The 115,343-nt window shown below is 69.7% G+C and carries 99 protein-coding genes and 2 tRNA genes (1 of these 101 running past the window's edge); 50 read left to right on the top strand and 51 right to left on the bottom strand.

Translation table 11 applies throughout. The features are described from left to right. The 5 genes from ACFE7H_RS09530 to ACFE7H_RS09510 form a co-directional block, all read right to left on the bottom strand. A protein-coding gene (locus ACFE7H_RS09530; protein WP_375400997.1) for a carboxypeptidase-like regulatory domain-containing protein crosses the window boundary here: on the bottom strand, positions 1-110 show its start. 1,237 nt of this gene lie to the left of the window's left edge; only the first 110 of its 1,347 coding nucleotides appear in the window; the start codon lies at positions 108-110; the stop codon falls past the left edge of the window. Between the two features lie 148 nt (positions 111-258). Next, on the bottom strand, positions 259-705 hold the full coding sequence (locus tag ACFE7H_RS09525; RefSeq protein WP_375400996.1) for a type IV pilin protein: 447 nt from the start codon (positions 703-705) through the stop codon (positions 259-261). Positions 706-879: 174 nt separating this feature from the next. Next, a complete protein-coding gene (locus ACFE7H_RS09520; protein WP_375400995.1) occupies positions 880-2,115 on the bottom strand; it encodes a type II secretion system F family protein in 1,236 nt (411 codons plus the stop codon). Between the two features lie 25 nt (positions 2,116-2,140). After that, positions 2,141-3,346, bottom strand: coding sequence for a type IV pilus twitching motility protein PilT (locus ACFE7H_RS09515; protein WP_375400994.1), 1,206 nt, complete (start codon positions 3,344-3,346; stop codon positions 2,141-2,143). After that, positions 3,343-4,998 (bottom strand): GspE/PulE family protein, encoded by a 1,656-nt coding sequence (locus ACFE7H_RS09510; RefSeq protein WP_375400993.1) that lies wholly within the window; start codon positions 4,996-4,998, stop codon positions 3,343-3,345. Before ACFE7H_RS09510 ends, ACFE7H_RS09515 begins: the two co-directional genes overlap by 4 nt. Positions 4,999-5,337: 339 nt before the next feature. Here ACFE7H_RS09510 and ACFE7H_RS09505 point away from each other — a divergent pair, with 339 nt between their 5' ends. The 5 genes from ACFE7H_RS09505 (at position 5,338) to ACFE7H_RS09485 (ending at position 9,331) form a co-directional block, all read left to right on the top strand. After that, on the top strand, positions 5,338-5,751 hold the full coding sequence (locus ACFE7H_RS09505) for an ATP-binding protein (RefSeq protein ID WP_375400992.1): 414 nt from the start codon (positions 5,338-5,340) through the stop codon (positions 5,749-5,751). Next, positions 5,748-7,295 (top strand): PP2C family protein-serine/threonine phosphatase, encoded by a 1,548-nt coding sequence (locus ACFE7H_RS09500; RefSeq protein WP_375400991.1) that lies wholly within the window; start codon positions 5,748-5,750, stop codon positions 7,293-7,295. The genes ACFE7H_RS09505 and ACFE7H_RS09500 overlap by 4 nt, the downstream gene beginning before the upstream one ends. A 104-nt stretch (positions 7,296-7,399) precedes the next feature. Then, complete coding sequence (locus ACFE7H_RS09495) at positions 7,400-7,735, top strand: STAS domain-containing protein (protein WP_375400990.1); 336 nt, start codon at positions 7,400-7,402, stop codon at positions 7,733-7,735. Then, positions 7,728-8,138 (top strand): ATP-binding protein, encoded by a 411-nt coding sequence (locus ACFE7H_RS09490; RefSeq protein ID WP_375400989.1) that lies wholly within the window; start codon positions 7,728-7,730, stop codon positions 8,136-8,138. The genes ACFE7H_RS09495 and ACFE7H_RS09490 overlap by 8 nt, the downstream gene beginning before the upstream one ends. After that, the gene (locus ACFE7H_RS09485; RefSeq protein ID WP_375400988.1) at positions 8,135-9,331 is read left to right on the top strand and encodes a PP2C family protein-serine/threonine phosphatase; all 1,197 of its coding nucleotides are present in this window, start codon (positions 8,135-8,137) and stop codon (positions 9,329-9,331) included. Before ACFE7H_RS09490 ends, ACFE7H_RS09485 begins: the two co-directional genes overlap by 4 nt. Positions 9,332-9,560: 229 nt before the next feature. Here the strand turns inward: ACFE7H_RS09485 and rpoC are convergent, their stop codons facing one another. Then, positions 9,561-13,469 (bottom strand): DNA-directed RNA polymerase subunit beta', encoded by a 3,909-nt coding sequence (gene rpoC, locus ACFE7H_RS09480; protein WP_375400987.1) that lies wholly within the window; start codon positions 13,467-13,469, stop codon positions 9,561-9,563. A 52-nt stretch (positions 13,470-13,521) separates the two neighbouring features. Next, a complete protein-coding gene (gene rpoB / locus ACFE7H_RS09475) occupies positions 13,522-17,043 on the bottom strand; it encodes a DNA-directed RNA polymerase subunit beta (RefSeq protein ID WP_375400986.1) in 3,522 nt (1,173 codons plus the stop codon). A 394-nt stretch (positions 17,044-17,437) separates the two neighbouring features. On the opposite strand from rpoB, the gene ACFE7H_RS09470 reads away from it, so the two are divergent. Then, a complete protein-coding gene (locus tag ACFE7H_RS09470; protein ID WP_375400985.1) occupies positions 17,438-18,289 on the top strand; it encodes a spermidine synthase in 852 nt (283 codons plus the stop codon). Between the two features lie 339 nt (positions 18,290-18,628). Continuing rightward, positions 18,629-20,053 carry a sugar transferase gene (locus tag ACFE7H_RS09465; protein ID WP_375400984.1) on the top strand — a complete coding sequence of 475 codons (1,425 nt, stop codon included), beginning with the start codon at positions 18,629-18,631 and terminating at the stop codon, positions 20,051-20,053. Positions 20,054-20,063: 10 nt separating this feature from the next. On the opposite strand, the gene ACFE7H_RS09460 is transcribed toward ACFE7H_RS09465, so the two are convergent. After that, a complete protein-coding gene (locus ACFE7H_RS09460; protein ID WP_375400983.1) occupies positions 20,064-21,170 on the bottom strand; it encodes a glycosyltransferase family 4 protein in 1,107 nt (368 codons plus the stop codon). Positions 21,171-21,280: 110 nt separating this feature from the next. On the opposite strand from ACFE7H_RS09460, the gene ACFE7H_RS09455 reads away from it, so the two are divergent. Then, positions 21,281-22,405, top strand: coding sequence for a glycosyltransferase (locus tag ACFE7H_RS09455; protein WP_375400982.1), 1,125 nt, complete (start codon positions 21,281-21,283; stop codon positions 22,403-22,405). A gap of 33 nt (positions 22,406-22,438) precedes the next feature. Here the strand turns inward: ACFE7H_RS09455 and ACFE7H_RS09450 are convergent, their stop codons facing one another. Both ACFE7H_RS09450 and ACFE7H_RS09445 read right to left on the bottom strand, forming a co-directional pair. Then, positions 22,439-23,440 (bottom strand): glycosyltransferase family 4 protein, encoded by a 1,002-nt coding sequence (locus ACFE7H_RS09450; protein WP_375400981.1) that lies wholly within the window; start codon positions 23,438-23,440, stop codon positions 22,439-22,441. A 47-nt stretch (positions 23,441-23,487) separates the two neighbouring features. Beyond that, a complete protein-coding gene (locus ACFE7H_RS09445; RefSeq protein WP_375400980.1) occupies positions 23,488-24,378 on the bottom strand; it encodes a glycosyltransferase family 2 protein in 891 nt (296 codons plus the stop codon). A gap of 369 nt (positions 24,379-24,747) precedes the next feature. Between ACFE7H_RS09445 and ACFE7H_RS09440 the strand changes: the two genes are divergently transcribed. The 3 genes from ACFE7H_RS09440 to ACFE7H_RS09430 all read left to right on the top strand — a co-directional run bounded on the left by ACFE7H_RS09440 (position 24,748) and on the right by ACFE7H_RS09430 (position 26,278). Further along, the gene (locus ACFE7H_RS09440) at positions 24,748-25,596 is read left to right on the top strand and encodes an NAD-dependent epimerase/dehydratase family protein (protein ID WP_375400979.1); all 849 of its coding nucleotides are present in this window, start codon (positions 24,748-24,750) and stop codon (positions 25,594-25,596) included. An 85-nt stretch (positions 25,597-25,681) separates the two neighbouring features. Further along, positions 25,682-26,053, top strand: a complete 372-nt coding sequence (locus tag ACFE7H_RS09435; RefSeq protein WP_375400978.1) for a DUF2510 domain-containing protein — start codon at positions 25,682-25,684, stop codon at positions 26,051-26,053. Positions 26,054-26,207: 154 nt separating this feature from the next. Next, positions 26,208-26,278: transfer RNA gene (locus ACFE7H_RS09430), tRNA-Gly, on the top strand. Between the two features lie 55 nt (positions 26,279-26,333). Here the strand turns inward: ACFE7H_RS09430 and ACFE7H_RS09425 are convergent. The 3 genes from ACFE7H_RS09425 to ACFE7H_RS09415 all read right to left on the bottom strand — a co-directional run bounded on the left by ACFE7H_RS09425 (position 26,334) and on the right by ACFE7H_RS09415 (position 29,210). Beyond that, positions 26,334-27,818, bottom strand: a complete 1,485-nt coding sequence (locus ACFE7H_RS09425) for a NosD domain-containing protein (RefSeq protein WP_375400977.1) — start codon at positions 27,816-27,818, stop codon at positions 26,334-26,336. Between the two features lie 163 nt (positions 27,819-27,981). Then, on the bottom strand, positions 27,982-28,986 hold the full coding sequence (locus ACFE7H_RS09420; protein WP_375400976.1) for a 3-oxoacyl-ACP synthase III family protein: 1,005 nt from the start codon (positions 28,984-28,986) through the stop codon (positions 27,982-27,984). 5 nt (positions 28,987-28,991) lie between these two features. Then, a complete protein-coding gene (locus ACFE7H_RS09415; protein ID WP_375400975.1) occupies positions 28,992-29,210 on the bottom strand; it encodes an acyl carrier protein in 219 nt (72 codons plus the stop codon). Between the two features lie 157 nt (positions 29,211-29,367). Here ACFE7H_RS09415 and ACFE7H_RS09410 point away from each other — a divergent pair, with 157 nt between their 5' ends. After that, positions 29,368-30,549: a hypothetical protein gene (locus ACFE7H_RS09410; RefSeq protein ID WP_375400974.1), complete on the top strand. Its 1,182-nt coding sequence runs from the start codon at positions 29,368-29,370 to the stop codon at positions 30,547-30,549. Positions 30,550-30,586: 37 nt separating this feature from the next. On the opposite strand, the gene ACFE7H_RS09405 is transcribed toward ACFE7H_RS09410, so the two are convergent. The 3 genes from ACFE7H_RS09405 to ACFE7H_RS09395 form a co-directional block, all read right to left on the bottom strand. Continuing rightward, the gene (locus ACFE7H_RS09405; RefSeq protein ID WP_375400973.1) at positions 30,587-32,167 is read right to left on the bottom strand and encodes a flavin-containing monooxygenase; all 1,581 of its coding nucleotides are present in this window, start codon (positions 32,165-32,167) and stop codon (positions 30,587-30,589) included. Further along, positions 32,164-33,381 carry a hypothetical protein gene (locus ACFE7H_RS09400; protein WP_375400972.1) on the bottom strand — a complete coding sequence of 406 codons (1,218 nt, stop codon included), beginning with the start codon at positions 33,379-33,381 and terminating at the stop codon, positions 32,164-32,166. Before ACFE7H_RS09400 ends, ACFE7H_RS09405 begins: the two co-directional genes overlap by 4 nt. Before the next feature lie 106 nt (positions 33,382-33,487). Then, entirely contained in the window at positions 33,488-34,666 is a 1,179-nt protein-coding gene (locus tag ACFE7H_RS09395; RefSeq protein ID WP_375401039.1) for a glycosyltransferase, read from the bottom strand. Positions 34,667-34,997: 331 nt separating this feature from the next. On the opposite strand from ACFE7H_RS09395, the gene ACFE7H_RS09390 reads away from it, so the two are divergent. After that, on the top strand, positions 34,998-36,182 hold the full coding sequence (locus tag ACFE7H_RS09390; protein WP_375400971.1) for a glycosyltransferase family 4 protein: 1,185 nt from the start codon (positions 34,998-35,000) through the stop codon (positions 36,180-36,182). Continuing rightward, on the top strand, positions 36,172-37,146 hold the full coding sequence (locus tag ACFE7H_RS09385) for a glycosyltransferase family 2 protein (RefSeq protein ID WP_375400970.1): 975 nt from the start codon (positions 36,172-36,174) through the stop codon (positions 37,144-37,146). Before ACFE7H_RS09390 ends, ACFE7H_RS09385 begins: the two co-directional genes overlap by 11 nt. On the opposite strand, the gene ACFE7H_RS09380 is transcribed toward ACFE7H_RS09385, so the two are convergent. Continuing rightward, positions 37,116-37,811 (bottom strand): hypothetical protein, encoded by a 696-nt coding sequence (locus ACFE7H_RS09380; protein ID WP_375400969.1) that lies wholly within the window; start codon positions 37,809-37,811, stop codon positions 37,116-37,118. The genes ACFE7H_RS09385 and ACFE7H_RS09380 overlap by 31 nt on opposite strands. Before the next feature lie 246 nt (positions 37,812-38,057). Here ACFE7H_RS09380 and ACFE7H_RS09375 point away from each other — a divergent pair, with 246 nt between their 5' ends. Beyond that, on the top strand, positions 38,058-39,197 hold the full coding sequence (locus ACFE7H_RS09375; RefSeq protein ID WP_375400968.1) for a hypothetical protein: 1,140 nt from the start codon (positions 38,058-38,060) through the stop codon (positions 39,195-39,197). Positions 39,198-39,233: 36 nt separating this feature from the next. Here the strand turns inward: ACFE7H_RS09375 and ACFE7H_RS09370 are convergent, their stop codons facing one another. The 4 genes from ACFE7H_RS09370 to ACFE7H_RS09355 form a co-directional block, all read right to left on the bottom strand. Then, positions 39,234-41,054 carry a polysaccharide biosynthesis tyrosine autokinase gene (locus ACFE7H_RS09370; protein WP_375400967.1) on the bottom strand — a complete coding sequence of 607 codons (1,821 nt, stop codon included), beginning with the start codon at positions 41,052-41,054 and terminating at the stop codon, positions 39,234-39,236. Positions 41,055-41,210: 156 nt separating this feature from the next. Continuing rightward, complete coding sequence (locus ACFE7H_RS09365; protein WP_375400966.1) at positions 41,211-42,179, bottom strand: GDP-L-fucose synthase family protein; 969 nt, start codon at positions 42,177-42,179, stop codon at positions 41,211-41,213. Continuing rightward, on the bottom strand, positions 42,176-43,228 hold the full coding sequence (gene gmd, locus ACFE7H_RS09360; protein WP_375400965.1) for a GDP-mannose 4,6-dehydratase: 1,053 nt from the start codon (positions 43,226-43,228) through the stop codon (positions 42,176-42,178). Before gmd ends, ACFE7H_RS09365 begins: the two co-directional genes overlap by 4 nt. Positions 43,229-43,284: 56 nt before the next feature. After that, a complete protein-coding gene (locus tag ACFE7H_RS09355; RefSeq protein WP_375400964.1) occupies positions 43,285-44,082 on the bottom strand; it encodes a WecB/TagA/CpsF family glycosyltransferase in 798 nt (265 codons plus the stop codon). A 605-nt stretch (positions 44,083-44,687) separates the two neighbouring features. Between ACFE7H_RS09355 and ACFE7H_RS09350 the strand changes: the two genes are divergently transcribed. The 5 genes from ACFE7H_RS09350 to ACFE7H_RS09330 all read left to right on the top strand — a co-directional run bounded on the left by ACFE7H_RS09350 (position 44,688) and on the right by ACFE7H_RS09330 (position 50,392). Next, positions 44,688-45,656: a glycoside hydrolase family 6 protein gene (locus ACFE7H_RS09350; RefSeq protein WP_375400963.1), complete on the top strand. Its 969-nt coding sequence runs from the start codon at positions 44,688-44,690 to the stop codon at positions 45,654-45,656. A 108-nt stretch (positions 45,657-45,764) separates the two neighbouring features. Further along, on the top strand, positions 45,765-47,777 hold the full coding sequence (locus ACFE7H_RS09345; RefSeq protein WP_375400962.1) for a hypothetical protein: 2,013 nt from the start codon (positions 45,765-45,767) through the stop codon (positions 47,775-47,777). A gap of 28 nt (positions 47,778-47,805) precedes the next feature. Further along, on the top strand, positions 47,806-48,417 hold the full coding sequence (locus ACFE7H_RS09340; protein ID WP_375400961.1) for an acyltransferase: 612 nt from the start codon (positions 47,806-47,808) through the stop codon (positions 48,415-48,417). A 68-nt stretch (positions 48,418-48,485) separates the two neighbouring features. Continuing rightward, positions 48,486-49,556: a glycosyltransferase family 4 protein gene (locus ACFE7H_RS09335; RefSeq protein ID WP_375400960.1), complete on the top strand. Its 1,071-nt coding sequence runs from the start codon at positions 48,486-48,488 to the stop codon at positions 49,554-49,556. Further along, positions 49,553-50,392 carry a glycosyltransferase family 2 protein gene (locus ACFE7H_RS09330; protein ID WP_375400959.1) on the top strand — a complete coding sequence of 280 codons (840 nt, stop codon included), beginning with the start codon at positions 49,553-49,555 and terminating at the stop codon, positions 50,390-50,392. Before ACFE7H_RS09335 ends, ACFE7H_RS09330 begins: the two co-directional genes overlap by 4 nt. On the opposite strand, the gene ACFE7H_RS09325 is transcribed toward ACFE7H_RS09330, so the two are convergent. Further along, positions 50,372-51,547 carry a glycosyltransferase gene (locus ACFE7H_RS09325; protein WP_375400958.1) on the bottom strand — a complete coding sequence of 392 codons (1,176 nt, stop codon included), beginning with the start codon at positions 51,545-51,547 and terminating at the stop codon, positions 50,372-50,374. The two genes, ACFE7H_RS09330 and ACFE7H_RS09325, sit on opposite strands and share 21 nt — an antisense overlap. 248 nt (positions 51,548-51,795) lie before the next feature. Between ACFE7H_RS09325 and ACFE7H_RS09320 the strand changes: the two genes are divergently transcribed. Genes ACFE7H_RS09320 through ACFE7H_RS09290 form a run of 7 tightly spaced genes read left to right on the top strand, consistent with a single transcriptional unit; the run spans position 51,796 to position 60,754 of the window. Next, positions 51,796-53,211: a polysaccharide biosynthesis tyrosine autokinase gene (locus tag ACFE7H_RS09320; RefSeq protein ID WP_375400957.1), complete on the top strand. Its 1,416-nt coding sequence runs from the start codon at positions 51,796-51,798 to the stop codon at positions 53,209-53,211. Positions 53,212-53,224: 13 nt separating this feature from the next. Beyond that, entirely contained in the window at positions 53,225-54,595 is a 1,371-nt protein-coding gene (locus ACFE7H_RS09315; RefSeq protein ID WP_375400956.1) for an O-antigen ligase family protein, read from the top strand. Then, a complete protein-coding gene (locus ACFE7H_RS09310) occupies positions 54,592-55,677 on the top strand; it encodes a hypothetical protein (RefSeq protein ID WP_375400955.1) in 1,086 nt (361 codons plus the stop codon). Before ACFE7H_RS09315 ends, ACFE7H_RS09310 begins: the two co-directional genes overlap by 4 nt. A gap of 58 nt (positions 55,678-55,735) precedes the next feature. Next, positions 55,736-56,920, top strand: coding sequence for a glycosyltransferase family 4 protein (locus ACFE7H_RS09305; RefSeq protein WP_375400954.1), 1,185 nt, complete (start codon positions 55,736-55,738; stop codon positions 56,918-56,920). After that, complete coding sequence (locus ACFE7H_RS09300) at positions 56,917-57,705, top strand: aldo/keto reductase (RefSeq protein ID WP_375400953.1); 789 nt, start codon at positions 56,917-56,919, stop codon at positions 57,703-57,705. The genes ACFE7H_RS09305 and ACFE7H_RS09300 overlap by 4 nt, the downstream gene beginning before the upstream one ends. Beyond that, on the top strand, positions 57,702-59,273 hold the full coding sequence (locus ACFE7H_RS09295; RefSeq protein WP_375400952.1) for a GMC oxidoreductase: 1,572 nt from the start codon (positions 57,702-57,704) through the stop codon (positions 59,271-59,273). Before ACFE7H_RS09300 ends, ACFE7H_RS09295 begins: the two co-directional genes overlap by 4 nt. After that, on the top strand, positions 59,270-60,754 hold the full coding sequence (locus ACFE7H_RS09290) for an oligosaccharide flippase family protein (protein ID WP_375400951.1): 1,485 nt from the start codon (positions 59,270-59,272) through the stop codon (positions 60,752-60,754). The genes ACFE7H_RS09295 and ACFE7H_RS09290 overlap by 4 nt, the downstream gene beginning before the upstream one ends. Before the next feature lie 84 nt (positions 60,755-60,838). On the opposite strand, the gene ACFE7H_RS09285 is transcribed toward ACFE7H_RS09290, so the two are convergent. Beyond that, positions 60,839-61,600: a GDSL-type esterase/lipase family protein gene (locus ACFE7H_RS09285; RefSeq protein ID WP_375400950.1), complete on the bottom strand. Its 762-nt coding sequence runs from the start codon at positions 61,598-61,600 to the stop codon at positions 60,839-60,841. Positions 61,601-61,770: 170 nt separating this feature from the next. Between ACFE7H_RS09285 and ACFE7H_RS09280 the strand changes: the two genes are divergently transcribed. Next, entirely contained in the window at positions 61,771-63,153 is a 1,383-nt protein-coding gene (locus ACFE7H_RS09280) for a DUF4832 domain-containing protein (RefSeq protein WP_375400949.1), read from the top strand. A gap of 38 nt (positions 63,154-63,191) precedes the next feature. Here the strand turns inward: ACFE7H_RS09280 and pelF are convergent, their stop codons facing one another. The 3 genes from pelF to ACFE7H_RS09265 are packed head-to-tail and all read right to left on the bottom strand — an operon-like array spanning position 63,192 to position 66,996. Beyond that, complete coding sequence (gene pelF / locus ACFE7H_RS09275) at positions 63,192-64,982, bottom strand: GT4 family glycosyltransferase PelF (RefSeq protein ID WP_375400948.1); 1,791 nt, start codon at positions 64,980-64,982, stop codon at positions 63,192-63,194. Continuing rightward, positions 64,979-65,716 (bottom strand): hypothetical protein, encoded by a 738-nt coding sequence (locus tag ACFE7H_RS09270; protein ID WP_375400947.1) that lies wholly within the window; start codon positions 65,714-65,716, stop codon positions 64,979-64,981. The genes pelF and ACFE7H_RS09270 overlap by 4 nt, the downstream gene beginning before the upstream one ends. Before the next feature lie 5 nt (positions 65,717-65,721). Continuing rightward, entirely contained in the window at positions 65,722-66,996 is a 1,275-nt protein-coding gene (locus tag ACFE7H_RS09265) for a hypothetical protein (RefSeq protein WP_375400946.1), read from the bottom strand. A gap of 374 nt (positions 66,997-67,370) precedes the next feature. Here ACFE7H_RS09265 and ACFE7H_RS09260 point away from each other — a divergent pair, with 374 nt between their 5' ends. Next, complete coding sequence (locus ACFE7H_RS09260) at positions 67,371-67,574, top strand: cold-shock protein (protein WP_375400945.1); 204 nt, start codon at positions 67,371-67,373, stop codon at positions 67,572-67,574. Positions 67,575-67,663: 89 nt separating this feature from the next. Here ACFE7H_RS09260 and ACFE7H_RS09255 read toward each other — a convergent pair whose 3' ends face one another. Then, the gene (locus ACFE7H_RS09255) at positions 67,664-67,834 is read right to left on the bottom strand and encodes a hypothetical protein (protein WP_375400944.1); all 171 of its coding nucleotides are present in this window, start codon (positions 67,832-67,834) and stop codon (positions 67,664-67,666) included. A 266-nt stretch (positions 67,835-68,100) separates the two neighbouring features. Between ACFE7H_RS09255 and ACFE7H_RS09250 the strand changes: the two genes are divergently transcribed. Both ACFE7H_RS09250 and metE read left to right on the top strand, forming a co-directional pair. Continuing rightward, positions 68,101-69,030, top strand: coding sequence for a methylenetetrahydrofolate reductase (locus ACFE7H_RS09250; RefSeq protein WP_375400943.1), 930 nt, complete (start codon positions 68,101-68,103; stop codon positions 69,028-69,030). After that, complete coding sequence (metE, locus tag ACFE7H_RS09245) at positions 69,027-71,354, top strand: 5-methyltetrahydropteroyltriglutamate--homocysteine S-methyltransferase (protein ID WP_375400942.1); 2,328 nt, start codon at positions 69,027-69,029, stop codon at positions 71,352-71,354. The genes ACFE7H_RS09250 and metE overlap by 4 nt, the downstream gene beginning before the upstream one ends. A 16-nt stretch (positions 71,355-71,370) precedes the next feature. Here the strand turns inward: metE and ACFE7H_RS09240 are convergent, their stop codons facing one another. Next, positions 71,371-71,853 carry an Lrp/AsnC family transcriptional regulator gene (locus tag ACFE7H_RS09240; RefSeq protein ID WP_375400941.1) on the bottom strand — a complete coding sequence of 161 codons (483 nt, stop codon included), beginning with the start codon at positions 71,851-71,853 and terminating at the stop codon, positions 71,371-71,373. A gap of 132 nt (positions 71,854-71,985) precedes the next feature. Between ACFE7H_RS09240 and ald the strand changes: the two genes are divergently transcribed. After that, positions 71,986-73,089: an alanine dehydrogenase gene (ald, locus tag ACFE7H_RS09235; RefSeq protein WP_375400940.1), complete on the top strand. Its 1,104-nt coding sequence runs from the start codon at positions 71,986-71,988 to the stop codon at positions 73,087-73,089. A 52-nt stretch (positions 73,090-73,141) separates the two neighbouring features. Beyond that, positions 73,142-73,612 (top strand): SprT-like domain-containing protein, encoded by a 471-nt coding sequence (locus ACFE7H_RS09230; protein WP_375400939.1) that lies wholly within the window; start codon positions 73,142-73,144, stop codon positions 73,610-73,612. Between the two features lie 46 nt (positions 73,613-73,658). Here ACFE7H_RS09230 and ACFE7H_RS09225 read toward each other — a convergent pair whose 3' ends face one another. Next, entirely contained in the window at positions 73,659-73,961 is a 303-nt protein-coding gene (locus tag ACFE7H_RS09225; RefSeq protein WP_375400938.1) for a DUF427 domain-containing protein, read from the bottom strand. Between the two features lie 155 nt (positions 73,962-74,116). On the opposite strand from ACFE7H_RS09225, the gene ACFE7H_RS09220 reads away from it, so the two are divergent. Then, complete coding sequence (locus ACFE7H_RS09220; RefSeq protein WP_375400937.1) at positions 74,117-74,629, top strand: hypothetical protein; 513 nt, start codon at positions 74,117-74,119, stop codon at positions 74,627-74,629. A gap of 129 nt (positions 74,630-74,758) precedes the next feature. Here the strand turns inward: ACFE7H_RS09220 and ACFE7H_RS09215 are convergent, their stop codons facing one another. Together ACFE7H_RS09215 and ACFE7H_RS09210 are read right to left on the bottom strand one after the other, a co-directional pair. Next, positions 74,759-75,187, bottom strand: coding sequence for a hypothetical protein (locus tag ACFE7H_RS09215; protein WP_375400936.1), 429 nt, complete (start codon positions 75,185-75,187; stop codon positions 74,759-74,761). Positions 75,188-75,229: 42 nt separating this feature from the next. Further along, positions 75,230-75,772, bottom strand: coding sequence for an NUDIX hydrolase family protein (locus ACFE7H_RS09210; protein ID WP_375400935.1), 543 nt, complete (start codon positions 75,770-75,772; stop codon positions 75,230-75,232). Between the two features lie 136 nt (positions 75,773-75,908). Between ACFE7H_RS09210 and ACFE7H_RS09205 the strand changes: the two genes are divergently transcribed. From ACFE7H_RS09205 to ACFE7H_RS09180, 6 genes are all read left to right on the top strand, one after another. Continuing rightward, positions 75,909-76,544: an alpha/beta hydrolase gene (locus tag ACFE7H_RS09205; protein WP_375400934.1), complete on the top strand. Its 636-nt coding sequence runs from the start codon at positions 75,909-75,911 to the stop codon at positions 76,542-76,544. Positions 76,545-76,641: 97 nt separating this feature from the next. Beyond that, positions 76,642-81,360: an ATP-dependent helicase gene (locus ACFE7H_RS09200; RefSeq protein ID WP_375400933.1), complete on the top strand. Its 4,719-nt coding sequence runs from the start codon at positions 76,642-76,644 to the stop codon at positions 81,358-81,360. Beyond that, complete coding sequence (locus tag ACFE7H_RS09195; protein ID WP_375400932.1) at positions 81,353-82,147, top strand: DNA-formamidopyrimidine glycosylase family protein; 795 nt, start codon at positions 81,353-81,355, stop codon at positions 82,145-82,147. Before ACFE7H_RS09200 ends, ACFE7H_RS09195 begins: the two co-directional genes overlap by 8 nt. 152 nt (positions 82,148-82,299) lie before the next feature. After that, positions 82,300-82,782 (top strand): aminoacyl-tRNA deacylase, encoded by a 483-nt coding sequence (locus ACFE7H_RS09190; RefSeq protein ID WP_375400931.1) that lies wholly within the window; start codon positions 82,300-82,302, stop codon positions 82,780-82,782. After that, complete coding sequence (locus tag ACFE7H_RS09185) at positions 82,779-83,543, top strand: SGNH/GDSL hydrolase family protein (RefSeq protein WP_375400930.1); 765 nt, start codon at positions 82,779-82,781, stop codon at positions 83,541-83,543. The genes ACFE7H_RS09190 and ACFE7H_RS09185 overlap by 4 nt, the downstream gene beginning before the upstream one ends. 298 nt (positions 83,544-83,841) lie before the next feature. Continuing rightward, positions 83,842-85,287: a DEAD/DEAH box helicase gene (locus ACFE7H_RS09180; protein WP_375400929.1), complete on the top strand. Its 1,446-nt coding sequence runs from the start codon at positions 83,842-83,844 to the stop codon at positions 85,285-85,287. A gap of 162 nt (positions 85,288-85,449) precedes the next feature. On the opposite strand, the gene ACFE7H_RS09175 is transcribed toward ACFE7H_RS09180, so the two are convergent. After that, on the bottom strand, positions 85,450-86,487 hold the full coding sequence (locus ACFE7H_RS09175) for a fatty acid desaturase family protein (RefSeq protein ID WP_375400928.1): 1,038 nt from the start codon (positions 86,485-86,487) through the stop codon (positions 85,450-85,452). A gap of 232 nt (positions 86,488-86,719) precedes the next feature. Between ACFE7H_RS09175 and ACFE7H_RS09170 the strand changes: the two genes are divergently transcribed. After that, entirely contained in the window at positions 86,720-87,883 is a 1,164-nt protein-coding gene (locus tag ACFE7H_RS09170; RefSeq protein WP_375400927.1) for a HoxN/HupN/NixA family nickel/cobalt transporter, read from the top strand. 7 nt (positions 87,884-87,890) lie between these two features. Here ACFE7H_RS09170 and ACFE7H_RS09165 read toward each other — a convergent pair whose 3' ends face one another. Continuing rightward, entirely contained in the window at positions 87,891-88,706 is an 816-nt protein-coding gene (locus tag ACFE7H_RS09165) for an IclR family transcriptional regulator (RefSeq protein ID WP_375400926.1), read from the bottom strand. 36 nt (positions 88,707-88,742) lie between these two features. Then, a complete protein-coding gene (locus ACFE7H_RS09160) occupies positions 88,743-89,360 on the bottom strand; it encodes a cupin domain-containing protein (RefSeq protein ID WP_375400925.1) in 618 nt (205 codons plus the stop codon). Between the two features lie 74 nt (positions 89,361-89,434). Between ACFE7H_RS09160 and ACFE7H_RS09155 the strand changes: the two genes are divergently transcribed. From ACFE7H_RS09155 to ACFE7H_RS09125, 7 genes are all read left to right on the top strand, one after another. Next, positions 89,435-91,075 (top strand): ATP-binding cassette domain-containing protein, encoded by a 1,641-nt coding sequence (locus ACFE7H_RS09155; RefSeq protein ID WP_375400924.1) that lies wholly within the window; start codon positions 89,435-89,437, stop codon positions 91,073-91,075. A 44-nt stretch (positions 91,076-91,119) separates the two neighbouring features. Then, positions 91,120-92,322, top strand: a complete 1,203-nt coding sequence (locus tag ACFE7H_RS09150; RefSeq protein WP_375400923.1) for an ABC transporter substrate-binding protein — start codon at positions 91,120-91,122, stop codon at positions 92,320-92,322. A gap of 18 nt (positions 92,323-92,340) precedes the next feature. Beyond that, on the top strand, positions 92,341-93,246 hold the full coding sequence (locus ACFE7H_RS09145) for a branched-chain amino acid ABC transporter permease (RefSeq protein ID WP_375400922.1): 906 nt from the start codon (positions 92,341-92,343) through the stop codon (positions 93,244-93,246). After that, entirely contained in the window at positions 93,243-94,211 is a 969-nt protein-coding gene (locus ACFE7H_RS09140; protein ID WP_375400921.1) for a branched-chain amino acid ABC transporter permease, read from the top strand. Before ACFE7H_RS09145 ends, ACFE7H_RS09140 begins: the two co-directional genes overlap by 4 nt. Before the next feature lie 125 nt (positions 94,212-94,336). After that, positions 94,337-94,600: a type II toxin-antitoxin system Phd/YefM family antitoxin gene (locus ACFE7H_RS09135; protein WP_375400920.1), complete on the top strand. Its 264-nt coding sequence runs from the start codon at positions 94,337-94,339 to the stop codon at positions 94,598-94,600. Then, on the top strand, positions 94,597-94,995 hold the full coding sequence (locus tag ACFE7H_RS09130) for a type II toxin-antitoxin system VapC family toxin (protein WP_375401038.1): 399 nt from the start codon (positions 94,597-94,599) through the stop codon (positions 94,993-94,995). The genes ACFE7H_RS09135 and ACFE7H_RS09130 overlap by 4 nt, the downstream gene beginning before the upstream one ends. A 484-nt stretch (positions 94,996-95,479) precedes the next feature. Next, positions 95,480-95,689 (top strand): PIN domain-containing protein, encoded by a 210-nt coding sequence (locus tag ACFE7H_RS09125; protein WP_375400919.1) that lies wholly within the window; start codon positions 95,480-95,482, stop codon positions 95,687-95,689. Between the two features lie 17 nt (positions 95,690-95,706). Here the strand turns inward: ACFE7H_RS09125 and ACFE7H_RS09120 are convergent, their stop codons facing one another. Then, on the bottom strand, positions 95,707-96,150 hold the full coding sequence (locus ACFE7H_RS09120) for a hypothetical protein (protein WP_375400918.1): 444 nt from the start codon (positions 96,148-96,150) through the stop codon (positions 95,707-95,709). A 108-nt stretch (positions 96,151-96,258) separates the two neighbouring features. Then, positions 96,259-97,830: a bifunctional 3-(3-hydroxy-phenyl)propionate/3-hydroxycinnamic acid hydroxylase gene (locus ACFE7H_RS09115; RefSeq protein WP_375400917.1), complete on the bottom strand. Its 1,572-nt coding sequence runs from the start codon at positions 97,828-97,830 to the stop codon at positions 96,259-96,261. A gap of 113 nt (positions 97,831-97,943) precedes the next feature. Here ACFE7H_RS09115 and ACFE7H_RS09110 point away from each other — a divergent pair, with 113 nt between their 5' ends. Further along, entirely contained in the window at positions 97,944-98,921 is a 978-nt protein-coding gene (locus ACFE7H_RS09110; RefSeq protein ID WP_375400916.1) for an amidohydrolase family protein, read from the top strand. A gap of 41 nt (positions 98,922-98,962) precedes the next feature. Here ACFE7H_RS09110 and ACFE7H_RS09105 read toward each other — a convergent pair whose 3' ends face one another. From ACFE7H_RS09105 to ACFE7H_RS09055, 11 genes are all read right to left on the bottom strand, one after another. Then, on the bottom strand, positions 98,963-100,021 hold the full coding sequence (locus ACFE7H_RS09105) for a maleylacetate reductase (RefSeq protein WP_375400915.1): 1,059 nt from the start codon (positions 100,019-100,021) through the stop codon (positions 98,963-98,965). Continuing rightward, on the bottom strand, positions 100,018-100,917 hold the full coding sequence (locus ACFE7H_RS09100; RefSeq protein ID WP_375400914.1) for a dioxygenase: 900 nt from the start codon (positions 100,915-100,917) through the stop codon (positions 100,018-100,020). The genes ACFE7H_RS09105 and ACFE7H_RS09100 overlap by 4 nt, the downstream gene beginning before the upstream one ends. Continuing rightward, on the bottom strand, positions 100,914-101,909 hold the full coding sequence (locus tag ACFE7H_RS09095) for a fumarylacetoacetate hydrolase family protein (RefSeq protein ID WP_375400913.1): 996 nt from the start codon (positions 101,907-101,909) through the stop codon (positions 100,914-100,916). Before ACFE7H_RS09095 ends, ACFE7H_RS09100 begins: the two co-directional genes overlap by 4 nt. Beyond that, entirely contained in the window at positions 101,906-102,814 is a 909-nt protein-coding gene (locus ACFE7H_RS09090) for an IclR family transcriptional regulator (protein WP_375400912.1), read from the bottom strand. Before ACFE7H_RS09090 ends, ACFE7H_RS09095 begins: the two co-directional genes overlap by 4 nt. Further along, the gene (locus ACFE7H_RS09085) at positions 102,811-103,869 is read right to left on the bottom strand and encodes an alcohol dehydrogenase catalytic domain-containing protein (protein ID WP_375400911.1); all 1,059 of its coding nucleotides are present in this window, start codon (positions 103,867-103,869) and stop codon (positions 102,811-102,813) included. Before ACFE7H_RS09085 ends, ACFE7H_RS09090 begins: the two co-directional genes overlap by 4 nt. Then, positions 103,869-104,777 carry a VOC family protein gene (locus tag ACFE7H_RS09080; RefSeq protein WP_375400910.1) on the bottom strand — a complete coding sequence of 303 codons (909 nt, stop codon included), beginning with the start codon at positions 104,775-104,777 and terminating at the stop codon, positions 103,869-103,871. Before ACFE7H_RS09080 ends, ACFE7H_RS09085 begins: the two co-directional genes overlap by 1 nt. 148 nt (positions 104,778-104,925) lie before the next feature. After that, a complete protein-coding gene (locus ACFE7H_RS09075) occupies positions 104,926-106,140 on the bottom strand; it encodes an acetyl-CoA C-acetyltransferase (RefSeq protein WP_375400909.1) in 1,215 nt (404 codons plus the stop codon). Beyond that, on the bottom strand, positions 106,137-106,802 hold the full coding sequence (locus ACFE7H_RS09070) for a 3-oxoacid CoA-transferase subunit B (RefSeq protein WP_375400908.1): 666 nt from the start codon (positions 106,800-106,802) through the stop codon (positions 106,137-106,139). Before ACFE7H_RS09070 ends, ACFE7H_RS09075 begins: the two co-directional genes overlap by 4 nt. Continuing rightward, a complete protein-coding gene (locus tag ACFE7H_RS09065; protein ID WP_375401037.1) occupies positions 106,799-107,629 on the bottom strand; it encodes a CoA transferase subunit A in 831 nt (276 codons plus the stop codon). Before ACFE7H_RS09065 ends, ACFE7H_RS09070 begins: the two co-directional genes overlap by 4 nt. Positions 107,630-108,018: 389 nt before the next feature. After that, positions 108,019-108,105, bottom strand: a tRNA-Ser gene (locus ACFE7H_RS09060). 28 nt (positions 108,106-108,133) lie between these two features. Next, positions 108,134-109,069 (bottom strand): alpha/beta fold hydrolase, encoded by a 936-nt coding sequence (locus ACFE7H_RS09055; protein ID WP_375400907.1) that lies wholly within the window; start codon positions 109,067-109,069, stop codon positions 108,134-108,136. Between the two features lie 169 nt (positions 109,070-109,238). On the opposite strand from ACFE7H_RS09055, the gene radA reads away from it, so the two are divergent. After that, the gene (gene radA / locus ACFE7H_RS09050; protein WP_375400906.1) at positions 109,239-110,594 is read left to right on the top strand and encodes a DNA repair protein RadA; all 1,356 of its coding nucleotides are present in this window, start codon (positions 109,239-109,241) and stop codon (positions 110,592-110,594) included. A 22-nt stretch (positions 110,595-110,616) separates the two neighbouring features. On the opposite strand, the gene ACFE7H_RS09045 is transcribed toward radA, so the two are convergent. From ACFE7H_RS09045 to ACFE7H_RS09030, 4 genes are all read right to left on the bottom strand, one after another. Next, entirely contained in the window at positions 110,617-113,100 is a 2,484-nt protein-coding gene (locus tag ACFE7H_RS09045) for a glycoside hydrolase family 65 protein (protein ID WP_375400905.1), read from the bottom strand. Further along, the gene (locus ACFE7H_RS09040; RefSeq protein WP_375401036.1) at positions 113,097-113,825 is read right to left on the bottom strand and encodes an HAD family hydrolase; all 729 of its coding nucleotides are present in this window, start codon (positions 113,823-113,825) and stop codon (positions 113,097-113,099) included. The genes ACFE7H_RS09045 and ACFE7H_RS09040 overlap by 4 nt, the downstream gene beginning before the upstream one ends. A 125-nt stretch (positions 113,826-113,950) precedes the next feature. Next, on the bottom strand, positions 113,951-114,481 hold the full coding sequence (locus ACFE7H_RS09035) for an amino-acid N-acetyltransferase (protein ID WP_375400904.1): 531 nt from the start codon (positions 114,479-114,481) through the stop codon (positions 113,951-113,953). A 121-nt stretch (positions 114,482-114,602) separates the two neighbouring features. Then, on the bottom strand, positions 114,603-115,343 hold a 741-nt coding region (locus ACFE7H_RS09030), incomplete at its 5' end, for an AAA family ATPase (RefSeq protein ID WP_375400903.1).

Here is a 115,343-nt window from a genome sequence, read left to right as displayed (position 1 = left end):
GCACTGACGCCGGCGGCCAGCAGCATGAAGACGACCACCGCGACGACGACCTCGACCAGCGTGACACCGCTGTCCGGGTGCAGGGCACCCGCTTCGCGTCCGTCGGTCATGAGGGGTCTTCCTTCGGAAGAACTCGGGTATTCGAAAAAGGAACCGGCGGGTACCGGAGATGGAGCGGGCTGAGCGGGGTAGCACCGGAATCAACCGGTCCTACCCCGCTCAGCACAGCGGTCGGGACTCGCGCCCGTCAGCTGTTGATCAGACGCAGTTGGCGGGTTTGGGCGAAGTGACCGCCGGCCCGCTCGCCTGCGTGATGTAGAACACGGTGCCACTGCCGCTCGTCGCCTTCAGGCAGAAGTTGCCGATGTCAGTAGTTGCAGTCGTCGTGGTGTTCCCGACAACGGAGCCCACCCAGCCCGCGCTGACCAAGTCGGCGATGGCAGGGGTGGACGACGTCGGCAGCGCCGGGAACGCGTTCTTCTGGCTGTAATACGTCACGACAGCCGTCTTGTCGTTCGTCAGGTCCGACTGCGCGGCGGAGTCCTTAGCACTGTTCTGTACTCCGACGTAGATGGGAATGGAGATGCCGGCCAGCACGCCGATGATGAGCACGACGACCAGGAGCTCGATCAGGGTGAACCCCGCATCGCCCTCCCCGGCAGCGGTACGCCGCTTGGCGAGTGATTCGCGAAGACGAGTGATCATGGAAGTTGTTTCCCCTTTTGATGAAGTGTGCACGGATTAGACCGTCGAATCCCCCGGCGGTCACATGTATTCTCTCGTGCGGATTCCGCCGTGAATATCCCTTTTGTGGGGGACAAATTGTCCCCGTTTCCGCCCCACGAAGGCGACTTCGGCCCGATCGAGGGCGAAGAAGAGCTATTTGAGCAGTGAATAGATATTGAAGATCGGTAGATAAAGCGCGATGATCATGCCGCCGATGACGACGCCGATGACGACGATCAGCAGCGGTTCGATCAGCGAGGTCAGCGCCTCGGTCGTCGCCTGCACCTCGTCGTCGTAGAAGTCGGCGACGCGGTTCAGCATGGGTTCCAAGGCGCCGGAGTCCTCCCCCACAGCAATCATCTGCACGACCATCGGTGGAAAGACCGGCTCCTTGCGCAGCGGCGCCGCGATCGAATTACCGGCGCGCACCGAGTCCTGCACCGACTGCAGCGCGTGCTCGATCACCCAACTGCCCGACGTCTCGCCCACGATGGCGAGCGACCGCAGCACCGGCACGCCCGAGCCCACCATCGAGGCGAAGTTGCGCGCGAACCGAGCGATCGCGATCTTCGCGAGCAGCGGACCGAACACGGGGATCCGAAGCCTGAGCCGGTCGAATCGGCTGCGCACCGCCTCCTTGCGGCGATTGCGCCGCCACCAGAAGGCGGCCAGCACGAACACGACGATGAGCGCGGGCACGACCCACACCATCGCCTGGGACAGCCAAATGAGGATCAGCGTCGGCAGCGGCAGCGTGCCGCCCAGTCCGGCGAACATCTTCTGGAAGATCGGGACGACGAACACCATCATCCCGATGACGGCAACGACCGCGATCACCAGTACGACGACCGGATAGGTCATCGCGGACTTGATCGTCGAGCGCAGCTTCACGTCCTTCTCAAAGGTGAGTGCGACCGAAGCGAGTGCCTTGTCCAGGAAGCCGCCGGTCTCGCCCGCGCGCACCATGTTCACCATGATCGACGGGAACACGTCGGGGTGCCGCGCGAATGCATCCGAGATGGAACTGCCCGACTCCACATCGGTGCGTACCCGCACGAGCGTCGTGGTCAGCGGGGCGCTGTCGGTCTGCTCGGACAGGATGTCCAGGGTCCGCAGCAGGGACAGCCCGGACGACACCAGCGTGGCCATCTGCCGCGACATGATGGTCAGGTCCTTCAGGCCCACCCGCTGGCGCAGGAACCCGAGGGTGATTTCGCGGTTCAGTCCGCTGTTCTCCCGCGCTTCCACCACCTGCAGCGGGGCCAGGCCCATGCCGCGCATGCGGGCGACTGCCGCCGCCTCGGTCACCGCATCGACGCGCCCCTTGGTCACCTTGCCGGTGGTGTCGCGCGCCCGATAGGCGAAGCTGCGCACCGTCGAGGTCGTCATGCGCCGCACCTCATTCGTCGCGGCCTCATGCGGAACCTGACGGACTGCCCGACGGGCTCAGCTCGTCGGCCGAGAACGAGTCGCCCCAGTCCACTCCGCCGCCGTTCAGCAGACGGCCGTGGGCCGGCCCGCGCTCGATCAGGCGCTTGAGCCCGTCGACGTCCTGCGCCTTCTCGAACGCCTCCTGCTGCGTCACCGTGCCCGCGTTCACCAGATCCGCCAGCTGCTGGTCCATCGTGCGCATGCCCAGGGCACCGCCGACCTGGATCATCGATGGAACCTGGTGGGACTTGCCCTCGCGGATCAGGTTCGCGATCGCCGGCGTCATCACGAGCACCTCGGTCGCCACGACCCGGCCGGTGTGGTCGGCGCGCCGCAGCAGGGTCTGGCTGACCACGCCCTTCAGCGTCAGGGCCAGTTGCGCGCGGACCTGGCTCTGCTGGTGCGGCGGATAGACGTCGATGATGCGGTCGATGGTCTGCACCGCATCCTGCGTGTGCAGCGTCGCGAACACCAGGTGACCGGTCTCGGCGGCCGTGAGGGCGACCGAGATCGTCTCCAGGTCACGCAGCTCGCCGATCAAGATCACATCGGGATCCTGCCGTAGCACATGCTTCAGGGCCGCAGCGAAGCTGTGCGTGTCGTGCCCCACCTCGCGCTGGTTCACAAGCGACTTGCGGTTGGTGTGCAGGAACTCGATCGGATCCTCGACCGTCACGATGTGATCCGCGCGGGTCGCGTTGACCAGGTCGATCAGCGCGGCGAGCGTCGTGGACTTGCCGGAGCCGGTCGGGCCCGTCACCAGCACGAGTCCGCGCGGCAGGCCGGCGAACTGCCCCACGGACTCCGGCACCCCGAGACCGGAGAGCTGCTGGATGGTGGTGGGGATCACACGGAATGCGGCGCCCATGGCCCCGCGGTCCCGGTAGTAGTTGACGCGGAACCGGGCATCGGCGGCGAGTTCGTGCGCGAAGTCCAGCTCCAGTTCGGTCTCGAACCGTTGCCGCTGGTCCGCGGTCAGAATGCTGTACAGGGTGGCGGCGACCCGGTCGCGACCCCACGGCTGCGCACCGTCCATGGGACGCAGATACCCGTCGATACGGATCATCGGCGGCGCATCCGACGACACGTGCAGGTCGGAGCCACCGCGACGGACGACCTCCTGCAACGCGGCGGTCAGGTGGGCGTCCCCGAATACCTGCGGCGCGCCGATGGCGTCGACCTGCGTCACGAGGCGACCCGCAGGATCTCGTCGATGCTCGTGAAGCCCAGCTTGGCCTTGACCCAGCCGTCCTGGCGCAGAGTCGACATCCCCTGGGCGACGGCGGCCTTCGCGATCGTGCCGCTGGAGGATCGGTCCACAGCCAGACGCTCGATCTCCTCGCTCACCGTCATGACCTCCTGCAGCGCGATGCGGCCCCGGTAGCCCGTGTTCGAGCAGTGCGAGCAGCCGACCGCGCGGTAGATCTCCGGAGGCCCGTCGGGGCCGACCTCGAAGTGCAGGCGCTCCAGCGTCTGCTCGTCGGGGACATAGGACTCCTGGCACCGGTCGCACAGTCGCCGCGCGAGCCGCTGGGCGACCACCGATTCCAGAGCGGAGCCGACCAGGAAGGGCTCGACGCCCATCTCGGTCAGCCGCGTGATCGCACTCGGCGCATCGTTCGTGTGCAGGGTGGAGAGCACCAGGTGCCCGGTCAGGGACGCCTCGATGGCGATCTTGGCCGTCTCCTGATCGCGGATCTCGCCGACCAGCACCACATCCGGGTCGGCACGCAGGATCGACCGCAGGGCGCTCGCGAAGGTCAGCCCCGCCTTCGGGTTCACCTGCACCTGGTTGACGCCCGGCAGCAGGAACTCCACCGGGTCCTCGACCGTGATCACGTTCACCTCGGGCTTCGCGATCGAGCGGAGCGTGGCGTACAGGGTCGTGGACTTGCCGGAGCCGGTCGGGCCGGTCACGAGGATCATCCCGTGGGGCCGGTTGTACGAGTGTTCGTACCGCGCCCGGTTGGCCGGCATCATGAACAGGTCGTCGATCGTGACCGCGGCCTGGGAGTTGTCCAGGATGCGCATCACGACCTTCTCGCCCCACACCGTGGGCAGGGTCGCCACGCGCAGGTCGATGGTCGCCCCGCCGTGGCGCACCGACATGCGGCCGTCCTGCGGGCGCCGCCGCTCGGCGATGTCGATCTCGCTCATGATCTTGAGCCGCGACACCACGCCGTTCTGGATCGACTTGGCCGCGTGCTGCATGTCGTGCAGCACGCCGTCGATCCGGTACCGCACGCGGATGTCGTGCTCACCGGGTTCGATGTGGATGTCGGAGGCGTGGTCCTGGATCGCCTGGCTGACGATCAGATTCACGAAGCGCACGATCGGGGCGTCGCTGTCGTCGGCCTCCGCCTCGACCTCGATCGGAGCGCTCTCCTCCTCCAGCGCGACGGAGAGATCGTTCAGCTCGCCGTCCGCGCGGTGGTAGCGGTCGATCGCCGCGAGCAGGTCGGAGCGCTCCGCCATCACCGGCATGGCGTCGCGTCCCGAGACGGTGCGCACGTCGTCCAGCGCGAAGACGTCGGCCAGGTTGACCATCGCCAGCAGCAGTCGGCCGTCCTTGAAGCCGATCGGCAGCACCTCGTGCCGGCGGCAGATCGCACCGGGAACGAGCGCCACCGCGTTCCGATCGACCGGGTACTCCGGCAGTTCCACGAACGGCAGTTCCGCCTGTGCCGCGCGCGCCGAGGCGACCTGGGCGGCACTCACCACGCCGCGGTCCAGCAGGGCGCGAACCGCCTGCTCGTCGCTCGCCCATGACCCGACCGGACCGTCGAGCGCGTCCATCGGCAGGGCACCCCGCGATGCCAGAATCTCGGTGATCGTCGTCACGACGCACCCATTTCGTTCAACACCGCGCGACCCCCGTGCGACTGTGCGTATGCAGCGCAGCTGCGCCTGTGGCGACTGATACGCCTGTTACTCCTGATCACTAGGACGTTATGCGGGCGGCGCAGGAGTGGACAGCCCCGCGAACAGGGGCCGCGACACGGGCGACGCGACCCGAACGGGGTGTAGGCGATGCGGCGGCGAGCGACATAACCTCGCGCTACACCAACCGGAGCCGCTGCGGCCGATTCCGGATCCGGGCCGGCCACGGTCCGTGAGGAGTGCAGTCGACCACCGATGGGCAGGTGGCCGCACCGTGTGCCCGCGTCGAAAGGTTTTCCGATGCCGCCGATTCTCGAGCGGACCATGCAGTTCGAGTCGCCAGAAGACGACATCGACACGGTCCTCGACCTGCTCGGCGCGCTCTGGCTGGATGCACCCGACGTGCCGTCCGGCGACCGCATGCGATTCGAGACGGCCCTGATCGAACTGGCGATGAACGTGCTGACGCACGCCGACGACGGATCAGGCGTGCAGTGCGTGCTCGCGATCATCATCACTCCGGATTCGCTCGATGCGGCGCTCACCGACCACGGCCTCGCCGCCGTGCTGGACCTCGGACAGCGGGAGATGCCGGATTCGTTCGAGGAGTCCGGTCGCGGGATCGCGCTGGTCAAGGCGCTCGTCGACGAACTGGACTACGCCCGCACCGGCGACACCAACCGGTGGCACATCAGCAAGCGGCTCTGCGCATGACGCTCGAAGCGACCCCGAAGTCGTCAGCCGGAACGAACGATCTCGAGGCATTCGCCAACGACAGGCTGCCGGCGCCGGACCTCGGAACCCCGCTCGTCGGCGACGTCTGGAACGAGTGGGACGACGAGGAGGGGGAGGCGCAAGACAAGCCGGCACCGAAGGAACGCGGGGTGCCGATCATCTCCGGGCTCATCGGAGACGTGTGGACCGACGAGGAGGAGACGTCGATCAGGGCCGGACGATCGACCGGCCGCAGGTTCGGAGCAGCTGGCGATCGCGGCGCAGACGTACCGCTGCGCACGGTGTTGTGGGAGCGGATGAAGCTTCCATCTCCCGCGCGCAGGCAGGCCGTCGTCGGGAGCCAGTTCATCCTCGCCGTCGTGATCGCGGTCCTGACGCCGTCCATGCGGGCGGACATATCGGGGATCTGGAGCGGCCTCGCCGTCGTGCTGCTGGCCGGCGGCGTGGCGACGCTGTTCGCGTGTGTGCCCCGGTTGCTCCCCTGGCAGCACGCAATCGCCAGCCTGGACTTCATCGCGATCGAGATCCTGCGGACAGCGACGGGTGGGACCGCTTCGATCTTCGGCGTGCTGGCCATCATTCCGGTGGTCTGGACGGCCAGGACCGCCGGACGCATCAAGGTGCTGTATGTCGCTCTCGGCGTCGCCTGGGTCTACCTGCTGCCGCCATTGCTCGCGCCGCCGAAGGACTCCGATCCCACCTGGCTGATCCAAGGGTGCTTCTACGTCATCGTGTACACGATCACCGGTGCGATCGTCAATGAGCTCTCCCGGAACGCCCGACGTCAGTTCGTCGCAATCCGCGCCAGGGAGCGCGCCGTCGAACGGGAGATCGACCGCGGGGCCGAAGTGCAGCAGGCCCTGCTGCCCAAGAACAACTCGCCCCTGGTCGGCTACGACGTGGCGGGTCGGTGCATCCCGGCCAAGGCCGTCGGCGGCGACTTCTACGACTGGTATCCGATCCCCGGGGGCCTCGGCCTGACGCTCGGCGACGTGATGGGCAAGGGCGTGGGTGCCGGCATGATCGCCGCGACGGCCCACGCGGTCGTCCGCAGCGCCCGCCTGGACGACGATCCGGTCGCCGCGCTGCTGCGCACCGACGCCTGCCTCTCCGACGAACTCGTCGATGTGGGGTCCTTCACCACCATGTTCCACGGGCGCCTGCGCGCCGAGGACGGGCGCCTTCGCTACGCCGACGCGGGCCACGGCCTGACGCTGCACGTGCACGGGGACGGGTCGTGGGAGCGGCTCTCGGCGACGGACCTGCCGCTCGGCCTCGGCGTCGACGCCGCCTGGGAGTGCCGCGAGCTCGTTCTCGAGCCGGGCGACATGCTCGTCAGCTTCAGCGACGGCGTCCTGGAACTGTGGGACGGATCGCTCGCCGCCGCCGAGCACGTCGGCGCGCTGGCCACCTCGTCCTCCTCCGCCTCCGAGCTGGTGGAGGCGGTCACCCGGATGGCGATCCAGACCAGCAACCCGGACGACGTGACCGTGCTCGCCGTGCGTCGCGAACGGAGTGCCTGATGAGCGCCACAGACCTTCAGACTCAGCCGGAGGCGGCACATTATCCTGAGCCCGATCCGGACGGCTCGCTGTCAGGACCACCGATCTCAGGAGGAATAGGTCCGATGGAATGCAATGTGAAGCATCTGGGCACCGGAGTCGTCGTCGTCAGCCTCGACGGTCGACTCAACATGGCCAGTGCGGCCACGCTGCGGCAGACCATCGCCTCGCTCGTGCAGGAGGGGGCGAGCCGGTTCGCGGTGGACCTCAGCCGCATCACGTTCATGGACTCCTCGGGTCTCGGCGCGCTGATCAGCGGCCTGAAGACCGCACGTCAGGCCGGCGGTGACCTTCGGATCGCAGCGCCGACGGAGCAGGTGCAGCTGGTGCTGCAGCTGACCAACATGGAGCGGGTGCTGACGCCGTACGACAGCCCCGAGACTGCGTTCACCAGTGCCTGAGGCCGTGCAGCGGGCGCTCACGATCACGACGCCGCCGGATGACGTGGACACGGTCCACGATCTGCTGGAGAACATCTGGGCCGAGGCACCGAACATCTCGATGAAAGACCGCTTCTGCTTCGAGACGGCGCTCATCGAACTGGCTGCCAACGTGATCCAGCATGCCGACGACGGCTCCGGAGTCGTCTGCCGACTGGAGATCGGGGTCTACGCCGATCGCGTCGACGCGGTGCTGCGCGACTCCGGCCGTGCGGTGTCGGTGCCGCTGGAGGGGCGCGAGATGCCGGACGACATGGCCGAGTCCGGCCGTGGCATCCCCCTCATCCAGGCGCTCGTCGACATCGAGTACCTGCACGCGAACGACTTCAACGAATGGCGCATCTCGAGACGGTTGAACGCGTGAGCGGAGTGGTGACCGGCGTCGCCGGGCCCGCGAGCGCCGCGCTGCCCCCGGACCGCCTCGGTTCCCCGAGCCCCATCCAGGAGTTGGCCGCGGGCGAGGCGGGCCGCTTCGTCAGGATCGTCCGGATAACCCGCGACCTGCTCTCTGTCGACGCGGTCGGCATCGAGGTGCTGGACCACCATCACCGCTGGTCCTCCTCCGGCTTCGGCAAGGCCACCTTCGACTCGGCGGCGGTCCACGGCCTGTGTGGGGCGACGATGCAGGTCGGGGACCAGTTCGTGCTGGAGGACGTGGCCGCCGACGGGCGGTTCGGCGACCTGCCCTCCGACATCGGGTTCTTCGCCGCGCATCCCCTGACCAGCATCAGTTCGGGCGCCACAGGCGTGCTGTGGGTCGCAGGCGCCGCGCCCCGCACATTCGACGAGGCCGCCCGCGACCGGTTGCGCGATCTGGCGAAGTGGGTCTCCGAAGAGGCGGTGGACTCGGAGGAGTTGACGCGCAGCCGCCAGGTGCAGCGGGCGCTGCTGCCGAAGTCGTTCGCCACCCTGGACGGGTACGACGTGGCCGGCGGATCCTCCGCCAAGCGCGCGGTCGGCGGCGACTTCTACGACTGGTACCCGGTACGGCACGGCGCGGCGTTCACGATCGGCGACGTCATGGGCAAGGGCATGCCGGCGGCGCTGATCGCCACGACCGTCCGCGCCGTCATGCGCGCGGGATCGCGGTCGGACGGCGTCGCGGCGGCGGCGGAGGCGGCGGAGGAGACGCTGGACGCCGACCTCAGTGGTGCATCGACGTTCGTGACGCTCTTCCACTCCTACCTGGACGAGGAGACCGGGGTGCTGCGCTACATCGACGCGGGCCACGGTCTCTCTCTGGTCGTGCACACCGACGGCTCCAGTGAGCGGCTCTCGTCCAATTCGCTGCCCCTCGGCGCCGGCGCGAACTCCGAATGGCGGGCGCAGACCGTGCGGCTGCATCACGGCAGCACGCTCGTCTCGTTCAGCGACGGCGTGCTCGACCTCTTCGACGGCACCCTGGGCGCGATGGACGAGGTGGAGACGATCGTGCGCGGCGCACCGACCGCCCAGGCCGTCATCGACAGCCTGATGGCCCGCGTCGACAGCACCGTCACGGACGACGTGACGGTGATCGCGGTCCGCCGCACCCCGAGCGGATCCGACTGGGACTGACCCTCCCGGTCGCCTTCCCGTCGCTTCCCCGTCGACCCAAATCCCGCTCTGCCCCGATCCGGGGGCGATCGGCCGTGAATGCGTCGAGGCCCGCCTCCTACTGGAAGCGGGCCTTTCGGCTGGGTCGGCAGGCCGGGCGATTCAGTCGCCCGGCCGGACTGCCAACGACCCGCGCCGCAGCTGGGCCCACCGCCCCTGCCGGGCGGGGGACGGCGGCGCGGAAATCAGCTCAGTTATAGGTGCCCGGGGTGTAGTCGTCGGAGCTGAAGGAGTCGAAGTCCACGAAGGACAGGTCGGCCTCGTTGAACACCGCGTCGTCACCGAACAGACGGTTCGGGTACCGCTCGGCCTTGGCCTCCTCCGTCGGCTCCACGGTCACGTCGCGGTAGCGCGGCAGACCGGTACCGGCCGGAATCAGCTTGCCGATGATCACGTTCTCCTTCAGGCCGAGCAGCGGATCGGACTTGCCGTCCATCGCGGCCTGCGTGAGCACGCGGGTCGTCTCCTGGAACGACGCGGCCGACAGCCACGACTCCGTCGCGAGCGACGCCTTGGTGATACCCATGACCTCCTGGCGGGCCGACGCGGTCTTCAGACCCTCGCCGAGCGCTGCACGGTTGACCTCGTTGTAGCGCGACCGGTCCACGAGCTCGCCCGGCAGCAGGTCGGTGTCGCCGTGCTCCACGACGGTCACCTTGCGCAGCATCTGCCGCACGATGACCTCGATGTGCTTGTCGTGGATGGGCACGCCCTGGCTGCGGTAGACGCCCTGCACGCCGTCGACCAGGTGCTGCTGCACGGCACGCACACCGCGGACGCGCAGCACCTCCTTGGGGTCGATCGAGCCGACGTGCAACTGCTGCCCGAGCTCGACGTGCTCGCCGTCCTCGATCAGCAGCGTGGCGCGCTTCAGCACCGGGTAGGCATGCGGCTCGTCGCCGTTGTCAGGGGTCAGGATCAGCTTGCGCTGACGGTCCGTGTCCTCGATGGTGACGCGACCGGCGGCCTCGGCGATCGGCGACGCGCTCTTGGGGGTACGCGCCTCGAACAGCTCCTGCACGCGGGGCAGACCCTGCGTGATGTCGTCCGCCGATGCCACACCACCGGTGTGGAAGGTGCGCATGGTCAGCTGGGTGCCGGGCTCGCCGATGGACTGCGCGGCGATGATGCCGACCGCCTCGCCGATGTCCACGAGCTTGCCCGTAGCCAGCGACCGGCCGTAGCAGGCTGCGCAGACGCCGACGGCCGATTCGCAGGTCAGCACAGAGCGCACCTTGATGTGCTCGACACCGGCCTCGACCAGCCGCTCGATCAGCACGTCGCCCACATCCGCGCCGCCCTCGGCGAGGATCTCGCCCGCCTCGGTCACCACGTCCGTGGCCAGGGTGCGGCCGTAGACGGAGTTCTCGACGTTGACGTCGCGCACCAGCACGCCTGGGCCCCCGGCCCCTGCCGGGCCGGGGAGGGTGTCCTTCGCCGCGATCGGCAGGTCGAGCCCGCGGTTGGTGCCGCAGTCGTCCTCGCGGATGATGACGTCCTGGCTGACGTCCACCAGGCGCCGGGTGAGGTACCCGGAGTCGGCGGTGCGCAGCGCGGTGTCGGCCAGCCCCTTGCGGGCGCCGTGGGTGGAGATGAAGTACTCCGCCACCGTCAGGCCCTCGCGGTACGAGTGCACGATCGGGCGCGGGATGATCTCGCCCTTGGGGTTGGAGACCAGGCCGCGCATACCGGCGATCTGGCGCACCTGCATCCAGTTGCCGCGGGCACCCGAGGACACCATGCGGTTGATGTTGTTGCTGGCCGGCAGGTTGTCCTCCATGGCCTTGGCGACCTCGGCGGTGGCCCGGTTCCAGATCTCGATCAGCTCCTGGCGCCGTTCGGCGTCGGTGGTCAGACCGGTCTCGTACTGGCTCTGCACCTTGGCGGCCTGCTTCTCGTAGCCCTCCAAGATCTTCGCCTTGCTGGGCGGCGTCAGCACGTCGGACAGCGCGACCGTCACACCGGAGCGGGTGGCCCAGTAGAAGCCGGCGTCCTTGATGCGGTCGAGCGTGGCAGCGACCTCCACCTTGGGGTACCGCTCCGCCAGGTCGTTCACGATCCGCGAGATGCGGGCCTTGTCGGCCAGGTCGTCGACGAACGGGTAGTCCGACGGCAACGTCTCGTTGAACAGGGCGCGGCCCAGAGTCGTCTCGACCAGCAGCGGAGTGCCGGGCTCCCAGCCCTCCGTCGGCATGCCCTCGGCGGGCACGATGTCCGAGAGGCGCAGCTTGATCAGCGCGTTCAGGTCGAGCGTGCCGGAGTCCTTGGCCATGATCGCCTCGGCGACGCCGGACAGCACCCGGCCGGTGCCGACCGCGTCGGGCTTGACCGTGGTCAGGTGGTGCAGGCCGATGATCATGTCCTGGCTGGGCAGAGTCACCGGGCGGCCGTCGGACGGCTTCAGGATGTTGTTCGAAGCGAGCATCAGGATGCGCGCCTCGGCCTGGGCCTCGACGGACAGCGGCAGGTGCACGGCCATCTGGTCGCCGTCGAAGTCGGCGTTGAACGCCGAGCAGACGAGCGGGTGCAGCTGGATGGCCTTGCCCTCCACGAGCTGCGGCTCGAACGCCTGGATGCCCAGGCGGTGCAGCGTGGGCGCGCGGTTCAGCAGCACGGGGCGCTCGCGGATGATCTCCTCCAGCACGTCCCACACCTGCGGACGGCTGCGCTCGACCATGCGCTTGGCGGCCTTGATGTTCTGCGCGTGGCTCAAGTCGATCAGCCGCTTGATGACGAACGGCTTGAAGAGCTCCAGCGCCATCTGCTTCGGCAGACCGCACTGGTGCAGCTTCAGCTGCGGGCCGACGACGATGACCGAGCGGCCCGAGTAGTCGACGCGCTTGCCGAGCAGGTTCTGACGGAACCGGCCCTGCTTGCCCTTCAGCATGTCGGACAGGCTCTTCAGCGCCCGGTTGCCGGTGCCGGTGACCGGGCGGCCGCGGCGGCCGTTGTCGAACAGTGCGTCGACGGCCTCCTGCAGCATCCGCTTCTCGTTGTTGACGATGATCTCCGGCGCACCCAGGTCGAGCAGGCGGCGCAGACGGTTGTTGCGGTTGATCACGCGGCGGTACAGGTCGTTCAGGTCGCTGGTGGCGAACCGGCCGCCGTCCAGCTGCACCATCGGGCGCAGCTCGGGCGGGATGACGGGCACGACGTCGAGCACCATGGCGGCCGGCGAGTTGCCGGTCGACAGGAACGACGAGACGACGCGCAAGCGCTTGATGGCGCGAATCTTCTTCTGACCCTTGCCCTCGGCGATCTGCTGGCGCAACAGCTCGCCCTCCGCCGTGAGGTCGAAGGCTTCGAGGCGCTTCTTGATCGCCTCGGCTCCCATGTAGGCGGTGAAGTAGGTGCCGAAGCGGTCGACCAGCTCGTTGAAGACGGCGTCCTCGGGCTTCAGGTCGCCGACCTTGAGCGAGCGGAAGTCGTCCCAGACCTTCTCGAGCATGCCCACCTGGTCGTCGAAGGAGCGGCGGATCTGCGCCATCTCCTTCTCGCCGACGTCCTTGGTGCGGCGCTTCTGGTCGCTCTTCGCGCCCTCCGCTTCCAGCGCGGCCAGATCGGTCTCGAGGCGCGCGAGGCGCTCGTTGATCCGCGCGTCGCGCTGATCGGTGAGGGTCTTGATCTCGAGGCGCAACTCGTTCTCGAGGTCGGGCAGGTCGTCGTGACGGCCGTCCTCGTCGATCTCGATGATCATGTACGCCGCGAAGTAGATGACCTTCTCGAGGTCCTTCGGCGCCATGTCGAGCAGGTAGCCGAGGCGCGACGGGACGCCCTTGAAGTACCAGATGTGCGTGACCGGAGCGGCGAGCTCGATGTGGCCCATCCGCTCGCGGCGCACCGCGGACTTGGTGACCTCGACGCCGCAGCGCTCGCACACGATGCCCTTGAAGCGGACCCGCTTGTACTTGCCGCAGGAGCACTCCCAGTCGCGGGAGGGCCCGAAGATCTGCTCGCCGAAGAGGCCGTCCTTCTCGGGCTTCAGGGTGCGGTAGTTGATGGTCTCCGGCTTCTTGACCTCGCCGTAGGACCAACGGCGGATGTCGTCGCCGGTGGCGAGGCCGATGCGGAGCTCATCGAAGGTTGTGACGTCGAGCACTGAATCTCTTCCCTATTGATTCGTTATGTATGCGTGTCGAGGAATGCGGGGATCAGATGTCGTCGATGGACGACGACTCGAACCGCGTGGAGATGTTGATACCGAGCTCCTCCGCCGCGCGGAACACCTCTTCGTCGGTGTCGCGCAGGCTGACGGCGGTGCCGTCGGCCGCGAGGACCTCGACGTTCAGGCAGAGCGACTGCATCTCCTTGATGAGCACCTTGAAGGACTCGGGGATGCCGGGCTCCTGGATGTTCTCGCCCTTGACGATCGCCTCGTACACCTTGACGCGGCCGAGGATGTCGTCGGACTTGATGGTGAGCAGCTCCTGCAGCGCATACGCCGCGCCGTACGCCTCGAGCGCCCACACCTCCATCTCGCCGAAGCGCTGCCCGCCGAACTGCGCCTTACCGCCCAGCGGCTGCTGGGTGATCATCGAGTACGGGCCGGTGGAGCGGGCGTGGATCTTGTCGTCCACCAGGTGGTGCAGCTTCAGGATGTACATGTAGCCGACGCTGACCGGGTCGGGGAACGGCTCACCGCTGCGGCCGTCGAACAGTCGCGTCTTGCCGGTGGAGTCGATCAGGCGCTCGCCGTCGCGGTTGAGCGTGGTGGAGTCGAGCAGACCGGCGATCTCCTCCTCGAGCGCCCCGTCGAACACGGGGGTGGCGAGCTTGGAGCCGGCCGGCGCGCTGTGCGCGGCCTTGGGCAGCCGCTTGGCCCACGACGGGTTGCCGGCGACCTGCCAGCCCTGCTTGGCGACCCAGCCCAGGTGCGTCTCGAGCACCTGGCCGAAGTTCATGCGGCCGGGGATGCCGAGCGGGTTCAAGACCACGTCGACGGGGGTGCCGTCCTCGAGGAACGGCATGTCCTCCACCGGCAGGATCTTGGCGATGACGCCCTTGTTGCCGTGGCGGCCCGCCAGCTTGTCGCCCTCGGTGATCTTGCGCTTCTGGGCGATGTAGACGACCACGCGCTGGTTCACTCCGGAGCCCAGCTCGTCCTCGTTCTCGGCGGAGAACTCCTTGACGGCGATGACCGTGCCCTCTTCACCGTGCGGAACCTTCAGCGAGGTGTCGCGCACCTCGCGGCTCTTCTCGTTGAAGATCGCGCGCAGCAGGCGCTCCTCGGCCGACAGCTCGGTCTCGCCCTTGGGCGTGACCTTGCCGACCAGGATGTCGCCGGGGCTGACCTCGGCGCCGATGCGGATGATGCCGCGCTCGTCCAGGTCGGCCAGCAGATCGGGCGCGACGTTCGGCAGGTCGCGGGTGATCTCCTCCTTGCCGAGCTTGGTGTCGCGGGCGTCGACCTCGTACTCCTCGATGTGGATCGAGGAGAGCACGTCGTCCTTCACCAGGTTCTGGCTGAGGATGATCGCGTCCTCGAAGTTGTGACCCTCCCACGGCATGAACGCGACCAGTAGGTTCTTGCCGAGCGCGAGCTCACCGTTCTCGGTGGCGGGACCGTCGGCCAGCACCTGGCCGACCTCGACCCGCTCCCCCGCGTCCACGATCACGCGGTGGTTGTAGGAGGTGCCCTGGTTGGAGCGGTCGAACTTGCGCAGGTAGTAGGACTCGGTGCCGCCGTCGTCGAGCTGCACGGTGACCGCGTCGGCGGAGACCTCCGACACGACTCCGGCCGCGTTGGCCGTGACCACGTCGCCGGCGTCGATGGCCGCGTAACCCTCCATGCCGGTGCCGACCACGGGGCTCTCGCTGCGCAGCAGCGGGACGGCCTGGCGCTGCATGTTCGCACCCATCAGGGCGCGGTTGGCGTCGTCGTGCTCCAGGAAGGGGATCAGCGACGTGGCGACCGACACCATCTGGCGCGGGCTGACGTCCATGTAGTGGACCCGGTCCTTGTCGACCAGCTCGACCTCGCCGCCCTTGGGGCGGACCAGCACCTGCGGCTCCGCGAAGGCGAAGTCGGCCGTGAGCGGTGCGTTGGCCTGAGCGACCAGGTACTCGTCCTCCTCGCTGGCGGTCAGGTAGTGGATGTCGTCGGTGACGACGCCGTCCTGCACCCGGCGGTAGGGGGTCTCGATGAACCCGAAGGAGTTGATGCGGGCGAACGAGGCGAGCGAGCCGATCAGGCCGATGTTCGGGCCCTCCGGGGTCTCGATCGGGCACATGCGGCCGTAGTGGCTGGGGTGCACGTCCCGCACCTCGACGCCGGCGCGCTCGCGGGAGAGACCGCCGGGGCCGAGCGCGGACAGTCGACGCTTGTGGGTCAGGCCCGCGAGCGGGTTGTTCTGATCCATGAACTGAGACAGCTGGCTGGTGCCGAAGAACTCCTTGATCGCGGCGACCACGGGGCGCACGTTGATCAGGGTCTGCGGAGTGATCGCCTCGATGTCCTGCGTGGTCATGCGCTCGCGGACGACGCGCTCCATGCGGGACAGGCCGGTGCGCACCTGGTTCTGGATCAGTTCGCCGACCGCGCGGATGCGACGGTTGCCGAAGTGGTCGATGTCGTCCACGTCGAGGCGGATGTCGACCTCGCGGCCGTCGCGCTGACCGGGCAGCGCCCAGGTGCGCTCGTCGAGCTGCTTCACTGCGGGCGCGCTCTGGTCGTGCAGCGCCACGAGGTACTTGATGGTGGCGATGATGTCGTCGACCGTCAGCACGCTGTCGGACAGCGGGGAGTCGATGCCCAGCTTGCGGTTGATCTTGTAGCGACCCACCTTGGCCAGGTCGTAGCGCTTGCTGTTGAAGTAGAAGTTGTCGAGCAGCGCGCGGGCGGCCTCGGCTGCCACCTGCTCGCCCGGACGCAGCTTGCGGTAGATGTCCTTCAGCGCCTCGTCCTTGGTGAGGATGTTGTCCTTCTCCAGGGTGAGCTCGATCGAGCTGAAGCCCGCGAACTTCTCCAGGATCTCCTCGGAGGTCAGACCCAGGGCCTTCAGGAACACGGTGACGGACTGCTTGCGCTTGCGGTCGATGCGCACGCCGACCTGGTCGCGCTTGTCGATCTCGAACTCCAGCCAGGCGCCGCGGCTGGGGATGATGCGCGCGGAGTAGACGTCTTTGTCGGAGGTCTTCTCGGCGGTGCGATCGAAGTAGACGCCCGGGGAGCGCACCAGCTGGGACACGACGACGCGCTCGGTGCCGTTGATGATGAAGGTGCCCTTGTCGGTCATCAGCGGGAAGTCGCCCATGAAGACGGTCTGGGTCTTGATCTCACCGGTGAGGTGGTTCATGAACTCGGCCTCGACGTAGAGCGGGGCGGAGTAGGTCTTGCTGCGTTCCTTGCACTCCTCGAGGGTGTACTTCTTCTCCTCCAGGAACGGGTTGGTGAAGCTGAGCTGCATCGTCTCGCTCAGGTCCTCGATCGGGGAGATCTCCTCGAAGATCTCGTCGAGGCCGCTGTTGGCGGGCAGGTCGGTGCGGCCGGCGGCGTTGGCGTCGGAGACGCGCTGCCGCCAGGCGTCCGATGCGACCAGCCAGTCGAAGCTCTCCGTCTGCAGCGCCAGCAGGTCGGGGACCGTCAGCGTGTCGGTGATCTTCGCGAAGGACAGCCTCGCGGCGTTCCTTCCGTTCTGCGGGATGAGGGTGGTGGCGTCGGGCGCAGCAGCCAAGAGTGACCTTTCAGAGGACCCGCATCGTCTGCGAGCCGGATTCCTGTGGTGGCGGTTCGATGGGGTGGACGGCGACGAAGATCGGCCGTACGCGCTCGCCGTTGACCCGTGCCGTGCTGTGACGGAGTCGTGTCGATGTGACAGGCTGCCGGCACGCACGGACCGCCGACCGCAATATGAAGGCGAGAGATGGTCAGAGCGCCGTTCCAGCACGGCGCGACCTGCGAGCGCAAGGGTCCAGCATAGGTCTCCCGAGCGCTCATGTCCAGCCGACACTTGCCCCGACTCGCCGGGTGCGCTATAACCCGCGTCCCGCCCGCTGCTCGGCCGCTGCTCGCGCGCTGCTCGCAGGCCGTATCGGCGCTGCGCGCGGCGGCGATCTAGGGTTTCGAGCATGGCGACCGCCGACTCCGTGCTGCTCGGCAGCGGCATGGTCGCGACGATCGAGCGGGATCGCTGGCATCCGGGTCGATACGAGCTGGTGGTCGACGGGACGCCGCAGTCCAGCGTCGACCTGGACGACCCGACGCAGCTCGGCTTCGAGTACATCGAGCGCATCGGCCACGTGATCGACCTGCTGGCCGAGCCGGCGGAGCCGATCACCGCCCTGCACCTGGGCGCCGGCGCGCTGACCCTCCCCCGCTACGTCGCGGTCACCCGGCCGGGTTCCCGCCAGCAGGTGGTGGAGCTGGAGCGGGACCTGGTCGACCTGGTGCGCGAGCGCCTGCCCCTGCCGCAGGGCGCGAACATCCGCATCCGCTACGGCGACGCGCGCGATGTGGTCGGCCGCCTGCCGGAGGGCCTGCACGGCGCCGTCGATCTGGCGGTGGTCGATATCTTCGCCGGCGCCCGCATCCCGCCGCAGGTCACGACCCGCGAGTTCTACGGCCGGGTCGCCTCCCTGCTGTCCCCCGACGGCGTGATGGCGGTGAACGTGGCGGACGGGGCCGGCCTGCAGTTCGCCCGCACGCAGATGGCGACCGTGCACGCGGTCCTGCCGGAATTGGCGGTGCTTGCGGAGGCGCAGGTGCTGAAGGGCCGCCGGTTCGGCAACCTGGTGCTGGTCGCCTCCCGTCGCACCCAACCCCTGGACTGGCTGCCGCGGCTCCTCGCCGCCGGGCCCCATCCAGCCCAGGCCGTATCCGGCGACGACCTGCGGCGTCTGATCGGCGGAGCCGCGGTGGTCACCGACGAGACCGCGACCGGGTCCCCCGAGCCCGACCGCGCGATGTTCCTGGATCGCTGAGCACGACGCCGACCGGCGGGCCACGTGCGATTCCACGCCGACAGCGCACCCTCTCCCGTCGGAAGCCGCATACAGGCGTAATCGGGTGTCGCGCTTGCCCCCGAATAGGGCACGGGTGACACTGGTGCGAATCGAGTCGGCGGTAACGGTGCCCGAGCTCGTCCGTCCAATGGACCGCCGTGATCCCCGCTCGGCGTCTGCAGTGATCGAGGTCCCATGCCGTCTGCCCCGCTGAGCGAAGTCGTGCCCGCCACGACGATCGAGCCTTCGAAACGTGCGCAGTCAGGGTCTGGACTCTGGGCATCCGATGGGGAGGCGCGAGCCGTCGGGGGCGTGGTGGTGGCACGCCGGGTGGGGTGGAAGGCCGGCTATCGACTCGCCCTCACGCTCACCGATGCCGTCGTGGTAGCCGCTTCACTGGGATTCGCCCAATCCGTCCGGTTCGATATGGGCCCACTCGTCATCCTTCGCGACGCACACCTGTACACGCTCATCGGGTTCGCGATCGGGATCCTCTGGCTCGGGTGCCTGTCGATCCGGTCCCGTGAGGTGCGATACCTGGGACAGGGCAGTGTCGAGTACCAGCGGGTCGCAACGGCGACGTTCGTCACCTTCGGCGCCATCGCAGTGCTCGCGCTGCTCCTGAAACTCGACCTCGCGCGCGGCTACCTTCTGGTCGCCTTACCGGTCGGTCTGGTCGCGCTGCTGGCCGAGCGTCTGGCATGGCGCTCCTGGTTGAACCTGCGCCGCCGCGAGGGGCTCTGCCTCATCGATGCCTTCGTGATCGGCAACCACCAGGACGCCACACGGGTCACCAATCAGCTGGTCACCCACCACCACGCCGGCTACCGCCCTGTTGGAGTGGCTTACACCGACTCCGGCGAGAGTGCGCCCGAGACGGGCATGGGCGATCTGAACCTTCCGACGCTGCAGGTGGACGAGTTACCCGACATCGCCCGAGCCACTCGCACCCGAGCGGTGATCGTCGCCGGCGAACTACCCGGCGGTCGCGACCAGATCCAGGACCTGGGATGGCAGTTGGAGAACTCCAAGACCGAACTGATCCTGGTGACCCGCCTCACCGACGTAGCAGGACCGCGCATCACGCTGCGCCCGGTCGAGGGCCTGCCGATGGTGCACGTCGACCTGCCGCAATACACCGGCCTCAACCACACCATCAAACGCGGTATCGACCTGGCACTCGGCGGCCTCGCACTCCTGCTGGTATCGCCGATCCTGGCCGCGGTCGCCATCGCGATCCGCGTCGGCTCCCCCGGCCCGATCTTCTTCCGACAGGAACGGGTGGGCATCGCCGGCAGCAGCTTCACCATGTTCAAGTTCCGCAGCATGGTCATCGGAGCCGAAGAGCAACTGGACGAACTGGCGACCACGAACGAAGGCGCAGGGCTGCTCTTCAAGATGAAGGACGATCCACGTATCACCCGCGTCGGGCGCGCGATTCGCCGCTACTCACTCGACGAACTGCCGCAGCTCCTCAACGTGCTGAACGGCACGATGAGCCTCATCGGGCCCCGCCCACCACTCCCCCGCGAGGTCGCCGCTTACGAGGGCCGCGTCAACCGCCGCCTGCTGATCAAACCGGGTATCACCGGCCTCTGGCAGATCAGTGGCCGCTCCAACCTCAGCTGGGAAGAGAGCATCAAGCTCGATCTCTACTACGTCGAGAACTGGTCCCTCACGACGGACTTCATCATCCTCGCCAAAACAGTCCGTGCCGTTCTCCAGCGCGACGGCGCCTACTGACGCCCCGACGTCAGCGCAGGACGACCGCCTGCACGGCGCCGTCGATGCGGTCCGCGACGCGGTCCCACGACCAGCGGCTCTGCCAGCCCGGCGGCCTCGTGAAGCCGACCCGGCCGCCGAGGACGTGCCCGATCGCCTGCACCCATTCGTCGGGGTCCGACGAGTCGTTGACGGCGGCTCCGTGCGGGCCGACGACTTCGGCGACGCTCGCGCAGCCGGACCAGTACACGACGGGCGTGCCGACCGCGAGCGCTTCCACCGCCGGGAGCCCGAAGCCCTCGCGGAACGACGGAACGACGAGGGCGCCCGACTCCGCATATAAGCTCCGCAACTCGCTGTCGGTACAACTCGGCACGATCCGGATCCGGTCGCGAACGCCGAAGGCGACCGCAGACGCCTCCGCCTCGGCCCCGTCGCTGGTCACCAGGGTGAGGCGCATCCCGGGCATCTCGGCCAGCGCGGCGAACATCGGCGTCGGGTTCTTGTGCGGCTTCAGATTGCCGACGTAGAGCAATCGGGAGACGTCCCGGGGAACATCGGTCGGTAGGAAGAAAAGCTCCGAGCAACCGTTCCCGACGTTGATCACCTGGACGTCGTCGTCGCGGACCCATTCCTGGATGGCGGTACGCGAGACCTCCGAGACCGTCAGCACCGTGCCCGCTCTGCGCACCACAGGGCGCACGATGCGCTCGTAGTAGGCGCGCTTGGCCATGGAGGTCTCGTCCTGCTCCGACAGATGAATGAGGTCGTGCAGCGTCAGCACCTGACGCGCACGGCTGATTCCCGCGTTGAAACCCGGGGTGAAGACGACGTCGGATCGGCCGAGCCGAAGCCGCCACGTTGCGACCACGTCGCCGGCGGTCGCCGGATGTGAGCCGGAGGCGACGTATCGGCGGGAGATCCTGATCCGCCGGAGCACCTCGGCCGAGAACCGCCCGATTCCGTGGCGCCCGTGCCAGGAACTGTCGACGTAGACAGGGCGTTGCAGTGGCAGAGCGCTCTCCGGCCGATTGACATGTGGTTCGATTGACCCGACGCCGTTCTGGTGTGTGCTCGTCGTGCGAATGATCTCGAAGGAGCCGGTTTCCGGCAGGTCGCCCGCGATGAGGCTCGACATGTCCAACTCCTTCGTCACGATCAGAGCATCCTGCGCGTGGATCGCCCGGCCGACGCCCTCCGACACGGCCTTCGTGAAGTTCTGTACCCCGCGAGTACGAGGAGGCGACCGTGACCGCTGCCGCCGCTGACGGCGCGGGGGCCGTGCTCGTGCATGAGTGGGTGACCCGTGCCGGCGGGTCCGAGAACGTCTTCCACTCGCTCGGCCGCATCTACCCGTCGGCGGACGTGGTCTGTCTGTGGAACGACGACCCCGACCGCTTTCCCCGCGAGAGGACACACGAGAGCTGGCTCGCCCGCACGCCCCTGCGCGGGCGGAAGGCGCTCGCACTACCGCTGATGCCGCTCGTGTGGCGCACCCTGCCGCAGGGCCCGTACGACTGGGCGATCCTCAGTTCGCACGCGTTCGCCCACCACGCGCGGTTCGGCAGGTCGAGGGACGCGCAGCGGTTCGTCTACGTGCACTCCCCGGCGCGTTACCTGTGGACTCCGGAGGTCGACGCGCGCGGCGCGAACCCACTCATCCGGATCGCGGCGGCGGCGCTGCGCCCGATCGACCGCAGGCGCGCGCACGAGGGCGCAGTCTTCGCGGCGAACAGCGCCTACGTGCGGCAGCGCATCGCGGACACATGGGGCGTCGACTCCACCGTCATCCATCCGCCGGTGGCGGTGGAGGCGATCCGCGCGGTGGACGACTGGGCGGACGAGCTGACCGGCGAGGAGGCCCGCGCACTCGCCTCCCTCCCGGACCAGTTCGTACTCGGGGCGAGCCGGTTCATCCCGTACAAGCGACTGGACCTCGTCATCGACGCCGGAGCGCTGGCCGGCCTTCCCGTCGTGCTCGCCGGGGCCGGCGACCTCGAAGCCCCGCTGCGCGAGAAGGGCGCGGGCGCCGGCGTGCCGGTCACGTTCGTGATCAGGCCGTCGAGCGCGATGCTGCGCGCCCTGTTCCAGCGGTGCGCCGTCTACGTGTTTCCGGCGGTCGAGGACTTCGGCATCATGCCGGTCGAGGCCCTCGCCGCGGGAGCGGCGGTCGTCGCACAGGCTGTCGGCGGCACCGCCGAGATCATCCAGGAGGGGACGAGCGGAGCGCTGACGACCTTCCGGTCCCCCGCCGACGTCGGCCGGGCGATCGAGATCGCCGTGGCGACGACGAAGTCGGACCGGCTCGCCCGCGCGGACACGTTCAGCGAGGCCGCCTTCGAGCGGCAGATCCGGGCGTGGACTTCCCGGTGACGTGATGTGCGAGCGCTCGATTGAATCGGTAGCTCACTCCTCTGAGACGCGCCGTGCCGCTTCCATGACGGCGCTCGCCGACCGCTCCCAGGCGAAGCGCCGCACGTCGATGCGCGCGGTCGGCCACGCCTGCTGGCGGACGGCTGCGGTCAGCGCCTCCGACATCGCGGCCTCGGACGTCGGGTCGACGTAGACGGCGCCTTCCCCCGCGATCCAGTGGAAGACGTCGATGTCCGACAGCACGAACCGCTCGACCCCGGCGGCGGCAGCCTCGACGATCGGCAGGCCGAACCCCTCCGCGAGGCTCACGAACACGACTGCGCGAGCGGCCTCGTAGAGACGGGCGAGTTCCTCGTCGCCGACATAGCCGGTGATGATCGTCCCGCTCGGCCACGCGATCTCACCCTGCGCGTAGATCGCCGCTCCGCCGCCGACGATCGCGAGCGGGCAGGCGAGCCGCACCTCCTCCGGCACCGCAGACCAGGACGCTGCGAGGCGGGCGAGATTCTTCCGCGGGTCGTGGCTGCCGATCGCGAGCAGGAAGGATCCGGGCTCGAGGCCGAGCCGCTCGATCACTCCGTCCACCTGCTCGACGTTCAGGAACAGTTCGCTCGGCGCGTTCGGCGCGAGGGTGACCGGACCCGTTCGAGCACTTGCTGCAAGCTGGTCGGCGACCGGCTGACTGACGGCGACCACGGCGGCGGCTGAACGCAACTGAAGCCGCAGCATCGGCACGTGCGAGCGGATATAGGACGTCGAGTACCACTCCGGGTTCGTGAGGACGAACAGGTCGTGGACGGCGAGCACCTGCCGCGGGTGCAGCACCGGCGCACGGGCAGTGAGCGAGACGAGCACGGATCGCCAGGTGCGGCCGGGCAGCACGAAGAGGCTCCAGATCCAGGTTCGGACGGCGGAACCGCCCCAGAAGCGTCCGGGCCGTACCTCCTCCGCGCCGGCCCGGACGAGCCGATCCGCGATCTCGATCGCATATCGCTGCTGTCCGGTGACCCGCTGCGGCCGGAACGCGCCGTTCACGACGATGCGCCGGGTCGGGGTTCGAGGGCGTGACCGCTCTTGCGCACTCACAGTTCGGCGATCCGCTCCGGCGTGATCCTGCGCCTCACGATGTCCGCGCATGCCAACGCGTTGCCGTGCACGCGCCTTCGACGCCACTCCCGCTCCGAGCCGCCCACCGAGTACACGAGGTTCTTCGCGACCCGCTTGATGGTCTCGTTCAGCAGGAGCCAGAAGGGAAAGCTGCCCTTGCGCCAGAGGTAGTACGGATTCATCACCTGGCTGTACCCGAGTCGCTCGTGCGCCTGTCGGCCGCCGCCCGATGCGGCCGCGCGGTGCACGATGACGCAATCGTCGACCTTCGCGAGCACGCCGTACGGCATCAGGCGCCGGGCGAAGTCGTGATCCTCGAGCCAGGAGTACAACGGCAGCCGCGAGTCGAACCGCAGGCCGGGAGCCCCCGAGGTGCGGACCGCGAAGTTGCAGCCGTACAGCTCCCGCGCCCGAGTCCATGCGCCAGTCCGGGGGTCGGCGGACGACGCCGCGAGCGCTGCCCGCGCGGTCTCGACCGGCACCTCGCCGGACACGGCACCGTCGAGCAGTACCCGGCCGGTCACGCCGACGACCGAGGGGTGATCGCCGAAGAAGGCGAGGGCGTTCACGACATAGTCCCTGCGGATCGTGGCGTCGTCGTCGAAGAAGAACACGACGGGGTCGCCCCGAAGGGTGTCCATCGCTGCGTTCCGCTGCGCGGCGAGCCCGCGGGTCCCCGTGACGATCCGCCACCCGTCGCCCTCGCCCACACCGTCGGGCAGGCTCGCCGCATCCGGGACGGAGAGCACTTTCTCGATGCCGTCGCCCGTCAACGCGTCGACGTCGCCGATCACCGTGCGAAGCAGGTGGGGACGGCCGGCGGAGGCGATGACGACGACCGCTCGCGCATCGGGTCCGACGGGCATGGGCGCCACTGGTGCTCCTGGGTCGGGATCCTCGCCGCCGACGGGGGTGCGCGGCACGTGCAAGAAGATCGGGCGGCGGAGCTGCCCCGTCCACTCCGACGACGCCACCGCCGACGGGCCGCGAGGCAGCCGACGATCACACTAGCCAAGGACCGGGTTGCCGCGCCGTTCCCTGGTCGAGCGGCGACGGAAGCGCGCGCACTGACGGCGAAGGCGACGCGTGTGCTTGACTTGGCACCGGAATCGATCGCGCTCGACGCCGAGGTGGACCCCTTCCCTCCTTCCCTTTCCGTCTCGCTTCCCCTCCCCGCCTCCCCTGTCTCTCGAACCCCCGCCCGCGTCGACCGCGCCGCACCCCTGGAGCCGATTGTGGACGAACCCGTCACGAGCGCCGACACGGCCGCCGGCACCCAGCGGGAGGCGGCCCCGGCCTCGGCGATCGTCTTCGGGGGCTCCGGATTGATCGGTTCCCGCATGACCCGGCTGCTTGCCTCGCGGGGCGTGAAGGACATCGCCGTCGCCGACCGGCGGCCCCCGCGCGGTCAGGGCCCGAACGTGCGCTTCTTCCCCGTGAACGTGCGGGAGCCGATCACCGTTCCGGGCCGATGGGATGTCGCCTACAACTTCAGCGCGGTGCACCGCACACCGGGGCGCGCGGACGAGCGGTACTTCGAGAAGAACGTCGCCGGGGCGATCAACGTCACCGACTTCTGCCGCGAGCGGGGCATTCAGACGGTCGTGTTCAGCAGTTCCGTCGCCGTGTATGGGCCGGACGAGCGCCCGCTCGTCGAAGAGTCGCCGATCGGGCCCACCAGCGGTGACGGCAAGTCGAAGCTGCTCGCCGAGCACATCCACCGCACGTGGTACTCGGACGAGCCCCGCCGCCAGCTCGTCGTCGTCCGACCGGTGGTGGTGTTCGGCGAGGGGAACGGCGGCTTCCGCCGGCTCCGCGCCCGTCGATCCGCGAATCCGGGACGCACGGGCATCACCGCATCCGAATACGCCGACGAGTTGGTGCGGTCTATCGAGTGGGTGCGCAATTCCCGCGCCCCCTCGGTCACCTACAACTTCGCCTATCCGTCCACCGACGTGCATCCGGGCTATCTCGTCGACAACGGATATCCGTTCGGCGCGGACATCCGCGATGGCATTCGGGCCCAGCACGCCCTGGTCCGGCAGACGCGGGGGACGATTTCGGCCGGAATCTCCGCCGTGTGACAGCCGGCGGACGTACCCCGGTCTGGGGCACTCCGAGTCGACGATCGACGGGTGCAAACGCCTTCTTCGCTGCCACCCTGAATGAATGGTGATCGCACGGCAGGTCGACGCATTGCCCGGCTCCTCGAGCAGCGAGCGAGGCGTCCTGCGCTGGTGGGACGGCGAGGCGTGGACACCCAGGGTTCGTACCGAGCATCCGGTGCCCGCCGTCCTCAGAGATGAGCGCCTGCATGCGCAGATCGGGTCCTTCGAGCGCGCCGGGTACCGCCTCGAGTCCATCGCCGGGCCCCAGGCCGTCGTCAGCCGCGTCCGGCGGGTCGACGTGCGTCGGAACGTTCCGGCGGTGATCCTGACCGCAGGACTCTGGCTCATTCCGCTGACCTACCGCCTGCGCCACCGGTCCTGGCACCGCGTCGTGATCACGGTCGACGAAGCGGGGAGCGTCCGGTACGCCTGACACGGATCGTCACGACGAACCGGAGTCTGAGCAGCCGCGGGACAATCGAGCGGGCACGAACCCGTACGACTATCCGGGCCGCTCGTCAGCCCCTCCTTGGCCCGCGGGCTGGGGGTGCATCTTCATCGTCGTGCCGACTACCATCGCTGTGCTCGCGGGTGTTGTTCAACGGTAGAACACCGGCCTTCCAGGCCGGCCGCGCAGGTTCGACTCCTGCCGCCCGCTCAGATTCGCACGGTGGACGTCGCCGCACGGGACCGTCTGTCCTCGACCGCCGGTTCTACTCGACGTTCCCGGTCACGACTGCTCCACTCTGCAGGTTGACTCGAGGCGTCGTGACGCCGACGAACGTGTTGTGGCTGCAGAGCACGACGCCCGACGATCCCTCGGCATCGACTCCGGTTCCGACGTCCTCGATCGCATTCCCGGTGATGGTCGTGCGCACGCGCTGCGCGGTCGCCAGCACCCCGGTTCCGACCGCCGACAGCACATTTCCGTCGCAGGTCAACCGTCGGCCGCCCTGGACGTGAATCGCCGTGGCGGAGCCGGACAGCCCCGGGCCGGCGATCGTGTTGCGGCGGATCTTCGCTCCGTCGTGGTTCTGCAGCGACACCCCCGCAGCCGAGAAGCCCTGTATCCGGTTGTCGTCGATCTCGCAGTCGGCGATGGACTGGTCGGCGCGGATGCCGGTCTCCAGGCGACCGTCGCCCTGGATGCGATTTCCGGCGATCCTGCCGCCGACGACCGCCTGCACACCGGGATCGTTGCCGAGGATGTGGACCGCCGCGCTCGCCACACCCGAGGGGAGGACCCGGATCGTGTTGTCGACGACGAGGGGGTTGAGGATCGACTGCTTCGCGACGCAGTAGAGCGTGATCGCAGACCTGGGCGGACCCCAGGAGGAGCCCTGCGTGTCCGCGGCGGTCCGCGTGTAGAGGATCACGTTGTTCGCGACGACGGAATGGTCCGCCGAGATGAGCGCGATCGACCACCACGTCGAATCGGCGATGGTGTTGCCGGTGATCGCGACATGGTCGACTCCTTCCGACACGATGCCTCGCCGGAATCGCCCATGCACGACGTTTCCCGAGATCACGGCCATCTGATGGTCGTGCACCCAGGGCTTCGCGGCCTGGTCGTTCAGGCCTTCGACATGGATCCCGATGCGCGCATCGGCACCGTCCTTGCAGGTCACGAGGTTCCCGGTGATCGACACGCCCGATCCCCAGCACATGATGCCGTCGCCGTACGACTCGCCGATCTGGCTCGTGTCCTTCGGCCCGCCACCGTTCCCGATGATGTCGAGCACGTGGTTGCCGCTGATCGTGAAGTCGTGAAACTCCCCCGCCGGCGACACATGAATACCGGCTCCGAACCCGATCAGCGTGGTATTCGTCGCTCGACCGTAGTTCGCGAGGAAGATCACGCCGCGATTGAGCACGCCGTCGGGGTTGGTGGCGTAGATGCCGTCGACGGAGCAGTGGTCCCCCCGGACGTCGATGAAGCCGTTCTGCTTATCGGAGTCCGTGGAGTAGCTGCCGCCGGAGCGGAACCGCCATTCGCCAGAGCCGGTCAGGCGCGTGTGGGGCTTGTCGACCGTGATGCCGCCGTTCAGGCGGAGCACAGCCCCAGATGGGTTGACGATCGTGGCGCCGAGTGGCGCCTGGTCGAGTAGCGCCTGCACCGCGGCTCGAGAGTCCGACGCTCCCGTGGGATCGATTCCCTCCCCACTCAGCAGGACGACCGCCGAACCGTCCGCGGGCACATTCGAAGCCGGTCTCCTGCTCGCAGCGACCCCAGCCCTGCCGACGGTGCTCCCGGTCGCTGCACCTGCTCCTCCGCCCACGACCGCGGCGCCGGCGAGCAATTGCGCGACCGTCGACCGGCGGGTGATCCCAGCCGGCATCAGCCGTGCTGACAGCGCGCGCTCACCACGCCATCACGGCGCCCGCCCACGCGAGCCCGACGCCGAAGCCGAGCAGCATCGAGCGGCTTCCCGATGTCAGCTCTCCACGCCCGAGTGCGCGTGCGAGCACGATCGGGATGGTCGAGGAGACGGTGTTCCCGACGTCGGCCAGGTCGATCAGGAACCTGTCCTCGGGGATACCCAGCTTCCGTCGCAGATGACCGAGCATGAAGCGATTCGCCTGGTGGAACACCCACGTGTCGATCGCACCGCGCTCCACCTGCGCCTTGATCAGAACCTGTTCCACTGCCGGCGGCACGACCCGCAGCGTGAAGTCGAAGACGGCCGGGCCGTCCATGTAAAGGTCGAAGCGGCTCTCGCGCAGTCCGCGTTGCTCGGGCGCGGCGGCCATGGGCAGGCCCCCCGAGCGCAGTCCGCCCCGTGGCACACAGAGCGCCCCCGCTCCGGCTCCCTCGGAGCCGTAGACGAACGCATGCGCTCCTCGCCCCTGCGCAGCCGGTTCCAGCAACGTCGCGGTCGCAGCGTCGCCGAAGATCGTGCGGACGCCGCGGTCCGCCGGGTTGAGGAGCCTGCTGTAGGTGTCGGCGGTCACAAGCAGCACCCGTGCCGCCTGTCCTGCGTCGAGCAGGGCGGAGGCGAGCCCCAGCCCATGGACGAAACCGGAGCAGCCCAGGGCGAGATCGACCGTGCCGCAGGACGACGGCAGGCCCGCGGCACCGTGGACGATCGAGGAGACCCCGGGCATCAGGTGGTCGGGGGTCTGCGTGCAGACGATCAGGTGATCGATCGTCGACAGATCGACCCCGTGCTGCTGCTCCAGCGCCCGAACGGCGCCGATGGCGAGATCAGATGTGTACTCGTCGTCCCCGGCGATGTGCCTGCTGTCGATCCCGGTCTTTCCGGCGATCTTCTCGATCGTCCACTCGGGGAATTCACGAGTCAGGTCGTCGTTCGTGAGGACGCGATCGGGCAGATGCACCCCGATCGCGGTGATCGCAGCGGGCACGGGAGCTACCCGAACAGCTCGTGCAGGTCGGCGGGGGTTTCGGCGGTCGCCAGGCGATCGACGTCGATCCGCGACCTGTACCGCTCGTCGGCGATCGAGATGAACGTCATACTCGACAGCGAGTCCCAGCCCAATTCCTCCAGGTCGGACGCGTCGTCGAAGGAGTCTTGCGGCACCTCGAGGATCTCGGCGATGACGCCGTTCAGCTCGCTCTGCGATGGCACCACAATTCCTCCCCGACCCCGGAGGGTCGAGTCTAGGACCGTTGTCGAAGCGCGAGGACACCCGGCTGGATCGGTGCCCTCGATCAGCGTGATTCCGCCTGCCGCACGACGGTGGCGCGGTTCGACGCTGATGGGTCGCCCCGGCTCTGCTACAAAGGTGCGAGGCGACCCCGCCTCGACCGGAAGCGACCAGATGGCGTACCGCGACATCCTGTTCGCGCCCCTCACCTCCGTGTTCCTGCTCGAAGGGCTGACGCCCACCGTGCTGGAGCGCCTGCCCGGTGCACTGAACACCGTCGTGCGAACCAGGGCCTCAGCCCGCAGGGTCTGGCCCGGGCCGACGCTCAGGGCACATCGAGTCGAGATGAGCAAGATCGCTCCGCTCGCCGAACGGAGCGTTCATCGGGAGCCGGACTCCTTGACCGACGCACAGCTGATCGCGGCGGCGAGCGCCCACGGCTTCTCAGGCCTGCCGATCGCCCTCACGCTGACACCCACTCGCTGCGCCGTGGCCGTCGCGCATGCCGTCTTCGACGGCTCCGGCGCGCTGGAGCTGATCCACGATCTCCTCGACTCCGCCGCAGGTGAGCCGCTCCCGACACACCAGCCCGCCGTGCGTCGACCGGTGCTGAAAGCGCTGCGGCGAGTTCGTCCCGACGACGCGCGCAGATGGATCGACGCGCGTCGGAACCGGTCCGACGAAGCGTTCTCCGACACGGTTCCACCGGCCACATCGGAAGCTCGGTCCGCCGCGTTCTCGTTGTCCGCCGCGGACCTCGGAGCGATCCGCCGGTACCGGGAGCCGAACCGTGTCGGCAGGGCCACCCTGCACAGCAGGCTTGCCAGCCTCACCATCGCCGCATTGCGCTCCGTCGAGACCACCGGAATGGACATCCCGGTGTGGGTCACCAGCGACATCCGCCATCTGGCAGGTGGCCCGGTCGACGGCAACTTCATCACTCGTGAGCGCATCGGCAGCCTGCACGGGGACGAGTGGGCTCCGGGCGCGCTGGCAGCTCGGTTGATGCGGTTGAAAGAGCCGGGACAGGCGATCTCACTCGTCTGGTCGACCACGGGCTGGCTGCTGCGCAGTGCGGTCGGTAAGCGCCCGGCCGCGGGCGAGGAGATCGTGCTGACCTTCGCGAGCACGCAGCGCACGTTCCCCGTCCACGTCGGGAGGGTGACTGCGACCTCCGTCGGCGGCTCGCCGACCTTCGCATTCGTCTGGCAGACCCGCGACGCCGTTCATCTGTCGGTGTTCAACTCGAGCGGGCGGTTCGCACTCGACCGGTTCGAAGCGACATTCCGTGCGCTTGTTGATCAGCGGGCCGATCACTGAGGCCGGGGACGTCAGCGGACGGCTTCGACCTCCATCGCTACGACCCTGTGTTCCGGGACATCATCGAGCGTTGCGCCGTCGGGTGAGCCGTGATCTGCTCGGGCGTGAGTCCTGAGTGTCTCTGCAGGAACGCCTCGAGGGCGGCTGCGTAGTCCGCCGGATCGATCGGCCGCCAGATCTGGCGGACTCGGATGCTCCACGGCAGCGGTAAACCGAGCTCGTCGAGGACCCGATCGAGGTCTTTCAACGTGACTGGAGGCAGCGCGTTGTTGATGCGCGACGACATGCGAACCCGGGCGACCGGGAAGCGGTCGGCTCGCGCCCGCTGACGCTCGGGCGTCGGCAGCGCCACCTGCCCGAGCAGCACGCCCGCAAGCCAGACCGCTGCGATCTCGGAGGTCAACGGGCTGCGGAAGGAGTGCGCCCAGCCGATGAAGGCCAGCCGCGGTACGTCCACGGCGAGCACCCGGTTGTGCAGCAGCAGCGAGCCGTCGGAGGTCGCGCCGCGCTGCAGCACCTCAGGAGACAGGAAGTCCGCTCCCTGCTCGTACCCCGTGGCGGCCACGACGACATCTGCTGCAAGCCGCTGGCCGTCCGACAGTTCCACATAGGGTCCGTCCGGACCGTTGCCGAGGGTCGCCACGGACCGCTCCCGATGAACCCGGATCCGTCCGTCGGCGACCGCCTCGAAGAATCCGTCGGTCACGAGGCTGTTGGAGGTCCGGACCTCGGTGTTCGGCAGCAGGCCCAGCTCCGACAGGCCGGTGGTGCGGTCCACGGCGCGGGCGATGGCTTTGCCGAGCAGGACGCGTGGGATCCGTTCGGGGATGCGACGCAGCAGGAGGCGTCCGGTGACCGATCTGTACCGCGTACCGATGAGGCGTTCACCCGCGCGGGTCAGCACCAGATGCCGGAAGGTCAGCCCCGCCAGCCCGAGCTGCTTCGGGTACTTCCACGTCAGCGTGCGCGCGACGACCGCTGTCGCGGTGCCGCGGGTGGCGGCATGCACCGCGACATCACAGGCGGTCTTCCCCCAGCCGACGACCACCGTGCGTCGATCGTCGAGCACCGCCCCGTCGGCAAGCGAGCCGGGCGTGATGACCCGTCCCCCGGCCGCCTCGAATTCCTCTCGGCCCGGCCAATCGGGGACGTAGGGCGTAGAGAACACGCCGTTCGCGGCGACCAACCAGTCGAACATCTCCGTCACACGCCCACGAGGTCCCACACTGTCGACCTGCCAGGTGTCCCCGTCGATCAGGTCGGCCCGCAGCACTTGCGTAGAAAGGCGCACCTGCGACTGCGGCACCCCCGCAGCCAGATACTCCGCCAGGTAGGTCTGCACCTCGGCGCCCAGCGGGTGCTGAGCGACGTGTGACGGCATGGCCATGCCCGAGAAGGAGTAGGAACGGCGGTCATCCTGTGTCGCGACACCCGGGTACGCGCGAGTCGCGCTCCAGACACCACCGATGTCGTCGGCCTTCTCGAAGACGGTCACAGCGAAGCCGACGGCCGTGAGCACCCGTGCGGTGACCACACCGGAGACGCCGGCGCCGACGACGGCGACTCGCAGACCCGTGCGGGTCGTCGCACCTCCGGAGCCATCGAGCTGCATCGTCATAACCGCCGCATCCCATTCCTCAGCGACCACAGTTGGTAGACGGTCACGGCGACCTCAGCGATGGCCTCGCCCACAGCTGCCCCCGCGGCGCCCGCTAGCGCCGAACCGACCAGCAGTACGGGCACCCCGATGACGGCGCCGACCGTCGCGCTGATCGCGACCGACCGCACGCGCCCGAGTGTAATCAAGCACGACAGCCCGACCACCTGCGACAGGTAGGTCGCAAGCACCGTGAGGCCGAAGGGGATCGTCACGGCGAGAGGCAACTGGGTCTGGCCGCCGGAGATCAGCGGCGCGACGAGCGGTGCCCCGACGGCGAACAGGACCCCGCCCCCGACGCCGAGCCCGAGCACAGCGGTAAGGCCCTTGCGCACCCGCTGCCGGAACACGTCCGGGTCCCGCGACGGGATCGCACCTTGCAGCACATTCAGAATCGGCGACGCAGCCATGTTCACGGTCTTGAAGAGTCGATCGGCCAGCGCGATGATCGCAAGATCCTGGGGCGCGATCAGCCCGACGAAGACGGTCGGCGTCGCCAGATACAACGTCGACGTCAACGTGGTGAACACGGCAGGCAACTGTCGGCGCAGCTCGGGTAGGGAGTTGCGCCCGTGCGACGCGAACAGCCCGAAGGGCGATCCACCGGCACCGGTGACGTTGAGGACGACCGCGGCGAGACACCCCGCGGCCAAGAACGCCGGAAACGGACCGATCGACCGCGTGAGAAGACAGACCAGGAGGCCGAGCACGATGAAGGCGGTTCTCGGCACGACCTCACGAACGATCAGCGTCCTCGGCGCCCGCATGCCGGTGTAGAACCAGGCGGCGCTCAGGCCGTTCAGGCTGAAGGCCGCGGCGCTCGTCGCGGCGAGTACCGGGTCGGCGGGCGCGAGAAGGAACGCGACGGCCGCTGCGGCCCCGCACACGGGGACAACCAGCTTCAACCGGATCGCAACCGACCGAAGGAGCAACTCGTTCGCCTGGTCGCGGTCCAGCAACGCCGCTTCCGCCGCACCGGAGATGTTCCATCCCCAGCCGGTCAGGACCATCCCGACTCCGCCGATCGCCTGGCCGAAAGCCAACACCGCCCAGGTCTGCGCCCCACCTGCGGAAATCAGCACGGGGATCGTCATGAATCCGACGGCGCCGGTCAGAGCAGTCGCCGCGGCGAATCCGGAGAGGCGCGACGCATATCGTGTGTGCACGCTGGTCATTTCTCCCCGCCTTTCGCCCGCATCGAGAAGTACTTGTCAGAACCAGTCGTATCGCGCCCTGTCCCATTCGACAGCCTATTTCGGCCGACGAAGACTCAGGAGTCCCCTATGAGGGGCGTTCCAAAGCGGCTGCAGTGATTGCGGCACGGACTTGTCCGCCAGTGCGTTCTTCAAAACGAGAGTGGGTCGAGTCCAGTGTCAGCGGACGCAGGGCGCGGCTCCGGGAGGACACCGGCAAGACGGCGGCATACGCCTGCCCGATCGCGAGCATCTGGGCCGTCGGCGCCGTAGCCGGCGGCGCGATCGGCATCCGCGCCCCGGCGAGCACGCCGATCAGCGCCTCCGCCACGGCCCGAGGGCTGCGCAGCGTCGGGTCGAAGCCGAGCGAGTCGAGAGCGGGAATGGAGCGGGCGACGATGGGTACACCGATTTCTGCGGCCTCGAGCAGCGTGATGGGGCTGCCCTCCCAGGCGGCCGTGTGCAGGTACACGCCTGCGCGTCGCATCCTCGCCAGGCAGTCGCTCCGGGTCATCCAGCCGGTCACGTCGACACCGGCAGCACGCAGCCGCTGTTCCATGCGCGTGTCGCCCGAGCCGATCCAGGTCCAGCGCACGTCCGGGGCCAGTGACGCCGCGTGCTTCATCACCTGCAGGAAGAACTTCGGGTCCTTCTGTGCGGTGACCCGGCCGATCATCACCACCTCGGCTGCAGTCGTGCCGGCCCCGGTCCACGACAGGTCGCCCGGTAGCCGGACGACATTCGGAATGTACGCGGCCGAGCTGCCCAGCCTGCGGGCGATCCCCGCCTCCGCCGGACTTACGGCGGCGGTCAAGCCGGTCCGGGCGCTGAGCGCCCACTCGAGCAGCCAGGCGAGCGCGCGAATCGGAAGCGCCAGATCCCGGCGCTCGAAGTAGTAGCTGTGCGGCGAGTAGACGATCGCGGCCCTGCGTGGCCCACTCCCGCGAACCCGTCCGATCAGTCCGGCCCAAGCCGAGTGCAGGTGGATGACGTCCGGCTCGAGACGATCGACCACGGTCCCGTAGACCTCGTTCAGGGCGCGGAACCCTCGGCCCGCGTCGACGACCTCGATCAGGTTGTCCGGGCGGGTCTCCGCCGTCTCGAACGCACCACGGCGTGCGAACAGCAGGGCATGCCGGTACTGCGGAGCCGAGCGGACGAAGTCGTAGATCGCGTTCTCCAGCCCACCTCCCATCGCCTCGGTCACGTGCAGGATGAGCGGAGCGGAGGAGTCGAGTACAGCGGCGCTACGAGCGCCGATGGGCATGGTCACGTGGGTGCCTCGGGAGGTGCGGCATCGATGGGTCGACGCGGGGGTAGTACGGCTGGCCGGGTGTGCCGCGCGGGTACGCTGCCGTTGGTTCGGATGGTACCGAGGCGTTTGCTCGCCGCGCCATACCGCGAACGAGATCAACCCTGAATTGGGGTCATCCGTGCGGCGCGCCTATCAGTGAGACTTTCTTCCGTCCTCGGCGGAGCGGTATTCGAGTTCTCCGATAAGGAGACGCCCGGAAAGTCGCGCCCGGATCGGGTCGAAATCGTGAAAGCATTTTCGCGATCGCGGAACAAAGCCGGGTTCGATTCGAGAGGAGGGCTTCGTGCGGGTCGTGATGCTGACGAACGCGGTGGCGCCGGACAAGCTCGGCGGCCTGGAGCGGTATGTCCGCGAGTTGGCGGGCTCGCTTGCCACCCTCGATCACCAGGTCGTCGTCATCGCGAAGCGGGTTCGAGGCGACGAACCCCTGCGGGAGTCGGACGGGAGCGGTGTCGTCACCGCGCACTACCGCGTGCCGTCCAAGCGCAATCCGCTCTTCGTGCCGCTCTACCCCCTTGTCGTCGCCACCGACGTGGCGCGCCTGCTTCGACGGGCGACGCGTGGGCCGCAACCGGTCATCCTGAACGTGCACCATCCGGTGCCCGCGATCGTGCCGATGCTGCTGCGCGTGCCGTACATCTACACGTTCCACGCTCCGGTCTGGCGCGAGATCCTTCCCGAGCGCCACGACAGCTACTTCCTGCCCGTCGGTCTAGGCCGAGCGGGTGTCGCCCTGTTCCGCCGACTGGAGTCGCTGCTGCTGCGCCGGGCACGTCTGGTCCTCACCCTCAGCCGGTACATGCAGACCGAGGCCCTCGACCTGGGGGTCGACCCCGGACGGCATCGTCTGGTCGCCGGCGGGCTCGACACCGTCCGGTTCGCTCCCGGAGGCGATCCCCGACCGTCCTCGAGCACTGGACCGGCGCTGTTCACGGCGCGACGGCTGGTGGACCGCACCGGCGTGGAACAACTGATCGAGGCGATGCCCGCCATCCTCGAGCGGCTACCGGGCGCCCGCCTTCGGATCGCCGGCAGCGGCGCACGACTCGAGCGGATCGAGCGGCTGATCGAACGGCTGGGTCTCGGTGCTCAGGTCGAGCTGCTCGGACGCATTCCCGACGAGGCTCTCGTCGACGAGTACCGCGCCGCCGACCTGGCGGTGACGCCGACACAGGACTTGGAGGGTTTCGGCCTCTCGACCGCCGAAGCGCTCGCTGTCGGAACACCGGCGCTGGTAACGCCCGTCGGGGCGAATCCCGAGGTCGTCGAGGGGCTGAGTGCGCTGCTCGTCAGCGCCACGAAGTCCCCGGAGTCGATCGCGGACGCGGTCGTGCGACTGTGGTCGGATCAGGAGGGGCTGGCGCAGGTGCGGTCCGGTGCCCGCGACCACGTGCACCCGAGAATGAGCTGGCCGGCCATCGCCGCCCGGTACGTCGAGCTGTACGAAGAGGCCAACCGTGCTGAATGATCCCTCCCTCCGCATGGTCGCCGTCGTGCCGACGATCGACGTCGAGAACCTGAGGCGCGCCATACCGTGGCTCTCGACGCTGCTGCAGCACGGCGTCGTCCCGATGGTCGCTGCGAACTCCGTCGCGACCACCGCCGAAGCACTTCCCGCCGGCTTTCTGCGCTCGAGCGACGGCACGAATGGTGGGTTCGCCCGGTCCGTCAACCGCGGCGCCCGTGACGCCGGGGACTGGGACTGGGTCGTGTTGCTCAACGACGACCTGCAGCTGACGGAGGACGCGGTGATCGCGATGGTGTCGGCCATGCGCGACGGGCGGTCGGACCAGCCGGAGCTGCTGATGTTCGATCCTGAGCCGCCACGGAGGATCCCGAGCAGCGGTGAGGCGTTGCTCGGGCTCTCACTCATCTACGACGTTCCGGGCCGCCTGCGGCGAAGTCCGGTCCCAGCGGATGCGAACGAGGGCCCGCTCCCCAGCGGCATGTTCAAGTCCTTCAGCGCGGTCGCCATCAATCGGGCGTCCTGGGACCGGATCGGCACGCTCTCAGAGCGATTCCTCTTCTGCTACGAGGACGTCGAATACCAGCGCCGCGTCGCCGCTCGACGCGGTTCCGTTCTCGCTGTACCGGTGGCGATCGAGCACAACCGGTCGAAGTCCACGAAGTCCCGGATCCGCCTCGTGCTTCCTGCCATCGCGGAATCGGCCACCGCCTACGCCCAGATCAGCGGCATCCCGGGACCGGTCGCGCGTGCCCTGGCCGTCGTGACGCTGCTGGCCCGCGTCCCGTTCGTCTTCGTGAGTTCCGCGCCGCGGGGCGAGCATCTGCGCGGGATCGCGACCAGTATCCGCCTCGCCGTCACGGGAGCGCCGGCAGCGCTCCCTCCGTTCGATCCGAGCGGAGCCGCCGAAGCAGTGCGCGAGACCGAGGGGACTCGTCAGCTCAATCGCAGCCGGAACAGCTCGTAACCGACCATCTTCTGGAAGTGGCGCAGCCCGTTCGGCAGTACGAACGGGCTCTCCGTGTCGGCGAGCCACCGCACTCCCCTGGCAATGAGCTCGCCCACCAGCACCTCGGTGAGCAGGTACCTGGCCACCGATGCGTCGTTGCCCTCGACGAGAGTGCGGAAGTAGCGCAGCACCGCCCACTCGCCGTCGATGGGGACGACGACGAGCATCAACGGCTGCTCGTTCGGGCCGTAGGCGGCGATCCAGAGGTCGATTCCGAACAGGTCCTCGTTGTGCGGCACGTCGTGCCGGTAGACCTCGTCCGGGTGGACCCGTTCGCGCGCGTCGGCGAGCACCACGAGTGCCCTCCGCTCCTGCTCGTCGGTCACGAGGCGCCACGTGACCGGAACACGGAGGGCGACCCGCACCTTGCGGCGCACCGGGCGGCGCGCAGGCGTATCGACGTACTCCTCGAGCGTCGATGGCAGCGGCAGCACACTGACGACGGAGTCGATCAGAGTGTGGGTCGGCCGAGTTCGCGTCAGTCCCGTGCGGACCGCACGGCCCTCGACCGTACCGGCGGGGCGTGCCGAGAGCACCGGCAGCCGCAGGGCATCGACGACCATGCGAGCGGCGGCCCAAGGGCGACGGAGCCAGGGGCCGACGCTGCCTCGTCCGCTGTCCACGCAGTACGAGGCGAAAGTCGCGATGCGTTGTCGACGGCTCTCGGAATCGCGGTCACTGTGCATTTCTCCACGGTATTCAGGTGGCTCGCATTCCCGCAATGTTCCCATTCCCCCAGGAAGGAGGTGAATAGGCCCGTACCCATTTCGGTCGACGCGCTCTCCTGCTGAGGAGCGAGACGGATCCGCCCCTGTTCACGGGCCATCGACGTCACGGGGAGGACGCTCTCGCACACGTAGGGTGCGGGGGTGAGCAGTCCCGGGCGTCCCGGACGGCCGGCCCCTCGGGCGACGGCGGCCGAGACACCGTCGACCCCGGGCACGGTCATCCGTGGTCTGTCGCTGTTCGCAGCACTGATCGCCGGCGTGATCTTCGTACTGCTGCGCGATGTGGTGTTGCCCGCACGCTTCTCCTACGACGCCGACGGCATCCAGGCGATCGGCCAGGGCAAACTCCACGTCGTGGACCCGGCGTACCAGTCGGTCGCCGCGGTGTATCGGACGCTCGGCCTGGTCGACGACGCGACTGCCGCCGCCCTGCTCGGGTACCTGGCAGCCTTCGCGGTGCTGGCGGTCGCCGGACGCCGACTGCTTCGGCCCGACGCACCGCTGTCGGCGACGATCCTGTTCTTCGGCTCGGTCATGCTTTCGGCCGTCTACCTCGGGACCTACTCGAAGGACGTGTTCGTGCTGCCGATCGTGCTCCTGGCGGTCCTGCCGGGCGGCCGGCTGCGCTGGCCGATCCTGACCGGACTTGCGGTCATCGCCTACGCCCTGACCTTCCGGACCTACTGGTTCGTCGTGCTGGCCATGTGGCTCGCATTGCAGGTCGTGCTGTCGCGGCGCCCCCGCGTGATATGGGTGCTGGTGACGATGCTGCTCGCATCCGTACTCCTCGCGGCGGCGATCGGTGTGGCGGTCGGGCAGTCCGCAGACTCCTTCCGAGCCACGACCAACGAGGGCCGGCTGGACTCCGCCGACGCGGCGAGCGCCATCGTCCCGTTCATCGGCGGCGGCACACTCCTCACGGGCATGATCAACATGCCGCTGACCCTCGTGTCCCTTTTGGCGCCGGTCCCGCTCGTGCTGAAGGGCGGGGTCTACTTCCTCGCGCTCGCGGCGCTGCTCACCGCATTCTGGACCCGGACCGGAATCGGCGTCCACCGCTCACTTCGCGCCGGACCCGACCCTGCCGAGCGCTCACGGATCGCCTTGCTGCTCGCATTCGTCCTGGTCCAAGCGGTCTTCGAGCCCGATTACGGTTCGGCGCTGCGGCACATCACCCCGCTGCTGCCGATAGCGGTATCTCTGTGGTCGATCGCAGCGCCGAGCACGGCGAAGACCCGACCCTTCAGGAAGCGGCCCGCGACGGTTCGGGTCGTCACCTGAGCGCCGCCCACCGCCGCGCCAGGTGCGACGGAGCAGTCAGTCCTCGTCGCGTGCCGGCGCTGCCGCGGGAACCGGACGGGACACGCGGAGGTCCTCCGCGGTCGCTCGGCGCTTGAGCGCTTTCAGGATGCGCGCTGCTTCGCGGGTCGACGACACGCGGATCGACGATACGTCCTGATGGGCTTCGTGCGGTCGGTTGACGCCAGCGCGCACCTGTGGGTCGCGCGGCGCCGCCGCGGGCACCGTCGGAGTCGGTGACTCCGGCGCCTCGATCACGTCCTCCTCGGGCCCCTCATCCTCGGGCGCCTCCCCCGCTTCGGGAGTACCCGGATGTTCGGCAGGTTCCTCGTCCGATGCGGCCTCCACGTCACCCGCTGCTGCGGTGTCGTGCGCCGTATCCTCCGCCGGGACGGGCGGGTTCGGCACGGCCGTGTCCTTCGTCGCCGGCGGGATCGGGCTCGCCGGAACCGGGGTGGCAGCAGGGGCGTCGACCGCCTGGACCGGGCGGGTGCCGTACCGGAGGTAGGCGTCGGAGGCCGCACGGCTCGGGCGCGTCATCGTGACGACGCTGCCGAGAACACGAGCCCCGACGCCCTGCAATGCGGCGACGGCGCGGGCGACGGTCGCGCGGTGGCTGCGCTGCAGCGAGCTGACGAGCAGGACCGCGTCGACCGTGCGCGCCAGCACGGCCGAATCGGAGACCGCGAGCAGCGGCGGCCCGTCGACGATGACCACGTCCGCTTCGCGGGCGAGTTCGTCCAGAATCTCGCGGAGGCGCGGGGACTGCAGCAGCTCACCGGGGTTCGGCGGGATCGATCCGGCGGGCAGCAGGGAGACCGTGTTCTCCCCCAACCCCCACGGCTGAACAGCCTGCCGGAGCTCCACACGGCCGATCAGCACCTCGGTCAGTCCTATGCCGTTGTCGAATCCGAAGATCGTGTGCAGACGGGGGCGACGAAGATCGGCGTCGACCAGGGCCACGCGCTGACCCGCCAGTGCGAGTGCGACCGCGAGATTCGCCGCGACCGTCGTCTTGCCTTCGGACGGCACAGCGGAAGCGATCGCGATGACGACCACACCGTTCGGCGCTCGGAGGTAGTCGATGTTGAGTTCGAGCGACCGAAAGCCCTCGGCAGCAAGTCCACCGCGGTCGTCCACCATGACGAGGGGCCGCCGGTCGATCCCCGCAGCAACCGGGATCTGCCCCACGGTCGGCACGCCCGTGAGCTGCTCGAGCTCGTCCAGGCTGCGCACTTTCGTGTTGAGCAACTCGCGCAGGATCACGAGCAGCACACCGAGGAGCAGTCCCCCGAGCAGTCCGAGCGCGATCGTCATCGGGCGGTTCGGAGTGGCTGCCGATGAAGCAGCGACGCCGGTCCGCACCACGGTCAGCCTCACGTTCTGTGTGCCATCGGTGGCCGCCGGAGTCAACGCAGTCACCGCTGCTCGGAGCCTCTGCGCGGTCACGTTCGCGATCTCGGCCGCCCTCGTGGCCGATCGATCCAGCACATCGATCGAGATGATCGACGTGTTCGGCTCGACGCTGGTCGTCATCTCGTCGGCGATCTGATCGGGTGTGTCCGCGATGTCGAGCTGCTCGCGCACGTTCTGGAGCACGTAGGGCTGATCCGCGAGCGCGGCGTAGTTGGCCGCTGCCGCCTGAGCGAAACTGTTCCCCTGGCTCAGGTCACTCGCATTGGTGGCGTTGCCGACGGAGACGTAGATACGGGCAGTCGACTGATACTTCGGCACCTGGGCACCGAGAACGACGATCGACGCCACGAGACCGAGCACGATCGGAACGGCGAGCAGCAGCCAATGACGACGGATGGTGGCCAGGTAGATGTGCAGATCCACGGGCTTCTTCCTACAAGGATTTCCGGCACCGGGGAGCACTGGAACGGAGTGGGGGTGGCCAGTCAGCCTAAGCCGGATAAGGAATGTGTCCAATCCCTCGAAAAGGGGTGGACCATTTCCCTTCCGCTAATGAACTTGCACGCGATGCCTTTGGTTTCAGGTACGGAGATCGGCGGTGTGACCGCGGTACCAGGCGGTCGTCGATTCGAGTCCGTTCCGCAGGTCGATCTTGGCGGTCCACCCCGCCGCGGAGAGCTTGCTCACGTCGAGCAACTTCTGTGGCGTCCCGTCGGGTTTCGACGTATCCCACTCCGTGGTGCCGGTGAAGCCGACGACCTCTGCGATCGTCTCGGCGATCTCGCGGATGGTCACGTCGCTGCCCGTGCCCACGTTCACCTGGGCAGGGCCGTCGTAATGCTCGAGCAGGTGCAGGCAGGCGTCGGCCATGTCGTCGACGTGCAAGAACTCCCGGCGAGGACTGCCGGTGCCCCAGTTCGTGACTGATCGGGCGCCCGACTTGGCGGCCGCGTCGTACCTCCGGATCAGCGCCGGCAACACGTGGCTGCCCTTCGGCGAGAAGTTGTCGTTCGGGCCGTAGAGGTTCGTCGGCATCGCGCTGATCCAGGGCAGCCCGTACTGGCGGCGGACAGCTTGGACGTTCATGATCCCCGCGATCTTCGCGATCGCATATGCATCGTTCGTCTCCTCCAGATACCCGGTGAGCAGCGCATCCTCATGGATCGGCTGCGCCGCGAACTTCGGGTAGATGCACGAGGAGCCGAGGAACAGCAGCCGCTGCACGCCCTGCTCCAGCGCGGCGTCCATCACGTTCGTCTGGATCCGCAGGTTGTCGGAGAGGAAGTCCACCGGGTAGGTCGAGTTGGCGAGAATCCCACCGACTTTCGCTGCGGCCAGAATCACATGGTGGGGATGCACCGTGCGGAAGAACTCGAAGACCGCCTCCCTGTCCTTCAGGTCCAGCTCGGCGGAGGACCGTCCGACGAGGTTCGTGAACCCTTCCGCCTGAAGCTTGCGGGTGATCGCCGACCCGACCAGACCGCGATGGCCCGCGACATAGACAGTGCTGTCCCGGTCGAGCGGCGTCGGGACGAAGCCGTCGCTCACGCGGAGACCTTTTTGTCCTTCGGCTTCCACGACTCCAGGTCGACCGAGTCGATCCAGTGCTCACCAGCGTGACGCAGTGCCTCCACATCGGCATCCACCATCAGTCGGGCGAGCTGCAGGCCGTCGATGGTCGGCGTCCAGCCGAGTTCCGTGCGCGCCTTCGTCGCGTCTCCGATCAGCGCGTCCACCTCGGTCGGGCGCAGGTACCGCTCGTCGAAGCGGACGTGGTCCTGCCAATTCAGGCCGACATGCGAGAACGAGGCCTCCAGGAACTCGCGCACGGTATAGCCGACGTTGGTCGCCAGCACGTAGTCGTCGGGCTGATCTGCCTGCAGCATGCGCCACATGCCTTCGACGTACTCAGCGGCGTAGCCCCAGTCGCGGACGGCGTCCAAATTGCCCATGTACAGGTCCTGCTGCTTGCCCGCCTTGATCGCCGCCACGGCACGGGTCACCTTGCGGGTGACGAAGGTCTCGCCACGACGAGGCGACTCGTGGTTGAACAGGATGCCGTTCACCGCGTACATCCCATAGGCCTCGCGGTAATTCTTGGTGACCCAATACGCGTACAGCTTGGCGGCACCGTAGGGGCTGCGCGGATAGAACGGGGTCTTCTCATCCTGCGGCGGCGGGGTCGCCCCGAACATCTCGGACGACGACGCCTGATAGAAGCGGCAGTGCAGGCCGGCGAGCCGCACGGCCTCGAGCAGGCGCATCGCGCCGACGCCGGTGGTATCGCCGGTGTGCTCGGGTTCGTCGAACGACACCCGCACGTGCGACTGGGCACCCAGGTTGTACACCTCCTGCGGCTTGATCTCAGCCAGCAGCGTCACCAGCCGCGCGCCGTCGGACAGGTCGCCATAGTGCAGGAAGAGCTGTGCACGAGGATCATGCGCGTCGACGTAGAGGTGGTCGATCCGCGCCGTGTTGAACGTGGAGGCGCGGCGGATCAGGCCGTGCACCTCATAGCCCTTGCCGAGCAGGAGTTCCGCGAGGTACGAGCCGTCCTGACCGGTGATGCCCGTCACGAACGCGACTTTCTTGAACATGGTCCGACGTCTCGGCTCTCTGTCTCGCGGTGCAGAAGTAGGCGATCCGCCGCCGGTCAGCTCTCGCGCCGTCCAAGCCGGACTGCGGCGTAGAGGAAGCGCGCGCTTCCGAAGAGGTAGCGCCTCCACAGACGCGCGGGTTCCACCGCCAGGCGGAAGGCCCATTCCAGGCCCAAGGTGCGAAGCCACCGCGGTGCCTCGCGAAGCGTGCCGGCCGCGTAGTCGAACGCAGCGCCGACGGCCACCGCGACCACGGGGAGCGAATGTGCGAGACGCTCCGCTTCGACATCCTGCTTCGGCGTACCGAGGCCGACCCAGACGACCTGAGCACCGGATGCCGCGATGGCCCGGTCACGCTCGACCAGCTCGAGCTCCGACTGGCTGCGGAAAGGCGGCGATGCCGCACCGACGATATCGATCCCCGGGAATCGATCACGCAGTGCCTTCTGCAGCTGCTCGAGCACCTCCGGAGCGCCGCCCAAGAGGTAGTGCCGCAGACCGCGGTCGACGCCGGCTGCACACACGTCGAGGAACAGCTGCGGACCGCGGACCTGATCGAGAGCAGGACTGTCGCCGCGCAGCTTCGAAATCCACGAGATCGGTCGACCGTCCGGCAGGTTCCAGCCGTCCCCGACGAAGGTGGTCGCCAGTGATTCGGGCGACTCGACCGCAACGGCCACGGTGTACGCGTTCGCGAGATGCACGTGTTGGCCATGACCGCAGTCCGCTGCCGCATCCACGAGGTCTCGAGCGGCCCCGTCAGGGTCTGAGGCGACGAAGGGAACACCACCGATCCACTGGCGTCGACTGGACCAGCGAGACCGGAGATCCGAGGAGACCATCACCTGCTGCATCGTGGTGGTTCGGAACGGACCGGTACCCGGTTCGGTCAGCTGGGCGCCTGCGTCGGTTCGGGCAGCGGGTTCGGGCCGCGTCTCGACGACGGACGGATCCGCCCGGGACGTGCGCGAGGCTGGGAGGTCCGGGATCACAGCAATCGGCTCGGTGTAGTGGGGAATAGTGACTGGCTTCCTGGATGGGACGATCGATCCAGCGAGGACGAAACGCCGCGCGAGTATATGACGCTTCACGCTCAGTATCTCATGAACAGACCGAGTCCCTTCCGAAAGGCGTGTTCTGATGCACCCCGTTCTGGGGCACCGCAAATGTGGCGCCCCAGAACGCATCGCCCGGACACTGGTCGCGGGGAGTGCGCACGACCTGGTCACCGGGGGGCTGACAGGCGGCGCACCGCGATGCGCATCTCCGATGCCGCATCGCTGTCGAGTGGGGGAACAGCGACATGTCGACGGGGAAAGCGGCGGGGGACGCTGCGCGCACGAGGGCGACAGCCGGACGGAATCTGGTCCTTCCACCGCTGCAGCCGTCACGAGGAACGGCTCGCGGAAGGGATCGCCGAGCACCGTCACGTGCGCCGGGTCTCCGCGCCCTGGTCGTGATGCTCCTCACAGCGTCGATCACCGGCTCGATCCTCGGGCCCGTCCCGGCCGCTGGCGCGAGCACGACGTCCGAGGCGCAGCCCTTCGGGCGGTTCGGTGCACCGCTCGACGTGGACCACTACAACTCGGCCGCCATGCAGTTGGCCGCCAATCGCGCTTCGATGCGCCCCGCGGTCGCGAGTGCACTCGAGGTCATCGCGAGGTACCCGTCAGCGAACTGGTACGGATCGAACACTCCGGAGTTCGTCCAGACACTTGTGCACAACCGGGTGGAGGACGCCGCGAAGGACGGTGCGATCGCGCAACTCGTCGTCTTCAACCTGCCGCACCGAGGTTGCGAGGGTGCCGCCGAGCCCGGCCCGACGACCGCCGCCGGATACAAAGTCTGGTTCCGGGGCTTCCTGCGCGGTCTCGGGACCCGGCGCGCGATCGTGATCGTCGAGCCGGACGCTCTCGCACTCGCCTCCTGCCTCTCCGCCCGCCTTCGGACGGAGAGGTACGGGTTGATCAGGTGGGCCGTGAACCGCCTGGAGCGACAGGGCTCATGGGCCTACATCGACATCGGGCACTCGAAGTGGCTCACCCTCGACCAGGCCGCCGCACGCCTGCAGAAGTCCGGAATCGCGGACGCCGCCGGCTTCAGCCTGAACGAGTCGAACTTCCGGCCGGACGGTGAATTGCTGAAGTACGGCCGGGCCATCTCCCGTCGAGTCGGCGGCAGACACTTCGTCATCGACTCCAGTCGCAACGGCGTCGCGCCGAAGGCCGCGGACACCGCGTTCTGCAATCCGCCGCACAAGGGCTTGGGTCATGCCCCGACCGGCCGCACGGGTATCGCCGGTCTCGACGCGTTCCTCTGGATCAAGAACCCCGGGGGCTCGGACGGTACGTGCAACGGTGGACCTGACGCGGGTCACTGGTACGAGCGGTACGCGCTGATGCTCGTTCGGAACGCACACCTGACTTGAGCGGCCTGCGGCCCTCTCCTCGTTTCTCCGGCATGCTCATCTCCGACAGTGGGCATTCGCGAGAGCCGGTCCAGCCCTGAAGGCCGCACAGAGTAAGGATCCATCCGCATGCCGGTCACCGCCACTCGACGCTTCGTGCTCGGTACCGTCATCGCCGGAGCCGCGGTCGCGAAGGGGGGCACGCTCCTCCAGCCGCAGACCGCCGACCCCTACGCCTCGGGTCCGGTCCAGAAGGGCCGCGGCGTGGTCGAGACCGTGCTCGAGGTGACCGACGAGGCCTTCGGCGTCAAGGGTGACGGCATTCTGCTCGGCGACCTGACCGTGCAGGCGGGTTCGACGACGATCACCTCTGGCACGGCCCCGTTCACCTCGACCGAGCGGGACAAGGGCAAGCTCGTGTTCTGGAGGGGCGCCGACGATACGGTCGGCACCGGCACGATCGCCGCGGTGCAATCACCGACCCAAGCAGTCCTTCAGCAGCCGGCGTCCGTGTCGGCGCGGTCCGACGGGGGCCCGAACACGAACGGCGCGGTCGGCACGGATAACACCGCGGGCTTGAACGCCGCTTTCGCAGCTGCTCAGGCGGCTTCCGCGAAGGCCGGCGCGACGCGGCGGCAGCAGGTGACCACGGTCGAGGTGCACATCTCACGCGGGGTGTTCCTGACCAGAGCCCTGGACCCGTTCGAGCAGCCCGGCGTGACCGTGACCGGCGAGGGCAGATTCAGTTCCGTGATCGCATCCGCGGACGACGCGCCCTGGATGCAGTTGGGGACCTTCAGCGCCTCACCACCCGATGCGTTCCAGGGCACGGCCACCGACTGGACCTTCCGGGACCTGCAATTCATCAACCCGGTGTTCCGAAGCGGCTCGAGCGAAGGCAAACGCACGGGCCGCGCGATCCAGGACAACGGCAGTGGAGGAACCCGGATCCTCGACTGCATGTTCACAGGCCTCGAGTACGGGTTCTGCGGTGCATACGGTTCCGACTTCTCGCAGGTCCGGGACTGCGTGTTCTACCTGTGCGACACGGGGTATTACTTCGGGCCAGGAAGCCAACAACTGGACATCGCGAAGACCGATGCCTCGCAGTGCCGCGAGGGAGCGGTGTTCGAGGGAGCGCCGCAGTGGCACATCGGCAACGCCTCCTCCTTCGAGGATCCGACGGTCGCGGCGATCACCATCGAGGCGCCGTTGTCGGGGAAGACCCGGCTCGGGCTGGCCGCGGACGTCGGTGGCGCCTTTTACTCCGGCAAGTTCCTGATCGACGGCGCGACGTGGTTCGAGACGAACTCGGGGGGCGGCGGTCGCGTCAGCCCTCGGCTGATCTGGGTGCGAGGGGACGGCCCCTTCAACGTCCCGGTCGAAGGGGTGGTGGTCCGCGACGCGTATGTGATCGCCGGCGGTACCCAGGTGCCGAAGGGTCATAACTGCTTCCTGGAGTACGACTCCGCACTGGTGTCCGACGAGCCCGTCGTGATCGAGGACCTCGTCGTGAACGGCACCTATCTCAATTCCGTCTTCCGAATGACGGGGAGTGCTGCAACGGCGAAGCCCCGCATCTCGGGCGTCGCGAGACCCGCCGAGGTCGCCCTGACTCAGGGGCACGTCGAGGGCGCGAAGATCGTGGAGCGGGACGGATCGACGATCTGGCCCGCCCGCCTCTCCGCGACGGCCGACGGGGTACCGACCCTGCAACTGCAACAAATACGAGGCCAGGGCACTGCGCCGCTGCTCGCGACCCGGGCCCCCGATTCTGACGACGTGCTCTCGGGTATCGCCGGCGGCGGGGCGCTGATCGGGGCGTTCGACGCCCGGTCGTCCAGTGGTGACGCGGTGGTGATCGACGCGGCACGCTGCAACTACTTCTCCTGCACGCTCACCGGCGGCAGGCCGAGTACAACGATCACGAACGCCCCGAAAGCCGCGACGCAGCATCTCGTCGTCGAGTTCGTCGCCTCCGGCGGGGATCGCCAGGTCCGGTGGCCCACCGACTGTCGATTCGCCCGCGGGTCTGCGCCGACCACGATCGCGAGCGGTACGAGGACCTCGGTCACCCTCGCCTGGCACCCCGCGCAACAGGTCTGGGTCGAGACCGCCCGGGCGGTCAGGGTGGGCGCATGAGGGCGGTACGGGGCGGAGGGGCAGCATCGTGATCCGCACACGGCACGTCGTCGTCAACCGGCTCGTGGAGTCGCCGCTCGCCCACGCGGGACTGCGGCGCGCCGGCGTGCGCCGCGGGCCCGGTCTCGTCCTGCTCGGCATCCCCCTCGTCTCTCGTGTCCCCGATTCCGAGATCGTGCTCGGGCGAGGTGTCACACTCGTGTCGTCGAGTCGTTGGACGGCGCTCGGTGTCGCCCGTCCCGTGATCCTGCGGACCCTCCTGCCCGGGAGCGAGATCCACATCGGGGCGGAGAGCGGATTGAGCGGAGCGACGATCTGCAGCGCCAGATCGATCCGGATCGGGGAGCGGGTGCTGCTCGGCGCGGACGTCATGATCAGCGACACGGACTTCCATCCCCTCGACCGGATCCCGCGCCACCGGGCAGCGATCCCCGCAGGCCGCCCCGAAGACGCCATCGTGATCGAGGACGACGTGTTCATCGGCGCGCGCTCGATCGTGATGAAGGGCGTGACCATCGGTGCGGGCAGCGTCGTCGGCGCCGCCAGCGTCGTGACGCGGTCGGTACCCGCCGGCACGATCGTCGCCGGCAATCCCGCACGTCGCATTCGCGAACTCGCCGACACCGCAGAGCTCCCGTGAAGCGAACTGGAGCGCAGAGGGGTCGAGAGCAGCGGCCCGAAGTCCTTCGCGTCGCACTGGTCCACAAGATGCCGACGCCATATCGGGTTCCCGTCTTCGACCTGATCGCCGATGAACCGGGCATCGACCTGACCGTCCTGTACTCCAGCGAGCGCGAGCCGAACCGGCACTGGACCACCCCCCAGGGGAGAGTCCGGACGATCTTCTTGAAGCAGCGGATCATCGTCCTGGGCGAGAACAAGTACATCCACGTCAATTGGGGTGTGTGGCGGGAACTCCGTCGGATCCGCCCGCACGTCGTGGTGACGAACGGCTTCAACATCACCGACCTGCTCGTGCTGCTGTACGCCTGGCGGTCCGGTGCGCGAGCCGTGTGCCAGATCGACGGCACGCTCGAGTCGGAGCGCACGCTCACCGGCGTCCACCGGTTGGTGCGGCGAATCGGGAATCACCTGACCCACGCCTACGCCGGCCCGAGCGAGTCGACCATGCGACTGTTCAGCACCTTCGGCGCCCGCCCGTCCGACGTCTTCTGGTCGCCGCTCGCGATCGACAACGCTGCCTTCCGGCAGCCCGCCCTCACGGAGCGCCGGTTCGACCTGCTCTTCTCGGGCCGACTGACCGAGGTGAAGAATCCGGTGTTCGCCGTCCGGGCCGCAGGGGACGCATCACGACGGCTGGGGAGGCCGGTCAGGCTGCTCGTTGCCGGACGCGGCGAGCTCGAGGACGAGATGCGCGCCGCAGCGTCGGCCTTCACCGATCTCCAGGTCGAGTTCCGCGGCTTCGTGCAGCAGGGCGAATTACCGGAGCTCTACGGATCCGCCAAGCTGTTCCTGTTCCCGACGAACTGGGATCCGTGGGGCGTCGTCGCCAACGAGGCGGCGGCGGCAGGAACGCCCACGATCGTCTCGCCGCACGCCGGCGCGGCGGGTGAACTCATCCGGAACGACCGAGAGGGTCTGGTCGTACCGCTCGATCTCGACCTCTGGGTGGAGGCCATCGTGGGCCTGCTCCGCGACACGGACCACTGGCATCGGCTCTCCACGGGTTCGGCAGAACACGTGCGCGACTACTCCTGGCGCGCTGCGGCGGCGGGCTTCGTCGATGCGATCGATCACGCCGCACAACCGCGCGCGTGATTACCGCTCTTCTGGCCTGCCACAATCGGCGCTCACTGACCGAGCAGGCGCTGCGCGATCTACGCGCCGGAGCAGAGCATGCCGGCCGAGACGTGCGCGTCGTGCTCTTCGACGACGGATCCACGGACGGCACGGCGGAAGCGGCGCGAGCCGTCATGCCCGAGGGCTCCATCGACGTGCTCGAGGGAGACGGCGACGCCTTCTGGGCACGCGGCATGGCGACGGCGGAGGCACATGCGCTGAGGTCGCTCGGTGACGGCGACCTGCTCCTCTGGCTGAACGATGACGTGCGCCTCGATAGCGATGCGCTGAGCGTCCTGCTCGCGGCACTCGACGGGCGCCGCGACCATCTGGTGGTGGGTGCCACCATCGACCCCGCTACCCGCCGCGTGAACTATGGCGGGTACGTGCGCTCGGGACCTCATCCACTCCGGTTCCGGCATCAACAGCCGGACGGGGCCGTGCGACCGATCGACACCCTGAACGGCAATTGCGTGCTCGTTCCGGTCCCCGCAGCACGGCGGATCGGCGGGATCGAGGGCACCTTCTCACATGGGCTCGCCGATATCGACTACGGCCTGCGGGCACGTCGAGCGGGTGTTCAGCCGGTGCTCGCGCCACGCAGCATCGGGACCTGCCCTTCGCATCCCACGTCCCCACGTCGGCCGGCACTCGTCGAATGGGCCGAGTTCCGATCAGTCAAAGGCGGCGGCCATCCGACCTCGATGCGACGTATCCTGCGTCGAGTCGCTCCCCGGACGTGGCCGCTCTTCTTCGCCTGGAGCTATGCGGCATGGTGGCTGCGCACCGCGCGCTCACACCTGGCCGGCAGCTGACCGGCCCGCCTCGCGGTACCAGTCATCGAGCAGACCGGGAAGGCGGGCCGAGCTCCAGCGCGACGAGGGGGCGGGCTGCGGACGTTGAAGCCCCAGAAGAATGCCGTCGACCAGCGCATCGACCTCTCGACCCGCACCGCGGTCGGGAGCGATCACGCCACCGTTCGCGCTCAACTCGACCGTCGCCTCCGATCCGCTTCCCGGCATCACCACCGAGGCGAGACCGACGGCGGCCGCCTCGCCGACGACCCAGGGCGAGCCCTCGCGGGACGACGGATGCACGAGCAGCCTGCTCGTCGACATGATCGCCAAGGTCCGGGCGCGGGGCACCGAGCCGAGGAACCGGATCCTCTCCCCCAGACCGTGTTCGTCGACGAGGTGACGCAGTTCGGGAAGGAGCGGGCCCCCGCCGAGGACGTCGAGTCGTAGGTCGCGCAGCCGCGGGTCGCGGAGCGCCTGCACTGCCAGCCACGGCCGCTTCCTGGCCACGAGATGACCTGCCATGACGAGCGCCACCGGATCGACCCGCCCCGCGCGTTCATCCAAGCGCTCGACGACGATGTTCGGCTCGATCACGCCCGATCGTCCGTGCCGCTCGACGAACGCCTGAGTGTGACCGTTGTTCGAGACGATGAGGTCGGCCGCGGCCAGATTATGGGCCGCGATCCGTTGCACGGCGGCCACAGCGGCGCGACTGCGACGAGAGGGGCGTGAGCGTGCGCCGAGCGCCGACACGGGGACCGAAAGCGGACCCCAGACGACGCGTCGGGCCGCATGCGGAACCAGTGCAGGCGGCAGGACCGCCGATGCGAACGTGACCTGGTGCGCCGCGGCGAGCGACTCCTGAGCGGCGAGAGCGCGCACCATCGCCCGGGCCGCAGGCAACCAGGCGAGGTAGCTCTGGCGGGTGCGGCGATCGCCGGATGCCCGAAGCACCGGACGGGGTACCGGCACCGGATGCAGCACGACTCGACCCATCCGCCCGGAGCGCTCCAGCTCGTCTGCGACGGGAGCCCGATCACGCGCGTCGAACACCAGATGCACCTGTCCGTCCGAACGCTTCAGCGAAGCTTCGAGGAAGGCCCAGCCCACTCCGGCCTCGCTGCCGGCACCCGGCCGAATCGTGTACGAGACCAGCAGCGAGGGATCCGTCATCCGCACCACTCCAGGTCCTCTGACGTCTCGGTCCGCGCCCGATCGGACGTCGCAACCCCCGCACCGGGGCCGTCGCAGAGGCGAAAATCCGCCGTCCGGTTCCCGCTTCTTCGACCAGCCGACTATATTCGCCGCTGGACGGTCGTTCCACGCACGGCGCCACCACCGCCTGTTCCGGCGGCCGGCGGACGGCGGGAACCCGGGGGCGGTTCGGATTCCACGCCCTCGCACGAACGGAGAGAGCCTTCTTGGAACTTCGCGAATTCCTGCGCACGCTGCGACGGAGTTGGCGCGTGGTCGTCGCCGCGACTGCTCTCGCCATCCTGCTCGGATCCCTGTACACCTCGGCGCAGCGGCCGGTCTACACCGCGGCCGCCAGCGCGTACGCCTCGGTGGCGTCCGGTTCGACGGTGAGTGACCTCACCCAGGGTGGAACGTACGTGGAAGACACGGTGAAGAGCTACGCGGGCGTCGCGACGAGCGCGTACGTCCTGGACGGCGTGATCCGCGAGTTGCACCTGAAGACCACCTCGACCCGCCTGGCCGAACAGGTGTCGGCGCAAGCGCCGCTGGACACGGTGCTTCTCAACATCACTGCGACAGCGTCGACGCCGGCAGGTGCAGCTGCTATCGCGAACTCGGTCACCTCCAACCTGGCGACCGCGGTCCAGCGGCTCACGCCGCAGAAGCGCGGCACCGTCCCCGCGGTGCTGCTGACGAGGATCCAGCCGGCCACCGCCCCGACCGGCCCTTCGAGTCCCAACCTGGTTCTCGATCTGGGTATCGCGGCCCTGCTCGGTCTGCTCATCGGTATCGGGCTGGCCGTCCTCCGCCAGCGGCTCGACACCCGGGTGCGTGACGCTGCGGATGCTCGGGCTGTGGTCGCCGTGCCTGTTCTCGGGGAGATTCTGCACGATGCGACGGCGCGCTCCCGCCCCCTCCTGATCGGGGCTGCCGATGATAGTCCGCGCAAGGAGGCGTTCCGCACGCTGCGCACGAATCTCGACTTCCTCGGGTACGACCGCCGCTCGAACTCGATCGTCCTCACCTCCTCGGTGGAGCAGGAGGGCAAGTCCGTGACCGCCGCCAATCTCGCCGTCGTACTCGCCGAGGCGGGACGAAAGGTCGTGCTCGTCGATGCGGACCTGCGTCGCCCACAGGTCGGCACCTACTTCGGGCTCGAGGACCGCGTCGGGTTGACGGACGTGCTCATCGGCGCGGTCACGCTCGACCAGGCACTGCAGCGCGTCGGAGTCGCGGGTCCGATCGTGCTGCCGGCCGGGCGCATCCCGCCGAACCCGAGCGAGTTGCTGCAGTCGGAGAGCATGCGAACACTGATCACGGAGTTGGAGGGCACGTTCGACGTCGTTCTCATCGACACCCCCCCGCTCGTACCCGTCTCGGACGCTGCGATCCTGACCCGCCGAACGAGCGGCGCGCTGCTGTTGGCAGCATCCGGGCTGACGAACAAGGCGGACCTGCGCAAAGCCGCAGCGAGCCTTCAGCAGGTCGACGGCCGAATCCTCGGGCTCGTCCTCACCAAGGTGCCCGCGACGCGGTCGACCTCCTACGGCTACCGCCGCACCGATGAGCCGTCGGTGGCGAAGCTGCCGGTGCAGCAGGGTCCGACGCGCGGCAAGACCACGACGCGCGTCCGCACCTGAACCCGGTGGTGGCGTGATTCTGCTCGCCGCGCTCCTCGCGGTCGCGGTCGTGATCTGGGCGCTCGTTCTTGCTCCCTCATGGGTACGTCGTACTCGAGATGCCGGGGGCCACTGGGCGCTCGCCGGCATCGTCTACCTGAGCGGGCCGGTCAATGCACTCATCCAGCTCACCTATCCGAACGGCCAGAACCCCTCGGGTCTCGGCCTGGTGCTGGCCCGCGGCAACACGACCGCGGCATGGACGCTCGCGGCCGTCGCTCTGCTCGCCGCGTTGCGCTCGCCTCGCCGTGGGCAGACGGGCGTCCTGACGGCTCTGCTCGCCTTCTACGCATCACTGCTGGTCTCGAGTGCGGTCGGATACGCGCCGGCGGGTGTGTCGGAGGAGTATCTGATCACTCCGCTGCTCGTCGTGCCGTTCGTCCTGTACGCCGGTGTCAATTGGACGTGGCTCGCCGGGGTGCTGCGACGAGCACTTCGGGCCCTCGTCGTGCTCAGCCTGGTCTCGGTACCGCTGCTGCCGTCCGTCGCCTTCGATGAGGAAACCGGCCGCGAGCTCTTCGGGATCGAACGGATCCAGGGCATCACGGGCCACCCGAACACCCTCGCGGTCCTCGCCTGCTTCGCCGTGATCCTCGAGTTGCGCGGTGGCCGGCTCCCGTGGCTGATACCGGAGCTCGCAGCGCTCCTCGTCGCTCAGTCGACGACCGGCTGGGTCGCACTCGCCCTCGGCCTGCTCGCTCTGGCCGGAGGACTCGGCCGCAGCGCCCGCGTGATCTCGATCATCGTCGCGGCGGGGAGCATCGTGTTCGCCGTCGCCGACCCGAGACTCCTCACCGACTTCTTCCCACCCGAGTTCTTCACGTTCACGGGCAGGACGACGATCTGGCAGGCCGCGCTGCACGGGTTCTTCCTCGATCCGCTGTTCGGGTACGGTCCGAACCTGCTCGATCCCCAGTACCGCGCCACCTACCTGGGCGTCTTCGACGCGGCGGGTCAGGCCCACAACCAGATCGTGCAGACCCTGGGGGAGACCGGCCTCGTCGGTTTGGCCTGCCTCGTCGCCCTGCTCGTGGCAGTGCTGCGCAAGGGCGTCCTGGCGAACGGACCCACCGGCGGGCTCTCCCTGGCGCTGGTACTCGCGTTCGCTGCTCGACTGCTCTCGGAGACGCCGCTGAAGCCGCAGGGAAGTACCGCGACGCTCCTGCTCGTCATCGCCGTGCTGGGGATCCCCGCCGCGGGTGCCGCGGTGGCAGGGCTGAGCGAGCCCGAGCCGATCAAGCTGCCGCCGATCCCCTCCCGAGAGAAGGAGTCGATCCTCGTCGCGCCGTCTTTCGGGGTGCCGGGGCCGATACCCGTCCTGAACCGGCCGCGGCGCCGCCGATGACGGTGCCTCGGCGCGTCTTCTACGTCCCGAACGAGATCGGTGATGCGCTGCAGTTCGGCTACCGCCGCGCGTTCGCCGACCTGCTCGCAGCGGGTCTGCTCGACGAGGTCGAGGTCTTCAGCCTCGAACGACGCATCCACGAGGGCGGTGAGCGCGCCGCCCACCGCGCAGACCTGCTGCAGGCGGTCCGCCGGTTCCAGCCCGACCTGCTCTTCATGCAGCATCTGGGCGCAACGGGCCTGACCGCCCGCGAGATCGGGCAGCTGCGAGCGGCGGCGCCCGCATTGCTCTATCAGGAGGCCGACCCCTACAGCCGCTGGCTGCATCCGCTGCCCGCGGCGTCGGGTCTGGCGGCACGGGCAGCCGACGTCGTCTTCACCGTGGGAGCCGGGACCTTCAGCGCCAATCTGCGTCGTGCGGGAGCACGCCGGGTCGAGTGGACGCCCAGCGTCTTCGATCCCGCCCGCATCGATCGATCTCCGGGCGGAGCGGACCGCCCCACCGACGTGGTGGTGGTCGCGAACCGGAATCGAGCCCGCGTTCGTCCGCTGCCGTCTGCGGCCGACCGGGTCCGCTTCGTGCGCCTTCTGCAGTCCCGCCACGGCGAGCGTCTGGCCCTCTACGGCAACGGCTGGGACGGTCCCGGCACGCGCGGTCCGGTCGCCTACTCGGACCAGACCGACGCGCTGCGATCCGCCTGGATCAGCGCGAACTGGGACCATTTCGCGACCGAGCCCTGCTACTTCTCGGATCGCCTTGCGATCTCCCTCGCGTCGGGATCCATCCACGCCACGACGCTGCACCCCGGTCAGGCGACGGTCTTCCCCGGAGACGAGACCGACTCATTCCTGATCACCGGTTCGACGCCGCAGGACCTCGCCGAACGCATTGAGCACCACTTGAGCCGCACCAGTGTCGACGAGCGCCTCGCTGCGGAGCAGGCCGCCAGCCGATTCGCCTGGTCGCACCTTCGGCAGGACGACCACCTGATCACCATGCTGAACGCGGCCGGCGTGCGGCTCGACCCGCCCTCGACCCGCGCCGTCTGGGATCTCGGCCGCGCGCCGCTCGCCGGTGGCTGAGGTGAGCGACTCGACGCGAGACCATGGTGCGGCCCGAGGTCCGCGTCTCCGTATCGCCGTGGCCGGACCGATGACCGTGCAGTTGTTCGAAGCGGAGCTCGGGGTGACCGTCCCGACAGCGGGGTACCCCTTCCCGGCGACCGCTCAGCTCGCGCTGGAGTACGTCGATCGCGGCCACCACGTGACCGCCGTGACCACTGGAACCGACATCGTCACCCCGATCCGCCTGCGGTCGGACCGGCTCGACCTGGTCGTGCTGCCAGCGCGGGGGCGCGGACGCAGCCGCGCGTTCGACCTGTTCAGCCGGGAGCGGCGGGCGATCCGGGCGGCGCTCGATGCAGCAGCACCGGATGTCGTCCACGCACACTGGACCTACGAGTTCGGGCTCGCAGCGCGGACCGCTCGAGCAACTTCGCTCGTCACCGTCCACGACTGGGCTCCGGTGATCGCGCGGCACAACCGGCACCCGTACTGGTATTTCCGGTGGCTGATGCAGGTCATCTGCCTCTGCAAGCGGGGTCCGCTCAGTGCCCCGTCCGACTATCTGGCTCGGCAGGTGAGGCGCGTGTACCGCCAGAGCTGTGCTGTCATCCCGAACGGGATCGAACTCGCCCCCTTCCTCGATGTCATCACGGAGCCGGACGCCCCACCGATCGTCGGGATGCTGAATGTCGGGTTCACCGATCGCAAGAACGTCGCAACAGCGCTGCGCGCCTGGCCGCTCGTCCGACGAGCGCATCCGGACGCGCTCCTCGCGCTCGCCGGGCCGGACTTCGAAGCGGACGGAGTCGCCGCTTCGTGGGCCGCTCGGCACGGCCTGACCGAAGGCGTCCGCTTCGACGGCCAGTTGCCATCCGGCGTGGTCCCGTCCTGGATGGCCGGAGCCACCCTGTTCCTGCACACGAGCCGCGAGGAGTCGTTCGGCATCGTGCTCGTCGAGGCGATGGCCGCCGGTCGGGCCGTCATCGTCGGAAAGCGGTCCGGCGCCGCTGCGGACGTCGTCGGCCCCGGAGGACTGCCGATCGACGTCGACGACGTCGACCAGGTCGCCACCGCCGTCAGTGGTCTGCTCGCCGATCCACAGCAGCGGGCAGACCTCGGAGCGGCAGGTCGGCGCATCGCGCAGCGCTACTCCCTCGGAACCAGCGCCGACGCCTACCTCGCTCTGCTCCACCAGATCGTCGACGATGCCGCCCGACGGGGCCGCCGGGCGGCATCGGGCATCACACAGGGTCGAGCATGAACGGGAAGGACGGCATCGTGGAGACCGGCATCGGCACCTCGAACTTACGGTCGCTCGGACGACGGGCGACGATCGCAGAGGTCACGACGCTGCTGGACACGGCCCTCGACATCGACGTCCGCTACATCGACACGGCCGACACCTACGGCGCGGGATCGGCAGAACGAGCGCTGGGAACAGCCGTGAAGCGGTCCCCGCGGTTGGCCACGGCCGCTCATCGATTCCGGATCATCACCAAGGGCGGGTACCGATTCCCCGATCTACCGAGGCCGTTCCGTGGGCTCAATCAGCTCACCAAACGCGCCCGGAGCGTCCTCGGGACCCCGATGCGGTTCGACACGGACTACCTGGAGCGGGCCCTTCGGGCATCTCGGAATCGACTCGGCGGCCTCCCCATCTACGCCTATTGCCTGCACAATCCCCCGTCGGCCGTCCTCGAGGACGGCTCCGCCGTGAAGGCACTCGCGCGCCTCAGGGAGTCGCGCGCATTCACCAAGGTCGGCGTCTCCATCGACGAGTTCGACGACGCGGTGACCGTCGCCCGACTGGTCGACGTCGACCTGCTGGAGCTGCCCGCCGCGGCCTACGTCGCTCTGCCGAGGCCCGTGTTGGAGCGCCTTCGTGCGAGCGGAGTCGAGATCGTGGTGAACCGGGTGTCCGCGCTCGACCAGGACCCTGCCGTCGCACTCCGGCGGCTTCGCACGCTCGACCTTGCGCCCCACGTCGCGGTGGTGGGCACGAGAAACCCGGCTCACCTCCGTGCGAATGCGACGATGCTGAAGTGAACGACATCGTGGGTGACGACACGGTCGTCCTCGGATCAGGACCGGCCGGCGTGGCCCTCGCCGACGGTCTGCTGCGTCGAGGTCGTTCCGTGCTGCTCGTCGAGAGTGGTGTCGCGCGCGAACGGGACACCGACCGCGCAACGAGCGAAGGGGGTGATCCACGGGGTGTCTGGGGGCACGAGCCACTCGGTGAGCACCGACGCCGTGTCCTCGGCGGAACGAGCACCGCGTGGGGCGGTCGGTGCATCCCGTTGGATCCGCTCGATTTCGAGGTGCGCTCCTGGGTCCCGGACAGCGGCTGGCCGATCTCGTACGACGAATACCGGCGATGGCTACCGGAGGCGGCCAGGCTGCTGGAGATCCCCGCTGCCGACTTCCAGCGGGAAGAGCAGGACCCGCTGTTCGGCAGGGGCACCGACATCGACGGATCGCCGATCGAGCTCTGGAGCCCACCGACGAATGTTTCGAAGCTGCTGGCCCGACTCCAGCGCGAGCACGACAACCTCACGGTGATCGATGACACGCACGTCACAGGCATCGAGTTCGATCCGGACGGCACCATCCTGTCTCTTCGCGCCGTCCAGGCGGGACAGGCGGTCCGGATCATAGGCCGGCGGTACGTGCTGGCAGCGGGAGCCCTCGAGAATGCGCGGCTGTTGCTCGCCTCCGCTGTCGGGGCTTCTCTGCCCGCGCTCGGCCGCTACTACATGAGTCACGTGTTCGCCACGCACATGACGTACACGGGCCGCTCACTCCCCGCCGCTTCGGGCTTCTTCCGCCTCGGTCGCACATATGCGCGTCACCGGTGGCAACTGACGCCGGAGGCGCAACGAAGGCGTCGTGTCGGGAACGTGATCGGCTTCATCGCCCGGCCACCCGCGCACGCCGTATCGATCCACCTCGACCCGCTCACCGCGCTCGTCGAAGCCGTCAAGCTCGTGCGGCGCCACATCCGCTCGCCGCGATCACTGCTCGGTAGGCGCTCCGATCTCGCCGTCTACGCCCGGGTGATCGCGAGAGCCGATCCCGGGATCTGGCCCCAGGTGCTGCTGCAGTCGGTGCGCCGGGGCGCGCGCAACCGGTTGCCGATGCTGCTGCCTCCGCTGAACGCGGATGTGCACCATCTCTGGGTGCAGGCGGAGCACCTGCCCCATGCCGATAGCCGGGTGGTGCTGTCAGAGCGACGGGACCGGTTCGGAACACCGCTGCTTGAAACCGAGATCGACTTCCATCGCGCAGATTTCGAAACAGTCGAGGCGTTCCACGAGGCGATGGAGGCGTTCCTCGGTCGTCAGGGCTATCGCGCAGGGCGTTCCCCTGCTGCGGCGACCCGGGCAGTCGCCTCGGACATGGTGGGTGGCTTCAACTCCAACGCGCATCACATCGGCACTGCCCGGATGGGAACGGACATCGCCACGAGCGTCGTCGACCCGGACTGCCGTGTGCACGGTAGCGCCAACCTGTTCGTCGCGGGGTCCGCCGTGTTCCCGACGAGCGGCCACGCCAACCCCACTCTTTCGATCGTGGCTCTCTCATACCGCCTCGCCGAGCACCTGGCGGAGGCGTGAGCGCTCCCGGTGTCGGACCGGCGGATGCGCCGATGTCGGCCAGACGGCTCGCGAGTGGTGCCGCCTGGACCTATGGCAGCCAGCTGGTCACGGTTCTCGCCCAATTCGGATATGCCGCCATCACCAGCCGCCTGGTCTCACCGCAGCAGTTCGGCGTCTACGCGATAACGCTCGCGATCACCGCGCTCGTCACGCTCATCGCGACCGGAGGTCTGAGTCAGACGGTCGGCCGACTGCCCGAGGTCTCCATCCCCACCATCCGCGCCCTGTGCTCGTTGGCTCTGCTGCTCGGAGTCGCCTCAGCAGCCGTGCTCGGGCTGCTCGCGCCGCTCTGGGCCGGACTCTGGTCGACGCCGGCGGCGGCGCCGGCAGTGGCGCTCATGTCGATCAGCGCCTTCACCGCTCCGTTGTACGGCCTCGTCACCGGCCTGGTGCGCCGACTCGGCAGGTTCAAGCTGCTCGCGGCACAGCAACTCGTCGGCGCGCTGCTCAGCATGCTCGCCGGCATCGTCGCCGTACTCCTGAGCCGTACCGCGGAGAGCTTGCTGATCTCGCCCATCTTCGCGCAACTGATCACCACCGTGCTCTGCGCGATCACCGCGCGACGATACCTCGGCCTCGGCAGGATGCGCAGCGCGATGAACGAACTCGCGTTCAGCGCCCGACTGACTATCGCGAGCCTGCTCTCCTACGGTGTGGGGAACATCACGCGGATCGCCGCCACGTACGCCCTGGGCGCCGGCGCGATCGGGTATTGGAACCGTGCCGAGGTCGTGTCGCTGATTCCGTTCCAGCAGTTGCAGACCGCGGTGATTCAGACGATCTATCCGGAGTTCCGCCACGACCGCGAGGACAACGCGCGAGCGCGTCGGGTGTGGACGGACCTGCTTGTGATCACCGGCTGGGGCCTGATGATCATCGCGACGCTCGGCGCCCTCGTGGTGCCACCGCTCGTGCTCGTACTTCTCGGACCGCAATGGTCAGCCGCTCGGCTACTCGTCCCCGTGCTCATGTTCACCGGAGCGATCCAGGCGGTCGGCACGATCCTCGCGAGTGCGATCGAGGCGATCGGCCGGTTCCGATGGGTGTGGAGCACTCAGATCGCGCTCCTCGTCCTGCAGGGCCTCCTGGTCGTCGTCATCGTGCTCGCGCACTCGCTCATCGTCGCCGTGCTCGGGCTCCTCGTGACGAGCATCGTGCGTCAGATCTGGCAGGCCGTTCTGTGCAGCCGGGCGGGCTATCTCGACGGTCCACGACTCCTCCGTCACTCGATCGCGACAGTGATCGGCTGTGGCGGGGCGTATCTCCTCCTCACCCTGCTGCTGCAGGCCCTCGGGGGCACGCTGCTGGATATCGCGTTCGTGGTGCTCGGCCTCCTGCTGATCGCCGTCCTGCTGCGCAGAAGCATTGCGCGACTGCCGCTGATGCGACTGGTGGCCCAGTACGGCTTCCTGCCGAGACGCCGGGCCGCTGCGGAATGAAGTCCGATCGATGCGATCCGTGCGATCGGTCCGATCACGACTCCGGACACCGGTCCTGACGCTCAGCCACCTCGAATCACGGCGCTACTGGACCGCCGTGCGCAGGACGACCGTCATGTGCGTCGCGATGGACTCTTGACCCTTCTTCGTCAACGTCGCCCCATTCGGATTCAGCGCGTCGGAGGCGGTGAGCCAACGCCCGGCGATCGGGTCGACGAACCGAACGTGCGCGAGAGCGGCGGCCGCGCGCACCACGTCGCGGATGCGGAGCACCTCGGCAGGAATTTTGGAGACCGGCCACGCCGGTCCGATCATGACCACCGTCGCCTTGGGGGCGGCCAGCTGGACTGCTGCGACAGTGGACGCCGCGGCGCGGTAGACCGACACGGTAGAGGCCGCCGCGTCATTCGCACCGCCGAACAGAATCACTGCTCTCGTCGATTTATCGAGTTGCGCAGCACTTGCCGGGAACGCGCCCTCGCCGTCCTCCGGTTCCGCGAGGTAACCGGCACCCGAGTCGGCGAATATCGTTGCTCGGACCTTCGCCGCTTTCGCCGCGATCTCGGGCCAATACTGCTTCACCCCCGAGCTGTCCTGTACTGAGAAGTCATCTCCGATGATCGTTACCGGCGGGTCACCTCTCGTGCCGACGACCGGCGCCCTGGAGGGCGGGCTCGGAATGGGAGGAGGCGTGTATTCCGCCGAAGCTTCTTTCGCCGCGGCGCCTTCCCGCTGGCTGTCGAACACCGCGACCGCAGTGACGGCGAGCGAAGCGACGACGAGGACGCCGACAACGGCCGCGGTGCCCTCACGACGCCACGAAGCCCGTCGGAGACCGGCGGTCACTCGCGCATCGCCTCGAGCCGGCTCGCGCCGCGTTCGACGTCGGGTTCGCTCATCGCTTGCTCCTTCTGAAGCATGTCTGTCTGTCCAGTATCCCGTCGACGTCCGATCAGAACCGCCGGTGGGCCGCCGCGGCGCGCTGAGTGTCGCCGCGACCGTGCGAGCCTGAGGGCATGCCCTCGACCGAACGCCACAGGCACACGGTTCGCCGGAAGCCGCCTGGACGTCTGCTCGTCCTGGTCGGTGTCGTCATCGGGGTATTGATTCTCTCAGGCACAGGAATCGGTATCGCCGTCGCGCTCGGCAGAGCCACCACCTCGAAGACGGTGCAGTTCACCGGGATTTCGGCGGATATCGCCAACCCGGAGCGCGGCTGGTTCGACCAGGTCGACCTCGTGAACGATCGTGATCTGGCTTCGCAGCGGCACGACCACGTCACGCTGCTGCACAGCTACATCCGGCTCGACGCCTACCGCGACACCGCTATCCCCTCCTCCGTGCTGATGCAGATCGGGCAAGGCTTCGCCGCCGTCCGGTCCGCCGGGATGAAGGTCATCGTCCGGGTCGCCTACAACGTGGGGCCGTACCCCAACTCGCAGCCCGACGCGACCGTGCCGCAGATCGAGCGGCACATCAAGCAGCTCGAACCCGTGTTCAAGGCGAACACGGACGTGATCGAGTCGTTCGAGGCGGGCTATATCGGGGCTTGGGGCGAATGGCACACCTCGACGAACCACCTGGACACGAGCGCGACCGCGAAGGCCACCGTGTTGAAAGCGATTCTCGCCGCCTACCCCGCGAACAGGTCGGTGGCGCTGCGCTATCCGAGCGATATCCGTACGCTCGTCGGCGCGTCGGGGGACGACGGTCGGATCGGGAACCACGAGGACTGCTTTCTCAGCACCGCGCCGGATGACAGCGGGACCTGGGCACGGAACCCGCGCTACTCGATCGGAGCCGATAAGGCACTCATCGCAACGATCGGCCGGCACGGAATCGTGGGCGGTGAAACGTGCGGGGTCTCCCCTCGCACGACCTGCCCGACGGCGACACACGAGCTCGCCGAGTTGCATTTCACCTATCTGAACCGTCAGTTCGACCCGAACGCGCTGGGGAAGCTCCAGCAGCAGGGATGTCTTGGCACGATCGGGACCCACCTCGGGTACCGCTTCACGCTGACCACAGCGACCTTCACCCCGAAGGTGAGTCCCGGAGGCACGATGGGGCTCACGTTCTCGATCCACAACTCCGGCAACGCCCACCTGGTCAACGCACGCCCGGTCTACGCCGTCTTGGCGCACGGAGCCACGGTGATCCCCCTGCGCCTGAACGCCGACCCGCGCACGTGGGCGCCGGGCCGGACGACCACCGTGGCCGCCCAGGTGACGGTACCGTCCGACCTGGCCGCCGGCGGTTATCACCTCTCACTCTGGCTACCGGACGCATCAGAGAGGCTTCAGGACCGATCGGCCTACTCGATTCGCTTCGCCGACGAAGGCACCTGGAGCGCTTCGACCGGACGCAACACCCTGGGAGTCGTCGTCACAGTGAAATGAGCGCCGTGGGAGCGCCCGCGGTCGCCCCGACTGCCGCATTACGCGGCGCGGCGTGCCGCGTGCTCGCTCCGCTCACTCTCGACATCGACCTCGACCCGCTCGACATCGACGGACTCCGTGACCGGCACGGAGCGCCGCGGCATGATCGGCCACTCCTCGAGCAGTTCATCCTCGGGCACAGACCCGAAGCGGCGATACAGGGCGCGGTAGTTGGCCATCGCGGTATCGAGGTGGAAGTAGCGGTCGACGCGGTCCTTCGCGTTGGCGCTGTACGACCGGAACGCCTCCGGATCGGTCATCAGCCGTTCGATCGCCCCGGCCATTCCGATCACGTCGTGGGAGCGCACGAGTGCCCCACAAGCGCCGATCACGTCCGCGCCGTCCGCACTCTGCACCGGAATCGGATCCTCGACCAGCTGCTTCATACCGCCCACGTACGTGCCGATCGTCGGCAGACCCACCGTCATCGCCTCGAGCACGACGATCGGCTGACCCTCGTTGTGACTCGGCAGGATCAGCGCGTCGTAGAGGCCCATCCGCTGGCGCAGGTTCACGCTGCCCAGAAACTTCACGTGGCCGTCGAGACCGAGCTCGGTCGTGCGCATGCGGCAGGCCGCTGCGTAATCGGGCATCTCGCCGTCGGGCCCCATCACGTCGAGCTCCCAGTCGCTCACACCGCGGCGCACGAGCAGCGCCAGCGCCTCGAGCAGGTCGAGCAGACCCTTGATCGGCACGACTCGGGCTGCATAGGCGAGCCGCCAGATTCGCGCTTCGTCGCTCCGTTCGCGCGCTTGGCGAGCGTCGAACTCGGCGCGGGCCTCGTCGAACATCGAGGGCTGCACGCCGTTGGCCACGACGACGGACTTATGGGACGCACCGCCCAGCCCGCGGGCCTCCTCGATCGCGTCCGGATACAGATAGGTGATGAGCGACGCGGCACGGTAGGCGACGAGCCCGGTGTGAATCCACCACGCCATCCAGGCCCGCTGGCGTGGCGTGACCTGCACTCGCTCCGGCACGAACGCCGACGTGTCGTACTCGGTCAGCGTGCGCCACTCGCCCTGGGTCACCACCGTGTCCATGCTGCGCTCGAGGAGGTGGTTGATCGTGTCGCGGGCATAGAGGTTGTGCTCGGTCAGCAGGAACGTCGTGTCGTTCTGCCGGGCGGCCGCGGCGGCGAGCAGGCCGGCGGCCCCGGTCGTGTGCGCGTGATAGACGGCAGCCTTCGGGAAGTTCACGTCGACCACCGCGAACGCGAGCGAGAAGAACTCCCGCAGTTCCCAGAACAGGCTCGTGAATGAGAGACCCGAGGCAGCGAAATACTCGCGGGCTCGGATCATGAACATCGGCGAGCTGATGACCGGCCACAGCCGGTAGACGCGCGTCCGCGGGTTGATCCCCTCGTCGTACAAAGCCCAGAGGTGGCGGTCGTCGCCGCGAACATGCGCTTCCAGGGCCTCGAACAACCGCTCGACCACGCGTGCGCGAGCTCGGCGGCCGAGCCGGTCGTGGCGGGGCTGCAGAGACAGGAAGGTACTGCGGTGCTCGCTCATGCTCTGGTAGAGGGGCATCACCCATTTGACCTGCGGGGGCACGTCGTACAGCGGCTCCATCGGGGTCGACCGGTCCCAGGCGATGTGGATGATCCCGATCCGACGGTTCGGGTTCGCCTCGCAGATCTGATGCACGACTGCTGAGAGGCCGCCGGTGAGATACGGGTAGGTCGACTCGCACACGATCGCGAGGTCGACCTGCGGATAGGCGGCGGGAGGTCGCTGCCGACGTGGGATGCGGGGCGCGCGGTGCTTACCCCGGAGGCCGTAGCTCATCGACTCAGCCTCCATTCGTCGAGGGATCGCTTGGCGCCGGTCGTCGTCGTATCGATCAGAGCCGCCAGATCATCGGCCAGTCCGGGGTCGGGGTGCATCTCGCCAGCCTCCTGGTCGTCATACGAAAGCGCGTGCACACGAACGCCGCGGGTGCGCACCTGCTCGACTGCGGGCAGCACCTCGTCCGCGAGCCAGCGCTGCTCGTGCGCACTCATGCTCGGAACGATCTGCGGCGCCACGTCCTCCAATAACACAGCGGCCAAGCCATCGATGTCGTGCCATATCCCGATACCGCGGTTGACGAACCAGGCCGGTCCCGTCGGCGCGGTCGCATCGGCAACACGGTCGAGGAAGGCGCGCGCCGTCTCGGCACGATCGGGCAGAAGCCGGTCGAAGTCGTCGACGAAGAGACCGGTGCTGCGACCGTCGTCCAGATGCCAGGCCTCGATCGCTCGCGCCACCGCCCAGTCCAGCGCAGCGGGGTGGTCGTGGTCCAGGCGCGGCAGGCGCCAGCGCTCGTCCACGCCGCTGAGCGGCGGTCGATCCACGGAGTGCTCGAGCTGCCATGGGTCGACCGAGGTGGGGTTGACGTAGACCCAGCGGTTCGCCGACGGGAAGAGGTCGGCGAATCCTCCGTATTTGACCGACGGGTGGTACGGCTCCAACACCACGTCCGCCGCGGCGGGTGGAGCGAAGCCCGCGGGTGGATCGGCCATCCCGAAGTAGATGCTCATGGCCGTCACTGCGCGAGCGCCGTCTTCCAGAAGAGTGCGTGCTCCGGCAACTGCCACACGCGTCCGCTCAGCAATCCGATTGCGGCCGTCATGACCACGAACGTGACGGCGAGCATCAGAAGCATCTGATCCACCCCGAGACCGTTGACGATCGCCGTCACGATCAGTGCGACGATCACCGCGGCCGTGAGCAGGACGGGCGGGGAGTTGCGCAGCATCGACAGGGTGTACACCTCCGCGAGCAGCACGACCGCGAGATCGGACGTGCCGAGGACGGCGAGGAACAGCGGGAACCGATCCCACTGCAGGGCACCCATCAGCATCACCGTCAGCATGCCGAGCAGGGCCTCGACCGAGAGCACGCGGAAGACACCGAGGCGAGCCCGGTACTTCAGGTCGCCGACCTCCCGCTCGATCACCGAGAAGGGATGAAGGCCCATATCACGGCGAAGCCGTCCGATGCGGCGCCACATGGGCTCTGCAGCGGTCTGGAAGAACACGTGGTAGGCGATGATCGCGGGCAGCATGCCGGCGAACACCGGTCCGGCAGCGAACGATGAGGGAGCGGCGGCGAATACGGCCAAGGGCACGCACCACAGCGGGGTCGCGTCAGCGAAACCGCGCACTGTGGCAGCGAGAACAGCGAGTGCGGACGGGGCTGCGACACGCTGTATCGGGGACGCGCGACCGGCACGCCAAAGGAGTAGGGGGACTTGGGTGCAGATGGCGGCCAACGGGGCAGCCCAGAGCGTGGTCGGGATCGCGTGGAGCACCGTCGCGTATGCGCCCCATGCGATCACAAGGGAAAGGTGCGAGCCCGCGGCGTAGGCGGGAACCAGCAGTGATGCGAGCACGAGGTGCAGTTCGACGACAAGCATGAACGCGGCGGTCGCGGCGCCACCCCATCGCATCAGGTCCGCAAGGAGCCAAGCGGCTGCTCCCGCCAGAGGAAGACCGATCGTGAGGGCGACAGGGAGCGCCCGCAGCGTCGCGCGGCTCACTCCTCGGCTGTCATGTCGGTCCACACCGTCGATCAGACGGTAGATCGGAGCTGACACGGTCTGCGCGAGCAATGGGCCGACCACCGCCGCGGAGGCCATGAGCTTCGCCAGCGGTACCCCTCCAATGCTCTTCGTGTGAATGGTGACCGCGATCGAGGGGTAGACGAGCGCAAGCACCACCAGCGGGAAGAGCTGAACCGCGATCAGAGAGACGAGGCGGAATGCCTCTCGGCGAAAAGTCGGAGCAGCACGAGCGGGAACGGCCGTTTGCAGGCTCACGAGTGGGCTCCTCGGAATTCGTCGACATGGTGCGTGACACGTCTTCGAGTGCGCACTGCAGGAAGTGGGCATGCTACATGGCACCCGAACGAGGGGACGACGACCCACGATGCGTGTCACTCCTTCGGGGAGGACGACGACCGATGGGTTCCACGCCCACACACCCGGCGGGTCCCCATCACGTGTGGTCGGGATCGGCGCACCACAGGATCAGGACCCGCGTAAGCTGACTCGTGCAGTTGTGTTGAGCGTTTGCGACAGTGAGCAGCCCCCTGAAGGGTGCGGCTCGTTTCTTGGAACGCGGAAGTCAGCGTGACGTGCCCACGGCGGCAGTCGCCGCGGGTCCAATCAAGAAATGAAAGCAGAACAAGCACATGGCAACTGGAACCGTCAAGTGGTTCAACGGCGAAAAGGGCTTCGGCTTCATCGCTCCCGACGACCAGGGTCCCGACCTGTTCGCGCACTACTCCGCCATCGACGGCCGCGGCTTCCGCAGCCTGGAGGAGAACCAGCGCGTCGAGTTCGAGGTCACCCCGGGCACGAAGGGCCCCCAGGCAGCGAACATCCGCGCGCTCTGAGCGCTCGGAACTGAAGAACGGCGAGGCCGGCGGGATTCCGCCGGCCTCGCCGTCATGTGACGCTCACGCAGTGGTAAGCAGCACCCGTCTCAGACGACGAACTCGGCCGTTCGCCTCACGGATTCGAGCACGGGGCGAGTCGACACCATGCGGCGGTGGTGGCGCTCGCCGAGCGCGGCCGCACGGCCGATCAGCATGGCGAGCGCAAGCGCGACGACGAACCATGCGACGACGACGCCGATGACGACGGTGAGCACCATCTCGTTCCCCCGAACCAGGCAGCCCCCGCTACCGAACTTCGAGCATCCCGCAGCGGGACCCTCGGGGGCAGCCCACGATCGGGGGTCAGCGGCACCTGGAGCCCGTCACCCGGCGTCACAGTGCGCGGCATGCGACGGGGATGTTTTACCATTTCCCGCGCGTCCGGTCGCTGCCCGGGCGATCAGCGACAGCCGAGCCCGGCACCCGCTTTCGTACACCAGCGCCCCTGGCGGTTCTGGTCCGCGTGCGCGTGAGGAGGACGCCGATGGTCGCAGCCCGCGTCCCCCACTCCTTCGAGCTCTACCCGCCCCGCTCGGCGGCGACGGCGGCCGCGCTGCCGTCGGTCGTCGACGCCCTGGCCGCGACCGAGCCTGCCTGGTTCTCGGTCACCTACGGCGCCGCCGGATCGACGACCGAGGCGTCGTACGACGTCGCCCGGCTCGTGCTCGACCGTACCGACGTCGATGTGATGGCGCACCTGACCTGTGTGGGGTCGTCCCACGCCGAGGCCGCCGCGCTCGTGCAACGCTTCCTCGCCGCTGGCGTGCGCCGGTTCCTGGCCATCCGCGGCGACCTGGTCGAGGGGCGGCCGCTCGGGGACATCCACTCCGCCGCCGAACTCGTGCAGCTGGTGCACCGGGTGCTGGCGGACCGCGAGCAGTGGGCCGAACGCGCGGTACCGGAGGCACGGGGCGTGCGGACCCTCCACGTGCAGCCGCCGCGCGCGGACGTCACCGTGGCGGCGTTCGTGAACGGCCATCCCGATTCCCGCACGCCGACGGACCACCTGGATGCCCTGCTCGCCAAGCAGGTCGCCGGCGCCGAGATGGCCATCACGCAGCTGTTCTTCCACACCGAGGACTACGTGACCTTCGTCGAGCAGGCCCGCCGGTGGGGCATCACCATCCCGATCGTCCCCGGTATCCTGCCCATCACGAGCCCCGCCCGGCTGCGCCGCATGCTCGAACTGTCCGGCGAGGACGAACCTCGTGAGCTCGCGGTCGCCCTCGACACCGAACCGACTGTCGAGGGCCGCCGCGAAGTCGGGATCGCCCACGCGGCCCGATTCGCGAATGACCTGATCGCCGCAGGAGCGCCCGTCCTGCACCTCTACACCTTCAACCAGGCCGGCGCCGTGCTCGACGTGCTGCACCGCATCGGCTTCACGCCCGCTCCGACGAAAGAGACGACATGACCGCCTTCCCCACTGCCACGATCCTCGGCTACCCCCGCATCGGCCCGCACCGCGAGTTGAAACGCGCCGTCGAGGCGTATTGGGCTGGCCGTGCCGACCGGGACGAGCTGGAGGCGACCGCCGCCGACCTGCGCCGAACCACCCGCGCCCGGCTCGCCGACCTCGGCCTGGACCGAGACGTGTCGGCGATCCCTGAGTCGTTCAGCTTCTACGACCACGTGCTCGACGCCGCCCTCGCCGTCGGGGCCGTGCCCGGCCGGTTCGGCGAGCTCGAACCGGCGGACATCGACACGCTCTTCACCCTCGCTCGCGGCTCCGAGGCGCAGCCGCCGCTGGAGATGACCAAGTGGTTCGACTCCAACTACCACTACCTGGTCCCCGAGATCGACGAGCAGACCGCCTTCCGCGCGGTTCCCGAGCGGCTCGCCGCACTGGTGGCCGAGGCCGGCGCCGACGGATACCGCACCCGGCCGGTGCTCGTGGGGCCGGTGACCCTGCTCGCGCTCAGCAAGCCGACCGAAGACGCCGGGACGGACTTCCGGCCGCTCGACCGGCTGGAGCACCTGCTGCCGGTCTACGCCCAGCTGCTGCAGGCGCTCGCCGCCGCGGGAGCGGAATGGCTGCAACTGGACGAGCCCGCGCTCGTGTCGGAGAGCACGGGGATCCCGGCGGAGGAGCTCGCCGCTGCCGCCGAGCGCGCCTATGCCGTGCTGGGCGCTGTCGAAAATCGACCGTCGCTGTTCATCGCCGCGACCTGGGGAACGCTCGACACCGCGCTTCCGGCGCTCGCCGGCGCTCCGATCGAGGCGCTCGCGATCGACCTGATCCGCGGGTCTGCCCCGGTGGACCTTCCGGACGATGTTCGGACGGCCCTCGCCGGCAAGACGCTCGTCGCCGGCGTCGTCGACGGCCGCAACATCTGGCGGAGCGACCTCGCTGCCGCCGTCGACGCCATCGAGGGTGTCGCACCGCTCGCGGGCGCGCTCGCGGTCAGCACCGCCACCTCCCTGCTGCACGTCCCGCACGACCTCGACGACGAGCCCGACCTGCCCGACGCGCTGCGCGAGCGGCTGGCGTTCGCCGACCAGAAGGTGCGCGAGGTCGTCGTGCTCGCCCGCGCCGCGACCGAGGGTCGGCAGGCGGTCGCCGGCGAGATCGCCGACTCCGATCGGGCGCGCGCGCAGTGGGCCGAGGCACCCGGCGTGCGCGTGGCGGCCGTGCGCGAGCGGATCGCCGCCGTCGGCGATGCGGAGCGCTCCCGGGCGCCCTACCCCGAGCGCATCGCCGAGCAGCGGACGCTGGGGCTGCCGCTGCTGCCGACCACCACGATCGGCTCGTTCCCGCAGACCGGCGACATCCGCAAGGCCCGCGCCGGCCTGGGGCGCGGATCCATCACCGTTCAGGAATATGAGACCGCGATGCGCGACGAGATCGCCCGCGTGATCGAGCTGCAGGAGGAACTCGGCCTGGACGTGCTCGTGCACGGCGAGCCGGAGCGCAACGACATGGTCCAGTACTTCGCGGAGGCGCTGGACGGCTTCACAGCGACCACGAACGGCTGGGTGCAGTCGTACGGCTCCCGCTGTACGCGCCCCGCGATCCTGTGGGGCGACGTCTCGCGGCCCGCGCCGATCACGGTTCGCTGGTCGTCGTTCGCCCAGAGCCGCACCGATCGGCCGGTGAAGGGGATGCTGACCGGACCGGTGACGATCCTGGCGTGGTCGTTCGTGCGCGACGACCAGCCGCTCGGCGCGACCGCCGACCAGGTGGCCCTCGCCCTGCGCGACGAGATCGCCGACCTGGAGCAGGCCGGCCTTCGCGTCGTGCAGGTCGATGAGCCCGCCCTGCGCGAGCTGCTGCCGCTGAAGCGGGCCGACCAGGCCGCGTACCTGGAGTGGGCCGTCGGCGCGTTCCGCCTCGCGACCTCCGGCGCCGCCTCCGCCACCCAGGTGCACACCCACCTCTGCTACTCCGAGTTCGGCCAGGTCATCGGCGCGATCGACGCCCTGGATGCCGACGTCACCAGCATTGAGGCGGCACGCAGCCGCATGCAGGTGGTCGACGACATCGCCGCGGCTCACTTCGCCCGCGGGATCGGGCCGGGCGCCTGGGACATCCACTCCCCCCGCGTGCCCGGCGTCGAGGAGTTGTCGGGCCTGCTCGACACGGCACTCGCCGCCATCCCGGCCGAACGGCTGTGGGTCAATCCGGACTGCGGCCTGAAGACGCGTGGCTACGACGAGACGGTCGCCTCGCTGCGCAACCTGGTGGCCGCGACCCGCGAGGCGCGGACCCGCATACCCGTGGACGCGACGGTCGGCTGACCCGCGTCTCCGCCGCTCAGAGCGGGTTCGAGCCGGCTCGGTGGTCGAAGATCAGGCTCGTGTTGGTGGAGGCGACGATCGGGTTCGTCGACAGGTGCTCGGTCACGAAGTCGCTGAGATCCTGGGTGCTGCCCGCTCGCACATGCACGATGAAGTCCGCCGCTCCCGCCAGGTAGAAGACCTGGGACACCTGCGGGTCGGACGCCAACTGGTCGGCGAACGCGGTGAGCCGGGCGCGAGCGTTCGGGGTGATCCGGATGGAGACCAGCGCCTGCAGCTGGTAGCCGAGCGCTGCCTGCTCCAGCTCGACGGTGAACCGTCGGATGACTCCGCGCGTCTGCAGGGTGCGAAGGCGTTGAAGGCAGGTCGATGCCGCAACGCCTGCACGCTCCGCGAGCAGCTGGTTGGACATTCGGCCGTCCTGCTGCAGGGCAGCCAGGATGCTGCGATCGACGTCGTCGAGTTCCACGGCGCTCCTGGCGGTTGTCGGAGTTCTCATCTGAGCAACTTAGCCGTCGCATCTTTCTTTATCACCACCTACAGCCGTCTTATCTTCGGCTGGACCGGTACTCAGCCGAATCAACGTGTACAACTGACGGGTACCCGGCAATACCGACGAGAGAGGGTCAGCGTGCTGATCGGCGTTCCCACCGAGATCAAGAGCAACGAGTCGCGCGTCGCCATCACACCCGCGGGAGTGCACGAGGTCGTCGGCCGCGGGCATCAGGTGCTGATCCAGCGCGGCGCCGGGCTCGCCTCCTCGTTCACCGACGAGGCCTTTCAGGCGGCCGGAGCGCAGTTGGCGGATGACGCAGCAGCGGTCTGGGACGACGCCGAGCTGCTGATGAAGGTGAAGGAGCCGATCGCCGCCGAGTACGCCCACCTGCACGCGGGCCAGGTGCTGTTCACCTACCTGCACCTGGCCGCCGACCGGCCGCTGACCGACGCCCTGCTCGCCTCCGGGACCACCGCCGTCGCCTACGAGACCGTGCAGCCCGCGGACCGCTCGCTGCCCCTGCTCGCGCCGATGAGCGAGATCGCCGGTCGCCTCTCGGTACAGGCCGGCGCCGAGCAGCTGCTTCGCGCGAACGGCGGCCGAGGGGTGCTGCTGGGCGGAGTGACCGGCACGCCGCGCGCGAAGGTGGTGATCCTGGGGGGCGGCGTGGCCGGCGAGAACGCGGCGACGATCGCGGTCGGCATGCAGGCCGACGTCACCATCTTCGACATCGCGCTGCCCCGGCTGAGGGCGCTCGACGCCCGGTTCGAAGGGCGAGTGCAGACGCTGCGCTCGAACCCGTACGAGATCGCGTCGCGCCTCCGTGACGCGGACCTGGTGATCGGCAGCGTGCTCATCCCGGGCGCCGCGGCCCCGAAGCTCGTGACCGACCGGATGGTCGCCGACATGCAGCCGGGATCGGTGCTCGTCGACATCGCGATCGACCAGGGCGGCTGCTTCGAGGGCTCACGGCCGACGACCTATGACGACCCGACCTTCGCCGTGCACGGGAGCCGCTTCTACTGCGTCGCCAACATGCCCGGCGCGGTCCCGCGGACCTCGACCGTGGCACTGACGAACGCGACCCTCCCCTACGCCGTCGCACTGGCGGACGGCGGATGGCAGTCGGCGACGGCGACGGACCCGGCGCTGCGGGCGGGCGTCAATGTCGCGCAGGGACGGCTCGTGAACGCGGCGGTCGCGAGGGCGCACGGCCTCGTTCACGACGAGCTCGCCTGACGGTCCGCGTGGAGTGCGGGCGGTGTCGGAGGCGCCTTCTACGGTCGACGCCGTGGCCGAGTTGCATGAGGTGTCCGACATCGCGCAGGAATTGCTGGCAGCGCACCTGAGTCCGGGCGGGTGGACCTTCGGCTTCGACCAGGCGAGGCGCCGCGCCGGGGCGTGCGACTACGCGAAACGGCGGATCACCGTCTCCAGGCATCTGGCGGCCGGCTTCTCGGCCGATGACGCGCGGCAGGTGCTGCTGCATGAGATCGCCCACGCCATCGCCGGGCACACAGCCGCGCACGGCCCGCGCTGGAAGGCGGTCGCAGCCCGGCTCGGCTACACCGGCGACCGCGTCTGGCGTGGCGAGGTGCAGACGGATGCCGCGCCATGGATCGGAAGCTGCCCGGCCGGACACGAGCACCATCGCTTCCGGCGTCCCTCCGGCACGCACTCGTGCGGGCGATGCAGCAAGCGGTTCTCGTCGGCGGCGCTGATCATCTGGCGTCACCGCTCGGCCGTGCACGCAAGCGGCTGAGCCAGTCGGACGTGTCTTGCTGAGCCCGGCCGGCGTCCCCGCAGGACTACTCGGTGACGCTGACCTCTTTCCAGAACGCCACGTAGTCGGTGAAGTCACGGCCCACCCGGTCGAACGCCGTCGGGTAGGGGTGCGGGTAGCTCCACGCACGGTCGGGCAGGCGCTGGCCGTCCACATCGACGGTGAAGTACTGGCACTCGCCCTTCCACGGGCAGGTGTAGGGCGTCGGGCTCTTCTGCAGAGCGTCGGCCTTGACGCTCGACGGTGGGAAGTACCAGTTGCCCTCGATCGAGATCAACTCGTCCTTCGGCGCCTCGGCCAGCACGGTGGTTCCCAGAACGGCTTTCATGTGCACTCCTTCGAGTCGGTTCGCGGGCGCACCGTTCCTGGCGCGCCCTTGGAGGTCAAGTCGGCCGCCCGGGCAGGCATTCCGGGCGGGTAGTCCGGTGCGGCGATCAGCTGCTCCGCGCCTCCCCACCCAGCGCGGTCTGCGACACTGCGCGGATGCGGATCCAGCTGAAGCTGCGGCTCGAGTGCCGGCCCGAGGCCACCTGGCGGGCGCTGCAGTCGCCCACGGTGATGCGTGAGGTCGCCGGGCCGTGGCTGGACTACACGTCCCTGGAGCGCGACGGCTTTCCCGCGACCTGGGGGCCGGGCGCGCACCCCGTGCGGCTGCTCGCGATGGGCGCGGTCCCCATGGGCACACAGCAGATCGGCATCGACCTGGACACCACCACGCACTCGGGTGTGCGGATCGTGCGCGACCACGGCTCCGGGCTGGGCGGCGTGCCCTCGATCATCACCCGCTGGTACCACCGGATGGCCGTCGCTCCGCATCCCGACGATCCGTCGGCAACCCTGTACCGCGACCGGCTCGAGTTCGACGCCGGAGTCGCCACGCCGGCGATGTGGGCAGGCCTCTGGGCGCTGTGGCAGTGGCGCGGCATCCGCCTGCAGCAGCTCGCCCCCTCGTTCGACGAGGCGCCGCAGCCGGGAGTGCTCGCCGACGCAGCGTGAGCGGTGCGGCTGGCGATGCCGACCACGCCGAGGAATTCAGGCGATTGCGACAGTTGCAGGCGGTCGGGGTGGGTGTGCTCCTGCGTTCCTCGAAATCGCCTGAAGTCCTCGGAACACAGGCGACGGTGGCTATCCGAGGTGCAGCACCGCCAGCACCACCGCGGCCCCGTTGATCACGACTGCGCCGACCGTCAGCCAGATCCACGCCCCCTTGCGCGAGCCCTTCAGGAACAACAGCAGGATCAGCAGCACCTCGAGCGGGATCGCGAGGTAGGCGGTCGCGATGGTCGTCGAGACGTAGGGCTGCACCGGTGGGAACGACCGCACGAACAGCAGCAGGGCGAGGGGCAGTTCCACGATGGTGAAGATCGAGCCGGTGCCGTGCCGACGGATGCGGGAGACCGCGTCGATGACCGCGATGACCGCGCCGAGGATCGTGACCGCGGGCAGCAGTGACAGCGAAACGGTCGGCGAGGCGGCGGCGAGCAGCACGGTGGCCGAACCTAGGGGCGGGATCGCGACGACCTCGGTTGCCCCGCCGAGAACCGGCCCGGTCACGGACGACCACTCAGAGGGGGCCGGCCAGACAGGGCCGGCCGATCAGATCAGGCGACCCACCGAGGCGAGCGCACCGCGGACCAGCGCACCCCGACCGCCCTCCATCTCGGCCGCCACTTCGTCGCTGGCAGCCGCCTCCGGGGACAGCCAGGTCAACTCCAGCGCGTCCTGCCGCGGGTCGCAGGTGCCGGTGACGGGAATGACGTAGACGAGCGCGACGGCATGCTGCCGTTCGTCGCTGTACTGCGTGGGGCTGGGATCGGGAAAGTACTCCGCCACCTGGAACGGCACGGGACTGGGCGGCAGCTGCGGGAACGCCATCGGGCCCAGGTCCTTCTCCAGGTGCCGGAACAGGGCGTCGCGCAGCGTCTCGCCGTGCATCACGCGCCCGGAGACGATGGTGCGGGCGATCGCTCCGGTGCTGCCGACGCGCAGCAGCAGCCCCACCTCGGTCACCTGCCCCAGGCCGTCGACCCGGACCGGGACCGCCTCCACGTAGAGCAGCGGCAGGCGGCGGCGGATGGCGGTGAGCTCGTCGTCACCGAGCCAGCCCGGCTCTGGATCGGGGGTGCGCACCGAGGTCATCCCCCCATTCTGGCCCTCGGGGACGCTCCGGCCCTCCGGGCGATACCCCGGCGGGCTCTGGCCCTCCGTCCGCTCCCCGCCCGTGCCGGTCACCCCGCGCCGCGGACCGGTCGCATCGGGCTGCGATGATGCGGGTATGGCGCTGCGGATCGACCCGGCGGCGGTGCGCTCCGCGGCGCCCGTCGACTCCCTCGACGGGCGGGCGCTCACGCTGGTACTGCACGGCTTCGGTGCGGACGAGCTGGACCTGCTGCCCATCGCTCCCGCGCTCGGCACCGAGCCGGCCATGTCGCTGCGGGCGCCGGTGCGCTACGGGCCGGGCTGGTCGTGGGCGCCGGTCGACCCCGCAGGGCCTGTGCGCGGTGCCGGGCTCGACGAGTCGGCCGACGCGGTGCTCGCCTGGCTGGACGAGGTGAGCGCCGGGCCGCTCGGTCGACCGGACTCCGTCCGGCTGCTCGGCTTCTCCCAGGGCGGCGCGACCGCATTGCAGCTGCTGCGGCACGCGCCGGAGCGATTCGCGGCGGTCGTGCTGCTGTCCGGGTTCGTCTCCCCCGGCGCGCACGAGGGTGACGCGGCGCTCGCCGCGCTGCGGCCGCCGGTGTTCTGGGGGCGCGGCGACGCGGATGCGGTGATCCCGGCCGAGGCCGTCGACCGGACGGCGGAGTGGTTGGCCGGGCACGCCGCCGTCACCGAGCGCGTCTATCCCGGGCTGGCCCACGGCATCGACGCCGGCGAGCTGGCTGACGTGGCCGCGTTTCTGGCGGCGCACTGATCGCACCGATCCACTCCCATCCAGACCACTCCCACCGCCCCGCTCGCGCGGGACTGTCGGTGGGGGCGGGCAGAATATCCGGACCGTGCCGGACGTGATGCAAGCATTCGGGGCCGCGACCAGGGAATGGTTCGTCGGCGCGTTCCGCGCGCCCACCGCGGCACAGGCCGGCGCGTGGGCGGCGATCGCCAAAGGGCAGCACGCGCTGGTCGTCGCGCCGACGGGATCGGGCAAGACGCTGGCGTCGTTCCTGTGGGCGATCGACCGGCTGGCGGCCCGTCCGGCGGATGCGCCGAGCGGCACGCGCGTGCTCTACGTCTCGCCACTGAAGGCGCTCGCCGTAGACGTGGAGCGCAACCTGCGCAGCCCGCTGGTCGGCGTCACGCAGACCGCCCGCCGGCACGGCGTCACCCCGCCGCCCATCCGCGTCGGCGTGCGATCCGGCGACACCTCCCAGGCCGAGCGGCGTGCGCTGTCCATCGAACCGCCCGAGATCCTGATCACCACCCCCGAGTCGTTGTTCCTCATGCTCACCTCGGCCGCGCGATCCACCCTCGCCACCGTCGAGACCGTCATCGTCGACGAGGTGCATGCGGTCGCAGCTACCAAGCGCGGCTCTCACCTGGCGCTGTCGCTGGAGCGGCTCGATGTACTGCTTCCGAAGCCCGCGCAGCGCATCGGGCTGTCCGCCACGGTGCGGCCGGTCGACGAGGTCGCCCGGTTCCTGGGCGGCCGGGCGCCCGTCACGGTCGTCGCACCCAAGGCCCAGAAAACTTTCGATCTGACTGTGGTCGTGCCGGTGGAGGACATGGCGGATCCGGATGCCGCCGGCCCAGCCAGCTACGAGCCGTCGGAACCGACCGAGGGCTCGGCCGCCGGCGCCGTGTTCGACCCGGACGACCCGATGCCCGAGCAGCGCACCGGGTCCATCTGGCCCCACGTGGAGTCCGCCATCACCGACCTGGTGCTGCAGCACCGCGCCTCCATCGTGTTCGCCAACTCCCGGCGCCTAGCGGAGCGGCTGACCGCCCGCCTGAACGAGGAGTACGCGGAGCGGCTGGAGAAGGAGGGGGGTGCGGCGTCGCAGCCGGTCGAGGCCGAGCCCGTGCTGGCGGCAGCCGGTGGGAGCACCATGGTTCCGCGCGGTACTCCCGCCACGGCCGCGCTGTCCGGGCAGAGCGGCTCGACCCGAGGCTCGACCGAGCTGCTGGCGCGAGCGCACCATGGCTCCGTCAGCAAGGAGCAGCGGGGGCTGATCGAGGACGACCTCAAGTCGGGACGGCTGCGGTGCGTGGTCGCCACCTCCAGCCTGGAGCTCGGCATCGACATGGGGTCGGTCGACCTGGTCGTGCAGGTCGGCTCGCCGCCGTCGGTCGCCAGCGGCCTGCAGCGGGTCGGCCGCGCCGGCCACCAGGTCGGCGAGATCTCCAAGGGCGTCGTCTTCCCCGTGCATCAGGCCGACCTGATCCATTCCACCGTCGCGGTCGACCGCATGCTCACGGGCCAGATCGAGTCGCTGCGCGTGCCGGCCAACCCCCTGGACGTGCTCGCCCAGCAGACCGTTGCCGCGAGCGCGCTCGACGAACTGGACGTGGAGGCGTGGTTCGATCTGGTACGCCGCAGCGCGCCGTTCGCGGGCCTGCCGCGGTCGGCCTTCGACGCGGTGCTCGACCTGCTCGCCGGGCGGTACCCCTCCGACGAGTTCGCCGAGTTGCGGCCCCGCGTCGTCTGGGACCGCGACGCCGGCACCATCACCGGTCGCCCGGGTGCGCAGCGGCTGGCGGTCACCTCCGGCGGCACCATCCCCGACCGCGGCCTGTTCGGCGTCTTCCTGGTCGGCGGCACCTCCAGCACGGGCAACCGCGTGGGCGAGCTGGACGAGGAGATGGTCTACGAATCGCGCGTGGGTGACGTGTTCGCCTTGGGGGCGACCAGCTGGCGCATTCAGGAGATCACGCACGACCGCGTGCTGGTGCTGCCCGCCTTCGGCGAGCCCGGTCGCGTGCCGTTCTGGAAGGGTGACGGCCTCGGCCGGCCCGCCGAGCTCGGGCGCGCGATCGGCGCGTTCCAGCGGCGGCTCGCCGCCACTCCGGAGTCGGAGTCCGCGACCCTCGCGGCCGGGCTGGGCCTGGACACCCGCGCCGTGGCGAACCTGCTGCGCTTCGTGCGCGAGCAGGCGGAGGCGACGGGCTCGGTGCCGAGCGACCGCACGCTGGTGCTGGAACGGTTCCGCGATGAGCTGGGCGACTGGCGCATCGTCTTGCATTCCCCGTTCGGCATGCAGATCCATGCGCCGTGGGCGCTGGCGATCGGCGCCCGGCTGGCCGAGCGCTACGGCATCGAGGGCGGGGCGATGGCGGCCGACGACGGCATCGTGCTGCGTGTGCCCGACACCGACGCCGAGCCGCCGGGGGCCGACCTGTTCCTGTTCGAGCCGGACGAGATCGACTCCATCGTCACGACCGAGGTGACCGGCTCCGCCATCTTCGCGTCTCGGTTCCGCGAGTGCGCGGCACGGGCGCTGCTGCTGCCCCGCTACAACCCGGGCCGGCGCTCACCGCTCTGGCAGCAGCGGCAGCGCGCGGCGCAGCTGCTCGACGTCGCGAAGAAGTTCCCGACCTTCCCGATCATCTTCGAGACGATCCGCGAGGTGCTGCAGGACGTCTACGACCTGCCCGCGCTGAAGCAGCTGACCGAGCAACTGGAGTCGCGCCAGGTGCGGCTGGTCGAGACGACCACCCAGACGGCGTCGCCGTTCGCGCGGTCGCTGCTGTTCGGCTATGTGGGCGCGTTCATGTACGAGGGCGACAGCCCGCTGGCCGAGCGCAAGGCGCAGGCACTGTCGCTCGACGCGACCCTGCTGTCGGAGCTGCTCGGTCGAGCCGAGTTGCGCGAACTGCTCGATCCGGCCGTGCTGGACGCCACCGAACAGGAGCTGCAACGCGTGGCTCCCGACCGACGGCTGAAGGGGGTGGAGGGCGCCGCTGACCTGCTGCGCATGCTCGGCCCGCTCACGGCCGCCGAGGCGGCGGAGCGGCTGCAGGGCGACGGGATCGTCGAGAACGGAGAGCCCGTCCAGGTCGCCGACCCCGCTGCTGCGGAGTCGCAACCGGCCGCGGCCACGACCGAGCAGGTGGCGGTGTGGCTGGAGGACCTGGTCGCCTCGCATCGGGCGATCGCCGCGAACATCGGCGGCGAGCAGCGGTACGCCGCAATCGAGGACTCCAGCCGCCTGCGCGATGCGCTCGGCGTCGCCCTGCCCATCGGCGTGCCGATCGCGTTCGTCGAGCCGGTCGATGATCCGCTCGGCGACCTGGTGGCGCGGTTCGCCCGTACGCACGCGCCTTTCGCCGCCTCCGCTGCGGCCGCCCGCTACGGGCTGGGCGTGGCCGTGGTCACCGACACCCTGCGCCGGCTGGCCGGCGAGCGCCGGGTCACCGACGGCGAGTTCCGGCCCGGCGCCACGGGGACCGAATGGTGCGACGTGGAGGTGCTGCGTCGCATCCGCCGCCGGTCGCTCGCCGCCCTGCGTCGCGAGGTCGAGCCGGTGGACGCGGCGGCCTACGCCCGCTTCCTGCCCACCTGGCAGCACGTCGGCGGCAGCGGGCTGCGGGGCATCGACGGGGTGCTCACCGTCGTCGACCAACTGGCGGGCGTGCCGATCCCGGCCTCGGCCTGGGAGACGCTGGTGCTGCCGGCCCGCGTGCGGGGCTACTCCCCCGCCATGCTCGACGAGCTGACCGCCACGGGCGAGGTCACCTGGTCCGGCGCCGGCCGACTGGCCGGCAACGACGGGTGGGTCGCCCTGCATCTGGCCGACTCGGTGCCGCTGACCCTGCCCGATGCGGAGCAGGCCGACCTCTCGCCGCTGGAGCAGGAGGTGCTGGCCGTGCTGGGCGGAGGGGGTGCCTTCTTCTTCCGTCAGCTCGTCGATGCGGTCGGCGCCTCGGACGACGCTGCTCTGCAGGCGGCGCTCTGGAACCTGGTCTGGGCCGGACTGATCAGTAACGACACCTTCGCGCCGGTGCGCGCCCTGATCGGCGCGGGCGGTACGGCGCACCGCCAGCCCCGGCGGGCACCCCGCGCGCGCGCCTACCGGGGCCGCGGCGTTCGGCCGAGCATGCCCAGCCGCTCCGGTCCCCCGACTGCCGCCGGCCGGTGGACGATCCTGCCGCTGGCCGAGACGGACGCGACCGTGCGGGCTGCCGCGACCGCCGAGATCCTGCTGGACCGCTACGGCGTGGTCACCCGTGGCGCGGTGCAGAGCGAGCGCGTGCCGGGCGGCTTCGCCCTGGTCTACAAGACGCTCGCGGCGCTGGAGGAAGCCGGCCGCGCCCGCCGCGGCTACTTCATCGAGCAGTTGGGCGCGGCCCAGTTCTCCACGGCCGGCACCGTCGATCGGCTGCGGGAGTTCAACCGGGCGGCCAACGACGAGGTCGGCGAGACGGTCACGGTCTGCCTGGCGGCGACTGATCCCGCCAACCCGTACGGCGCCGCGCTGCCGTGGCCGAGCGGACCGGAGGGGGCGACCGGCCACCGGCCCGGGCGCAAGGCCGGCGCACTCGTGGTGCTCGTCGACGGCCGGCTCGTCGCCTATGTGGAGCGCGGCGGCAAGACCGTGCTGCTCTTCACCTCCGACTCCGAGGTGCTGCAGGGCGCAGCGCAAGCGCTGGCCGACACGGTCCGTGGGCGCGGCGTGCCGTCGCTCGCGATCGAGAAGGTCGACGGCGAGTTCGTGCTGGGCACGGGGTTCGGCACGGCCCTGCAGCAGGCAGGCTTCGGCTCGTTCCCGAAGGGACTGCGGCTGCGTGCCTGAGGGCGACACCGTCTACCGCGCAGCGCACAACCTGGACGCAGCGCTCCACGGTGCTGTGCTGACCCGCTGCGACGTGCGCGTGCCGAAGTACGCGACGGTCGATCTGACCGGGCAGACCGTCGATTCGGTGACCGCCCGCGGCAAGCACCTGCTCCTGCACGTCGGGGCATACCTCATCCACTCCCACCTGAAGATGGAGGGGGCCTGGCACCTGTACCGGCCGGGCAGCCGATGGCGTCGGCCCGCCCACGAGGCACGCATCGTGCTGAGCACGGCCGATTGGACCGCGGTGGGCTTCTCCCTGGGCACGCTCGAGATCCTGCCGGCGGCGAACGAGGACGACGTGGTCGGCTACCTGGGACCGGACGTGCTGGGCGCCGACTGGGACGCCGCCGAGGCGGAGCGCCGCATCCGAGCCGATCCGCAGCGGGCGATCGGGCTGGCCCTGCTGGATCAGCGCAACTTGGCCGGCGTGGGCAACGTCTACCGGAACGAGTTGTGCTTCCTGCGGGGCGTGCTGCCGACCAGGCCGGTCGCCGAGGTCGCCGACCTGCCCCGGCTGATCGGGCTCACCAAGCGAGTGATGGAGGCGAACAAGAACCGCGTCGACCGCACCCTGACCGGCGACACCCGCGACGGGCGGCAGGACTGGGTCTACGGGCGAGCGGGTAAGCCCTGCCGCCGCTGCGGCACGACCATCCGCGATGGCACGCTCGGCGATCCGGTGCAGAGCGGACGCGGCTCCACCGACCGGGAGACCTACTGGTGCCCCCGCTGCCAGTCCTGACCCAATGCAGGGCCGCGAGGAATTCAGGAGAAGTCGAGAAACGAAGGAGCGACACGCCGCTGTGCGGCCGCACAGTTCGCGATGGCCTGAATTCTTCGCCGTGCCCCCACCGGCACAGTGAGGGCACCGACCGGATTCCCTACGCTGCCGGGGTGGGAACGAAGGCACCGACCACGGCGGCGACCGCGGCGCTGACCCGGTTCGGCATCCCGTACATCGCGCACCCGTTCGACCACGCCGCCGGGTCGCAGCGCTACGGCCCGGAGGCGGCGTCGGCGTTGGGCGTCCCGGCCGAGCGGGTGTTCAAGACGCTCGTGGTCACCGCCGGCGACCGGTTGGCGGTGGCCATCACGCCGGTGTCCGGCAGCCTGGACCTGCGTGCGGTCGCAGCTGCGCTCGGCGCCAAGCGGTCGGTACTAGCGGATCCGGCGGTCGCGGAGCGACGCACCGGCTCGGTCGTCGGCGGCATCAGTCCGCTCGGTCAGCGCGAGCCGCTGCCCACCCTGCTGGACGCCTCGGCAGCCGACCATCCGACGATCTTCGTGTCCGGCGGGCGGCGCGGATTCGATATCGAGCTCACGCCCGCCGACCTGCTGCGCGCGACCGACGCCCGTCTCGTGGCGATCGCCCGATGACCCGGTCCCGGTCCCTGCGCAGCGGCGGCATTCTGCTCTCGCTGGTGGGGACGCTGCTCGTCGCGGTCGGCGGCACGGCACTCGTGCTGCGCCGGCGGCAGGTGCAGTGGATCACCCGCCTGACCGCCACCATCCCGGGCGCGCACGACTACTGGCGCGAACGGGGACGCGCACACGACGGCGCGGTGCTGTACGTCGCGGTCGGCGACTCCGCCGCCCTGGGTATCGGCGCGTCGTCCCCGGCCGGCGGGTACGTCGGCATCGTCGCCGACGCGATCGCCGAGGAGACCGGCCGGCCGGTCCGCGTCCGCAACCTGGCGATCGACGGCGCGACGCTGGCGGTGTGCATCCTGGACGAGCTGCCGCGGCTGGCCGCCCTGGAACCGGATGTGTGCACCCTGTCGATCGGGGCGAACGACATCTGGTCGTTCGAACCGGAGCGGTTCCGCCGCGAGTTGGCGGTGGTGCTGGATGCGATGCCGCCGGGGACCATCGTTGCGGAACTGCCGAGCTTCTCTGTGATCCCGGTGCACCGCCGGGTCGCGGCCGCGAACCGGATCATCCGCGCCGAGGTCGCGGAGCGTGGCTTCGTGCTCGCCCCGCTGCATCGCACGACCAGCGCGGGCGGCGCGCTCGCGACCGTCTTCGGCTCCGCCGGCGACCTCTTCCACCCCAACGACCGCGGCTACGTGCGCTGGGCGGCCGCCTTCCTGCCCGCCGTCCGCGAAGCGCTGGAACGGCTCACCCCATCGGCGGGCTGAGCACGGCACGTCGGGTGGGTCCCCGAGTCGGATACCCGAATGCCGATCCCCAAAAGAGGGGATCGATCAGGGAGGACTTCACCGTCCGCTAAGGTGGACTACGGCGCTCTGATGCGCCACCCGTCGAGGTTCGTCTTCATCGCCGACCCGGCCCGCATCCGAATCGGCCCAGATCCGGAATCAGGCTGTCTGGTCACGCGAACGAGCCCGTCCACTCGGCGGACGAGCACGCCGTCCGGTGTGCCCGCCTTCCGCCGCGGCGAACAGAACGCCGCGCGCACCACGCAAGGACTTCTCCATGTCGCAGTTCACCGACCTGGGCGTGCCCGCACGCCTCGTCTCCACCCTCACATCGCAGGGCATCCTCGAGCCCTTCCCCATCCAGCGGGACACTCTGCCCGACACGCTCGCCGGCAAGGACGTGCTCGGCCGCGGCCGCACGGGCAGCGGCAAGACGCTCGCCTTCGCGCTGCCGCTCGTCGCCCGACTGGCCGGTCGCCTGGCCGGCGGCACTCGCCGCGCCAGCCGTCCGCTGGCCCTGGTACTCGCGCCGACCCGCGAGCTGGCCACCCAGATCGCGGCCGTCATCGAGCCGCTCGCCACCGCCAGCGGCCTGAAGGTCACCACCATCTACGGCGGCGTCTCGCAGCAGCGCCAAGAGCAGGCCCTGCGCGCCGGCGTCGACATCGTCGTCGCCTGCCCGGGCCGGCTCGAGGATCTGATGCGCCAGCGCCTCGTCACCCTCGACGCGATCGAGATCACCGTCCTGGACGAGGCCGACCACATGGCCGACCTCGGCTTCCTGCCGGTCGTCACCCGCATCCTGGCCGCGACGCCGACCGAGGGGCAGCGCCTACTGTTCTCCGCCACGCTCGACAACGGCGTGGACAAGATCGTCAGCCGCTTCCTGCACCGCCCGGTCACCCACTCCGTGGACGACGCGAACTCGCACGTCGAGACGATGTCACACGCGGTGCTCGCGGTCGCCGACGCGGAGGTGAAGAAGCAGGTGCTGCAGGAGCTGGCCTCCGGCAGCGAGCGGCGCATCCTGTTCGTGCGCACCAAGCACGTCGCGAAGAAGCTCGCGCAGCAGCTGACCGCCTCCGGCGTCCCGGCGGTCGACCTGCAGGGCAACCTGTCGCAGGGCGCCCGCGACCGCAACCTGGCCGCGTTCCAGGACGGCTCGGTGCGCGTGCTCGTCGCCACCGACGTGGCCGCGCGCGGCGTGCACGTGGACGACGTGGCGCTCGTGATCCACGCCGACCCGCCCACCGAGCACAAGGCGTACCTGCACCGCTCGGGCCGCACGGCCCGCGCCGGTGCCGCCGGCACGGTGGTGACGCTGGTCATGCCCTCGCAGGAGAAGGATCTGAAGATCCTGCTGCGCAAGGCCGAGATCACCGCTGCGCCGACGCCGGTCACCTCGCGGTCGCAGGTGGTGACCGACCTGGTCGGCGAGCGCGCTGAGTACGTCACGCCGGCACCCCGTGTCGAGCCGAAGCGTCAGGCACCCTCCAGGCCCCGTGGGGATGCGCCCCGCTCCCGGTCGGCGCAGCCCGCGCGCGGCGGTCAGCGCGGCCAGGCCCCTGCGGCGGCCCGTTCCGGTCAGCGCTCAGGATCGCAGTCCTCGTCGCGTCCGGCCCGCGCCGGAGGTGCGCAGCCGGCCCGAACAGGCGGATCGCAGCCGGTCTGGTCGAGCGAGGGCGCCGCGAACCGCAGCCGAAGCCGCCGCGCCAGCCGCTGACCTGCCGGCCGCCCCGGTCAGCGGCGGTGCGGGACTGCCCGGTCACCAAGCACGACAGCAGGACCAGGTCCCGACGGCAGGTTCCTGGTCGACCACCGACCTGCTGACGGGACCCTGTCCTGCTGTGGTGCTCTGTGAGGGCGGGTGTTCCGACCGCGCCGCTCAGGCGGTGCGGAAGGCGGCGGCGGCCGGGCAGTCGAACGGGTCCGCGTGGCGGACACCGACTCGGTGGATGTAGCGCAGCACGATGCCCCAGGCGCCGAGGAACGTGTTCTCCTCGTACTCGACGCCGAGGTCGGCGCAGTACTGCCGCACGATCACGCGAGCCCGCTTCAGGTTGACGCTCGGCATGTTCGGGAACAGGTGGTGCTCGATCTGGTAGTTGAGCCCGCCCATGAACTTGGCCATCGGCCAGCCGCCGGAGATGTTGCGGGAGGTCAGCACCTGGCGACGCAGGTAGTCCACCTTCTGGCCGTGGCCGATCAGCCGCATACCGGTGTGGTTTGGGGCGAACGTGCCGCCCATGTAGATGCCGAACGAGGCGAGTTGCACCGCCATGAAGACGAGGCCCAGCACGGGGCCGAGCACGAGGAACACCAGGGTGGCGAAGCCCAGCAGGCGCACGCCGATGAAGATGCTCTCCTGCACGCGATGCGGCACGGGCTCGGCGCCCGCGATCGCCTTGATCGCGTTGACGTGCAGGTCCAGGCCGGCGAGCGCCAGGATCGGCACGAAGTAGTAGCCCTGGTGCGAGGTCAGCCACCCTTTGAAGCCGGCGCGCTGCTCCATATCGTCGGCGACGAAGACGACCGCGCCCGGAAGGATGTCGTTGTCCCGCCCGATCGTGTTGGGGTTGGCGTGATGGCGGGTGTGCTTGTTCATCCACCAGCCATAGCTGAGGCCGACGAACAGGTTGCTGATGATGCGAGAGACCAACTCGCCGCGGGGGCCCGAGGTGAAGATCTGCTTGTGCGCGCTGTCATGAGCCAGAAATGCGATCTGGGTGAACACGAACGAGAAGTAGACGGCCGTGAGCAGCTGCCACCAGGTGTGGCCGAGCGCGCCGAGCAGCACGACGCCGACGGCGAGCATCGCGACCAGTCCCAGTCCCCGCAGCACGTACCAGCCCGGTCGCCGCTCCAGCAGTCCCTCGGCCTTGATGCGCTTCGCGAGCGCGGTGTACGAACTCGCGTGCGCCACCTCGGCACCACCCCGCCGCGTCGTGCGAGGTTCGGTCTGTCGAACGGGCCGCGGAGCGAGGATGGTCATTGTCCGAATGTTACGGAGCGGACAGCAGCACCGCGTCCCTCCACGGAGCCCTCTTCGCACCCCTACCGCAGTAGGGGTGACGGAGTCGATCGACGCCCATTTCGCTAGAGTGAATGCGTTCACCACAGATTCCGACGTCCTCGGACGTGTGCAAAGGGGCACCATGACCGGACCATCGAGCACCGTCGGGCTCACGGCCCGCGTGCGGACGTTCATCGGCTCGATGACGCCGAGCGAGCGGCGGGTGCTCGTCGGCATGGGCGCCGTGATCGTGGTGCTGCACGTGCTCGGCGTGGGCGTGCTGCTCGGCCTCGTGGTACCGCACGGCTATCCGCTCGGTGGGGACCATCCCGTCTTCACCGCCGGCGTCGGCGTGCTCGCCTACAGCCTCGGCCTGCGCCACGCATTCGACGCCGACCACATCGCCGCGGTGGACAACACCACCCGCGCACTGCTCGGCTCACCCGGACGATCGGGCACGCGCGGGCGGCCGCTGTCGGTCGGCTTCTGGTTCTCGCTCGGGCACTCGACGGTCGTCCTCGCCCTGGCCGTGCTGATCGCCGCCGGAGTGAGGGCGCTCGCCGGTCAGGTCGAGGACGACGGTTCCACCCTGCACACCATCACCGGACTGGTCGGCGCGTCGGTGTCCGGCCTGTTCCTCTGCATCCTGGGCGTCGCCAACCTGGTCGTGCTGGTCGGCATCATCCGGGTGTTCCGCGACCTGCGGCGCGGCACCTTCGACGAGGCGGCGCTGGAGGCGCGCCTGCAGTCGCGAGGGCTGATGAACCGGTTCCTCGGAGGCGTCACGGCGGGCGTGCGAAAGCCGCGGCACATGTATCCGGTCGGCCTGCTCTTCGGGCTCGGCTTCGACACCGCGACCGAGGTCGGCCTGCTGGTACTCGCCGGCGGCGCGGCTGCGTTCGGCCTGCCGTTCACCGCCGTCCTGGTGCTGCCCGTGCTCTTCGCCGCTGGAATGTGCCTGATGGACACGGTGGACGGCATCCTGATGACCGCCGCCTACGGGTGGGCCTTCGCCAAGCCGGTGCGCAAGGTGTTCTACAACCTGACCGTGACCTCGGTCTCCGTCGCGGTCGCACTCGTCATCGGCGGCGTCGAGCTGGCCGGGGTGGCGGTGGACGGAGCCGGTATCACCACCGGTCCGCTCTCCGTGCTCGCCAGCGTCGATCTCGGCGAGGCCGGCTATCTGATCGCCGGCTTCTTCCTGGTGGCCTGGCTGGCCGCGCTCGCGACCTGGCGGTTCGGCCGGGTGGAGGAGCGGTGGACGCCCCGCGGCACTGGGCCCGGAGACGACCTCGGCGGCGTCTGAGCACGGCTCAGGCGATGCGCTCCTCGTCGTACCCGAGCTCCCGGGAGACGGTCTGCGCCATGCGGGCGAGGTGGCCGCGGGCGTGGTCGAGCTCGGAGCGGCTGACCTGCTCGCGTGGGAAGACGACGGTGACGACCAACAGCGACGCGTCCGCCGCGGTGCGGATGGGAGCGGAGATCGAGGCGATACCGGGGATCACGCCACCGGTCGTCGCGGCGATTCCCGTCTCACGCACCTCGGTCTCGATCCGCTGCACGTCGGCGTCGCTGATGCCGAGGCTCGGCAGATCGCGGCGGCTCCGCGCCAGCGCCGACGCCGTCATGCGGGGCGGCAGCAGGGCGAGGAAGACGCGACCGGCACTCGATGCGAGCAGTGGCAGCGTCGCGCCTACTCGCACATTCAGGGGCAGGACGTGGGCACCGAAGTCCCACCGCACGAGCACCGGGCCGTCGTCGCTCCAGACGCTGAGGTTCACGGAGTGCCCCGTGTCGTCCCGCAGCAGCGGGGCGTACTCCGACGCAATCGTCACCTCGTTGGTACGCCGCAGCGCCTCGGCACCGAGCCGTCGCATGGCCGGCCCCAGGTCGTAGAGACTCGACGACGGCGACTGCGAGGCGAGCCCCGCGCGGCAGAGGCTGACGAGGTAGCGGTGCACCTTGCTGGCCTTCTGGCCGCTGCGTCGCGCGACTTCGTTCAGCGGGACCGGCCCGCCACCCTGCTCCAGGGCGAGCAGCACGGTCATCGCGATCTCGACCGACTGGATCCCTTGGCGCTGGGTGGCTTCGGAGTCGTCCTCGTCGTCGATCGCCAGGTCGTCGCTCACCGGGGAAGGCTAGGGGGAACCGGAACGCGGCCGGCGTCAGGCCGGAGTCGCGGCGGAGTCACCGTGGTCGTGGTCGTGGTCGTGGTGCTCGTGGGAGCCATGGTCGTGCGAGTCGTCGTCGCCGTCGTGGTCTTCCGTGGACCGGTCGCGCAGCCCGGTGAGCTGGGTGATGTCGTACTTCGCCCGCAGTGCGACGATCGCGGCGGGATCCGGGCGGCCGTTCCCCTCGCGCAGCAGCACGGCGAGCTCGTCGAAGTAGTCCTCATGCCCCGACGGAGCGCTCTGGAACAGCATCACCGCCCACTCGTCGGAAAGATTGCCGAACGCGTGCGGTACCCCGGCGGGTACGAACAGCAGCGATCCGGGGCCCCCGCGCAGAAAGCGCCGCCCGTCGGAGGACTCCCAGTCGTGCCAGTCGCCGGTCGTCCGCTCGGTGGGCTCGAACGCCAGCATGTCCAGGGTGCCCTCGACGACGTAGAAGAGCTCCTCGCCGTGACTGTGCACGTGCGCCCCCACGTCGTACCCGGGCGGCACGCGGATCTCGAACGTCGACGTGAGCGCGTCCTCGCCGCCCGCGACCTTCAGGGTTGCGTGCAAGCCGCCGCCCTCGATGAGCCGGCCTCCGCCGGGCGGCAACATGATGCCCTCAGCCACGGCGCGCCACCCCACCCGTCGTCCGGCCCTGCTCGGTCATCTGGAACCTCCTCGTTCCGACTTGCAATTCACCATTGACGATTCCGTTCATCAATAGTAAATCTAGTCACCGCCAGCCGTCAACCGACGTGCACCTCCCCCAGGGTGAGGCGGCACTGCACTCCAACGAAGGAGAGCGCATGCGTCCCGCACCGATCAGCGCCCCCTCGCGCACCGAATCGGACGTCGTGAGCGTAGACCCGCTGCTGCGCGTCACCGGCCTCACCCGTCGCTTCGGCGGTATCACCGCACTCGACGACCTGGGGTTCGACATCCGTCCCGGCGAGCGGCTCGCGGTGATCGGGCCGAACGGTGCCGGCAAGAGCACCCTGCTGAAGTTGATCGCCGGGCAGGACTCGCCGACCACCGGGCGCATCGAGCTGGACGGCGCCGGCCGGGTCGATGGTCGTACCGCGCGCGAGCTGGCCCGGCACGGCATCGCGCTCGCGCGGCAGGTGCCGCGACCGCTCCGCAGCCTGACGGTGCGCCAGAACATCGACGTCGGCATCCGCACGGGGGCCGCGCGACGCACCGCGAGCGCCCGCGAGCGCGTCGACGAGATCCTGGAGCTCACCGCGCTGCAGGACAAGGCGACCCGGGAGGCGGGACGCCTGCCCCTGCTCGACCAGAAGCGGCTGGAGGTGGCCCGCGCGCTGGCGAGCGAACCGCGGCTGCTGCTGCTCGACGAGGTGAGCGCCGGCCTGAACGAATCCGAGTTGGACGAGGCGATCGCCCTCATGGCCCACCTGGGCGCCGGCGGCACGGCACTGCTGATCGTCGAGCACGTGCAGCGCGTCGTGCACGAGCTCGCCGAGCGCGTGCTGGTGCTGCACTTCGGGAGCCTGCTCACCTCCGGCACCCCGGCCGAGGTGACCGCCGATCCGCGGGTGCAGCAGGTGTACCTGGGCGGCGGATCCACCGGCACCCGGGCCGCCCGCACCGCCCCCGCCACGGGCCAGGGCCTCGCGATCCGCAATCTGACCGTGCGCCGCGGGGCGCACCGCGCGCTCGAGGACGTCTCGGTGACCGTCGCACCCGGATCGGTCGTGACCGTGCTCGGGCCGAACGGCGCCGGCAAGACCACCCTCGCCCAGGCGATCAGCGGTTCGGTTCCCGTCCGCGGCGGGACCATCGAGTGGCTCGGCCGCGACATCACCGCCCTGCCCGCCCATCGCCGCCCGGGGCTCGGCATCGCCCACTGCCAGGAGGGGCGGCGGCTGTTCCCGGGCCTCACGGTGACGGAGAACCTGACCCTCGGCGCATACGGCGTCCCCGCCGCGGAGCGCCGCAACCGGCTGGAGCGCATCTTCACGACGTTCCCCGTGCTCGCGGAGCGGCGCAGCCAGATCGGCACGACCATGTCGGGCGGCCAGCAGCAGATGCTCGCCATCGGGCGCGCGCTGATGTCGGATCCTCGCCTGCTCGTCCTCGACGAGGTCACCCTGGGCCTCTCCCCCAAGGTGGCGGACGAGATCTATTCGGCCATCGCCACGATCGCCGCGAACGACACGAGCCTGCTGCTCGTGGAACAGGACACGGAGCGATCGCTCGCGGTCGCCGACCACGCCGTCGTCCTGGCCCACGGGGAGGTCGTCTACGACGGCCGGCCGGCCGACCTCACCAGAGAACGACTCCTCTCCGCCTATCTCGGCGGCGTGGAAGCAGCAGCCGGATGAACCGGCCGACGCGGAAGGAACGCTCAACCATGAGACGAACAACCATGAGACGAACGACGGTGGTCGCGGCGGTGGCAGGGCTCGCCCTGGTGCTGAGCGGCTGCAGCGGCGCAGCCGGCAGCGGCGGGAGCGGCCCGATCAAGATCGGTGCCAGCGTGCCGCTCACCGGCTCCTTGGCGGGCTTCGGTCCGCTGATCAAGAGCGCCTACCAGGACGATGTCGCGCGCGTGAACGCTGCCGGCGGCATCAGCATCGGCGGCACCAAGCGCAAGGTGCAGCTGATCGTGCAGGACAGCAAGAGCGACCCGAACACGGTCGCCCAGCAGAGCCGCGACATGGTGCTGAAGGACGGTGTGGTCGCGCTGCTCGGGTCGGTCAGCCCGCCCCTCGCCATCCCCGCCGGCAACGTCGCCGAGCGGCAGAAGATCCCGTTCGTCTCGACGCTGACCCCGATCGAGGCGTGGAAGGGCGCGAACCCAGCCGGCTGGAAGTACTCCTGGGACTTCTTCTTCAACGAGAACCAGATGACGGACAACCAGTTCAAGACCGCCGACCTGACCTCGACCAACAAGAAGATCGCCCTCTTCACGGACAACGAGCAGGACGGCATCACGATGGGCAAGCTCTGGGCGGGCAAGGCGGGCTCCCTCGGGTACACGATCGCCTCGCACGCCCAGTTCCCGGTCGGGACGACGGACTACTCCTCCTTCATCGCGAAGGCCAAGTCGGCCGACGCCCAGGTGCTGATCGCGCAGATGATCCCGCCGGACTCGTTCGCGCTGTGGAAGCAGATGAAGTCGCTGCAGTACGCGCCGAAGGTGGTGTTCTGCGAGAAGTGCGGGGCGCCGGGCGCCTTCGCCGGCGCACTCGGGCCACTCGCCGAGGGCACGCTCACGACCCAGTTCGCGCAGCCGTCCAGCAACGCCATCGAGGCGTCGCTCCGGGCGAAGTACGTCCCGAAGCTGGGCGACAACGGCGACCTGTCGACGGTGCTCGCCGAATACTCCGCGGCCGAGGTGCTCACCGACGCCATCGCCCGGGCGGGATCGACCGACCCGGACAAGATCAATGCGGCGCTGGGCAAGACGAACGCGCTCTACCCGATCGGGGAGACGATCAAGTTCGGCGCGGACCACACGGCCAGCACCTTGGCGACCGAGAGCCAGTGGCGCGGCCGCGCGGTGGTGCAGGTCTATCCGAAGAGCGGGACCACGACGCTGCAGGCGCCCCCCGCCGGCCTGCAGTAGCGATACGGGACGGCGATCATGGCGGAAGCAATCGTGAACGGGCTGCTGAGCGGAGGGCTCTACGCGATCATCGCGCTCGGGCTCTCCCTGGTGTTCGGGGTGATGGGCCTCGTCAACCTGGCCCACGGGGACATCATGATCGTCGGGGCATATCTCGCTTCGCTGCTGATCGGCGCCCTGCACATCGATCCCCTGCTCTCGCTGGTGATCGTCGTCCCCATCGTGATGCTGCTCGCCTACCCGCTGCAGCGGTTCGTCCTGACCGGGCTGCTGCGGCGGGGACTCGAGCCTCCGCTGGTCGCCACGTTCGGTGTCTCACTGCTGATCAGCGCCGCCCTCGCGGAGCTGTTCGGCGGGAACGCGCGCTCCCTGGCCGCGCCGTACGCCTCCTCCGGGTTCGGCCTCGCCGGCGTCTCGGTGCCGACGATCGGAGCCATCACCCTCGTGATCGCGATCGTGCTGGTCGTCGCCACACACCTGACGGTCAGCCGCACCCAGTTCGGCGCGGCGCTGCGGGCGGCGTCCGCGGACCCGACGACCGCCGCGACGATGGGGATCGACGTGCAGCGCGTCTACGCGATCACGTTCGCGGCGGCCGCGGGGTTCGCAGCGGTCGCGGGCGTGCTGATCGGCGTCGGCTACTCCTTCGGGCCGACCACCGGCACCGGCTACCTGCTGATCGGCTTCACCGTCGTCGTGCTGGGTGGAACCACCGGCGTGCTGGGCTCCCTGTGGGGCGGCCTGGCGGTCGGACTGATCCAGAGCGTCGGCAGCACCGTGCTCGGCGGCCAGTACCGCGACCTGGTCGTGTACGTGGCGTTCCTCGTGATCCTGCTGCTGGCGCCCACCGCCTCCCGGCTGCGACATTCCCTGCCCCGGCGTCGCAGCGGCGCCCGCCTCAACACGGTCCCGGTGACCCGATGAGCGCCGCGACGGTGGTCCGGCAGCGCCCCCGCTTTCCAGCGCCGGCGCGATCGTGGACCGGGCTGGCGCTGCTGCTCGTCGCGGGGATCGCGGTGCATCCCCTGATCGGCCGCTCCGACCAGGACACCCTGACGACGCTGTTCCTCTACATCGTCGGCGCATCCGCCTGGAACCTGGTGGGCGGCATCGCCGGCCAGTTCTCCCTGGCGCAGTCGGCGTTCGTGGGCACGGGTGCCTACGCCACGGTGATGGTGATGCTGAAGCTCGGCTGGTCGGGCACGACCGCGCTCGTCGCGGCTGCCGCGGCGGGTGTGCTGCTCGCGCTCGTGATGGGCGTCGTGCTCTTCCGGCTGCGCGGGGTCTACTTCACGATCGGCTCGCTGGCCTTCGCGCTGGCGGCGGTGTCCTGGATGACCATCTGGTCGTTCACCGGTGCGACGGAGGGGCTGAGCGCCCCGCTCGCGCTTGCGCCCGCACCGGACACGCTCTTCACCCTCGCCCTCGGGCTCGCCGTCGTCGCGATCGCGATCTCGATCGCGGTGTTCCACAGCGGTTACGGCCTGCGCCTGATGGCCGTGCGGGACGACGAGGAGGTCGCCGACAGCCTGGGCGTCGCCCCGTTCCTGTCCAAGCTCGGGGTGCTCGTGCTGTCCGGGGCACTGACCGCGCTGGCCGGCGGCGCGCTCGCCCTGCAGACGATCTCGATCGAGCCGTTCTCGGCCTTCAGCGTCACCTGGACGATCTCGTTCATCGTCATGGCGATCGTGGGCGGCCTGGGCACGGTCTGGGGACCGGTGCTCGGCGCCGCGGTCATCTACTACGGGCTCACGGTGCAGCTGCAGGAGCTGCCGACGCTCGGCTCCGTCGTCTCGGGGCTGCTGATCGTGGTGCTGATCAAGTTCCTGCCCACCGGCCTGCTGGGCGGCGCGCGCGCCGTGCTCGCCCGGGTGCGCCGCGACTCCTGACCGGCCCTCCGCCACGGGGTGCCCGTGCACGATCGCGATGGCTCGGCGAGACCGGTCGGTCCGCGAATCGCCACAGCGACAGCTCTCCCTTCCAGCGCCGCTTCAGAACAGCTACGATGTAGCACATGGAGCGAGCGGGTATTCGCGAACTGAAGCAGAACGCGTCGGCCGTCGTCTCGGCCGCCGCAGCCGGACAGACGGTGATCATCACCGACCGGGGCCGGGAAGTCGCGCAACTCAGCCCGATCAGCGCCAGCCCGCTCGAGCAATTCCGCGCCGCGGGGCGTATTCGAGAAGGCCGCGGGACCCTCGCCGATCTTCCCTACCCTGAGGCCGGCGCACCGATCAGCGAGGTGCTCGCCGCGATGCGGGAAGAGGAGCGCTACTGAGCCTCCACTACGTCGACACATCGGCGCTGGTGAAGCTGGTGATCGCCGCACGCGAGACCCCGGCGCTCTTCGAGTGGCTCCGGAGCCCCGGACGGGAGCTGATCACCTGCGATCTCAGCCGGACCGAGTTGATGCGTGCGGTCGTGCGCGCGTCACCGGAGCGTGCTCCGCGGGTTCGGGACGTGCTCTCGCAGCTCACCCTCGTCACGGTCGCCACAACCGACTTCGACGTTGCGGGACGACTCTCGCCCCCCGCGGTTCGCTCGCTCGATGCGATCCACCTGGCGGTGGCCCTGTCGTTGGGCGACGAACTCCGATCGATCGTGACCTACGACCATCGGATGCGGGACGCGGCGGTCGTCTCCGGACTGCGCTGCGAGTCACCAGGCGGGTGAGCGACGCTCCCGTGCCCGTCGGCACTACCTACGAGTCGGCACCGGCGGCGCGATCTCGTGCGTCCTCGTGGCCTCCGACTCGCTCCGGATCCGGTCGCTTTCGGCCTTCGACGTGGCCGCGATGCGGGCGGTTGCGGCTTCCTCCGTCGCCCTCCGCTGGGCGTTCGCGCCCTCCTGCTGCACGAGCAGAGTCCGGGAGCCTGCCACCCCGATCAGGCCTGGGGAGGGCGATCGGCAGCGGCCCCGACGACGACGACACACCGGGGATCGGTCCCTCATAGGGGCGTCCCCACGCTCGCTCGCGTCGAATCCGCGGCAGTCGACCTCCCGGTTCGGCGGCGCTGTCGGAGCGATCAAGATGTCGAGTCCTTGCCGGACGAAGCGGTGATCAGTGTCGTGACGATCGCAGAACTGCACGCCGGGGTGCTCGCTGCGCCCAGCACGGCGGTGCGCGCACAACGCCTCGCGACGCTCGAGGCCGTCGGTGTGGCCGAGGCGCTCCCTGTCACACCCGCGGCGGCGCGTCGGTGGGCGGAGCTGCGCGTGCGACTTGCCGAGCAGGGGCGCACCGCCAAGATCAAACGACCTGTGGATCGCGGCGGTGGCGCAAGCCAACTCGATGGACGTGGTCACACAGGACGACGACTTCGACGCGATCGAAGCGGCCGGCGGCCCGCCGGTGCGTCGGGTCTGAGGGGCCTCGTCCCGCGATCAGGTCGTCGCGAGCACCAATACGAACTGACCGCCGCCCGATTCCACCTTCGTGGTGACAGCGAGGTCGGGCGCGAGCCGGGAGAGCCGGTCGAGGAGCCAGGTCCCGGCCTGCTCGGCGTCATCACGGCTGGGGCAGCGCGCCACCACTTCGCGGCCGCCCTTGCGCGCCAGGCGTTCCACCGTCGCGATGATGGGAGCGGCGTCGACGACGAAGAGGTTCGAGGGCCAGGCGACGACCGCCTTCACGGCGCCCTTTCGGGTGTTGCAGGCCCGGTGTGCGAGGCGCTCCTGTGCCGGGCTGCCCTTCTTCGGCTTGTCGCTGGTGACGGCGTCGATGCTGGGCCCGCGCGGATCGTTCACGCTCATCCGGGCGTCCACCGGCTCGTCGCACAGCCAGCAGCGCCAGGCGGCGCGATCGCCGACCTCGGTCAGGGTGCTCATGGTGCGAAGGTACGGGGTGCGGCCGCGAGTGGACTCGTCAGCATCGCGAATTCACTGCGCGACAGCTACTCGACCGACTGCTCTCACACGAGCGGGCGATAGGGCGTCTTACGAGAGCAGGGCGCCCTCGCGGCGCTCGCCGGCCGGCGAGGGGTGCAGGGCGTGGTCGAGCTCGTCGAGCAGCTCGCTCAGCTGCTCCGGCGAGGACGCCGTGCCGAACACCCGGAAGTCGGGCCGCACCACCACGGCGGTCGCGCCGTGCTCGGCGAACCAGGCGGCATAGAGGCCGTTCACGTCCACCACCGCATCCTGGGCGTGCCCGGGCGCTCCGGCGGCCTGCAGCACCAGGACCCCGGCGAACCGGGCGGCGACCGGCGTGCCGGCGGCAGCGGAGAGCGCGCCGTCGGTGGTGCCGAGCAGGAACCAGCCGTAGCCGAAGAGCTCGTCGAACCGGCCGGTGCGGCCGGCCGACTGCACGATGCCCTGCACGAATAGCTCGCCGCCGCCGGGCGAGGCCGAGACGATGCCCGGGCCGATGCCGGGGAACCGGATCTTCTCCGGGTCCTGGTGGGCGGCCCGGTTGGCGAGCAGCGCCGCGTCGCGGACCGCAGCGGCCTCGGGGTCGCGCAGCGTCTGCACGCGGCCGAGTTCGATGCCCTTGCGGATCACCGCCTCCACGTGCGGTTCGCGCTCGGACTGGTAGGAGTCCAGGATCGCCTCATCCGCGGCACCCGTCAGGATCAGGTCGAGGCGCATCGCCAGGCTGCACGCGTCGCGGATGCCGGAGCACATGCCCTGCCCGAGGAACGGCGGCATCTGATGCGCGGCGTCGCCGGCGAGCAGGATGCGTCCGAGGCGCCAGGAGTCCGCCAGCACGGACCGGAACGTGTACGTCGCCACCCGTTGCAGCTCGGCCTGGTCGGGCTGCAGGTACCGCGCCACGCGGGGCCAGACGGCCTCGGGGCGACGTTCGGTCTCGAAGTCCTCCACCGAGTTCAGAGCGAAGCTGAAGCGATGGTGGGTGGGGCCGAGCGAGATGATCGAGATCGGCTGCGCGGGATCGCAGACCTGCCGCGCCATGGGCAGGTCGTGGTCGCCCTTCAGCACGAAGTCGCAGACCATCCACGGTTCCGAGAAGCCCAGGTCGGTCGCGCCGATGCCGAGCCACTGGCGGGTGAAGCTGTTGCCGCCGTCGCTCGCGACCACGTACTTCGCGCCGACCGCACCGTCGACGGTCTGCACGACCACGCCGCCGTCGACCTCGGTATAGCCGGTGACCCGGGAGTCGAAGCGCACCTCGACGAGACCGGTGTCACGCGCCGCGGCATCGAGGGCATCCTCCAGATCGGGCTGGTACATCATGTACCACTCGGCCCAACCGCTGGCCCCCACCTCGGCGAAGTCGTGCTCGATGAGCAGCTCGCCGGCGCCGTTGCGCCACTCGTAGTTGTGCTGCACGTGCAGTTTCGGCAGCAGCGACTCCGCGAACCCCAGCTGGGCGAACGTGCGCATGGTCTCGTCGTCGAAGATGGCCGCGCGCGGCAGGTTGTACTTGCCGGAGTAGCGCTCCAGCACGACCACCCGGTACCCGGCACGGCCGAGCAGGGCGGCCGTCGCCATCCCGACGGGGCCGTACCCCACCACCGCGATGTCGTAGGCGATCTTGCTCTCGTCGGTCACAGCCGCCTCTCCGTCCGCCGCCATCGGCTTGACTCCGTCCACGCTACGATTCATTATTGGTGAAGTCAATGCATATGCGTGAAAGCGCGGTGCGGCCATCTCAAGGAGGAGACATGCGCAAGATCGCGCTCGAAGAGCACTTCGTCACCCCGGAGCTCGCGGCCTACGGTGCGGGGACCAGTGCCATCGCGCAGCCCGGCGTCTGGGCCGAGGCCTCGCGACGGCTGCTGGACTTCACCGAGGAGCGACTGCCCGAGATGGACCGAGCCGGGCTCGACATGCAGGTGCTGTCGCTGAACTCCCCCGGCATCCAGGCGGAGGCGGATCCGGTGGTCGCCGTGCGGGCGGCCTCCACGGTGAACGACGTCCTCGCCGGCGTCATCGCGGAGCACCCGACCCGCTTCAGCGGCTTCGCGGCGTTGCCGCTGCAGAACCCTGCCGCAGCGGCCGACGAGCTGGAGCGGGCCGTCACCCAGCTGGGCCTGCACGGCGGACTGGTCAACGCGCACACGGGCGGCAAGTATCTGGACCACCCCGACTTCCGGGTGGTCTGGGAGCGGGCGGTCGCGCTCGACGTGCCGCTGTACCTGCACCCGGCCAACGGCGTGGACACCGCGCACGTGCTCTCCGGGCACCCCGAGCTGGTCGGCCCGATGTGGAGCTGGGGCATCGACACCTCCACCCACGCCCTGCGCCTGATCTTCGGCGGCGTGTTCGACGACTTTCCGACCGCCAAGCTGCTGCTCGGCCACATGGGCGAGGGGCTGCCGTTCGTGCTGTGGCGCCTGGACTCCCGGTGGGGCTTCCACAACCACCAGGGGGTGGAGTTGGCGCGCGAGAAGCCCTCGGACTACCTGCGCGAGAACCTGTACATCACCACGAGCGGCGTGTGCTCCTCCGCCCCGCTGCTGGCGTCGCTGCTGGCCCTGGGGTCCGACCACATCCTCTTCGGCACCGACTATCCCTTCGAGTCGATCGGGACCGCCTGCGCGTTCCTGGAGTCCGCGCCGGTCAGCGAGGCCGACCGGGCGAAGATCGCCTACGCGAACGCCGAGCGGCTGCTCGGGGTGCGGATCCCCGTCGCCGTCTGACGGCCGGGCCCCGTCACGGGCTCGGCGTCAGGGGCTCGGCGTCAGCGGACCGAGTCGCCACGGATCGCCCGGCCGACCAGCTGCTGCACCTCGGTCGGAGTGACGGTGCGCGGGTGATCGATCGGGCGTTCGAGCACCAGGCGGGCCACCTCGTCCACCGCGGACAGCGGTAGTCCGAGCTCACCAAGCGAGGTCGGCGCACCCAGAGCGCCGGCTCGCTCCCGCAGCCCGGCTGCCGGGTCGTCGAACCCGCCCGCCCGGCCGACCGCGGTCGCCATCTGCGGGGCCGCGTCGGCGAGCAGGGCCACCACGTACGGCAGGACCACGGTGTGCGTCTCGGCGTGCGGCAGGTTCCACGTGCCGCCCAGCACGTGGCAGATGCGGTGGTGCAGCCCCATCGCGGTGGCGCCCAGGACGGAGCCGCACAGCCAGGCGGCCGCGAGCGCGTCCGACCGCGCCTCGGGATCGGATGGGGTCTGCACGATCGTCGGCAGCGCCCCGAGCATGAGGCGGATGCCCTCCGCGGCTGCGAGGTCCAGCAGCGGGGAACGATCTGGGGCGTACAGCCCCTCCACCGCGTGCGCGATCGCGTTGAACCCGCTGACCACCGACAGCAGCGGTGGCAGCGTCCGCGACAGCTCCGGGTCGTACAAGACCCCGACCGGCAGCACGCGCGGATCCCGGCCGGTGGTCTTGCGGCCGTCGGCGGTGCGGCCCCAGATCGGTGTCATCTCCGACCCGGCGTAGGTGGTCGGCACGGCGAGCACCACGAGTCCGGCCTCCAGGGCCAGCGCCTTCGCGAGCCCCACGGCCGATCCTCCGCCGACTGCAACGCAGCCGTCCGCTCCGATCTGGCGGGCGAGCGAGACGGCGCGCTGCACCACCGGCTCCGGAACGTGGGGGACCGCGTCGTCGAACCGGCCGGCGAACCGGGCGCCGAGTACCGCCTGGACCCGGTCGGCGACCGCCTTGCCGGAGCCCGAGGCGACGACGAGCACCCGCTGCAGTCCCGCCCGCTCCGCCTCCGCCCCTGCCCGGTCCGCGGCGCCGGGAACGAAGACGATCCGGCTCGCGGGGGTGGCCGAGGCGAACGGCCTCACGACTCGGGCGACGCCGATGACGCCGGCGAGGGCTGCAATACCAGGTCGATGTCGGCGACCTCGAACGGCGACTGCAATCCGTTGGCCGCCGCGTCCTCGGCGCTCGTGTTCGTGACGAAGGTCGTCACGAGGCTCTGCTTGACCGCGAAGACGGCGTCGGAGTCCAGGTACGGGCTGCCCGCGACGAAGATGTGCGTGGTCAGGTCCTCGAAGCCGGGCGCAGTGACGATGAAGTGGATGTGCGCGGGCCGGTTCGGATGCCGCTGGGCCGCATTCAGCAACGCGCCGACCGGTCCGTCCGTGGGGATCGGGTAGTAGCTGGGCACCACGCTGACGAAGCGGAATGCGCCGTCCGCATCGGTCGTGAACAGGCCGCGGCCGTTGCCGAGCGGCTGAATCCCGGGCTGCTGCACGTCGTAGAAACCGTGCGTGTCGGCCTGCCAGACGTCCACCGTAGCGCCCACGATCGGCTCGCCGGCCGGGGTCAGGACGCGGCCGGTGACGAGGCAGCGAGGTCCGTCGCTGGCCGCCGACACGTCGTCTCCGGCGTCCCGCGGCGGGGAGGCGACCACGTGGAACGGACCGAGCACGGTGGCGTCGGTCGCATCCGGGGTCTCGGCGTCGTTCAGGGTCTCCACGAGCATCGAGACGCCGAGCACGTCGGAGAGCAGGATGAATTCCTGGCGGGTGTCGTCGCACTTCTGGCCGGTGGCGGTCAGGTAGTCGATCGCGGCGCCCCACTCCTCGATGCTCGGCTCGATGTCCCGCACGAAATCGTGCAGGTGCCGCGTCAGGCTCTGCAGGATCTGCTTCGTCCTGGGATCGGGGGTGTGTTCGAAGCTGTCGAGCACCGCGGCGGTCAGGGTCGAGGAGTCGAAATCGGTGGTCATGGTCATGGTGTGTCCCCCTTCAGGGCAGGGTCGGTCGGTTCGTCGCCCGTGGTCGCCTGGGGCCGGGCCTCCTGACGGCTGGTCGTACCGGCGGAGCTCGCCGCCGGGCCCGCCGGATCGCCGATCACGTGGCTGATCCGGCCGACCCCCTCGATCGCCACCTCCACCCGGTCGCCCACGGCCAAGAAGGTGTTCTTCGGCATGCCGACGCCCGCCGGGGTGCCCGTCAGGATGATGTCGCCCGGCTCGAGGGTCATCAGATCGCTCGCCCCCGCGACCAGGCCGTCGATGCCGATCACGAGGTCTTCGAGCAGGGTGTCCTGCTTCGGCTCGCCGTTCACGCTGAGGGTCAGCCGCTTCGACTCGATGTCGGGCAACGAGAAGGCCGGGGCGATCCCGGGCCCGATCGGGCATGAGCCGTCCTGCGCCTTGTGCGCGAGCCAGTCGTAGGCGAACGGCGGGAACACGGCGTTCGGCCGGGCGAACAGGCCGCGGGCCGACAGGTCGTCGGCGACCAGGTAGCCGGCGACGTAGGAGCGGGCCTGCTCGCGGGAGACGTGCCGCGCGCGCCGGCCGATCACGACCGCCAGCTCGCCCTCCCAGTCGTACCGGGGATCCTCGCCGGACGGCAGCGGCACGACCGCGTCGGGTCCGACGATCGTGGTGGTCGGCGGCTTCAGGAAGAAGAACGGGGCGGCGTTCGGATCGGGCCGCTCCGTTCCCATCTCGTCGGTGTGGGAGAAGTAGTTCGCGCCGGCGCACAGCACCTTGCTCGGGAAGGTGATCGGCGTGGTCAGCGTCGCGCCCTGCACCGCGTCGAGGCCGTCGGCGTCCAGTGTCTGGAGGGCAGAGGAGTACTCCTCCCACCGCTCGAGCACGCCGAGCGCCGTACTCGGCCAGCCCGCGGGCAGTGCACGCACCGTGTCGCCGACGAGCAGACCCGCCCGCGGGTCGTCGTCATCCTCGACGACGTATTGGATCAGCAGCGGTCCGGTCACTGTGCCGGCTCCTCGTCGGTCATGGCTCGGAGGAGGCCGCCCTGGGGGCGATGCCCGAGCTCGGCCGACGCGTCGCCGACCGCGGCATGCAGCGCCTGGACGAGGTCGGACGTGTCGCCCTTCGCCACCAGGCGGGCCGGCACGGCGAGGCCGACGGCGAGCGCCACCTGCCCATCCGGTCCGAAGACCGGGGAGGCGTACGCCGCCATGCCGTAGATCATGTTGTTCAGGGCGCTGGCGTGGCCGTCCCGCCGCACCTGCTCGAGCAGCGACTCCTGCTCGACCGCCGGCATGCGCTGCGTCTCGCCGCGCGCCTGCTGGGCGGCGAGCGCCGCGGCGGTCTGCGGGCCTGGCAGGTGCGCGAGGAACACCTGCCCGAGCGCCGAGTCGAGCAGCGGCAGTACCGAGCCGACCCGAACCGTCATCGGCAGAGCGTGCAGGCCGGAGTCCCAGCGCACGATGACCGGACCCGACTCGCTCCACACCGCGACATCGACCGTGTGGCCGGTGTCGTCGCGCAGTCGCAGCGCGTGCTCGGAGGCGATGCTCTCGGCGTCCGTGCGCCGCAGCGCCTCGACGCCCAGGTGCCGGGCGGCCGGGCCCAGGTCGTACCGGCCGGTGCGCGGGTCGCGCGAAGCGAGACCGACCCGGACCAGGCTGACCAGGTAGCGGTGGACCTTGGCCGGATGCATGGCGCTGCGCCTGGCGACGTCGGACAGCGCCATCGGGCCGCGGCCGTTCTCGAGCGCCTGCAGCACGCGCGCTCCGACCTCGATCGACTGGATGCCCTGCTGGTGCGCCTCCTCGGGCCGGTCCAGCACCACCAGGCCGGTCGTCGAGGTGTCGGCCGTCGCGTCGTCCGCCGTCGCGCCGTCGACCAACGCAGGCGAGACCGTCGCGCTCACCGCGGGCCGCCCTCGACCACCAGCACCGTGTGGCCGAATGCGGCGCCCTCGGTCAGCGCGGCATGGGCCAGCCCGGCGTCGGCGAGCGGCGTCTCGTGCACGAGGCCCGCGGGCAGGCGGAACCCGCCGCGCACCAACTCCCAGAAGTCGAGCGTCGTCTGCGCCGTCGCGGTGCGGACCCCGATCAGGGAGAGACTGCGGACGTAGAACGGGGCGAGCGGTATGGACACCGTGGGCAGTTCTCCGCGGTTGCCGATGGCACCGGAGACGACGACGCGAGCGCCGTTGACCAGGGTCGGGAAGTACTTGTCGAAGATGTCGGGGGTGCCCACGTTGTCGATCACGCCGTCCGGGCCGGTCCCGCCGGTGGCCGCACGGATCGCCTCGGTCAGGTCGGGGATGGTGGTCTCCACCACCTCCACGTCGAGGGACGGCGGTACGAGCGCTGCGCGCCGCGTCAGGCCCAGGACCCGCACGCCGAAGCCGGGGGCGAGGGCTGCGATGACGGTGGCGAGCGCGCCGCTGATGCCGGTGACGAGCAGGGTGCCGCCCTCCGGAACCCCGACGACCCGCAACTGGGTGAGCGCGATCGGCCCGGTCGCCGCGAGCGCGGCGGCGTCCACCAGCGACACGTCGTCGGGCAGCTGGTGCAGGCTGTCGACGGGTACGGTGGCGTACTCGGCGTAGGAACCCCAGCGGTGGATGCCCACCATGCGCAGGTCGGCGCACTCGTACTCTCGGCCCGACCGGCACGGGACGCATTGTCCGCAGGTGTGGGTGTTCATCGCGGCGACCCGGCGCCCGACGAGCGCCGCGTCCACGCCCTCACCCACCGACTCCACGACGCCCGCGAAGTCGCCGCCCAGCACGTGCGGCAGCGTCACCTGCTGCGAGAACGGGTGACGCCCCGTCCGGGTCGCGACGTCGCGGGTGCGGGAGACCTCCACGGCGCCGACCCGCACGAGCGCCTCGCCGGCGGCGGGCGCCGGGGTCGGAACCTGCTCCATCTCCAGCACGTCGGGCGCGCCGAAGCTGCGCATCAGCACGGCCTGCATCAGTGCGCCACCATCTCGGGGTCGACCGGTCCCCACTTGTTGGCGGCCTCGACTCCCGGATCCCACACCTTGGGCCCCTGCGGCCACGTCTCGTGCCACGGCCGCGGCAGGAAGTGCGCCGACCCCTCGTCGGGCACGATGTCGAGCTCGGTGAAGAGTTCGACGAGGTTGCCGTCCGGGTCGCGGTGGTAGGTGAAGATGTTGTGACCCGCCCCGTGGCGCCCCGGACCCCACTCGAGCCGGATCTCTCGCCGGGCCAGGTGGTCGAGCGAATCCTTCAAGTGGGTGATGTCGCGCATCTCGTAGGCGACGTGGAACAGGCCGTGCTTCCTCGTGCTGCGCATCAGGTTGATCGCGTGGTGGTCGGTGTTGCAGCGCAGGAAGGTGAAGAAGTCGCCGATGATGTCGGACCAGCGGAACCCGAGGACGTCGGTGTAGAACGACTGCGTCCCCTCCAGGTCCTCCACGTACGAGGCGACGTGGCCCAGCTTGACCGGGCGGATTCCGAGCGACGACGGCTCTCCGCTCGGCGCCTGCTCGCTGTAGAGGTGGATCGGAGTGTCGCTGCCGTGCTCGCCGATCACCAGGGCGGCGTCGATGCCGGGCTGGGCATCGTGCCGCAATTCGGCGTCGATCCCGGTGGCCTTCAGGTCGCGGGCCACGTCCGCCAGGTCGCCCGCCACCTGGAATCCCAGGGCGGCACGACCGTCGGGCTCGCCCTGCTCGATGACGACGCAGTGGTGATCGGTGCTCGTGGTCAGGTAGGCGCCGGTCGCGCTGCGTTCCGTGACCGCGAACCCGAGCGCGTCCTCGTAGTAGTGGATCATGCGCGCAACATCGGGCGTGCGCACCTGGTAGAAGCCGGGCCGGGTCACTGGCGCGGGTGCACGACCGTTCGAATTCGTCATCGTCGACCTCCTCGGACGCCTTCAGCGCCTCCGCGGAACCGAGCATCGGACCCTCGCCGTCGAGAGTCGCCCGTCCGTCGCTCAGAGCGTAGCGCGTTACCGCATCCGTAAACCAGCCCGATCTAACCCGGAGGCGCGGGGTACGGGATCAGGCTCGGGCGAACACCGCCGCCAGACCCTGACCGCCGCCGATGCACATGGTTTGAAGCGCCCACTCGCCGTCGAAGTCGGTCATCTCGGCGGCCAGCGTCGCGAGCATCCGCACGCCGGTCGCACCGACGGGATGGCCGATGGAGATGCCGCTGCCGCGGGGATTGAGGCGCGGGTCGGCCTCGTCGAGCCCCCACTCGTCGAAGCAGGCGAGCACCTGCACGGCGAATGCCTCGTTCAACTCCAGCACGTCCAGGTCAGGAAAGTCGATGCCGGCGCGGGCGAGCGCCCGGCGTGCCGCGGGCACCGGGCCGATGCCGAAGCGCTCCGGCTCGACGCCCGCCACCGCCCAGGAGACGAGGCGCAGCACAGGGGTGAGCCCCAACTCCGCGGCCCGCTCGCGCGTCGTGACGATGCAGGCGGCGGCCGCGTCGTTCTGGCCGCTGGCATTGCCGGCGGTCACCGTGGCGTCCGGGTCCGTGAGGCCGAGCGCCGGCCGGAGCGCCGCGAGTTGCGCGAGCGAGGTGTCCGCCCGCGGATGCTCGTCGCGGTCGACCCGGGTGGTCCCCTTGCGGCCGGGGACGTCGACCGGGATCAGCTCGCCGTCGAAGGCGCCGGAGGTCTGTGCGGCCACCGCGCGCTGATGCGACTGCAGGGCGAGGGCATCCTGGCGCTCGCGCGAGATGCCGTACTCGCGGCGCAGGGTCTCGGCGGTGCCGATGTTGCCGTCGGGCGTCGGGTGCGCGTCACCGCCGGCCCGCTCGCGGCCACGGGACAGGGCGTCGTGCAGCACGAGCGACCCTGGCGGCAGACCGCGACGGCCCTGCTCGGTGTAGTAGGGCGCGTTGCTCATCGACTCGACCCCGGCGGCGAGCACCACGTCGCTCACGCCGGTCTGCACCTGCATCGCGGCGTTCAGCACCGCCTGCAGGCCCGAACCGCAGCGCCGGTCCAGCTGATACCCGGTGGCGGTGACCGGCAGGCCCGCGTTCAGTGCGGCGACGCGACCGATCGGCGCGCCCTCCATGGTCGGGTAGCACTGGCCGAGTACCACGTCGTCGACCGCGTCGCCCGACAGGCCAGTGCGCTCGATCAGGGCGCGCAGCACCAGGGTCGCGAGTTCGACCGCGGTCAGCGGCGCCAACGCGCCGCCGTACCGGCCGACGGGGGTGCGGATCGGCGAGCAGACGACCGCGTCGCGCAACTCGGTCATCGAGCGCCGCCAGAGATCGGGACCAGGTGGTCGGCGACCGCGAAGTCGGTGCCGGTGAGCTCTTGGACCCCCTGCACCGTCTCTCCGGGCGCCAACTCGATGAGCAGCAGTCCGGTATCGGTCACGTCGAACACGCAGCGGTCGGTGATGATGCGGTCCACGCAGGCCCGGCCGGTCAGCGGCAGGGCGCACTCGGCCAGGATCTTGTGCTCACCGGTCCTCGTGACGTGCTCCATCAGCACGATCACCCGCTGCGCGCCTGCGACCAGGTCCATCGCGCCTCCCATCCCCTTGATCAGCTTGCCGGGGACGGCCCAGTTCGCGATGTCGCCGGTGCGGGACACCTGCATGGCGCCGAGCACGGCCACGGTCACGCGACCGCCACGGATCATGCCGAAGCTCGCGGCGGAGTCGAAGAACGACGCCCCCGGCAGCACGGTGACGGTCTCCTTGCCGGCGTTGATGAGCTTCGGATCCTCCTCGCCCGAGAACGGGTAGGGCCCCACGCCGAGGATGCCGTTCTCGCTGTGCAGCACGATGGAGCGCTCGGGCGGCACGTGGTTGGGGATGAGCGTCGGCAGCCCGATGCCGAGGTTGACGTACGAGCCGTCCTCCAGTTCCAGAGCCGCTCGCGCCGCCATCTCCGTCCGGGTCAGGGTCATGCCGACGCCTCCTGCTGGTCGCTTGTGGGCTGTTCGCTTGTGGACTGTTCGCTCACGGGCCGTTCGCGGACGGTGGTCTTCTCGATCGGCAGCTCGCCGGCCTGCTCCGGCGTCAGGGCGACGACGCGGTCCACATAGATGCCGGGCAGGTGCACGTCGTCGGGGTCGATCGCGCCCGCCTCCACCACCTCGTCGACCTCCGCGATGGTCAGCCGACCGGCCATCCCCGCCAACGGGTTGAAGTTGCGCGCCGACTTCTCGAAGACCAGGTTGCCGTGCCGATCCGCCCGGGCCGCCCGCACGAGCGCGTAGTCGGTGCGGATGGCGGTCTCGAGCACGTAGTCCGTCTCGCGGCCGAGCGACGCGAATCGCTGCACCTGCTTCGGCGGCGAGGCGAGCAGCACCGACCCGTCCGGTCCGTAGCGCCAGGGCAGGCCGCCGTCGGAGACCATCGTGCCCACGCCGCTCGCGGTGAAGAACGCCGGGATGCCCGCGCCGCCGGCGCGCAGCCGCTCGGCGAGCGTGCCCTGCGGCGTCAACTCCACCTCGACCTCGCCGCTCAGGTACTGGCGCGCGAACTCGCGGTTCTCGCCGACGTACGACGCGATGATGCGGCGGATCCGGCCCTCCGCGAGCAGCAGCCCCAGGCCCCAGCCGTCGACGCCGCAATTGTTCGAAACGACCTCCAGCCCGGTCACCTGCCGCGCGAGCAGGGCGCGGATCAGAACGATCGGCACCCCGTTCAACCCGAAGCCGCCGACGGCCAGCGACGACCCGTCGGCGATGTCCGCCACCGCCTCCTCGGCGCTCGCGACCACCTTGTCCATCACGCGTCCTCCTTCATCGGCGTTCGGGCCCAATCGGCCGTCGGGGCTTCACCGACCTGCACACCACCCCATCCTCCATCCGCCGCCCCGGCCGAGGCGACGCGCGGTACTTCTGGCGGTCACGCGGTAGGTGTACCTCCCGCGGGACCGCACGGCTACCGCGCACGAGATCGGCCCTGAACTGCTCCGTCGACTTCTCGCGGAGCGGTCACCAATCTCACCTTCTCTTCAGCGTCCAGGCCAAGTCAGGCTTCGACATCGCTGAGCGGCCGTGAGCGTTGCGACAATCGCGGCGACTTCTGCTCTGAGATACCGCGGACGCTCACCCGAGTGAAGAAGACCCCCTCCGGTCGCCGCAGTCCGGCGGATCGGAGGGGGTCGACTCCCGGCGGTGGCGGTGGGATTTGAACCCACGGTGGAGTCACCCCCACACATGTTTTCGAGACATGCTCCTTCGGCCGCTCGGACACGCCACCGTCCGCGAGTCTACGGGATGGCCCGGATTCAGTGCCCGCCCGGCCCGTCTGCGCCCGACTGGCCGCGGTCCGGGGCGACGTGTGCGAGCACGTCCTGCCACGCGGCGACCACGACCAGGTGTCCGACGTCGCGGACCACCTGCAGCTTCGCGCCGTGGATGCGGTGCCGGTACCACTTGCCGTGCGCCGGAGGGACGACTGCATCCTTCGCCCCGTAGACCAGCAGCGTGCGCGCCCGCACACTGCGCAGATCGAAGCCCCAGTCGTCCGAGGCATGGGACAGCATGTCGTCCGCCGCGCCGACAGGCCCCTGCGTATATGCGTCCTGGAGCATCCGCTCCAGCCGGCCACGTACCCCGGGCTGCTGCAGTACCGCCGCGTCCGCGCTCGAGGCACCGACCAGCTGCGGATCCGGCGTCTCGCCGTCCTCGGGCATCTGGGACGAGAGCATCGACCGCAGTCCGTGCTTCGCCTCGGCGGCGGGCAGCGTCAGCAGCCGCGGCACCGCCTCCGTGTACTCGGACGGCATCCACGGGACCGCGGACTGCGGCGCGGGCGTCGCGACCACGGCGACCCGATCCACGAGATCGGGATAGGCGGAGGCGAGCGCAAGGGCGACGCGTCCGCCCGCGGACCAGCCGACCACGCCGACGTGTCGCGGCCCAGGCAACCCCGCCGCCTTCGCCTCGGCGCGGATGACACCCAGATACTCCGCCAGATCGTCGGCGCGGTCCGTGATGGTGGGCCACTCGTCGTCGGGCAGCGGCGGTGAGGCGCCGTAGCCGGGCCGATCCATCCCGATGAGGTGGACGCCCCACTCGGCCGTGATCCGCGGGTCGGGATCGAATCCGCCGGAACCCGGCGCCGGGTGGCAGAACAGCACGATGCGCTGCGAGACGGGATCGCCACGTCCCTGGACGCCCGCCTGCCGGCCGCCGCGCAGCGTGACGAGACGATCGGCCACGGGCGCTCCCTCCACGGATCCCAGGTGCTCGGCGCATCCGCGTCGGAGTGTCCCGGCAGTGCCTGCGTGGTTCCTGAGCGCTGAACGGTGGGCGGCGGAGGCGGAGCGGGCGACAGCGTGCAGCGGCGACGAACGCCCGCTGTCGGACCCCGTGCCTACCGTTCACCGCATGCCCACCGCCCGCAACCGAACCACCTCCGCCGGCTACCGCTGCACGGAGTGCGGCTGGCGCACACCCAAGTGGGTCGGGCGCTGCGCGGAGTGCCAGGAGTGGGGCACGGTCGTCGAAGCCGACGCCGTGCTCGGTCGGGTGCAGCCGGCCGCCGTACCGGTCGCCCGGCAGGCGAAGCCGGTCACCGAGGTGGGAGCCGACGCGGTGCGCCGCCGGCCCAGCGGTATCGGCGAGTTCGACCGGGTGCTCGGCGGTGGCATCGTGCCGGGCGCAGCGATCCTGCTCTCCGGCGAGCCCGGCGTCGGCAAGTCCACCCTGCTGACCGCCGTCGCGGCGCGCATCGCAAGCACCGGAGCGCGCGTGCTCTACGTGAGCGCGGAGGAGTCGCTCGGCCAGGTGCGGCTGCGCGCCGAGCGCACCGGGGCACTCCACCGGTCCCTGTGGCTGTCGGCCGAAACGGACCTGGCCGTGATCCTGGGGCAGATCGAGCAGGTCGAACCCGACCTGGTGATCGTCGACTCGGTGCAGACCGTCAGCGCGGCGGACACCGCCGGCTTCGCCGGCGGGCCGGCACAGGTGCGCGAGGTGGCCGCCAGCCTGGTCCGCACCGCCAAGGACAAGAACCTGCCCGTGCTGCTGGTCGGCCACGTCACGAAGGACGGCCAGATCGCCGGTCCGCGCACCCTGGAGCACCTGGTCGACGTCGTCTGCCACTTCGACGGCGACCGGCACACCGCGCTCCGCTTCGTCCGCGCGGTCAAGAATCGCTTCGGCCCCACCGACGAGGTGGGCTGCTTCGAGATGACGGGTGACGGCATCGCCGAGGTGCCCGATCCCAGCGGCCTCTTCCTCTCCCGCGGCATCGAGGCCGAACCGGGCACCTGCGTCGTCATGACCATGGAGGGCCGCCGCGTGCTGCCGGTGGAGGTGCAGGCGCTGGTCATCAAGACCGGGGCGCCGCAGCCGCGGCGGGTCGTGAACGGCGTGGACGGCAGCCGGCTGGCCATGCTGCTGGCGGTACTGGAGCGACGAGCCGGCATCGGCCTGTCCGGCTACGACGTCTACGTCTCCACCGTGGGCGGCGTGCGCCTGACCGAGCCGGCCGCCGACCTCGGCATCGCCCTCGCGCTGTCGTCGGCGGCGACGGACCTGCACATCCCGCACACGGTGGCGACCGCCGGCGAGATCAGTTTGGCGGGCGAGATCCGGGCCGCCCCGCAGGCGGCCAGGCGCGAGGCGGAGGCCCGACGACTCGGCTTCGGTCCCCTGCTCGGTCCCGACTGCGCGACCCTGCGCGGCGCCATCCAGCAGTCGACCGAGCACTCCACGCGATCGCCCGATCCGCTCCTCTGATCACCTGCACGACGCGGTCCGATCAGGTCGGCGCGATCGTCCCGTCGAGCTGATCCTCGTTGATCGGGATGCTCGCCGTCATCGGCGACCCGTCCTCGCGCCGCGACCTGCTGAACTTCTCCAGCGTCGGCCGGCCCGCCAGCACCGGACCCTGCCCGTTCAGCGTGACGGACACTGGGGTGCCGACCGCGATCGTGTACGGCGTCCCCCGCACCGAGAGCTGCACGGGATCGCCCGATCGCACCTCGAACACGATGCGGTCGTGCGTCACCGTGACGAGCATGCGGGCGCTGTGCCAGCACAGCCGGAACTCCAGTCCCGGCCACGACTCCGGCAGCCGCGGATCGAAGGTCAGCCGGCCGCCCACGTCGCGCATGCCGCCGAAGCCATATGCGAGCGCGCTCCAGACGCCGCCGCTGGAGGCGACGTGCACGCCGTCGTTGGAGTTGTGGTGCAGGTTCTCCAGGTCGACGAACAGGGCGTGCTCGAAGTACTCCAGGGCCAGGTCCCGGTAGCCGATCTCGGCCGCGATGATCGACTGCACGACCGCGGACAGGGTGGAGTCGCCCGTGGTCAGCGGGTCGTAGTAGTCGAAGTCCGCCCGCTTGCCCCGGTCGGTGAAGTCGCCCGAAAGCAAGAACAGGGCGAGTACGACATCGGCCTGCTTCAGCACCTGGAAGCGGTAGATCACGAGCGGGTGGAAGTTCAGCAGCAGGGGCAGCTTGTCCGGCGGCGTGTTCGCCAGATCCCACACTTCGCGGTCCAGAAAGTGGGAGTCCTGGGGGTGGATGCCGAACGCATCGGAGTAGGGGATGACCATGGCGTCGGCGGCGCGCTCCCACTCCGCCATCTCGGCTGGATCGAACTGCAGACGGTCGACCATCCGGGCATAGGAGATGGGGGATGCGTCGCGCACCTGACGCACCGCCTCGGCTGCATAGCGCAGGTTGAAGCGGGCCATCACGTTGGTGAACAGGTTGTCGTTGACGACGGTCGTGTACTCGTCCGGGCCGGTCACGCCGTGGATGTGGAAGGCCGTGCCGCCGTTGGAGCGCCAGAAGCCGAGCGTCGTCCACAGCCGCGCGGTCTCGACGGTGATGTCGATGCCGCCTCGCGACAGGAAGTCGATGTCGCCGGTCGCCCGCACGTACTTGGCGAGGGCGTAGGTGATGTCGGCGTTGATGTGGTACTGCGCGGTACCCGCCGCGTAGTAGGCCGACGCCTCCTCGCCGTTGATGGTGCGCCACGGGAACAGCGCGCCGCCCTCGTTCAGCTGGCGGGCGCGTGCGCGGGCCGCGGGCAGCATCTGCTCACGCATCCGCAGCGCATTGCGGGCGAACAGGGGCGAGGTGTAGGTGAGGAAGGGGAGGATGTAGACCTCGGTGTCCCAGAAGTAGTGCCCGCTGTAGCCGCTGCCCGTGACTCCCTTGGCGGGGACTCCGCTGGCATCGGCTCGCGCCGCCGCCTGAGCCAGGTGGAACAGGTTCCAGCGCACCGCCTGCTGCAGCTCGTCCTTGCCCAGGATCCGCACGTCGGACCGTTCCCAGAACGCGGTCAACCACTCGCGCTGCCGCACCCGCTGCACGGCGGTCCCGTCGGCCTGCACCCGGTCGAGCACCCGCTGGCAGCGGTCGATGAGTTCCCGCGGCGGCGCGCTGCGCGAGGTGTGGTACGCCACGATCTTGGTGATCCGCACGGGGTGGCCCGCCTTCGCGTGGACCCGGAAGACGTTCTTGGCCACGTCGGGAGCGATCGAGCGCCGGTGCACCACCTCGCAGTCGGTCTCGACGATGTGATCGGCGACGACGGCGACCGTCATTCGGGAACTGGTGACCCGGTAGCTGAGCGCGCTGCGGTCGTCGCGCTGCCAGAAGTCCGCCGGTTGCAGCACCCGCTCGGCCAGCGCCTGCGACCGACGCGGGTCGAATGCCGGCGTCTCGCCGTTCGGCATGGTGCGGTCGAACTCGTCCTGGCCGTCCTGCCGGTTCACGATCTGCGACGAGATGACGATCGGAGCGTCTGCGTTCTCGACCGTCACCTCGAACGTCATCACCGCGAGGTGACGCTCCACGAACGAGACCAGGCGGTCGGACCGCACCCGCACGCGTTTACCGGCCGACGTCAGCCAGAGCAGCTCACGGCGCAGCACGCCGTCGGCGAAGTCCAGCGTGCGCTCGTACTCCAGCAGCTCCGCGACGTCGAGCACGAGCGGCTCGTCGTCGACGTACAGCCGGATGACCTTGGAGTCCGGTGCGTTGATGATGGTCTGGCCCACCTCGGCGAACCCGTAGGCCCGCTCCGCGTGATGGATGGGCCACGTCTCGTGCAGACCGTTCACGAAGGTGCCGTGCTCGAAGGCGTGCCGACCCTCGGAGGAGTTGCCGCGCATCCCCAGGTAGCCGTTGCCGACGCTGAAGAGGGTCTCGGTCAGCCCGAGGTCGTCCTCTTTGTAGAGGCGCTCGGTCAGCCGCCACGGATCGACCGGAAAGCGGTCCTTGTCCCTCATGCTGCCTCCTCCAGGAGTTCCGCCAGGTCCCGCACGACCACGTCCGCGCCGGCCGCGTGCAGCGCGTCGGCGCCGGCACCGCGATCGACGCCGATCACCAGTCCGAATCCACCGGCCGCGCCCGACGCCACACCCGAGATCGCGTCCTCGACGACCACGCAGCCGGACGGAACCGCACCGACCCGTCTGGCCGCGGCCAGATACATGGCCGGATCCGGCTTGCTGGCCAAGTGCTCCCGCTCCGCGGTGAGTCCGTCGACGATCACCGGGAACCGGTCGGCCAGATGCGCGGCCTGCAGCACCGGGACCGCGTTCTTGGAGCTGGAGACGACGGCCACCGCCACCCCGATCGACTGCAGGCGGTCCAGCAGCGCAAGCGAACCCGGATATGGCGCGATGCCCTGCTGTTCGAGCAGCGCGAAGAACACGTCGTTCTTGCGGTTGCCCACGCCGCAGACGGTGTCGGCCGAAGTCGGGTCGCCGGGGTCTCCCCACGGCAGGTCCAAGCCCCGCGACGCGAGCACCGCGGCGACCCCCGCATACCGCGTGCGCCCGTCCAGGTACCGGAAGTAGTCGCGGTCGGTGAACGGCGCAGCCCTGTGCTGCGTCAGCAGCGCGCCGAACATCTCGGCCCATGCGCGCATGTGCAGGTCGGCGGTGGGCGTCAGCACGCCGTCCAGGTCGAACAGCACCGCGGAGGCGGTCAGGGCGGTGACGCTCGGCATCGCGGTGCGAGTGGGGACCGGCTCCGACACGGGGACCTCCGGTGAGGGTTGAGCGGCGGGATCGAGTCGGCGGTAGCGGGATCGGGTCGCGGGCGGCGGGATCCGTGCTGAGCGAACCGTAGCGGTCAGGCCGGAACGGCGGGTGTCTCCAGCGACTTCAGCATGCGCGTGTTGCCGAGCGTGTTCGGTTTCACGCGCGCCAGGTCGAGGAACTCGGCGACGCCCTCGTCGCCGCTGCGGGCGAGTTCGGCATACACGTCGGGGCCGACGATGCCGTCGCTGACGGCGGTGAAGCCGTGCGCGGTGAAGAAGTCGACCTCGAACGTCAGGCAGAACAGCCGGGTCAGGCCCAGCTCGCGGGCCTCGGCTTCCAGCCGCTGCAGCATCGCGTGCCCCACCCGCTGCTTGCGCCAGAGCGGATCGACCGCCAGCGTGCGCACCTCGCCCAGCTCCTCCCAGATCACATGCACCGCGCCGCATGCGATCACGCCGCCGTCCGGAGTCTCCGCGACGCGGAACTCGGGGACGGCTCCGAACAGCACCGCGCGATCCTTGCCGAGCAGGATGCGCTTGGCCACGAGCGGTGCGACCAGGGCCTCGATTCGATCCACGTCGCCCGTGCGGGCGCGGCGGATGGTGAATGGCTCGTCGGTCACCGGCTCATCCTTCCGACCGCTCGGCGTGCGGCCAAATCAGCCCCGTCCGGCAGGGACGACGAAGGGGCGCCCCCGCCGAAGCGGGTGCGCCCCTCGTGCTGATTCGAACGGTGGGCAGTGGTCAGTCGCCCACGGTGATCTCGCCGGCGGCGGCACCGACCAGCTGCTGGCCGCGCTTGTTCGTCGTGAAGACGAACGCCCCGTCGACGAAGTCGACGTGCACGTGGTCGCCGGAGGTCAGCTCGCCGTGCAGGATCTTCTCGCTGAGCAGATCCTCCACCTCGTGCTGCACCGCGCGGCGCAGCGGCCGGGCACCGAGGGTGGGGTCGAAGCCCACCTCGATCAGCCGCTCCTTGGCGGGCACCGTGAGCTCGACGGTCATGTCGCGGTCGAGCATGCGGTCGGAGAGCCGCTTGATGAACAGATCCACGATCTGCAGCAGCTCGGGCTTGGTGAGCGCCGGGAAGACGATCGTCTCGTCCACGCGGTTCAGGAACTCCGGCTTGAAGTGCCGCTTCAGCTCCTCCACCACCTTGGCCCGCATGCGGTCGTAGCTGGTCGACAGGTCGCCCTCGGCGACGAAGCCGACCGGTCCGCCCGCGATGTCACGAGTGCCGAGGTTCGTGGTCATGATGATCACGGTGTTCTTGAAGTCGACGACGCGGCCCTGACCGTCGGTCAGGCGCCCCTCCTCCAGGATCTGCAGCAGCGAGTTGAAGATGTCCGGGTGGGCCTTCTCGATCTCGTCGAACAAGACCACGCTGAACGGCTTGCGCCGCACCTTCTCGGTGAGCTGTCCGCCCTCTTCGAAGCCGACGAACCCGGGAGGGGCACCGAACAGCCGCGAGACGGTGTGCTTCTC

Origin of the sequence: uncultured Amnibacterium sp., from assembly GCF_964250715.1 — a bacterium.
In the GTDB taxonomy this organism is placed as follows: domain Bacteria; phylum Actinomycetota; class Actinomycetes; order Actinomycetales; family Microbacteriaceae; genus Amnibacterium.
The sequence above is the reverse complement of the archived record's forward strand: the minus strand, read 5'-3'. Positions and strand labels throughout refer to the sequence as shown.

Bases quoted from the DNA above. Each gene is read 5' to 3' on its own strand.
- ACFE7H_RS09525 (WP_375400996.1), bottom strand. From the start codon at position 705: ATGATCACTCGTCTTCGCGAATCACTCGCCAAGCGGCGTACCGCTGCC.
- ACFE7H_RS09520 (WP_375400995.1), bottom strand. From the start codon at position 2,115: ATGACGACCTCGACGGTGCGCAGCTTCGCCTATCGGGCGCGCGACACC.
- ACFE7H_RS09505 (WP_375400992.1), top strand. From the start codon at position 5,338: ATGCCGCCGATTCTCGAGCGGACCATGCAGTTCGAGTCGCCAGAAGAC.
- ACFE7H_RS09500 (WP_375400991.1), top strand. From the start codon at position 5,748: ATGACGCTCGAAGCGACCCCGAAGTCGTCAGCCGGAACGAACGATCTC.
- ACFE7H_RS09495 (WP_375400990.1), top strand. From the start codon at position 7,400: ATGGAATGCAATGTGAAGCATCTGGGCACCGGAGTCGTCGTCGTCAGC.
- ACFE7H_RS09470 (WP_375400985.1), top strand. From the start codon at position 17,438: ATGGCGACCGCCGACTCCGTGCTGCTCGGCAGCGGCATGGTCGCGACG.
- ACFE7H_RS09460 (WP_375400983.1), bottom strand. From the start codon at position 21,170: ATGTCGAGCCTCATCGCGGGCGACCTGCCGGAAACCGGCTCCTTCGAG.
- ACFE7H_RS09445 (WP_375400980.1), bottom strand. From the start codon at position 24,378: ATGCCCGTCGGACCCGATGCGCGAGCGGTCGTCGTCATCGCCTCCGCC.
- ACFE7H_RS09435 (WP_375400978.1), top strand. From the start codon at position 25,682: ATGGTGATCGCACGGCAGGTCGACGCATTGCCCGGCTCCTCGAGCAGC.
- ACFE7H_RS09405 (WP_375400973.1), bottom strand. From the start codon at position 32,167: ATGACGATGCAGCTCGATGGCTCCGGAGGTGCGACGACCCGCACGGGT.
- ACFE7H_RS09400 (WP_375400972.1), bottom strand. From the start codon at position 33,381: ATGACCAGCGTGCACACACGATATGCGTCGCGCCTCTCCGGATTCGCC.
- ACFE7H_RS09395 (WP_375401039.1), bottom strand. From the start codon at position 34,666: ATGCCCATCGGCGCTCGTAGCGCCGCTGTACTCGACTCCTCCGCTCCG.
- gmd (WP_375400965.1), bottom strand. From the start codon at position 43,228: ATGTTCAAGAAAGTCGCGTTCGTGACGGGCATCACCGGTCAGGACGGC.
- ACFE7H_RS09355 (WP_375400964.1), bottom strand. From the start codon at position 44,082: ATGCAGCAGGTGATGGTCTCCTCGGATCTCCGGTCTCGCTGGTCCAGT.
- ACFE7H_RS09350 (WP_375400963.1), top strand. From the start codon at position 44,688: ATGCTCCTCACAGCGTCGATCACCGGCTCGATCCTCGGGCCCGTCCCG.
- ACFE7H_RS09345 (WP_375400962.1), top strand. From the start codon at position 45,765: ATGCCGGTCACCGCCACTCGACGCTTCGTGCTCGGTACCGTCATCGCC.
- ACFE7H_RS09335 (WP_375400960.1), top strand. From the start codon at position 48,486: ATGCCGACGCCATATCGGGTTCCCGTCTTCGACCTGATCGCCGATGAA.
- ACFE7H_RS09325 (WP_375400958.1), bottom strand. From the start codon at position 51,547: ATGACGGATCCCTCGCTGCTGGTCTCGTACACGATTCGGCCGGGTGCC.
- ACFE7H_RS09310 (WP_375400955.1), top strand. From the start codon at position 54,592: ATGACGGTGCCTCGGCGCGTCTTCTACGTCCCGAACGAGATCGGTGAT.
- ACFE7H_RS09300 (WP_375400953.1), top strand. From the start codon at position 56,917: ATGAACGGGAAGGACGGCATCGTGGAGACCGGCATCGGCACCTCGAAC.
- ACFE7H_RS09280 (WP_375400949.1), top strand. From the start codon at position 61,771: ATGCCCTCGACCGAACGCCACAGGCACACGGTTCGCCGGAAGCCGCCT.
- pelF (WP_375400948.1), bottom strand. From the start codon at position 64,982: ATGAGCTACGGCCTCCGGGGTAAGCACCGCGCGCCCCGCATCCCACGT.
- ACFE7H_RS09270 (WP_375400947.1), bottom strand. From the start codon at position 65,716: ATGAGCATCTACTTCGGGATGGCCGATCCACCCGCGGGCTTCGCTCCA.
- ACFE7H_RS09260 (WP_375400945.1), top strand. From the start codon at position 67,371: ATGGCAACTGGAACCGTCAAGTGGTTCAACGGCGAAAAGGGCTTCGGC.
- ACFE7H_RS09255 (WP_375400944.1), bottom strand. From the start codon at position 67,834: ATGGTGCTCACCGTCGTCATCGGCGTCGTCGTCGCATGGTTCGTCGTC.
- ACFE7H_RS09250 (WP_375400943.1), top strand. From the start codon at position 68,101: ATGGTCGCAGCCCGCGTCCCCCACTCCTTCGAGCTCTACCCGCCCCGC.
- metE (WP_375400942.1), top strand. From the start codon at position 69,027: ATGACCGCCTTCCCCACTGCCACGATCCTCGGCTACCCCCGCATCGGC.
- ACFE7H_RS09240 (WP_375400941.1), bottom strand. From the start codon at position 71,853: ATGAGAACTCCGACAACCGCCAGGAGCGCCGTGGAACTCGACGACGTC.
- ACFE7H_RS09225 (WP_375400938.1), bottom strand. From the start codon at position 73,961: ATGAAAGCCGTTCTGGGAACCACCGTGCTGGCCGAGGCGCCGAAGGAC.
- ACFE7H_RS09220 (WP_375400937.1), top strand. From the start codon at position 74,117: ATGCGGATCCAGCTGAAGCTGCGGCTCGAGTGCCGGCCCGAGGCCACC.
- ACFE7H_RS09210 (WP_375400935.1), bottom strand. From the start codon at position 75,772: ATGACCTCGGTGCGCACCCCCGATCCAGAGCCGGGCTGGCTCGGTGAC.
- ACFE7H_RS09205 (WP_375400934.1), top strand. From the start codon at position 75,909: ATGGCGCTGCGGATCGACCCGGCGGCGGTGCGCTCCGCGGCGCCCGTC.
- ACFE7H_RS09200 (WP_375400933.1), top strand. From the start codon at position 76,642: ATGCAAGCATTCGGGGCCGCGACCAGGGAATGGTTCGTCGGCGCGTTC.
- ACFE7H_RS09185 (WP_375400930.1), top strand. From the start codon at position 82,779: ATGACCCGGTCCCGGTCCCTGCGCAGCGGCGGCATTCTGCTCTCGCTG.
- ACFE7H_RS09180 (WP_375400929.1), top strand. From the start codon at position 83,842: ATGTCGCAGTTCACCGACCTGGGCGTGCCCGCACGCCTCGTCTCCACC.
- ACFE7H_RS09170 (WP_375400927.1), top strand. From the start codon at position 86,720: ATGACCGGACCATCGAGCACCGTCGGGCTCACGGCCCGCGTGCGGACG.
- ACFE7H_RS09150 (WP_375400923.1), top strand. From the start codon at position 91,120: ATGAGACGAACGACGGTGGTCGCGGCGGTGGCAGGGCTCGCCCTGGTG.
- ACFE7H_RS09145 (WP_375400922.1), top strand. From the start codon at position 92,341: ATGGCGGAAGCAATCGTGAACGGGCTGCTGAGCGGAGGGCTCTACGCG.
- ACFE7H_RS09140 (WP_375400921.1), top strand. From the start codon at position 93,243: ATGAGCGCCGCGACGGTGGTCCGGCAGCGCCCCCGCTTTCCAGCGCCG.
- ACFE7H_RS09135 (WP_375400920.1), top strand. From the start codon at position 94,337: ATGGAGCGAGCGGGTATTCGCGAACTGAAGCAGAACGCGTCGGCCGTC.
- ACFE7H_RS09120 (WP_375400918.1), bottom strand. From the start codon at position 96,150: ATGAGCACCCTGACCGAGGTCGGCGATCGCGCCGCCTGGCGCTGCTGG.
- ACFE7H_RS09110 (WP_375400916.1), top strand. From the start codon at position 97,944: ATGCGCAAGATCGCGCTCGAAGAGCACTTCGTCACCCCGGAGCTCGCG.
- ACFE7H_RS09100 (WP_375400914.1), bottom strand. From the start codon at position 100,917: ATGACCATGACCACCGATTTCGACTCCTCGACCCTGACCGCCGCGGTG.
- ACFE7H_RS09085 (WP_375400911.1), bottom strand. From the start codon at position 103,869: ATGCAGGCCGTGCTGATGCGCAGCTTCGGCGCGCCCGACGTGCTGGAG.
- ACFE7H_RS09080 (WP_375400910.1), bottom strand. From the start codon at position 104,777: ATGACGAATTCGAACGGTCGTGCACCCGCGCCAGTGACCCGGCCCGGC.
- ACFE7H_RS09075 (WP_375400909.1), bottom strand. From the start codon at position 106,140: ATGACCGAGTTGCGCGACGCGGTCGTCTGCTCGCCGATCCGCACCCCC.
- ACFE7H_RS09070 (WP_375400908.1), bottom strand. From the start codon at position 106,802: ATGACCCTGACCCGGACGGAGATGGCGGCGCGAGCGGCTCTGGAACTG.
- ACFE7H_RS09065 (WP_375401037.1), bottom strand. From the start codon at position 107,629: ATGGACAAGGTGGTCGCGAGCGCCGAGGAGGCGGTGGCGGACATCGCC.
- radA (WP_375400906.1), top strand. From the start codon at position 109,239: ATGCCCACCGCCCGCAACCGAACCACCTCCGCCGGCTACCGCTGCACG.
- ACFE7H_RS09045 (WP_375400905.1), bottom strand. From the start codon at position 113,100: ATGAGGGACAAGGACCGCTTTCCGGTCGATCCGTGGCGGCTGACCGAG.
- ACFE7H_RS09040 (WP_375401036.1), bottom strand. From the start codon at position 113,825: ATGCCGAGCGTCACCGCCCTGACCGCCTCCGCGGTGCTGTTCGACCTG.